Source organism: Streptomyces sp. NBC_00872, assembly GCF_045161915.1.
Taxonomy (GTDB): domain Bacteria; phylum Actinomycetota; class Actinomycetes; order Streptomycetales; family Streptomycetaceae; genus Streptomyces.
Genome location: NZ_CP108806.1, coordinates 7,996,251 through 8,110,148, shown reverse-complemented (window position 1 = coordinate 8,110,148; position 113,898 = coordinate 7,996,251). Strand labels below are relative to the sequence as shown.

105 protein-coding genes and 9 pseudogenes (2 of these 114 running past the window's edge) are annotated in these 113,898 nt (G+C 70.5%); 52 read left to right on the top strand and 62 right to left on the bottom strand.

Features of this window, described 5'->3' with window-relative positions; genetic code table 11:
* The 11 genes and pseudogenes from OG214_RS34715 to OG214_RS34665 form a co-directional block, all read right to left on the bottom strand.
* Positions 1-263, bottom strand: partial view of a hypothetical protein gene (locus OG214_RS34715; RefSeq protein ID WP_405986977.1) — the 5' portion only. The gene continues 40 nt to the left of window position 1, outside the view; 263 of the gene's 303 nt are visible here — the first part of the coding sequence; it begins with the start codon at positions 261-263; its stop codon lies off the left edge, out of view.
* A gap of 35 nt (positions 264-298) precedes the next feature.
* A complete protein-coding gene (locus OG214_RS34710; RefSeq protein ID WP_405986976.1) occupies positions 299-1,531 on the bottom strand; it encodes an MFS transporter in 1,233 nt (410 codons plus the stop codon).
* Entirely contained in the window at positions 1,528-2,046 is a 519-nt protein-coding gene (locus tag OG214_RS34705) for a regulator (protein ID WP_405986975.1), read from the bottom strand. Before OG214_RS34705 ends, OG214_RS34710 begins: the two co-directional genes overlap by 4 nt.
* Positions 2,043-2,886: pseudogene (locus tag OG214_RS34700) on the bottom strand (winged helix-turn-helix transcriptional regulator). The gene OG214_RS34705 and the pseudogene OG214_RS34700 overlap by 4 nt, the downstream one beginning before the upstream one ends.
* A 41-nt stretch (positions 2,887-2,927) precedes the next feature.
* Positions 2,928-3,341 (bottom strand): hypothetical protein, encoded by a 414-nt coding sequence (locus OG214_RS34695; RefSeq protein ID WP_405986974.1) that lies wholly within the window; start codon positions 3,339-3,341, stop codon positions 2,928-2,930.
* A gap of 10 nt (positions 3,342-3,351) precedes the next feature.
* A complete protein-coding gene (locus OG214_RS34690) occupies positions 3,352-3,795 on the bottom strand; it encodes a hypothetical protein (RefSeq protein WP_405986973.1) in 444 nt (147 codons plus the stop codon).
* Positions 3,792-4,274, bottom strand: coding sequence for a hypothetical protein (locus OG214_RS34685; protein WP_405986972.1), 483 nt, complete (start codon positions 4,272-4,274; stop codon positions 3,792-3,794). The genes OG214_RS34690 and OG214_RS34685 overlap by 4 nt, the downstream gene beginning before the upstream one ends.
* A gap of 98 nt (positions 4,275-4,372) precedes the next feature.
* Positions 4,373-4,720 carry an SH3 domain-containing protein gene (locus tag OG214_RS34680; protein ID WP_405986971.1) on the bottom strand — a complete coding sequence of 116 codons (348 nt, stop codon included), beginning with the start codon at positions 4,718-4,720 and terminating at the stop codon, positions 4,373-4,375.
* Positions 4,721-4,867: 147 nt separating this feature from the next.
* Positions 4,868-5,629, bottom strand: coding sequence for a hypothetical protein (locus tag OG214_RS34675; protein ID WP_405986970.1), 762 nt, complete (start codon positions 5,627-5,629; stop codon positions 4,868-4,870).
* Between the two features lie 17 nt (positions 5,630-5,646).
* Positions 5,647-6,345 (bottom strand): annotated as a pseudogene (locus tag OG214_RS34670) (hypothetical protein).
* A gap of 29 nt (positions 6,346-6,374) precedes the next feature.
* Positions 6,375-6,560: pseudogene (locus OG214_RS34665) on the bottom strand (hypothetical protein); the annotation flags it as partial.
* Between OG214_RS34665 and OG214_RS34660 the strand changes: the two are divergent.
* Both OG214_RS34660 and OG214_RS34655 read left to right on the top strand, forming a co-directional pair.
* Positions 6,556-6,924 carry a hypothetical protein gene (locus OG214_RS34660; protein ID WP_405986969.1) on the top strand — a complete coding sequence of 123 codons (369 nt, stop codon included), beginning with the start codon at positions 6,556-6,558 and terminating at the stop codon, positions 6,922-6,924. The pseudogene OG214_RS34665 and the gene OG214_RS34660 sit on opposite strands and share 5 nt — an antisense overlap.
* Before the next feature lie 102 nt (positions 6,925-7,026).
* Positions 7,027-7,506: a hypothetical protein gene (locus OG214_RS34655; protein ID WP_363083565.1), complete on the top strand. Its 480-nt coding sequence runs from the start codon at positions 7,027-7,029 to the stop codon at positions 7,504-7,506.
* Positions 7,507-7,587: 81 nt separating this feature from the next.
* On the opposite strand, the gene OG214_RS34650 is transcribed toward OG214_RS34655, so the two are convergent.
* From OG214_RS34650 to OG214_RS34620, 7 genes and pseudogenes are all read right to left on the bottom strand, one after another.
* Positions 7,588-8,387 (bottom strand): IS5 family transposase gene (locus tag OG214_RS34650; protein ID WP_405987694.1). Its coding sequence is split into 2 segments (ribosomal slippage): positions 7,588-8,039 and positions 8,039-8,387, totalling 801 coding nucleotides; the frame shifts between segments, so codons are not numbered across the junction.
* A gap of 402 nt (positions 8,388-8,789) precedes the next feature.
* Complete coding sequence (locus tag OG214_RS34645; RefSeq protein ID WP_405986968.1) at positions 8,790-9,503, bottom strand: recombinase family protein; 714 nt, start codon at positions 9,501-9,503, stop codon at positions 8,790-8,792.
* A 211-nt stretch (positions 9,504-9,714) separates the two neighbouring features.
* Positions 9,715-11,058, bottom strand: a complete 1,344-nt coding sequence (locus OG214_RS34640; RefSeq protein WP_363083567.1) for an NAD(P)/FAD-dependent oxidoreductase — start codon at positions 11,056-11,058, stop codon at positions 9,715-9,717.
* Between the two features lie 17 nt (positions 11,059-11,075).
* Entirely contained in the window at positions 11,076-12,068 is a 993-nt protein-coding gene (locus OG214_RS34635; protein WP_405986967.1) for a terpene synthase family protein, read from the bottom strand.
* Entirely contained in the window at positions 12,065-12,769 is a 705-nt protein-coding gene (uppS, locus tag OG214_RS34630; protein WP_405986966.1) for a polyprenyl diphosphate synthase, read from the bottom strand. Before uppS ends, OG214_RS34635 begins: the two co-directional genes overlap by 4 nt.
* Positions 12,766-14,277 carry a prenyltransferase/squalene oxidase repeat-containing protein gene (locus OG214_RS34625; protein ID WP_363083570.1) on the bottom strand — a complete coding sequence of 504 codons (1,512 nt, stop codon included), beginning with the start codon at positions 14,275-14,277 and terminating at the stop codon, positions 12,766-12,768. Before OG214_RS34625 ends, uppS begins: the two co-directional genes overlap by 4 nt.
* Positions 14,278-14,460: 183 nt before the next feature.
* Positions 14,461-15,332, bottom strand: a pseudogene (locus OG214_RS34620) (Tn3 family transposase).
* On the opposite strand from OG214_RS34620, the gene OG214_RS34615 reads away from it, so the two are divergent.
* Complete coding sequence (locus tag OG214_RS34615; RefSeq protein WP_405986965.1) at positions 15,304-16,377, top strand: tyrosine-type recombinase/integrase; 1,074 nt, start codon at positions 15,304-15,306, stop codon at positions 16,375-16,377. The pseudogene OG214_RS34620 and the gene OG214_RS34615 overlap by 29 nt on opposite strands.
* A gap of 51 nt (positions 16,378-16,428) precedes the next feature.
* Here the strand turns inward: OG214_RS34615 and OG214_RS34610 are convergent, their stop codons facing one another.
* Entirely contained in the window at positions 16,429-16,803 is a 375-nt protein-coding gene (locus tag OG214_RS34610; RefSeq protein ID WP_362579662.1) for a hypothetical protein, read from the bottom strand.
* Between the two features lie 106 nt (positions 16,804-16,909).
* Between OG214_RS34610 and OG214_RS34605 the strand changes: the two genes are divergently transcribed.
* The 6 genes from OG214_RS34605 (at position 16,910) to OG214_RS34580 (ending at position 23,231) form a co-directional block, all read left to right on the top strand.
* Positions 16,910-17,245: a hypothetical protein gene (locus OG214_RS34605; RefSeq protein WP_405986964.1), complete on the top strand. Its 336-nt coding sequence runs from the start codon at positions 16,910-16,912 to the stop codon at positions 17,243-17,245.
* Between the two features lie 124 nt (positions 17,246-17,369).
* Complete coding sequence (locus tag OG214_RS34600; protein WP_405986963.1) at positions 17,370-18,830, top strand: site-specific integrase; 1,461 nt, start codon at positions 17,370-17,372, stop codon at positions 18,828-18,830.
* A 312-nt stretch (positions 18,831-19,142) separates the two neighbouring features.
* Positions 19,143-20,582: a hypothetical protein gene (locus tag OG214_RS34595; protein ID WP_405986962.1), complete on the top strand. Its 1,440-nt coding sequence runs from the start codon at positions 19,143-19,145 to the stop codon at positions 20,580-20,582.
* Positions 20,579-20,959 (top strand): hypothetical protein, encoded by a 381-nt coding sequence (locus OG214_RS34590; protein ID WP_405986961.1) that lies wholly within the window; start codon positions 20,579-20,581, stop codon positions 20,957-20,959. Before OG214_RS34595 ends, OG214_RS34590 begins: the two co-directional genes overlap by 4 nt.
* Before the next feature lie 156 nt (positions 20,960-21,115).
* Positions 21,116-22,717 carry a site-specific integrase gene (locus OG214_RS34585; RefSeq protein WP_405986960.1) on the top strand — a complete coding sequence of 534 codons (1,602 nt, stop codon included), beginning with the start codon at positions 21,116-21,118 and terminating at the stop codon, positions 22,715-22,717.
* 16 nt (positions 22,718-22,733) lie between these two features.
* Positions 22,734-23,231 (top strand): hypothetical protein, encoded by a 498-nt coding sequence (locus tag OG214_RS34580; protein WP_405986959.1) that lies wholly within the window; start codon positions 22,734-22,736, stop codon positions 23,229-23,231.
* Positions 23,232-23,424: 193 nt separating this feature from the next.
* Here OG214_RS34580 and OG214_RS34575 read toward each other — a convergent pair whose 3' ends face one another.
* Complete coding sequence (locus tag OG214_RS34575) at positions 23,425-24,291, bottom strand: GNAT family N-acetyltransferase (RefSeq protein ID WP_405986958.1); 867 nt, start codon at positions 24,289-24,291, stop codon at positions 23,425-23,427.
* A gap of 358 nt (positions 24,292-24,649) precedes the next feature.
* Positions 24,650-25,429, bottom strand: coding sequence for an endonuclease NucS domain-containing protein (locus tag OG214_RS34570; RefSeq protein ID WP_405986957.1), 780 nt, complete (start codon positions 25,427-25,429; stop codon positions 24,650-24,652).
* Positions 25,430-25,878: 449 nt separating this feature from the next.
* Between OG214_RS34570 and OG214_RS34565 the strand changes: the two are divergent.
* The 10 genes and pseudogenes from OG214_RS34565 (at position 25,879) to OG214_RS34520 (ending at position 35,118) form a co-directional block, all read left to right on the top strand.
* Positions 25,879-26,372: pseudogene (locus OG214_RS34565) on the top strand (GNAT family N-acetyltransferase).
* A gap of 81 nt (positions 26,373-26,453) precedes the next feature.
* Positions 26,454-26,765, top strand: coding sequence for an ArsR/SmtB family transcription factor (locus tag OG214_RS34560; protein ID WP_405986956.1), 312 nt, complete (start codon positions 26,454-26,456; stop codon positions 26,763-26,765).
* A 193-nt stretch (positions 26,766-26,958) separates the two neighbouring features.
* Positions 26,959-27,606, top strand: coding sequence for a choice-of-anchor M domain-containing protein (locus OG214_RS34555; RefSeq protein WP_405986955.1), 648 nt, complete (start codon positions 26,959-26,961; stop codon positions 27,604-27,606).
* Positions 27,606-29,282, top strand: a complete 1,677-nt coding sequence (locus tag OG214_RS34550; RefSeq protein WP_405986954.1) for a choice-of-anchor M domain-containing protein — start codon at positions 27,606-27,608, stop codon at positions 29,280-29,282. Before OG214_RS34555 ends, OG214_RS34550 begins: the two co-directional genes overlap by 1 nt.
* 109 nt (positions 29,283-29,391) lie before the next feature.
* Positions 29,392-30,933 carry an anchored repeat ABC transporter, substrate-binding protein gene (locus OG214_RS34545; RefSeq protein ID WP_405986953.1) on the top strand — a complete coding sequence of 514 codons (1,542 nt, stop codon included), beginning with the start codon at positions 29,392-29,394 and terminating at the stop codon, positions 30,931-30,933.
* Positions 30,930-32,504, top strand: coding sequence for a TIGR03773 family transporter-associated surface protein (locus tag OG214_RS34540; RefSeq protein ID WP_405986952.1), 1,575 nt, complete (start codon positions 30,930-30,932; stop codon positions 32,502-32,504). Before OG214_RS34545 ends, OG214_RS34540 begins: the two co-directional genes overlap by 4 nt.
* Complete coding sequence (locus tag OG214_RS34535) at positions 32,501-33,256, top strand: anchored repeat-type ABC transporter ATP-binding subunit (RefSeq protein WP_405986951.1); 756 nt, start codon at positions 32,501-32,503, stop codon at positions 33,254-33,256. The genes OG214_RS34540 and OG214_RS34535 overlap by 4 nt, the downstream gene beginning before the upstream one ends.
* Positions 33,253-34,152 (top strand): anchored repeat-type ABC transporter permease subunit, encoded by a 900-nt coding sequence (locus OG214_RS34530; protein ID WP_405986950.1) that lies wholly within the window; start codon positions 33,253-33,255, stop codon positions 34,150-34,152. Before OG214_RS34535 ends, OG214_RS34530 begins: the two co-directional genes overlap by 4 nt.
* 189 nt (positions 34,153-34,341) lie before the next feature.
* The gene (locus tag OG214_RS34525) at positions 34,342-34,830 is read left to right on the top strand and encodes a transposase (RefSeq protein ID WP_405986949.1); all 489 of its coding nucleotides are present in this window, start codon (positions 34,342-34,344) and stop codon (positions 34,828-34,830) included.
* 126 nt (positions 34,831-34,956) lie between these two features.
* Positions 34,957-35,118, top strand: coding sequence for a hypothetical protein (locus OG214_RS34520; RefSeq protein ID WP_405986948.1), 162 nt, complete (start codon positions 34,957-34,959; stop codon positions 35,116-35,118).
* 54 nt (positions 35,119-35,172) lie between these two features.
* Here the strand turns inward: OG214_RS34520 and OG214_RS34515 are convergent, their stop codons facing one another.
* Positions 35,173-36,087 carry a transposase family protein gene (locus OG214_RS34515; RefSeq protein ID WP_405987693.1) on the bottom strand — a complete coding sequence of 305 codons (915 nt, stop codon included), beginning with the start codon at positions 36,085-36,087 and terminating at the stop codon, positions 35,173-35,175.
* Positions 36,088-36,196: 109 nt separating this feature from the next.
* Here OG214_RS34515 and OG214_RS34510 point away from each other — a divergent pair.
* Positions 36,197-37,017 (top strand): annotated as a pseudogene (locus OG214_RS34510) (IS5 family transposase).
* Between the two features lie 172 nt (positions 37,018-37,189).
* On the opposite strand, the gene OG214_RS34505 reads toward OG214_RS34510, so the two are convergent.
* The 6 genes from OG214_RS34505 to OG214_RS34480 all read right to left on the bottom strand — a co-directional run bounded on the left by OG214_RS34505 (position 37,190) and on the right by OG214_RS34480 (position 45,220).
* Positions 37,190-38,350 (bottom strand): IS701 family transposase, encoded by a 1,161-nt coding sequence (locus OG214_RS34505; RefSeq protein WP_405986947.1) that lies wholly within the window; start codon positions 38,348-38,350, stop codon positions 37,190-37,192.
* A complete protein-coding gene (locus OG214_RS34500) occupies positions 38,335-38,868 on the bottom strand; it encodes a hypothetical protein (protein WP_405986946.1) in 534 nt (177 codons plus the stop codon). The genes OG214_RS34505 and OG214_RS34500 overlap by 16 nt, the downstream gene beginning before the upstream one ends.
* Positions 38,869-39,200: 332 nt before the next feature.
* Positions 39,201-39,431, bottom strand: coding sequence for a hypothetical protein (locus OG214_RS34495; protein ID WP_405986945.1), 231 nt, complete (start codon positions 39,429-39,431; stop codon positions 39,201-39,203).
* A gap of 416 nt (positions 39,432-39,847) precedes the next feature.
* On the bottom strand, positions 39,848-44,209 hold the full coding sequence (locus tag OG214_RS34490; protein ID WP_405986944.1) for a caspase, EACC1-associated type: 4,362 nt from the start codon (positions 44,207-44,209) through the stop codon (positions 39,848-39,850).
* On the bottom strand, positions 44,206-44,616 hold the full coding sequence (locus OG214_RS34485) for an effector-associated constant component EACC1 (protein ID WP_405986943.1): 411 nt from the start codon (positions 44,614-44,616) through the stop codon (positions 44,206-44,208). The genes OG214_RS34490 and OG214_RS34485 overlap by 4 nt, the downstream gene beginning before the upstream one ends.
* 175 nt (positions 44,617-44,791) lie before the next feature.
* Positions 44,792-45,220: a hypothetical protein gene (locus OG214_RS34480; protein WP_405986942.1), complete on the bottom strand. Its 429-nt coding sequence runs from the start codon at positions 45,218-45,220 to the stop codon at positions 44,792-44,794.
* 254 nt (positions 45,221-45,474) lie between these two features.
* Between OG214_RS34480 and OG214_RS34475 the strand changes: the two genes are divergently transcribed.
* Positions 45,475-47,160 (top strand): hypothetical protein, encoded by a 1,686-nt coding sequence (locus OG214_RS34475; RefSeq protein ID WP_405986941.1) that lies wholly within the window; start codon positions 45,475-45,477, stop codon positions 47,158-47,160.
* Between the two features lie 112 nt (positions 47,161-47,272).
* On the opposite strand, the gene OG214_RS34470 is transcribed toward OG214_RS34475, so the two are convergent.
* The 4 genes from OG214_RS34470 to OG214_RS34455 all read right to left on the bottom strand — a co-directional run bounded on the left by OG214_RS34470 (position 47,273) and on the right by OG214_RS34455 (position 49,705).
* Positions 47,273-48,211 carry a DUF4231 domain-containing protein gene (locus OG214_RS34470; RefSeq protein ID WP_405986940.1) on the bottom strand — a complete coding sequence of 313 codons (939 nt, stop codon included), beginning with the start codon at positions 48,209-48,211 and terminating at the stop codon, positions 47,273-47,275.
* Between the two features lie 3 nt (positions 48,212-48,214).
* The gene (locus OG214_RS34465; RefSeq protein ID WP_405987692.1) at positions 48,215-48,775 is read right to left on the bottom strand and encodes a hypothetical protein; all 561 of its coding nucleotides are present in this window, start codon (positions 48,773-48,775) and stop codon (positions 48,215-48,217) included.
* Between the two features lie 131 nt (positions 48,776-48,906).
* Positions 48,907-49,089, bottom strand: coding sequence for a hypothetical protein (locus OG214_RS34460; RefSeq protein ID WP_405986939.1), 183 nt, complete (start codon positions 49,087-49,089; stop codon positions 48,907-48,909).
* A 469-nt stretch (positions 49,090-49,558) separates the two neighbouring features.
* A complete protein-coding gene (locus tag OG214_RS34455; RefSeq protein ID WP_405986938.1) occupies positions 49,559-49,705 on the bottom strand; it encodes a hypothetical protein in 147 nt (48 codons plus the stop codon).
* A gap of 318 nt (positions 49,706-50,023) precedes the next feature.
* Between OG214_RS34455 and OG214_RS34450 the strand changes: the two genes are divergently transcribed.
* The gene (locus OG214_RS34450; RefSeq protein ID WP_405986937.1) at positions 50,024-50,494 is read left to right on the top strand and encodes a hypothetical protein; all 471 of its coding nucleotides are present in this window, start codon (positions 50,024-50,026) and stop codon (positions 50,492-50,494) included.
* A gap of 55 nt (positions 50,495-50,549) precedes the next feature.
* Here OG214_RS34450 and OG214_RS34445 read toward each other — a convergent pair whose 3' ends face one another.
* Positions 50,550-50,837 (bottom strand): hypothetical protein, encoded by a 288-nt coding sequence (locus OG214_RS34445; RefSeq protein ID WP_405986936.1) that lies wholly within the window; start codon positions 50,835-50,837, stop codon positions 50,550-50,552.
* 177 nt (positions 50,838-51,014) lie between these two features.
* Between OG214_RS34445 and OG214_RS34440 the strand changes: the two genes are divergently transcribed.
* Both OG214_RS34440 and OG214_RS34435 read left to right on the top strand, forming a co-directional pair.
* Positions 51,015-52,010 (top strand): hypothetical protein, encoded by a 996-nt coding sequence (locus OG214_RS34440; protein ID WP_405986935.1) that lies wholly within the window; start codon positions 51,015-51,017, stop codon positions 52,008-52,010.
* Positions 52,011-52,271: 261 nt separating this feature from the next.
* Entirely contained in the window at positions 52,272-52,550 is a 279-nt protein-coding gene (locus tag OG214_RS34435; RefSeq protein ID WP_405986934.1) for a hypothetical protein, read from the top strand.
* 73 nt (positions 52,551-52,623) lie between these two features.
* Here the strand turns inward: OG214_RS34435 and OG214_RS34430 are convergent, their stop codons facing one another.
* The 4 genes and pseudogenes from OG214_RS34430 to OG214_RS34415 all read right to left on the bottom strand — a co-directional run.
* Complete coding sequence (locus tag OG214_RS34430; protein ID WP_405986933.1) at positions 52,624-53,067, bottom strand: hypothetical protein; 444 nt, start codon at positions 53,065-53,067, stop codon at positions 52,624-52,626.
* A gap of 407 nt (positions 53,068-53,474) precedes the next feature.
* Positions 53,475-53,609 (bottom strand): annotated as a pseudogene (locus OG214_RS34425) (ECF transporter S component); the annotation flags it as partial.
* Positions 53,606-55,255, bottom strand: a complete 1,650-nt coding sequence (locus OG214_RS34420) for an ABC transporter ATP-binding protein (RefSeq protein WP_405986932.1) — start codon at positions 55,253-55,255, stop codon at positions 53,606-53,608. The gene OG214_RS34420 and the pseudogene OG214_RS34425, both read right to left, overlap by 4 nt.
* Positions 55,252-55,629, bottom strand: a pseudogene (locus tag OG214_RS34415) (energy-coupling factor transporter transmembrane protein EcfT); the annotation flags it as partial. The pseudogene OG214_RS34415 and the gene OG214_RS34420, both read right to left, overlap by 4 nt.
* A 414-nt stretch (positions 55,630-56,043) precedes the next feature.
* Between OG214_RS34415 and OG214_RS34410 the strand changes: the two are divergent.
* Entirely contained in the window at positions 56,044-56,556 is a 513-nt protein-coding gene (locus OG214_RS34410) for a DUF3761 domain-containing protein (RefSeq protein WP_405986931.1), read from the top strand.
* An 804-nt stretch (positions 56,557-57,360) separates the two neighbouring features.
* Positions 57,361-57,624 (top strand): RNaseH domain-containing protein, encoded by a 264-nt coding sequence (locus OG214_RS34405; RefSeq protein WP_405987691.1) that lies wholly within the window; start codon positions 57,361-57,363, stop codon positions 57,622-57,624.
* A gap of 221 nt (positions 57,625-57,845) precedes the next feature.
* Here the strand turns inward: OG214_RS34405 and OG214_RS34400 are convergent.
* Positions 57,846-58,432: pseudogene (locus OG214_RS34400) on the bottom strand (DUF5655 domain-containing protein); the annotation flags it as partial.
* A 314-nt stretch (positions 58,433-58,746) separates the two neighbouring features.
* On the opposite strand from OG214_RS34400, the gene OG214_RS34395 reads away from it, so the two are divergent.
* The gene (locus OG214_RS34395) at positions 58,747-60,147 is read left to right on the top strand and encodes an MFS transporter (protein ID WP_405986930.1); all 1,401 of its coding nucleotides are present in this window, start codon (positions 58,747-58,749) and stop codon (positions 60,145-60,147) included.
* Positions 60,148-60,213: 66 nt separating this feature from the next.
* Here the strand turns inward: OG214_RS34395 and OG214_RS34390 are convergent, their stop codons facing one another.
* From OG214_RS34390 to lnt, 4 genes are all read right to left on the bottom strand, one after another.
* Entirely contained in the window at positions 60,214-62,106 is a 1,893-nt protein-coding gene (locus OG214_RS34390) for a GAF domain-containing protein (RefSeq protein WP_365906891.1), read from the bottom strand.
* Between the two features lie 86 nt (positions 62,107-62,192).
* A complete protein-coding gene (locus tag OG214_RS34385) occupies positions 62,193-63,059 on the bottom strand; it encodes a 3-hydroxybutyrate dehydrogenase (protein WP_405986929.1) in 867 nt (288 codons plus the stop codon).
* A 55-nt stretch (positions 63,060-63,114) separates the two neighbouring features.
* Complete coding sequence (locus tag OG214_RS34380; protein ID WP_363083645.1) at positions 63,115-63,594, bottom strand: NUDIX domain-containing protein; 480 nt, start codon at positions 63,592-63,594, stop codon at positions 63,115-63,117.
* 114 nt (positions 63,595-63,708) lie between these two features.
* Positions 63,709-65,313 carry an apolipoprotein N-acyltransferase gene (gene lnt / locus OG214_RS34375; protein ID WP_405986928.1) on the bottom strand — a complete coding sequence of 535 codons (1,605 nt, stop codon included), beginning with the start codon at positions 65,311-65,313 and terminating at the stop codon, positions 63,709-63,711.
* Positions 65,314-65,678: 365 nt separating this feature from the next.
* Here lnt and OG214_RS34370 point away from each other — a divergent pair, with 365 nt between their 5' ends.
* On the top strand, positions 65,679-66,764 hold the full coding sequence (locus OG214_RS34370; protein ID WP_405986927.1) for an O-antigen ligase family protein: 1,086 nt from the start codon (positions 65,679-65,681) through the stop codon (positions 66,762-66,764).
* Positions 66,765-66,923: 159 nt separating this feature from the next.
* Here OG214_RS34370 and OG214_RS34365 read toward each other — a convergent pair whose 3' ends face one another.
* Together OG214_RS34365 and OG214_RS34360 are read right to left on the bottom strand one after the other, a co-directional pair.
* Positions 66,924-67,484, bottom strand: coding sequence for a hypothetical protein (locus tag OG214_RS34365; protein ID WP_363083642.1), 561 nt, complete (start codon positions 67,482-67,484; stop codon positions 66,924-66,926).
* A 247-nt stretch (positions 67,485-67,731) separates the two neighbouring features.
* Entirely contained in the window at positions 67,732-68,652 is a 921-nt protein-coding gene (locus OG214_RS34360; RefSeq protein WP_405986926.1) for a glutamate racemase, read from the bottom strand.
* A gap of 58 nt (positions 68,653-68,710) precedes the next feature.
* Between OG214_RS34360 and OG214_RS34355 the strand changes: the two genes are divergently transcribed.
* Entirely contained in the window at positions 68,711-70,081 is a 1,371-nt protein-coding gene (locus tag OG214_RS34355; protein ID WP_405986925.1) for a glycosyltransferase, read from the top strand.
* A gap of 104 nt (positions 70,082-70,185) precedes the next feature.
* On the opposite strand, the gene OG214_RS34350 is transcribed toward OG214_RS34355, so the two are convergent.
* Positions 70,186-71,484: a TerD family protein gene (locus tag OG214_RS34350; protein ID WP_405986924.1), complete on the bottom strand. Its 1,299-nt coding sequence runs from the start codon at positions 71,482-71,484 to the stop codon at positions 70,186-70,188.
* Positions 71,485-71,735: 251 nt separating this feature from the next.
* Here OG214_RS34350 and OG214_RS34345 point away from each other — a divergent pair, with 251 nt between their 5' ends.
* The 4 genes from OG214_RS34345 (at position 71,736) to OG214_RS34330 (ending at position 76,939) form a co-directional block, all read left to right on the top strand.
* Positions 71,736-72,203: a DUF6643 family protein gene (locus OG214_RS34345; RefSeq protein ID WP_363083638.1), complete on the top strand. Its 468-nt coding sequence runs from the start codon at positions 71,736-71,738 to the stop codon at positions 72,201-72,203.
* 194 nt (positions 72,204-72,397) lie between these two features.
* Complete coding sequence (locus OG214_RS34340; RefSeq protein ID WP_405986923.1) at positions 72,398-73,273, top strand: MOSC domain-containing protein; 876 nt, start codon at positions 72,398-72,400, stop codon at positions 73,271-73,273.
* A gap of 176 nt (positions 73,274-73,449) precedes the next feature.
* A complete protein-coding gene (locus OG214_RS34335; protein WP_405986922.1) occupies positions 73,450-74,058 on the top strand; it encodes a hypothetical protein in 609 nt (202 codons plus the stop codon).
* 460 nt (positions 74,059-74,518) lie between these two features.
* Positions 74,519-76,939 carry a right-handed parallel beta-helix repeat-containing protein gene (locus OG214_RS34330; RefSeq protein ID WP_405986921.1) on the top strand — a complete coding sequence of 807 codons (2,421 nt, stop codon included), beginning with the start codon at positions 74,519-74,521 and terminating at the stop codon, positions 76,937-76,939.
* Positions 76,940-77,119: 180 nt separating this feature from the next.
* Here OG214_RS34330 and OG214_RS34325 read toward each other — a convergent pair whose 3' ends face one another.
* A complete protein-coding gene (locus OG214_RS34325; RefSeq protein ID WP_405987690.1) occupies positions 77,120-79,642 on the bottom strand; it encodes a hypothetical protein in 2,523 nt (840 codons plus the stop codon).
* A gap of 284 nt (positions 79,643-79,926) precedes the next feature.
* Here OG214_RS34325 and OG214_RS34320 point away from each other — a divergent pair, with 284 nt between their 5' ends.
* The 3 genes from OG214_RS34320 (at position 79,927) to OG214_RS34310 (ending at position 81,972) form a co-directional block, all read left to right on the top strand.
* Positions 79,927-80,775, top strand: coding sequence for a DeoR/GlpR family DNA-binding transcription regulator (locus OG214_RS34320; protein WP_363085200.1), 849 nt, complete (start codon positions 79,927-79,929; stop codon positions 80,773-80,775).
* Between the two features lie 204 nt (positions 80,776-80,979).
* On the top strand, positions 80,980-81,459 hold the full coding sequence (locus tag OG214_RS34315; RefSeq protein ID WP_405986920.1) for an SRPBCC family protein: 480 nt from the start codon (positions 80,980-80,982) through the stop codon (positions 81,457-81,459).
* Positions 81,460-81,504: 45 nt separating this feature from the next.
* The gene (locus OG214_RS34310) at positions 81,505-81,972 is read left to right on the top strand and encodes an SRPBCC family protein (RefSeq protein ID WP_363085202.1); all 468 of its coding nucleotides are present in this window, start codon (positions 81,505-81,507) and stop codon (positions 81,970-81,972) included.
* Between the two features lie 153 nt (positions 81,973-82,125).
* On the opposite strand, the gene OG214_RS34305 is transcribed toward OG214_RS34310, so the two are convergent.
* Positions 82,126-83,304, bottom strand: coding sequence for a PLP-dependent cysteine synthase family protein (locus OG214_RS34305; protein WP_405987689.1), 1,179 nt, complete (start codon positions 83,302-83,304; stop codon positions 82,126-82,128).
* Between the two features lie 285 nt (positions 83,305-83,589).
* Between OG214_RS34305 and OG214_RS34300 the strand changes: the two genes are divergently transcribed.
* The 4 genes from OG214_RS34300 to OG214_RS34285 all read left to right on the top strand — a co-directional run bounded on the left by OG214_RS34300 (position 83,590) and on the right by OG214_RS34285 (position 86,199).
* Entirely contained in the window at positions 83,590-83,907 is a 318-nt protein-coding gene (locus OG214_RS34300; RefSeq protein WP_363085469.1) for a hypothetical protein, read from the top strand.
* Positions 83,908-84,235: 328 nt separating this feature from the next.
* Entirely contained in the window at positions 84,236-84,760 is a 525-nt protein-coding gene (locus OG214_RS34295) for an ATP-binding protein (protein ID WP_363085468.1), read from the top strand.
* Positions 84,761-84,969: 209 nt separating this feature from the next.
* Positions 84,970-85,575: a TetR family transcriptional regulator C-terminal domain-containing protein gene (locus OG214_RS34290; protein WP_405986919.1), complete on the top strand. Its 606-nt coding sequence runs from the start codon at positions 84,970-84,972 to the stop codon at positions 85,573-85,575.
* A gap of 54 nt (positions 85,576-85,629) precedes the next feature.
* The gene (locus OG214_RS34285) at positions 85,630-86,199 is read left to right on the top strand and encodes a DUF4865 family protein (protein ID WP_363085466.1); all 570 of its coding nucleotides are present in this window, start codon (positions 85,630-85,632) and stop codon (positions 86,197-86,199) included.
* On the opposite strand, the gene OG214_RS34280 is transcribed toward OG214_RS34285, so the two are convergent.
* Entirely contained in the window at positions 86,189-87,406 is a 1,218-nt protein-coding gene (locus tag OG214_RS34280; RefSeq protein WP_363085465.1) for an ROK family protein, read from the bottom strand. The genes OG214_RS34285 and OG214_RS34280 overlap by 11 nt on opposite strands.
* An 86-nt stretch (positions 87,407-87,492) precedes the next feature.
* Here OG214_RS34280 and OG214_RS34275 point away from each other — a divergent pair, with 86 nt between their 5' ends.
* From OG214_RS34275 to OG214_RS34265, 3 genes are all read left to right on the top strand, one after another.
* Complete coding sequence (locus tag OG214_RS34275; RefSeq protein WP_405986918.1) at positions 87,493-88,782, top strand: MFS transporter; 1,290 nt, start codon at positions 87,493-87,495, stop codon at positions 88,780-88,782.
* 172 nt (positions 88,783-88,954) lie between these two features.
* On the top strand, positions 88,955-89,302 hold the full coding sequence (locus OG214_RS34270) for an SCO4225 family membrane protein (RefSeq protein WP_365906491.1): 348 nt from the start codon (positions 88,955-88,957) through the stop codon (positions 89,300-89,302).
* A 59-nt stretch (positions 89,303-89,361) separates the two neighbouring features.
* Complete coding sequence (locus OG214_RS34265) at positions 89,362-89,514, top strand: DUF6332 family protein (RefSeq protein ID WP_405986917.1); 153 nt, start codon at positions 89,362-89,364, stop codon at positions 89,512-89,514.
* Here the strand turns inward: OG214_RS34265 and OG214_RS34260 are convergent.
* The 3 genes from OG214_RS34260 to OG214_RS34250 all read right to left on the bottom strand — a co-directional run bounded on the left by OG214_RS34260 (position 89,475) and on the right by OG214_RS34250 (position 92,741).
* Positions 89,475-90,140 carry a response regulator gene (locus tag OG214_RS34260; RefSeq protein ID WP_405987688.1) on the bottom strand — a complete coding sequence of 222 codons (666 nt, stop codon included), beginning with the start codon at positions 90,138-90,140 and terminating at the stop codon, positions 89,475-89,477. The genes OG214_RS34265 and OG214_RS34260 overlap by 40 nt on opposite strands.
* Positions 90,141-90,216: 76 nt before the next feature.
* A complete protein-coding gene (locus tag OG214_RS34255) occupies positions 90,217-91,401 on the bottom strand; it encodes a histidine kinase (RefSeq protein ID WP_405987687.1) in 1,185 nt (394 codons plus the stop codon).
* A 482-nt stretch (positions 91,402-91,883) separates the two neighbouring features.
* Positions 91,884-92,741: a TetR/AcrR family transcriptional regulator gene (locus tag OG214_RS34250; protein WP_405986916.1), complete on the bottom strand. Its 858-nt coding sequence runs from the start codon at positions 92,739-92,741 to the stop codon at positions 91,884-91,886.
* A gap of 128 nt (positions 92,742-92,869) precedes the next feature.
* Between OG214_RS34250 and OG214_RS34245 the strand changes: the two genes are divergently transcribed.
* Positions 92,870-93,319 carry a nitroreductase family deazaflavin-dependent oxidoreductase gene (locus tag OG214_RS34245; protein WP_405986915.1) on the top strand — a complete coding sequence of 150 codons (450 nt, stop codon included), beginning with the start codon at positions 92,870-92,872 and terminating at the stop codon, positions 93,317-93,319.
* A 160-nt stretch (positions 93,320-93,479) separates the two neighbouring features.
* On the opposite strand, the gene OG214_RS34240 is transcribed toward OG214_RS34245, so the two are convergent.
* Positions 93,480-94,769, bottom strand: coding sequence for a geranylgeranyl reductase family protein (locus OG214_RS34240; RefSeq protein WP_363085010.1), 1,290 nt, complete (start codon positions 94,767-94,769; stop codon positions 93,480-93,482).
* A 149-nt stretch (positions 94,770-94,918) separates the two neighbouring features.
* On the opposite strand from OG214_RS34240, the gene OG214_RS34235 reads away from it, so the two are divergent.
* Together OG214_RS34235 and OG214_RS34230 are read left to right on the top strand one after the other, a co-directional pair.
* Positions 94,919-96,283, top strand: a complete 1,365-nt coding sequence (locus tag OG214_RS34235; RefSeq protein ID WP_363085009.1) for a dipeptidase — start codon at positions 94,919-94,921, stop codon at positions 96,281-96,283.
* Positions 96,284-96,366: 83 nt separating this feature from the next.
* Positions 96,367-97,083 carry an MBL fold metallo-hydrolase gene (locus tag OG214_RS34230; protein ID WP_363085013.1) on the top strand — a complete coding sequence of 239 codons (717 nt, stop codon included), beginning with the start codon at positions 96,367-96,369 and terminating at the stop codon, positions 97,081-97,083.
* 208 nt (positions 97,084-97,291) lie between these two features.
* On the opposite strand, the gene OG214_RS34225 is transcribed toward OG214_RS34230, so the two are convergent.
* Positions 97,292-98,329 (bottom strand): NUDIX domain-containing protein, encoded by a 1,038-nt coding sequence (locus OG214_RS34225; protein ID WP_382865961.1) that lies wholly within the window; start codon positions 98,327-98,329, stop codon positions 97,292-97,294.
* A gap of 238 nt (positions 98,330-98,567) precedes the next feature.
* On the opposite strand from OG214_RS34225, the gene OG214_RS34220 reads away from it, so the two are divergent.
* The 3 genes from OG214_RS34220 to OG214_RS34210 all read left to right on the top strand — a co-directional run bounded on the left by OG214_RS34220 (position 98,568) and on the right by OG214_RS34210 (position 102,326).
* Entirely contained in the window at positions 98,568-98,732 is a 165-nt protein-coding gene (locus tag OG214_RS34220) for a hypothetical protein (RefSeq protein WP_363086072.1), read from the top strand.
* Positions 98,733-98,823: 91 nt separating this feature from the next.
* Positions 98,824-99,255, top strand: a complete 432-nt coding sequence (locus tag OG214_RS34215) for a hypothetical protein (RefSeq protein ID WP_363086070.1) — start codon at positions 98,824-98,826, stop codon at positions 99,253-99,255.
* 239 nt (positions 99,256-99,494) lie between these two features.
* Complete coding sequence (locus OG214_RS34210) at positions 99,495-102,326, top strand: AfsR/SARP family transcriptional regulator (protein ID WP_405986914.1); 2,832 nt, start codon at positions 99,495-99,497, stop codon at positions 102,324-102,326.
* A gap of 322 nt (positions 102,327-102,648) precedes the next feature.
* Here the strand turns inward: OG214_RS34210 and OG214_RS34205 are convergent, their stop codons facing one another.
* Complete coding sequence (locus OG214_RS34205; protein ID WP_363085574.1) at positions 102,649-103,608, bottom strand: ROK family protein; 960 nt, start codon at positions 103,606-103,608, stop codon at positions 102,649-102,651.
* A gap of 194 nt (positions 103,609-103,802) precedes the next feature.
* Between OG214_RS34205 and OG214_RS34200 the strand changes: the two genes are divergently transcribed.
* Positions 103,803-104,846 carry a LacI family DNA-binding transcriptional regulator gene (locus OG214_RS34200; RefSeq protein WP_363085573.1) on the top strand — a complete coding sequence of 348 codons (1,044 nt, stop codon included), beginning with the start codon at positions 103,803-103,805 and terminating at the stop codon, positions 104,844-104,846.
* A gap of 11 nt (positions 104,847-104,857) precedes the next feature.
* Here the strand turns inward: OG214_RS34200 and OG214_RS34195 are convergent, their stop codons facing one another.
* The 5 genes from OG214_RS34195 to OG214_RS34175 form a co-directional block, all read right to left on the bottom strand.
* Positions 104,858-106,156, bottom strand: coding sequence for a DUF6986 family protein (locus tag OG214_RS34195; protein WP_363085576.1), 1,299 nt, complete (start codon positions 106,154-106,156; stop codon positions 104,858-104,860).
* A gap of 231 nt (positions 106,157-106,387) precedes the next feature.
* Entirely contained in the window at positions 106,388-107,350 is a 963-nt protein-coding gene (locus OG214_RS34190; protein WP_363086260.1) for an electron transfer flavoprotein subunit alpha/FixB family protein, read from the bottom strand.
* An 80-nt stretch (positions 107,351-107,430) separates the two neighbouring features.
* Entirely contained in the window at positions 107,431-108,225 is a 795-nt protein-coding gene (locus OG214_RS34185; RefSeq protein ID WP_365906660.1) for an electron transfer flavoprotein subunit beta/FixA family protein, read from the bottom strand.
* A gap of 410 nt (positions 108,226-108,635) precedes the next feature.
* Positions 108,636-109,142, bottom strand: coding sequence for a flavin reductase family protein (locus OG214_RS34180; RefSeq protein ID WP_363083977.1), 507 nt, complete (start codon positions 109,140-109,142; stop codon positions 108,636-108,638).
* A gap of 177 nt (positions 109,143-109,319) precedes the next feature.
* Positions 109,320-109,733, bottom strand: a complete 414-nt coding sequence (locus OG214_RS34175) for a thioredoxin family protein (RefSeq protein WP_363083976.1) — start codon at positions 109,731-109,733, stop codon at positions 109,320-109,322.
* 195 nt (positions 109,734-109,928) lie between these two features.
* Here OG214_RS34175 and OG214_RS34170 point away from each other — a divergent pair, with 195 nt between their 5' ends.
* A complete protein-coding gene (locus tag OG214_RS34170) occupies positions 109,929-110,345 on the top strand; it encodes a DUF4395 domain-containing protein (RefSeq protein WP_363083975.1) in 417 nt (138 codons plus the stop codon).
* Positions 110,346-110,487: 142 nt separating this feature from the next.
* Positions 110,488-111,216, top strand: coding sequence for a lysophospholipid acyltransferase family protein (locus OG214_RS34165; RefSeq protein WP_363083974.1), 729 nt, complete (start codon positions 110,488-110,490; stop codon positions 111,214-111,216).
* Between the two features lie 134 nt (positions 111,217-111,350).
* Here the strand turns inward: OG214_RS34165 and OG214_RS34160 are convergent, their stop codons facing one another.
* From OG214_RS34160 to OG214_RS34150, 3 genes are all read right to left on the bottom strand, one after another.
* On the bottom strand, positions 111,351-112,043 hold the full coding sequence (locus OG214_RS34160; protein ID WP_405986913.1) for a B3/4 domain-containing protein: 693 nt from the start codon (positions 112,041-112,043) through the stop codon (positions 111,351-111,353).
* Positions 112,044-112,141: 98 nt separating this feature from the next.
* Entirely contained in the window at positions 112,142-112,741 is a 600-nt protein-coding gene (locus tag OG214_RS34155; protein ID WP_405986912.1) for a transglutaminase family protein, read from the bottom strand.
* Positions 112,742-112,839: 98 nt separating this feature from the next.
* Positions 112,840-113,898, bottom strand: partial view of a low specificity L-threonine aldolase gene (locus OG214_RS34150; RefSeq protein WP_363083971.1) — the 3' portion only. 27 nt of this gene lie beyond the right edge of the window; only the last 1,059 of its 1,086 coding nucleotides appear in the window; its start codon lies off the right edge, out of view; it ends in the stop codon at positions 112,840-112,842.

Genomic DNA, 113,898 nt, shown 5'->3' with positions numbered 1-113,898 from the left:
CAGTGGGGGTGGTCGTCGATCAGGCGGCGGGCGTAGAGGGCGGTGAAGTTGTTGTTCAGCCCGGCGACGCCGTACGGGAGTTGGCGCCGCAGGTCTTCGAAGAGGTCCTTCAAGTTGACCCGTGTGGCGCCGGCTGCCAGACGGCGGGCGGCCATGCGTTCCAGAGCGCGGTAGACCTGCGGGTTGTGCGCATCGAAGGCGTGGAACTGTTCGGTGATGGTGCGACCGCTCGCGAGGTTCGTCCCGAGGACAGCGGTGGGCATGAGGTTCTCCACAGGCTGGGGAAAGCGCGGCAGAGTCAGCGCAGGGCGGGATCGGTGCGCAGGCGGGCGAAGGCGCAGAACAGGCCGAGGGCCTGCAGGGCGGCGCAGGCGGTGATGACGTGGCCCAGCGCGTCGGGCGGGGTGAGCGCGGTGAGCACGCCGGCGACGGGGAAGGGCAGCAGGAGGATGAGGATGGTCGCCGACAGGGTGCCGCCGAACCGGTTCGGGGGGATCAGGCGGGAGCGCAGGGTGCGCAGGACGACCGCCATGCCGCCGTCGGCCGCCATGAGGACCGCGACCAGGACCAGGTAGGACAGGTAGTCGGGGGCCTGGGCGGCGGCGAGACAGGCGAGCGAGGCGAGGGCGGCGCAGGCGGCGCCGACCGGCCACAGGCCCAGACGGTCGAGCGCGAACCGGCAGAGCGTGACGCTGAGGAGCGTCGCTCCGGCAGCTGCGGACCAGACCAGGCCGACGGCAGTGGTGGACTGCCCGAAGTGCTGGACGACGATCACGGGGCCAGCCGCTTGGAGAAGCCCGGTGGCCAGGTTGGACAGGGTCAGCCCGGTCACGAGCCAGCCGAGCGCGGGAAGAGAGCGGATGGTGCGCCACCCGGTGAGGAGCCCGGCGCCGGATTGCCCCTTCGGCGCGCGGGCCGGGGCGACGGGCGAGGGGGGTGTGCGCAGGGCGAGCAGTGCGGCGAGAAGCGAGAGCACGGTGATTACCGCGAGCATCGGCGGCGGCCCGGCGAGCAGGAGTAGCCCTGCAAGCGCCGGGCCGGCCAGGGTCGCGGTCTGGTCGATGCCGAGCAGGATGGCCTGGACGCGGTGGGCCCGCGTTCCCGCTCGGCGGCCGGCGGCGGCGCCCGCGGTCTCGGCGGCGATGTAACTGAACTCGGTGAGCACGCCGGTCGTCGCCGCGAGCACCATCACGGTGGCGATCGCCACGGTGCCGGACGGACGGAGATGGAGAAGGACCGCGCCGGCGGCGAGAGCCAGCGCGCGTCCCAGAGAGGCGAGGTGGAAGACGACGGCTGCCCCGCGCCGGTCGACGATCGATCCGGCCCACCCGAACGCCGCCAGCCGCGGGATCCACTCCAGCGCGAACGCGAGCCCCGTCAGCGACGCAGAGCCGGTGGTGGCCAGGACCAGCAGCGGGATGCCGTAGGTGGACATCGCAAACGCGAGAGCGTCCGCCGTGCGCGGCCGGTAGATGCTGCGCATCAGCCCGTCGGTGTGGCGTGCATCCCGAGGTTTCACCGCTGCGCTCACACGACCGGCTCGGGCTCGGACTCCCAGGTGACCTGCGGGTTGCCGGTCAGCCACTGGATCAGGCGAGCGCGCAGGCGGGCAAGGTCCGCCTCGGCCTCGGCGCTGGGCAGGGTCGCGGCGGACGTCCGCGAGGGGCCGTCGGCGGGCTCGGTCGCGAGCGAGGGTGCCAGGAGGTCGAGGACGTGACGGATACGACTGCTGAACTCGCAGACCGGGGCCGGGTAGGCGTGGCGTCGAGCCCAACGCGCAGCCGCGTCGTACAGGTCGGCCAACTCCGAGCCGGACTTGGTGAGTTCCAGACCGGCGCCGGGCACGACCCAGACGAGACCGTGGGCGCGGGCCCCTTCTGTAGCGCGACGCAGTTGGTGCGAGGAGAGATCGGGAAGGGTACCGGCCAGCCGTCGCGGCGGTATCGCCCCGTTGTCGTCGATCTCGGTGACCAGGCGGATCAAGGAACGCGACGCCAGCAGCTCGACGGCGTTGCGTACTTCGTCAGGGGTGAAGAGGATGGTCATCGGCGCGGACCTCCCGCCTGGACGGCTGCCTTCGGGCGGGCGGTCGTGGCATGGGAGAAGAGATCGCGGTTGTGCCACGCCGTAGAGGACTCACTCGTCCGGGCCTGCGGGAGTGCAGCGGGAGCCGGCCGGGGCTGGCTGCTGACCCACGGGCTCGGCACGCGCTTCGCCTGCGGGTGCCCCCAGACCGGATGTTGGGCCGCCTGGTTGAGGGGCTGACCGGCGGACCACGCGGACAGGGCGCCGAGAACGGGGCCCAGGCCGTCGCCCGCTGCGGACAGCCGGTAGGGCCGGCCGATGCCCTCGGTGTCGACCAGGCCGTCGGCGACGAGCTGCCGCAGCGGCGGGTAGACATAGGTCCAATCGCTGGCGGGCATCACGATCCGGGCCAGGGCCCGCCCGCTGACCTCCTCGCGCGACTTGAGCACCCACAGAATGGGCGGCGACGTGACGCCGGGCTAGCAGGGTGAGGCTGTCCTCGATCTGCTCGATCGCGGGCAGCGGGCGGTCCGCCTGCTCCAGATGCTCCTCGGCCCAGGTAACGATCACCGGCAGGACCGGCAGCAGAGCGGTGCCCCGCTCGGTGTGGCCGTAGGTCACATGCCGTGCGGTGTGTTCGGTGCGCTCGGCAAGCCCGGCGTCGCACAGCGACTTGAGCTTCGGGTGGAGCTGGCCGTTGTGCAGCCAGGGCACCTTGGCTGCCAGCTCGGAGTAGCGCAGGGGCGGGCCGGAGAGGGCCAGCAGGATCCGGACGTTCCAGCGCGGTGTGATCATGGCGAGGGACTCGCTGACGCGGGCGATGTCGGCGTCGGTGTCGGGAGACAGAGCGGTGAGGGCCAAGGGGGGAACTCCTGGGTGGATGAAGGGGGATCGCCCGCGGGTCAGCGGCTGTGCGCCGTGCTCTGGGCCGGAAGGGGCGGAGCCGGTAGAGGCGGCGATGGCGTCGGCGGGGATGGCGCTGGGGCCGGGACGCGGGCGAGGCTCTGCAGAACAGCGGCGGCCGACTTGGCCTGGACGTCGCGGACTGCGACTGCCTCGGCGAGCCGGCGTGAACCGTCAAGAAGGTGGGAGACCTCGTGCCGGTCGATCTGCCGCTCGGGGTGGAGGAGCCGGGCGAGATGGTCGCGGTGGACGTCGATGCTGCGCTCGGCGAGGGCGAGGTCGTCGTGCATGCCGAGCAGGGCGGAGAGCATGCCGGACGGCTGGTCCTGGGCGTGGGCTTCGAGGTCGGCGAGCGGCGCGCCGTACAGGTCCTCGATCCGTCCGGCTATCTCGGTGGACGTCAGGTGGGGCAAATAGGGGCTCTCAGGGTCGGCGGGCCCGGGCCGCGCCGGCACGCTGGGGTGCCGGCGCGGCGGACGGGGGCAGGGTGGCTGTGGCCCTGAATTGCGCCGTGCGGACGGGCCGGGCCTGCTGGTCGGGCGGGGGCATGGTACGCAGCAGCTCGCCGAGGGCTGCGCGGTAGCCGTCGCGGGCGTCGAGCGCCGCCTCCAGCCACTGCGCGTCGAAGCGGAGTTTGTCCGCCGACAGTTCGCCCATGTCGCGGTCCGGATCCGTGTCCGCGTGCACGCGGTCGCGGACGCGGGCGACCTGTTCCTCGGTCAGGGCCAGGAAGGAGCGCAGTTCCAGGGCCCGGGCGAGGGCGGGAGAGGCATCGGGTCCGGCAACCGCTTCGTACAGCTCCGGGACTGGGGTCCCGAAGATCTTCTGCAGGTCACCGTCCATGGTGCTGGCCTTGGCCCGGCTCATCGGGCGGGCCTTCCCGCCCGCCACGCCGACGCCGGCGCGGGTGTACCCGCGGGTTGGGGTGGAGCGCTGGTCTGCACCGCCGGACCGGATCGGGGGCGAAGGCGGGCGAGCCGTTCAGCGGCGAGGTCCTTCTTGCCCGGAGTGTCCGGGTCGAGGAGCCACCGCACGACCATGGCCCTGTCGTCGCGTGCGGTGACGGCCGCGTTCACGCGGTGCGCAAGGCGCATCGTCGGGTCGTCGACCTCGCTGGGCTGTGTTTCCAGCGCGGCGAGGAGGTCGTCCTCCGCGTGGTCGAGCACGGACTGGGCCTCGACGAGAAGGCCGTGCCACCTGACGACATCGGTGGCGCCAGGATTCGCGGCCGGCGCGGCGGCGACCGCTGCCTTCAACTGGTCCATATCCATGGCGAAGCGGGCTTCGATCCGTTCGGTGAGCACGCCCACGACGTCCTCAGCGTCATTGGATATGCCGTCGGACAAAGGAATACCCCTGTTCTGGAAAAACCGATGCCTGGGGGAATGTGAGTGGCGGCCGTACCCGGCGGCTCAGCCGAGTACGGCTATCTGCTGAACGCCTGTCAGTCCAGGCACATGCGGATTTCGCGGTAGACGTACGTGCCGGAGACCCAGCCCTTGACGCCGGTGCTCTTGTCGGTGGTGTAGAGCCAGTTGCCGCTCTTCTTGGCCACGCTGAACTTGTGGCTCTTGTAGAGCACGCCGAGCGCGGTGGACTTCGTGGTGGCCTTGGACCGGATGGTCACGGCCTTGGCGTGTACCTCGTACGGCAGCGGCGGCAGGGATGAGCAGCTGCGCGCGAGGGCTGCGGACACGACAGCGGGCGCCGCGCTGGCGGTGGTGGCGGGCAGCACCGGCAGAGCGAGCGCGCCGAGCATCGCCGCGGAAATGGCGATTCGGGTGGAGCGCATGCGGAAGAAACCTCCGTGAACGCACAGGGATTGCGTGGAATGGCGCCGCGGGAGTTGTCCGGCGGCTGTATAAGAGTCCGGAGAATCGCCGGTTTGGCTAACCGGCGATCGTCGGCTATGTTTCGCCGCCCGCGTCGGCCACGGCGCTCAGCGCGAACGGCCGGGCGGGCGCGGAGCAGGGGCCCTCGCCACACCGGCCGGACAGGCGGCTGCGGCCGCGGCCGCGGCTGCCGGGCGTACCGGCGGGAGAGGACCGGCGTCGCCGGTGAGCCGGTCGTCGCACCACTGCAGGGCGGCGCCCACCGTGTCGAAGCCGCCCTCGCGCAGGGTGTGCGTCCACGCGTCGGTGTCGACCTCCTCGACCACGACGCGGAACTGGCTGAGGGTTCGCTCGTCCAGGGCGCGCAGTGCCACGACGGTGACCATGTCGTCCGGGTCGTCGTAGGTGTAGGAGTAGCCCATGGCGTAGTGGTCGCCGTCGCCCGCGAGGCGTCGCTCCAGCGCACGCGTCGTCTCGTCGGCCGGCGTTGGCCTCAGCTCGGGGTTGAGGCCGATGGCGTCGGGCGGGCAGCCGCGGTGGATGAGCCAGGACTGCGCCATCGCGGGCAGCGGCAGCTGGGCCTGCTCGAAGTCGAACGTCTCCTTCTCCCGGTCCCGTTTCAGGTGGACGGCGACGTATTGCGGCATGCCTGGGTGCCCGTAGGTGGCGGTGCGGTCGAAGACGATGTAGTAGCTGTGCGCGCTGTTGGGGGTGTGGTGTTCGGCGAGGGGGACGAGCATGTCCTCGTTGACGGCGACCTGGCGGTAGAAGTCGAGGTACTTCTCCTCGTCAGCGTCGAAGTCGTCCAGCTCGAAGTCGACTTGGGGGATGGACTTCCGTGCCGGTGCCGGTTCGGTGGGAGACAGCAAGGGTCTTTCGATGGAGTTCAGCGCCGCTGTGCCGGGGTGGACGGCGATGTGCCGGGTCGATCGGGGACCTTCGGCGCCTGGGTCGTGGGTGTCCGTCGGGCGGCGAACAGCGCGGCGCGTCCGGCGTCGGTGAGTGCGACCGGCTGGCCGCTGTGCACGGGGTGGTCGGTATTGCGGACGAGCAGGCCGGCGTCCTCCAGCCGCTGCAGCTTGGCGTGAGGGATGCGGGTGCCGGAGGCAGCGGTGACGGACATCCGGCCGGTCAGCAGGTGTTCGTAGAGCTTGGCGCCGCCGGCGATGGCGAGCAGCGCCGCATGGTCGTCCGTCGAGAGCGGCTTCGCGTCGGTCGCGGAGGCCGCAGCGGCGGCATCGATGGGCTCCAGGGCGGCGAGCACCTTCCGGGCAGCGGCGTCCCGCGCATCGGTGGCCTCCTCAAGCTGATCCACGGTGTGGTCGAGGCGCGTGAACAAGGCGTCATCGACGTCGAACTCGCCGCTGGAAAGGCGATTGATGAGCCTGAGGTAGAAGATGACACCGGTCTGGGTCTTGGCCAACTCGCGATGCTGGTCGACCAGGTGGGCGTGCGGCTCGTCGAGGATGCCGCGGTCGCGTTAGTCCCACAGGGTGTCGATGTCGTGGCCGGTGACGGCTTCGAGGCGGTGGTCGAGAGGGGAGACCGCACGCCTGGCTGGTGTCGGTGCGGGTTCAGGGGCCATGGGCGACGCTCCGTGCGTTCAGCGGGTTGATGATGTGAGGGGTTCTGTGCGGGGCGGGGCAGGCCCGGTATCGCGGAGAGCGGCGGTCCTGGCCTCGGTGCCGGACTGCCGGTTGTGAGCTGCGGGGAGCGGGAGCGGGCCGCGTGGGTGCGGGCGCTCAGTGGTCGGCGGGTCATCCCCAGGCGGCGTCCGACCTCGTCGTAGACGTCGTTGCCGACCGCCGAGCTGTTCGTCACCGAACGGCGCCGCCGGGGCGTCCACCCGCTGCACCAGCCGCCTGCGCTGTCTCCGGCTCAGGACACCGCGCTGCGCGCCGTCGCGCAGGGCGAGGTGACGATCGCCGACGACAAGCCGTACGTCCGCGGCAACGACATCCGCGTCTCCATCAGCACCATCCGCTCTCTGGAATCCCGTGGCCTGGTTGCCCGCGAACCATGCCCGCTCTGGCTCCACGACGAGCGGGTCCACCTCACCACCGACGGATACCGCGGTCTGGCTGCAACCTTCGGCCGCCCACGGCCCCCCGTGCCCACCGCCGCCCGCCCGGCCGCGACCGCAGCACGGACCGCGACCCGTTGACCCGCATCCCCTGGAGCCACAACGCCTTCCGACACCCCGACAGCGCACGACCTCGCCCGCGCCCTCGCCGACCAGATCCATCCCGACGCCGCTCCCCGCGACGTGATCGTCAGCTTCAGCGTCCGCCGACAGGCAGCAGCCGAGTTCCACCACCGCTCCCGAGGCGGACCCGTCACGGTCTTCGCCCAAGCCCTGCACGCCCACCTCTTCGGCCTCCCCGCAGACGCCGCCCCGCTACCCACCGCCCTCGATGCGCTCCTGCAGGCCACCCACACGGCCACCACTCCAGAGCAGCAGACCGCGATCCTGCGGCAGCTCGCCGAGCAGCTGCGCAACGCCACCGAGATCATCCAGCGCTACCAGTACCGAGCCCAATGGGACCGGCTCCCCGACTCCGTCGCTGAACAACTCCGTAACGCCCACGACCAGGCCCAGCAGATAACCCAGGCCCTCGACCGCGTGGCTCCCGCCTTCAGCTGTCAGCCCTCCACGGACACCACGCCCAGGCCACAACCCACTCACGGCCGGAGCGCGACTGCCCCCGCGACCACCCCGACTTCACCGGCCGTACGCCACCGCTGATCTCCGGTGACAGGACCACCGCCGGCAAAGGCTCCACCCTGACCACCGACGACCCCCTCCATATCCTCCTTAGAAGTCATCTCATTTGGTGAGTCTGCGGTAGCAGATGAGGGTGCAGGCGATGCTGGTGAAGGCGAGGAAGTGGTCGGCTTTGCGTTCGTAGCGGCGGTGGAGTCGGCGGCAGCCGGCGAGCCAGGCCATGGTGCGTTCGACGGTCCAGCGGTGGCGGCCCAGTCGCTGCGAGGACTCGATTCCCTTGCGGGCGATGCGCTGCTGGATGCCGCGCTGGCGTAACCATCGTCGCAGGTGGGAGTAGTCGTAGCCTTTGTCGGCGTGGAGCTTTTCGGGTTTGCGGCGCCGCGGTCCGCGACGCGAGCGGATCGGTGGTATCCCCTGGACGAGGGGGATCAGGGCCTGGCTGTCGTGCAGGTTCGCCCCCGAGATAGCAACGGAGAGGGGCAGACCGGTCCGCTCGGTGATCAAGTGGATCTTCGACCCGTACTTGCCCCGGTCGACAGGATTCGGACCTGTCAGGTCCCCCTTTTCAGGGCCCGCATGTTCACCGAGTCGATCGCACACCGGGACCAGTCCAACTCGCCGCGGGCACCGAGCTCGTCGAGGACCAGGCGGTGGAGCCTGGCCCACACCCGTGCCTTCGTCCACTCGGCAAACCGCCGATGAGCCGTCGCCCCCGACGGCCCGAACGACGCCGTGGGCAACTGCTGCCACGTACAGCCCGACGTGGCCACGAACACGATCGCGGCCAGCACCTCACGATCACCGTGCCGACGCCGGCCGCCACCTTGGGGCCGCGAGGGCGCCTCCGGCACCACCCGCTGGAACAACTCCCACAACTCATCCGGCACCAGCCGCTCAACAATCCCCACCACGACCGACAGTCTACTGACCCCACCAAATGAGATGACGTCTTAGGCGTCCGAGTAGTTCTCGCGGAAAAACCAACGCTAAGCACTGACGGTCCAGGTCAGAGGGGGGTCGCGGGCTCCGTCTTCTGTGTGACGCGCGGGCCGGGGACTTCGCTGTTCTGGCGGGTGGCAAAGTCGGCGTGCGCCTGCTCGACGGCTTCGGGGTATGCCTGGGCCTTCTCGTGCTCGGTCAGTGCCCGGTAGATGCTGGCCAGGGGGGGTCTTCCCCTTGCGCTTGCCGGTGGGGAGGATCAGGTCGGGGCGGATCTGTTCGACGGACTCGCTGTTCGCCTTGCGGCGGAGCACGGTGTGGAGCATGTCGTCGGTGATGACCGGCGGCCGGCCGCCGTGCTTGCCCTAGCGGGCCGCGGTGTCGAGCCCCTCCAGCGTCGACTCCCGGATGTTCTCCCGCTCGGTCTCCGCCATCGCCGCGAAGAACGCGAACAGCAGCTTCCCCGGGTCGGTGGGGTCGTAGATGCCGGGCAGGGGCCCGGCGAGCATCTCCAGGACGAGGCCGTGCGCGGTGAGGTGGTCGGCGAGCGCGGTGAGTTCGGCGGCGTCGCGGCCGAGCCGCTTCATCTCGTACACCGTGAAGATCACCCGGCAGTGCGGGGCGTGCGCCTTGACCTCCCGCGCCGTCCGCAGCGCCTCCTCGAACCGGGGGCGGACTCGCACCCGGGTGCTGATCTTCTCGCTGAAGATCTTGTCGCGGAGGATGCCGTGCTTGCTGAGCGCGTCGAGCTGGGAATCGAGTTCCTGCCCGAGGGTCGAACAGCGCGCGTACCCAATGCGGATGTCCGCGCTCGACAGGTCTGGATCGATCGGCGCCGGCGACGGGGTGCCCGGCCGCCACGGCCGGCCAGGACCTCGGTCGGCCGGGGTCGGTACCCGCAGCGCTTTCTTCAGTCGGGGCACCAGGGTGAAGCGGCGGGTGTGGTAGGCGGAGGCGACCGCGCCGCCGCGCGAGCGGCAGGGCGAGCCGGGCTGTGCGTCACACTTCGGACAGGCGTGCTGTTCGACATCGTCGGCGTCCGACCGGTCGTTCGGCGAAGGCTGCTGAGGGGCCGTCATGGGCCCGGATTTTCACACAATGCAAGTCTCAGAAGGGGGTCCGACCGGCTCTTGAGTGAGAACGGGTTCTGAGAACCAAACCAAGATCAACGCGGGTTCGACGGCCGGTTTACGATCTTGCTCCGGCAAAGGACCGTTTATGGGAACTACGCGGCCTCCTCCCGATTGGCTGGAGAGCCCCCTGCTTCGCTGTCAGTGGTGCCCCGCGGGATCACTGGTGTGAGTGGAGGTGGCGGAGGAGGTGTGCGGCGGCGTGTTCGCCGGAGCGGAGGGCGCCGTAGGTGCTGGAGGGGCCGAAGTAGTCGCCGGCAAGCTGGATGCGAGGGTCTTGGGTGCGGCGGCGGGCGTTGAAGGCGCGCAGAGCGGCGTAGCCGCCGGGTGGGCGGACGACGAGGGCGAGGTCGCGGCGGGTGATGTGGCTGGTCAGAACGGTGCGGGAAAGGTCGGGGAAGACGGCTGCGGCGGCGGTGATGGCCTGTTGGGTGACGGTGGTGTCGTCGGCGTCCCACCAGCGGTCGGTGAAGTCCTGGCGGGGGTGGAGGGTGATCAGGCCGCGGCCGTCGTCGACGCGTCCGGGGATCTTGTTGTGGTGCAGCTCGATGCCGACCATGGCGGGGTGGTCCTGCTGGGAAAGGAAGAGCGCGAACGCCTTCTCCGGGGGCGCGTGTTGGAGGCCGAGGGAGATGATCAGGGCGCGGGAGTAGGGGACGGTGGCAAGGTAGCGGCGGTCCTGGGGGGCGAGGTCGGGCAGCAGGCCGGGGACCTGCGGGGCGGGAACGGCGATGACCGCGGCGTCGGCCTGCTCGGTGCGCTCGCCATGTTCGCGCTGCTGCCAGCTGACGGTGACCCCGGTTGGGCCCGGGCGCACCGCGGTGACCTGTGCGTTGAGTTCCACGGGAACGCGGCCGGCCAGGGTGCGGGTGAGCAGCCCGGCGCCCTGGGGGCTGTTGAAGTGGGGGACGAGGAGTTTGGCGGTGTAGAAGAGCATGTCCGCGGCGGCCAGTTGGTCCGGGGAGGCGAGGACGATGCCGCCGCCGAAGAGCGGCTCGCACAGGTGGTCGATGGCTTCCTGGGTGAGGCGGCGGCGGGCGTACTGGGTGGCGCTGAGGGTGTCGAGGTAGGTGTTCTGGTCCATGGTGTCCCAGTCGAGCCGCCTTCGGTGGGCGAGGAACGTCGGCAGGGCCCGCAGGAGGGCGGCCTTGGTGCGGGGGCTGAGCAGGCGGGTGCGCAGCAGGTCGGTGCGGGAGTCGGTGCGCAGGCGGTGGACGGTGCGGTCGCGCTCGAAGCCGCACAGAGTGTTGGAAGGGCCGTAGTCGTGGGCGAGGCCGAGTTCACTGATGAGGCGGAGCATGCCGGTGTAGTTGCGGCCCAGGATGCTGGCGCCGGTTTCGATGCGGAAGCCGTCGTGGTCGAGGGTCTGCATGCGTCCGCCGGGGGCGGTGCTGGCTTCCAGGACGCGGACGGTGTGTCCGGCTTGCTGCAGGCGCCAGGCGGCGGTGAGTCCGGCGATGCCGGCGCCGACGACGATCACCGTGGCAGTGGGCGGGGCGGTCATGGTGGGGGCGGTCTCCTTCAGCGGCGGGTGGCCAGCAGGTGGTGGAAGTACGGTTCGATCGCTGCGGCGCTACCCTCGACCCAGCCGCCGATCGCTTCGGCCAGGTGCCGCTGGGGCGGGGTGAGGGCAGGGTCGGCGCGCAGGCGGGCGTGGTCGGTGTCGAAGCGGTGTTTGTGCGCGGCGTGCAGGACGACGGTGGCGCGGTAGGCGTCGGGCAGGGCGAGGCCGTATTCGTGGGCCAGGACGGTGACGGCGTTGACGGGGTCGCCCTGGCGGTGTTCGGCGGCGTGTCCCAGGAGATCGTTGGCCAGCCCGCCGAGGAGGAAGGCGAGTTCGGCCAGGGCGGTCAGGCAGGTGGGCAGCGGTTCGCCGGACGGTGGCATCCCAGGGGCCAGCCGGTGCAGGTACAGGGGGTGGCCGCCGGAGGTGTGGGTGCGCTGGCGTAGGTAGGCGTCGAGCGCGGGGGGCTGCCCCGATGCGCGCCAGGGCCCTTCGTTCACACAGCCCTCCAGGTAGCGGCGCAGTCCGTCGGCGAGCTGCGCCAGCACCTCCCGCCCGCCGTCCGCGGTGCTGCTGGTGATCTCTGCGCGGACGGCGGCCAGGGAGGTCAGATGGACGCAGGACGGCGCGTCAGGGTGGGTGCGCCCGGAGCGGAGCAGGCCCGGAAGGTCCCACTCCAGGTGGGCGTTCAGATGCGCGGGGTGTTCGGCGATGGTGTCGTCGAAGTGGAACACCCAGGCCAGGTAGTGCGCGGTGAGCCGGGCCACGGCAAACGGCGCGTGGGGCATGCACCAGGCGACGAGGTGGCCGATGCGCCTGCGCTCCAGCGCGCGCTGCCCGCCCTGCGCGCACAGTCCCGCCCGCGCCGCCCACGCCCGTACCTCGCTCTCCAGTTTCTGGGCTGCGGGATGCGGCCGGACGGGGGGTGGCGACAGCCGTACGAGATGCTCGTGCGCGTAGGCGGTGAGCGCGGTGAAGTCGCCGTCCGGAGCCCGTTGCGGGCGGGTCATGCGCCGAACCTCCGCTCCCGTGCGGCGAAGGACGCCAGAGCTGCGTCGAACGATGCCCGGTCGAAGTCCGGCCACAGCTGCGGGCTGAAGTACAGCTCGGCCACGACGCTCTGCCACAGCAGGAACCCCGACAGGCGCTGCTCGCCGGACGCGCGCACGATCAGGTCGCAGTCGGGCTGGCCCCACCGGGCCAGCTGCCCGCTGACCGCCTCACCGTCCAGGCCCTCCAGAGCCTGGGCACCGCCCTGGGCCAGCAGGGCGCGCACGGCGGCCAGGACCTCTTCCCGGCCGTCGTAGGCGACCGCGAGGTTGATCCGCAGCCCTCCCATGGCGTCTGCCGGGTCACCGGAGTGGCGGGTGCGGGCGGACAGCGCCGACAGCCCCAGGTTCTTCAGATGCTCGGGGCTTCCGAGGACGTTCAGACGCCACTGGCCCTCGGCGGTGAGCGCCTGAGTGAGCGCACTGATGGCATCGAGCATGACCGGCAGCTCCTGCCGCTTGGCGGCGTTGTCCAGCGACAGGGCCCACACCGTCACCGTCTCCACCCCGGCCTGCTCGCACCAGCGCAGCACCTCCAGCGTCCTGGCCGCACCCCGCCGATATCCCTCGTGCACCGGCACGCCGTGCAGGCGGGCCCAGCGCCGGTTGCCGTCCGGCACGATGCCTACATGCCGCGGAACTCCTCCGCCCGGCCCGCTCACCGGGCCCCCGCCAGCCGACCCCCGCTGCGCGCCGGGACCGTTGCGGTCCGGCCCGCCAAGTGCCCCAGGGCAAGCAGGGTAAAGATGTCCGCCAGGACCGGCACGGTGAACACGAACGGCCTGGGCCCGATCGAGTCCGGACGCGCCTCCCGCAGGCCCTGTCCGTTCTGCGCGGCGGCCAGGAATTGCGCCGCGGCAACAGCCGGGGCCGGGTCTTCCTGTCCGCATACGGCGATCAGCCCGTAGGCGGTACTGATGACATCGCTGGGCTCACCCGCCTGCTGCCCCCAGCCTCCGTCCGCGTTCTGCTGGCAGACCACCAGCCGACGGGCCCGCTCCGACATGCGCCGCACCTGCGGTGTCTGCCCGCGCCCGGGCCGGGCACAGGCCAGCAGCACCCGGAAGACGGTATGCAGACGGCTGCTGCTCCAGTCCGGGGGAAACGATCCGTCACTGAGCTGCTGCGCGGCCAGATAGCCCAAGCCCCCCGTGATCAGCGGCCGGTGGGCCACCGGCCGCACGGTGAGGGCGTCGACCACGGCCGCGGTCATGCACGCCTCGGACGGGGCCCCTGCCACGTAGGTGGGAAAGCCTCCGTCCGGACCGGCCACCGCTACCAGCGACCGCAGCCCGCCCTCGATCGGCTCCCGGTACCGCTCCTCGTCGACCAGGTGCAGGAACTGCACCGCCACCGAGGTGTCGTCCACATCCGTCTGACACGCCACATCGGTGAAGGACCAGCCACCCGCAGGCTGCTGACGCCGCACCAGGTGACCGGCCACCCGCTCCAGCACTTCCCCCGGAGCCCCCGCGGCCGCCAGCGCCACCCCCGCCGTCGCGGTGCACCAGGTGTCGGTGTCCGACACGAACGGCAACCCGCCATCAACCCGCTGGTGCACCAGCACCCGACGCACCCCCTCCGCCACGACCGCCCCGGTGCCTGGCAGCCGGGACAGGGCGTGCAGCACCGACAGATGGATCAGGACGTTGCCCTCCCACACATGCGGCCGACGCTGGGTGTCCAGCAGCAGCCGCACATCCTCGTCACCGACACAGCCGACCCGCCCGCTCGCACAGGCCAGGATCACTTTCGCCGCCGTGACCTGGACCACGGCCCAGCTGTGCAGCCCCGACAGATCGAAGGCCCTCTCGTTCCACTCAGGCACGAACGTTTCATCGGCCATGGCCGCCAGCGCGTGCACCAGCGCGCGCTTGCGCACCGCAGTGAAGCCAGGAGCCGCCGCAGTCACCTGGCCGACCAACAGATCACTCGCGGCGATCTCGCGTTGTTCCAACGCCGCGGCGACCAGGATCCGCTCCACACCCGTGGCAGGCACCTGAGTACGCAGAAAACCGCGCAGCGCCTTCGCCGCCCCGGCGTCATGGCCGGTGCGCTCCAAGAGCCGCAGCGCCAGCACCGATTCCAGGGCCCGGCTGCGGCACGCGTCACGGACCGCGCCGTCCGCCCCCGTCTTCGCCGCCAGCGACCACATCAGCCGCTCACGCATCTGTACAACCTCCGCCGGAAACAGCTCCCCGGGCCAGCGGTCCGCCTCAGATATCGTCCACGGTCTCACAGGCCAACTCCCCTTTCCGAAGTACCGGAAAGGCTCTGCCCATGAGTGATCAGTGCCAACCTGGTTGTCCACGCCAGATTCCCGTCATGGGACGGCACCGGGGCCGGCCGCCGTCTACAGCCCGGCTCCGGGCCCGTCCACGTTCACGGTCCGAAGCGGCCGGTGACCCTTCTCGTCGAGCTGGGCGAGTTCGCGGTCGTAGTCGACGGTGATCGAGCCGTAGAAGTTGACCGCCGAGCTGCGGGCCGGAGAGATGTGCGAGAGCACGTCGGCGTCCACTTCACGGCCAGCCGCTCGGAGTTCACCGACGGCAAGGCCCATGTACTCGGTGTGCCAGCACACGACCGCGTTCGTCACCACCGCCGGGTGACCTTGCCCTCGCGGGCATAGTGCAGCTGACGGCACAGCGCGTGCAGCGACTCGCCCTTGTTCAGCTGCCGGGCAACCTTGCGGCGATAGGCCGGATCGGACAAGTACTTCGCCGCGTAGATCGTCCTCCGGATGGCCCCGTACTCCTTCAGCGCGGCGGCCAGGGCATTCTGCCGGGAGGAGGCGGAGAGCTTGCCGACGATCAGAGACGCGGTGGCGTGCCCGTACTTCAGTGAGCCCGCGAGCCGCAGCAGGTCGTCCCAGTGGTCGGCGACCAGGCCGAGGTTGGCCTTCTTCGTCAAAAGCGGCCCCGAGGTGGGGAACTTCTCCTCGTAGTCGGCCTTCGCGCCCATCCGGTACAGGGTGATCTTGCCCAGGTCGCGGATGCGCGGCGAGAGCTGCTTGCCAACCAGGTCGAAGAGCCCGAAGTTGACCAGGGTCACCCTGTGCGTGTCGGCGGCGTGCTCGGTGATCGGCAGGTCGGTGGCGCTGCCGAGGATCTCGTCCAGCACATAGTGCGCCTCTCGGTGCGTGGCCACGATGACCTTCGTACCGATCGTGGAGTGCTGGTCGGAAACGTGCGTGTAGGTGGAGATCCCCTCATGCGAGGACCTCAAGCCCTACGGCACTCCGCGGGCCCGCTCCGCAGGCTGGCAGGCCACCTACTACCCCATCGAGATGGTCCGGGCCATGGTCGGCGTCTGGCTGTTCGCCGGCTGCCGCATGGACGAGCTGCGCCGCCTCGACCTGGACAGCATCACCTGGGACGAAGGAACCGACGAACGGACCGGCGAGACCTTCCCCATCTGCCTGCTGCACATCCCGCAAAACAAGACCAGCCGGCCCTTCGCCAAGCCGGTCGACCCCCTCGTCGGAGAACTGATCGACGCCTGGAAACTCGTCCGCTCGCCCCAGCCCGACCTCGCGGACCGCAAGACCGGCCTACCCCGCCAGCACCTCTTCTGCCACCGCGGCCAACTGGTGGGCAACGCCTACCTCAACGACAACATCATCCCGGCCCTCTGCCAGAAAGCCGGCATCCCCGCCGAAGGCTCCCGCGGCGCCCTCACCAGCCACCGCGCCCGCAGCACCATCGCCACGCAACTCCTCAACGCCCGCGACCCCCTTACCCTCGGCGACCTGCAGCAATGGCTCGGCCACAAGCACCCTGCCAGCACCCGCTACTACGCCAAGATCCTCCAACGAACCCTGACCGCCGCCTATCGGAAAGCCGACTACTTCGCCCGCAACATCCGCACCATCGAGGTCCTCATCGACCGCGACAGCATCCTCACCGGCGGCGGCGAACAGCCCTGGAAGTACTACGACCTCGGCGAGGGCTACTGCAGCTACGACTTCTTCGCCAAGTGCCCCCACCGCACGGCCTGCGCCCGCTGTCCCTTCTACGTCCCCAAGGAGTCAACCAAGGGCCAGCTCCTCGCAGTCAAGGACGGCATCAACAGGATGCTCGAACAGGTCGGCCTCACCGACGACGAGCGCGAAGCACTCGAAGGTGACCGCGACGCCGTCACCACGCTGGTCGAGAGGCTGGCCGACATCCCCACACCTGCGGGGCCCACACCCAAAGAACTGGGCACCGAGTCCGCCTTCATCCCCCTCACCCAGCTCACCGACACCATCTCCCGAGAGAGAGACAGCTGAGCAGGACTGGCTGCCTTCGCCAGGCCGCGATCGCCTGCGGACAGTTCCCACTCAGGGTTGGGCATCCACGTCTGCGATGAGCTCCGCCGCGGTGACGCCCGGCTGGACTCGAACATCGAAGTTGTATCCCTGATCGCAGAACACCAGCTCGACGGAATCCGGCATCAGCCGGCGAAGCAAGCAGGCGACCTGCGCCGAGTCTGCCAGGGCCGCGTCCAAGTACAGGCCCGTCCCATCATCCGGCAGAAGCACCTCGCCCGGGCCCTCATCCGTGCAGAAGCTCCAGCTGAAGGCACATACCTCACTGCGTTGCGTCGGATCGGCTTCGACCTCGGCCCAGAGTTCCGTGATCCCGGAAGTCACGGCGGCTGAGCTGACCCGCCAGGTGGTGGTCGAACCATCGAAGAACGCCATGAACGCAGCCATGCCGCGTGTCTACCACGCCCGCTCACGCACCCCACAACCGCCCCGGGAGGGCCCTCCCTCCCCCAGACGAAAGGTCACACCCCTGTCTCAATTCTCAATAACTTGCATGTTCCACGGAAATGCGCAATGGCGGCACATCAGGGACACTTCCCCGTCCGAGTGGGCGGACGTCATCGAATTCGACGCAGCCATCCGGCAGGGAAATGCCCGCGCCAACGCGTCGGGCGGCCGGCTGCTCGGCGAGGCGTTCCTGCACCGCTCCCGCGTCCCGCTGAGCCAGGCGCCGATCGACCACGTCACCGCCGCCGAACGGGCTGCCCTGAGCATCGGTGCGGACGAGGCCGACGATCTGGAGAACGGCTTTGTAGACGGCTGCTCGCCCTGGGCGTGCCGCAGGGATGCGGACGCGCTGGCTCAGGACGTTTTCGGGCCGGCCGCGTGATACTCGACCTCTTCGCGGGGCCTTCTGTGCACAGAACTGCAGCGTCTCATTGCCGCCTCGCGTCCTAGTGACCAGCGCGTTTGCGCTTTGCAGTCGCTTGAGTCGCATAGGTACGGTCCCCGCCATGCTGATGACGTTCTTCTCCTCTGCCACCTGGGAGTCCTGGGGGCTATCGAGCCAACCGGTCATCCCGGACCGGATGCCGATCCTGCTTGACGACGACCTCCTCTTCGAAGACTCGGCTGGCCCCCGCATCACGACCGTGATCAACCGGTGGGCCCAGGAACTCCCGGCAAACGGCTGCCCGGCCTCGAACTCCTGGGAAACCTACGTTCGGGTTGTGCGGGACTGGACACAATTCCTGGCCAGCAGGGGCATCCAACTCTTTGACAACCGAGGCGAGTTGCGACGCGGTCTGAGTGCATACGCGGTACACCGCGCGTGCGGCCCACTGAAGGAAAGGTTCGCCGCATCCACCTGGAACCAGCACATGAGCATCCTGTCCCTGTTCTATGGGTGGGCCGAGGATGAAGAGCTCACAACTGCGGTGCCGTTCACCTACAAGCAGGCCGTCACGGCGTACGGCGACCAGGTGCGCCTGCAGTCGGTGAACCTTTCCAAGAGGCGGACGCCGAAGCCGCACGTGACGATCAAGTACTTCGAGAAGGACTTCGAGGAGACGTTCCTGAAGGGGCTGGGCGGTCTGCGCCCGGACGGCGCCGAGGACGGTCTTTACCGGGGTCGGACGACGGCACGCAACTCGGCGGTGGGCGGCTATGTCTTGTCCAGCGGGCTGCGGCGGCAGGAGTTCACGTACATGCTGGAGTGCGAGGTTCCGCCACTGCCGCCCCGCCGGACAGAGCTGCCGATCTGGGTTCCGGTGCCGCCCGGGGTCACGAAGGGCCGGAAGTTCCGCACCACGTGGACGACATACGACCCACTCGCCCGGCTGCACCAGTACCTGCGGCTGCAGCGTGCCGTGGCGGTGAATCGCTCGTCATGGATACCGCCGGCCAAGTGGGGTTCGCCGCTGGTGGTGACCGAGGCAGACGAGGTCGGTGGCCGGGTCGATGGTGAGCGCGTGTTGTGGGCCGAGTTGACGCCACGAGAACGCCGGTGTCTGGTCCGGCCGGAGGGCGGATCAATGCTGCTGGCCGTGCAGAGTGATGGGAGTCCGTTTCGCGACTGGCCGACGGTCTTCAAGCGGACCTCGGAGCGGATCAGGCATCGATTCGATCCGCGTTTCCCGCATACGGCCCCGCACCGATGTCGTCATACGTTCGCGATCAGAACGCTCGAGATGCTGATCGGCGGCTATTACGCCCAGGTCGCGAAGCTCGTCAGGGACACCGACGCGGACGCGGCCCTGGCGCTCTACCTGCGCAAGAACGACCCGGTGATGATCCTGCGGGACCTCCTCGGTCATACCAGCACCCTCACCACGGAGGTATACCTCCGGCGCCTGGACACCACCCGGATCTACCGCGAGGCATACGAGCGCGCGGGCCACGACCACGATCTGCTCGCCGACGCCGAACGCGAGGCCGATGCCGAGTTCGACGACTTCGATGAGGACGATATCTGATGCCCGCGGAGATCCTGGAGAACCCTCTGCGGCTGTTCTGCACGTTCACCCGCGGCACCACGTCGACCCTGAACGTCGACGACTCGGTGAACCCCCTGCTGGTCCGCGAGTTGCTGACGGGCCTGGTCTACCTCATGCACCCACACGGCCCGGGTGATTCGCACCGGACCGCGGAAAAGTACAAGGGGACCATCGACTGGTTCGTCGGCGAACTGGAGAAGCGTGGTCATCGGGGCGGAGTGGCCGAGCTGACCCGCACCGGACTCGCAGCCCTGGGAGGCGGGAAATCGACGGGAGTCGGAGAGTCGCCGCATGCTCGCCGCCCTGGACGCCGAGACTCCCGTGCTGGCGCCGGATGTCCGGGAACTTGTCCAAGGGCGTCTTTACAACCGGCACCCGAACAGTGAGCCGCTGCCGCCGTACGACGAAATCGCCTGGACAGGGCTGACCCGTGCAGCCCGCACGATCGCCAAGGAGTCATGGGCTGCGTACCGGGCGGCCAGAGCAACGGCAGAGGCCGGCCAGGACCCGTACGTGCACGGCTGGACGCGAGAGAACATCTTCTGGTTGATGGTGCACCACGGCCCCGCAACAACACGGGAGTTGGCCGAGCACGCCGGTGTGCCGCACGAGCAGATGCGCTATCGGATCGGCCGTGGCCATCAGCGCTTCTTCGTGGAAGCACGCGAAGCGCTCTTCCCCAGCCCTCGCGTCGTCATCGCCTACCAGGTTCTGTTCGGCGTGTACAGCGGCATCGTGCCGGACGGCATCGTCGATCTGGGCGTCGACGGCCTCGACTGGGCCGGCGACAGTGCGGTGCTGGTCCGCTATATCAAGGGCCGTACGTCCGAGGAGAGCATCACGCTGCCGAGCAAGGCTGTGCGGCTGTTGGAACGGTGGCTTGAGTATGCCGAACTGGCGAGGTCGCACTGCCCACCGCGGCTGCGCAACGGACTGTGGCTGTGGCTCGCCTACACCTCGCGTCGCGCGGGCGACGAGGGCCTCGGGCCGTGGAGGTACGGGCGCCCCTACAAGTCCACCACCGTCGACTGGTCACGGGATGCGGGGGTGGTCGACGCCAACGGGGCGCCAGTCACGGTGCATCGTCACCGGATCCGCACGACGTTTGAGTCCCACCGGGACCGCTCTTCCTGGATCGGCAGCCGGCGCTCGACGATCGACCCCAACCACACCCCGGGAGTGGAAGGCGATCACTACCTGCCGTCGATGACCGAGGCCCAGCAGAGCGCCCTGGAGGACATCGTCGAGCAGGCCCAGGGCGATCTGCTCCGCAGGGGCCAACCGCCCATGGTGCTGTCGGACGAGCAGGTCGCCGACCTTGCCCGTCAGTTCCCGCAGCTGGTCAGCGAACTGGAGTTGGACGATCAGGCGATCGCCGAACTCGTGGGTGGCCAGCGCGATGTGTTCGTGGCGTCCTGCGCCGATCCGACCGCCGGCGTGCACGGCCCGAAGGGAAAGCCGTGCCCGGCCCGCCCCTGGGTGTGCCTGCTGTGTCCACTCGCCCTGTTCACGCCGCAGCACGCAGCGAACCTCCTGCGCATGAAGGCGTTCTTCGCCCGGCAGTGGCAGCAGATGCCCGCCGCGCAGTTCATGGCCGTCTTCGGCCACTACGCCCAGCGTATCGAGGAAGTCCTGATCAAGTACGACCCGACGCAGCTCGCTGCGGCTGCCGCCCAGGTCACCGACACCGACGCCGAGATACCGCTCCTGCCCGAGGAGAGCACCCTGTGAGCACCACACCCCTGACCGAGGTCCGGCCGTCCGGAACTGCACCGTCGCCCTTCGCCGGGGCCGACATTTGCGGCCTGGCCGGCTTCGTCCTCCCCATCGGGGCGGTCCGCTCGGTCTTCGAGGACGACGTCTGGGTCTTCACCCAGGTCATCGGTATCCCCGCCTACGTGGCGAAATGCGCACGGCGCCTGGACTTCTCGGGGATCATCAATGAGCGGTGGAAGACGGTGGCCAAGGAGTACATCGCCGCCCAGATGGCCCCCGGGCACGAAGCCGTCCGAACGCTGCCGTACGCCAACCGGACGGTCCGCGTCGTCAACGGCCTGTACGCCGAACTTCTGGAACTGGTCCGGTGGCTGAACTGGCTGACCGCCTAGGGGGTCACTGAGCTCGGCGAGGTCACCGAACATCACTGCAAGTCCTTCGCCCAGTACCGCGCCACCCACCGTCCCAACGGCAAGAAGACACACGACCGCCCCAGCGTCCGCAGAGCGGTCGAGCTGACGATCATCGGGCTTGCCCGCTACAGCGAGTTGTTCACCACCGACCGTTACCACCCCGGGTTGCGGCCGTTCCCGGGACAGGCCACCAGCAAGCCCAGCGGCAATGCGAACAAGACGCCGCCGGTCGCGGATCCGACCTTTCAGCCGCTCCTGGGTGCAGCCCTCTACCTCGTCCAGAACCTGGCCCCGCCCCTGCTCCGCGAACTTGACGCCAAGCGGCGCTATGTCGCCCATCGGGCAGCGCTGCCCGCAGCACGTATGGATCTAGACGAACTTGAGGCGGTCATTCGCCGCCATGTCGAAGACCAGCGTCCCTTCGACAGGAACGTCAACTGGGCCAAGCCCCGGAAGTGGATCAGCAAGGACGATCCGTTGGGCCAGGTCAACCTCTACGCCCTCGCAGCGGAAGCCGGCCGGAGAGAAATCAGCCCTCCCACGTTGCTGTCGGTGCGCGACGTGCTGGAGGAAGCGGTGGAGGCCGTTGGGATCGAGGAACCGTTCTGCCGCGGGGCCAGCATGGTGGAGCGAGCCGACGGCCAAGGGGAGGCGCCCTGGTCGGGGCCGCTGTCCGAGCGCGGCCTGCGGGCGCTCACCGGCGTAGTGAAGACCGCTTCGCACGTGGTCATCGTGGCGCTTTCTGGTATGCGCCAGAGCGAACTGCGAGAGATGAATGTGGGATGCCGTGTTCCCCCTATCGAGGCAGGCCCGGGGCTGAAGAGGTACAAGCTGGCGAGCCGGGTCATCAAGGGAAAGCCACTGGGCGGCGTTCCCGATGAATGGGTCGTGATCTGGGAGGCGTATCAGGCAGCCGAGGTTGCCGAGCAACTCCTGGGCCCGGAGGCCGAGATCGGTGACCCCCTTCTCACCTCGCCACTCGACAGCGACCGCTTCACGCTGTTCCGTCAGTGGGTCAACGGCACCGCGGGACAGGCACTTGGACTGGCGCCGATCCCGGAGGGACAACTCACAACGAGGATGCTCAGGCGCACACTCGCCTTGGAGATCGCCTACCGCCCCGGTGGCCTGCTGGCCGCAAAAGTGCAGCTCAAGCACTTGTCTGTGGTGACAACGGAAGGATACGCGGCCCGTCCGGGCGGGGCACAGGCCAAGTTCCTCGCTGAGGTCAATGCCGAGGAAGCAGAGCGTAACAAGGACCTTGTGCTGGCCGAGTACCGGCGCTATCAGCAGGGCGAGATGCCGTCAGGTCCCGGTGCCCGTGATCTGATCAGCTTCTTCGCCAGCGTCGACGGGAAGCTGGCTCGCGCTGCCGCGGAGGACCCCACGGTCGTCGGCAGCGACCAGGAGGTGAGAGCCCTCCTCGCCGAGGTCGCCGGCGTCCTGCACCTGGGGGTGGCGAACTACTGCTGGTTCATCGACCCCTCCAAGGCGTTGTGCCTGAAGCTGGCCGGCACCCCGAACGCGACGAAGCCGCTGGCGGGCATGTGCGATTCCGCCCGCTGCCCGCAGGCCACCCACCATCCCTGCCACCGCCCGGTGTGGGCCGAGAGCGTACGGACCAAACAGGTCTTCATCGGGTCGATCGGCCGCAACCACAAGACCGAAAAGGCCCGACTGCAGGCCGACTTGGATCGGGACGTGCAAGTCCTGGCCTCGATCGACGCCGCCGCGTAAGGAGAAACCTCACCTCATGGCTCGAATCAGCGCAGAGACCCGCGCCCGCAACGAGGAGGCCGTCCGGGCCGCGATGGACCGGCTCCTGAAGGGTGACCTCCCGCACGGCGGCAGCTGCGACTTGAAGACACTGGCCACCGAAGCCGGCGTGACCCGCGCCGCGTTCTACCCGAAGAAGAACCGTGACGGCACCACCCGTCCCGGCCCCTACCAGCACCTCGCCGTAGAGTTCGAGCGGCGCCTTCGTACTCTGCAGGAGGCCGGAGAGGTCGTCGACCCGCGGATCGCGCAGATCGAACGGCTCAAGGCCAAAGTCGCCGATCTCAAGGAACGCCTGGCTCAGCGGGACGAGACCGTAGCCGAGCTCACCACGTTCAAGGAACTCGCCGTCTCACGCTTGGCTGCACAGCACGACGAGATCGTACGTCTACGGGAACAGGCCGCAGCCCTCGGCAACGTCCGCTGCCTGCCCGCCGCCCGCCCCGGAACGGCACCGTACGGATCGTGCAGCTGACCCTGACGCCGACCAATGTGGCAGAAAACGGCGAGGGAGCCCGTCGGCATGGCCCGCCGCGTTCCCTCACCGTCCGCACCAATAATCTCCTCAACGCCAACTACCTCGACTGGCGCGCCACCGCCTTCGTCAGCCGCCTCTCGGCGGCCGCAGCTGGCGTCGGTCATGCCCCTCACGTGCCTTGTGGCGCGCCTCAGGAAAACTTGTACCCGGCGAAGTCGGCGACGTGGACGTACCCGATGCGCTGGTAGAGGGCATTGCTGGTGGGGTTGTCCGGGTCCGTGAACAGGACAACGTCCGTCGCGCCCGCGGTCAGCGCTGCCCTGCTCGCCTCGGCCGTCACAGCGCCCGCGTAGCCGCGGCCCCGGAGGTGGGCCGGGGTGTAGACGGGGTCCACCCGGACCATGCCGCCGACGATCGAGGTCGCGGCCGCCATCGAGACGGGTGTGCCCTCCGGGGTCTCCCAGAACGTGAAGTGCCTGTCGCCGAAGCGCGAGTCGTCCCAGGAGCCGGCGTCGATCAAGTCGATGGAACGCTGTTCCCCAACGTCGACACAGAACTCACGGCACCAGCACACGACTTGCTCACGGTCCCGCCCTCCCGTGATGCGCCCCCGGCCCTCTGGGCACGGCTGCGGTGGAGTGAGCGTGCCGAGACGGTAGAGATGCGTCCGCCAGAAGAGTTCTGGCGCTGCGCTCGTGTGCCGCTGCCATGACTCGGCGAAAGCGCCGGCAGTGTCGTGGTCCGCGATGACGTTGGACGGCGAGTGTCCGAGGCTGGCCAGATGAGGAGCGAGGGCGTCGATCTGCTCGGCAGAGAGAGGGGTGAGGCCCAGGCGACCGCGCGGAGTGAGATAGAAGATCGCGCGGACTTCGCCTCCTGACTCCAGTCGGCCGAAGACGGGAGCTTCGGCGTCGTGTTCGGCCGTCCCATGTATCCGCAGTTTCTCGATGTCAGTCAGCGGCGTGTTGTGTAGAGCGGGGCGCGAGCGCAGGAAGTCCCCGACTCGGGCGAGGAAGTCGTTGACGTCTTGGGTGAGGTGCCAGTCATCCGGGAGCATGCTTCATGATCCCGGATGACCTCGACTCGGGGAGCACTTTCAGCCCACGTGACGTAACTGCTCCCGACCAGAGTGGCGGCGTCCGCCCCGCCCCGCAGACGCGATCAGAGCGGCATCTCACCGGCAGCAAGCGCGAGACCTTCAACCGTCTTCGCGTCACTGCACCAGCATCCCCGGACACAGCGATGGTGGGGAACGATCACTCACAAGCCGGAAACGATCCCCAAGGCGTCACATCGACCCTGGTTGAACTCACTCGTGAATGCCCCCTATATGGAAGGCCCCTATGCCCGAACCCATACCTTCACCTATCGTTCCAGCCGACGTAGCACCCCCACGCCGACGTGATATCAGTCACTCAGTCGTGCCGGACAAAGGGACAGCATGCCTCTCTGCAACGCGACACAACGGGGATGCCCGCCCCTCGCGTAAAGCGACATGACCTGCGTGGGACACAGCGTCTGCCGACACAAGCCCGGTACTGCTTGCGCTCAACACGGTTCACGCCGTCGTCGAGGCCGAGCAACGCCTCGTCGACCGCGTTCGCCAGCTCGGCCATCGACGCACCCTGGACGTCGGCCGCCGCCCAGGCGACCGCCTGGCGACGTGCCCGCCGAGCTCCCTGCGTGCCGCCGCTCACGGAGGCCACGGTCTCAAGCCCGAGCAGGTCGGTACCGAAGAGTCGGTAGCGGACCAGGTCGATCGACCTCCGGTGCTCGCGCACGGCGTGTACGTCGTAGCGCGTGAAGTCGCCGGCGATACAGATCAGGCGCGGCCCGCTCCAAAGGACCTGGGACGCGGCCGTGGCCCCGAGCCGGCCGCGGACCAGGTGCTCGAACTCGGCCCGGTGGTCCATCAGCCACGAGAGGTAGAAAAGGCCCTGGTTGATGACGCCCGCGTCGACGCCCCGCTTGTACTCCACGATGACCGGCGACCCGTTCTCGTCCAGCCCGAGCGAGTCGATCCGGCCCCCGTGGACCGGCCCCGTGCCGTACTCGCTCGCCAGGAAACGAACTCCCAGCAGCGTCTCCATGTGCGCCTCGACGAGGTCCTGCACATCCGCCTCGACCTCAGCAAGACGCGGCGTGAACTCGGTCACGCCGCTTTTCGTCGTGTGGAACAGCTTCAGGCCCGACACCTTCCCCTCCTCGATCCGGAGATGGATAACGCCAGGCAGGTGCGGATTTGTTTCCGCGAGGGCCTTGTGATCCGTGAAGAAAGTGTGAGCGCATGCCGCTCGGCGGTACCGCTTTCTCCTTTGCGAAGCTGCCGCCCACGAACCAGCACGGGGGCCTCACCAGCATCCCAGCACGATCCCAGCACGGTAGCGGTGAGCAGGGGTGATGACGTGTGACGAGGGGTCAGGTTTCCCAACACCATCCCAGCACGGGAAAAGACCAGGGGCCCGACTCGGAAGAGCCAGCCCCCTTCCCACCTGCGCGTTTGCCAGATCAGCGACGTGGCACCCGATGGATCAGGCCGCCGAGGCCGTACCTTTCTGGCAGGCTGACCGTCATGGCAGAGCATGAGGCAGTGAGCTGACCTGAGTTCATACAGATCACTCGGCCCCACGAGCTGACACCCGACCTGAGGCGAGAGCTGGTCGACTGCTGGGTGACGGTGAGCAACGCCGGCGGCGCGGTCATCCCGCACGGTTTCCCACCGCCGCCGGTTGCTCCCCGGGAAGTCGGACCGGTACTGGATCAGATCGTCCACGCACTCGACCCGCAACGGAGCAGGCTGCTCATGGCTGCTATGGAGGGGTGTTGGCGGGATGGCCACTCCTTCGGCGTGATGCGCACCCGCTCGTCGCTCACTGCGGAGTGGTCAGCCATGTCCAGACACACCCCCGGTTCCGCGGGCGGGGGATCGGTGGCGCGTTGATGCGCCGCGTTCCTGACGTCGCCCGTGACGAGATGGGTCCGGAAAGGCTTGGCCTCGCCGCGAGGGCGGGTCTGGGACTGGGACTGGAGGAGTTCTACCTCAAGCTGGGCTGGGTCGAGGTCGGCCGATGGCCGGGGGCGCTGCGGGTGGTCCCCGGAGACGACCGCGACGAGATTCTGATGAGCCTCACCCTGTGACACGTTCTGGTAGGGGCTCTTCGTGGGGACGAGCTGGATCTTCGCGTTGCCCCCCACGGTGCGTGCGGTGACGGGTGAGAGGTGCTGACACCGGCCCCAAGTCCCGCGAACGACCCGCAGCACGCCCTGGAGGCCGCCAGTGACCTGCCGCGCGTCCTGGCCTCGCCCGTACGCCTCGGCATACTGCGCGAGCTGTCCAATGGCTCGAAGTACGTCCACGAGCTGGTGGCCGCCCTCGAAGTGAGTCAGCCGCTCGTCTCGCAGCACCGACGAGTACTGCGCACCTCCTGGATCGTCACAGCCAGGCGCCAGGCTCGCGAGATGCAGTACAGCCTGATCGACGACCATGCGGGCCACATCGCACTCGATGCCATCAAGCACGCCCAGGAGTAGCGCCGACCTTGGCGCCACGACCCCCGACGGCCGTCCGGCCTCCCGCCGGACGGCCGTCCCCGTTCCGTGACCCACCCATCCCGCATCCCCCGGGTCACAGACGACTCATTGCAATCCATTTTGAAAATGATTACCATGTTACTTGTCTGCGCACGTTCAAGTTCGTGCGCCTTCTGATCCTGGGGGGATCATTTTGCGTGCATTCACCCGCACACTCACCGTCACCGGTTCGCTCGCCGCAGCGCTCGCAGTGACCGGCCTCGCCGCCACTCCGGCGATAGCCCTGACGCCGCTCAGCAGCGGTCACGTGGACGTCCTGGACGCCGAATGGGACGGCACCGACCTGCATCTGCACGTCCACGACGAGGAGACCGACACCGAATACGAGCCGGCCGACGTGAACCTGGTGGTCCCGGCGGCGGCGAAGGTCACCAACCCCGGTTACGCGTTCCTGGGATCGGGCAGCCAGATCTGGCTGCTGCCGGACACCGAGATCGAGGCCGACGCGGCCGGGGTGCTGTTCCCGGGCATCTCCACCGAGAGCCTCACCACCGGCGTCTTCGCGAACAACTCCGTCACCTACACACTCGTGAGCGCCACCCGGAATGGAGCCGCCACCGAGGACTTCAGCATCTACGCGGGCAGCGGCAGCCGCTGGTTCGACAGCAACCCCGCCATCACCACCTTCAAGTCCCGCTCCTTCGGCGTGGCCACGCACAACCACGCCAACTGGGCCTTCGAGGAGGCCGGCACCTACCAGCTGACGTTCCGCGTCCAGGGCACGGTCGGCGGAGTCTCAGAGTCCGTCACCGAGACGTACACCGCCGTCGTCAGCTCGTGATGAGAGCCCTGACGCGCGGCCGACGCTCCTTGACAGCCGCGGCGCTGACGGCGGCGACCGCGGTACTCGTGGGCGCGGCAGGGCTGGTCGTCGGCGGCAGCGGGTCTTCCCGCGCCGCCGGCGGCGCCGTCGTTCTCGACGGGGGCGAACTGGACTTCGCCCCCCGGCTGGTCGACGGAGAGCTTCAGCTGCAGATCGACGACCGCTCGGAAAGCACGGCGGTGACGTACGAGCCCTCCGGTGTCGTGCTGCACGCTCCGCAGTCCACGCTCCAGTACACACCGAACCCGGTCGCCCTCGCCCTTGGCACCACCGACCAGGACACCTGGCAGCTCAACGGCTGGGAGGCGGAGAGCCTCTTCGCGCCCGAGCCCGGCTGGAAGGGCACCGAAGCAGGAGGCGCCACCGAGGTGACGCTGTCCGGCTACGAGGGGCCCGGTGACTTCGGCATGACCACCTACACACAGGAGACGGACTGGTCCGACGGATCGCCGGAGATCCACCTCGGCAGCACGGAAACGTCTCCGCACGCCTTCACCCTCGCTGGTGACCAGCAACGGCTGCTGCCGATCTGGATGTTCACCGCGGAGGGCGTCTACAGACTCACCTTCACCGTGACCTCCGGGGGCGCCTCCGACACCGAGACGCTCGCCGTGGTCGTGGGGGACGACGTAGACCCGGCCGAGGTGGTGCCGGGCGACGGCACGACCCCCACTCCGAGCGACTCGCCCACGCCCACGGGCGGTACGACGCCGCCCGCCACGCCGCCCACCGTGCATGTCATCGCCGACGGTCACCTCGACCTGGCCGCCCGGCCGGTGGACGGCGCCCTCCAGTTCCAGATCAAGGAGGGCAGCTCGCAGTCGTACGAGTGGTACGAGCCCGACGAGGTCGTCCTGCATGTGAGGCCCGCCGCCAAGCGCAGGGTCACGGAGGGGTACGAGTTCCTGGGCACTGTCGGAGCCCCGGTGTGGTGGCTGCCGTTGCAGCAGATCAACGGTCTCCTGTGGCCCGGCTGGAGCACCGAGGAGTACGCCAAGGCGGAGGTCGACGGGGACATCACCTACCGGCTCGACACAGTCCAGGGACCAGGTGCGGTCGCCGTGTTCAACTCGGGCTCGTTCGGATCCGTGGACGTCCGGCTCAACAGCGGGGACGGGCTGCCGGACGCCCTGGCACACACCACGCACGCGCACAGTCACTGGAACTGGACCTTCGCCGCGGAAGGTGTCTACCGCACCACCTTCACTGTCAGCGCCACGCTCGCCGACGGCAGGAGGGTCAGCGATACGGAGACGCTCGCATGGGCCGTCGGGGATGTGGACCCGTCAACCGTCACACCGGGCACGGGCGATGAACCGACGGCGACACCAACAGCCACAGCCACAGCATCGGCATCGGCATCGGCATCGCCGTCTTCGTCACCCGCCCCGTCCGCTCCGGACGGGTCTACCACGCCGTCGGCCACGGGTCCCGCCGGCTCAGGCGGAGCATCGGCGGACGGCGGCTCCAACGGCACCGGCACAAGCGGGAGTTCAGCATCCGGCAGCACACCGGCCGGCGGACTCGCTTCCACCGGCACCGGCACCGCCGTGATCGCCGGCGCCGCGGTGGCCGCGCTGCTCGCGGGCGGCGGGGCGATGTTCGCCGTACGCCGTCGGCATACCGCCCGATGACAGCTCCGCGTGCGGCGGATCCGGGCCGGGCCAACCGCCTGGACCGCCGTACGCGGCTATGCGTCGTGCCCTCTGTGACCAGGGGGCATCAGAGAAGGAAGGAATCCCCATGCGGGGCCACGCCCGACGCACCACCACGGTGCTCACCGCCGCCTGCGCGCTGCTCGCCACGGCGGCGGCCGGATGCAGCGGCCCTCGGGCCGGGTCGTCCGACGCCACGCTGACGGTGTCCACGACCACCGCGATCGTCGCGGACCTTGTCGAGCAGGTGGGCGGCGACCGCGTCGACGTCACCTCGGTCGTACCGCGCAACGGCGACCCGCACTCATACGAGCCCAGCCCCGGCGACGCGGCCAAGGTCGTGAAGGCGGACGTCGTGTTCGGCAACGGACTGCTGCTCGAAGAACCCGGGATCATGAAGATGGTCCACAACAACGCGCCCAAGTCGGCGCCGAAGATCGAGATCGCCGAGAAGCTGGAGCAGTACGGCGGAACGGTCATGAAGCTGGAGGAGGACCTCGGGCTCGACGTCCTCTGGCTCGGCTGGGCCGTGGAGGGCGAGGTTGCCGGCGACGGCTCCCAGGTCCGTACGACCGCGACGAAGGTGGAGGGTCCGGGCGATCTGCGCGTCTACCTCACCGACACGCTCGGAAGGCCGCAGGTGTACGTCGACTCCGCCGACGGCCTCGACGCCAAGGACTCCTTCGCCCTGCCGCCCGAGGCGCATACCCATGTCAACTGGGCGTTCAGCGAGTCCGGTACGTACCGGCTGACCGTCCAGGGGCGGACCGAGACTCTCGACGGGAAGACCGAGGACATCGGCAGCGGAACCTTCACCTTCCGCGTCGGCGACGCTACCGCCAGACCGACGGGCGCCTCCCTGCTGGACGCCGGCCACGCCGACCTCACGCTGAACGCGGAGACCGGGAAGGTCTACGTACGCGCCGACGACGAGAAGAGCGGGGCGCGCACGCGTCTCGCTGCCGACGGCGTCGTCCTCAATGTGCCCGACCGGGCCAAGGAGTCGGTGCCGAAGGAGGAGGCGTACGGCTTCCTCGGCGAGCCGGGCGCGGACCTGTGGGTGCTGCCGCAGGCCGTCGTCGGCAAGCACGTGCACGGTGATCTGGACCCGCACGCCTGGGAGGACGTCGCCAACACCCAGGCGTACGTCCGGCGGATCGAGGCCGAGCTGATCAAGGCCGATCCGGCAGGGAAGGCCACGTACGAGAAGAACGCCGAGTCGTATCTGAAGACGCTCGGGGAACTGGACGCGGAAGTCGCGAAGAAGCTCGCGACCATTCCCGAGCGGAACCGGAAGCTCATCACCACGCACGACGCCTTCGGCTACCTCGCCAAGGCATACGGCATGGAGGTCGCGGGCTTCGTCGTGCCCGTGCCCAACCGGGAGCCGAGCGCCGCCCAGATCGAGGAACTCGGCACCACCATCCGTGAGAAGCGGGTGCCGTCGGTGTTCCTGGAACCGAACCTCGCGGCCCGCTCGGACGTGCTGCGCCGGGTCGCCCAGGACCAAGGAGTCGGTGTCTGCACGATCTACGGCGACTCGTTCGACGAAAACGCCGACGGCTATGTATCGATGATGCGGCACAACGCGAACGAACTCGCGAAGTGCCTTGGGGAGGAAGCCCGATGAGGGCCACACAGAAGTCACACAGGGAACGGATCGCCGTCGCGGTGGCGCTTGCGGCCACCCTCGCGGGCAGTGGAGCCGCCGCTGCCGCCGCCGACGGCGGCAGCCGGCCGGGATGGGGCCGGATCGCCTACACGGACGAGGTGCTGAGCCTCGACGCCGTCGAGGGCGCGGACGGTACGGCCGCGCACGTCATCGCGATCGACGACACGAAACCGGGGGACGCTCCGGCGCCGGGCTGGGACACCACCGGCATAGACGCCGACACGGTGGACCAGGACACCGTGCGATGGTCGCTGACCGGTCTCGAAGGGCCAGGCGAGCTGCGGGTGCACGGGGACGGCGAGCAGGAAGCGCCGCTGTTCGACAGCGCGGACGGGCTGCCCGACGGCTACGAACTGCCCGTGGGCCAGCGGGGATTCACCCGGTGGGAGTTCACCGCGGAGGGCACGTACCAGGCCGTCTTCACGGCCGAGGCCACGGCGCTCGACGGGCGGCACCTGTCCGTCGGGACTGTGTACACGATCCTGGTCGGGGACGAGGCGATCGCGGGGGCGAGCGAAACGACTCGGCCGCCGCAGGCCGCCCCTGTGGAGGTTCCGGCTGACGACGAGCTGACCCCGGCCGACGACTCGGCCCCGGACGCACCCCAGGCGCGGACCCTGATCGCCCCGGCGGCAGGGAGACCCGCGTCCGTCGCGGTCTCCTCGCGGGCCGCCGCCGTATCCACTCCGAAAGTCCTCGACGAAGGCCACATCGACTTCGCCGCCCGCGTCGTCGACGGCACGATGCAGATCCACATCAAGGACGGAACCGTCTCCGGGAAGACCACCTGGCGTGAGCCCTCCTCCGTGGTCCTGCACGTGAAACCCTCGGCGAAGAACACACTTCCGGACAGCGACGCCTTCGCCTTCCTCGGCAAGGCGGGCGACCCCGTCTGGCTGCTCGACCAGGTGCAGCAGGAGGGCCTGCTGTGGCCCGGCTGGTCCACCGACAACATCGACGCGGGAGCCACCAAGGGCGGCGTGACGTTCTCGTTGACGAAAGTGACGGGCCCGGGGGCGTACGCGCTCTACACGTACGACGCGATGTCGGGTGCGAACGTGCTGTTCAACAGCAAGGACGGGGTCCCCGACTCCACCGACGTGCCCGCCAGCACACACGCCCACGGCGGCTGGGCCTTCACCAAGGAAGGCACCTACAAGCTGACGTTCACGATGAGCGGCACGCTCGCCGACGGCCGGGCTGTGAGCGACACCGAGACCGTGACCTTCGTCGTGGGCGACCAGGACCCGTCCACCGTCAAGCCCGACGGCGAATCGGGCAGCGAGCCAGGATCCGGCGCGGACGGAGGCGACGGCAGCACCCCGGGCAGCGGCTCGGCCTCCGATGGCGGCGTGCCGTCCGACGGCTCGGCGAAGAGTGACGGCTCCATGGCCTCCACCGGCGCGGGGAACACCGCGCTGATGGGCGGGGCCGCCGCCGCGCTCGCCGCGCTCGGGGCCACCTTCGTCGTCGCCACGCGCCGGCGCGCGGCTGGTACGGCTCGTACGGCCGGGAGGAAGCCCGCGTGAACGAGGCCACTGCGGAACAGCCGCCGCCGCTGCTCCGGATCCGTGACGTGGGCGTCTCGCTCGGCGGTCGGCCCGCCGTCCAGGACGCCCGGCTGACGCTGCACCGAGGCGACCTGCTGGGCCTGCTCGGCCCGAACGGCGCGGGCAAGACCACCCTGCTGCGTGCCGTCCTCGGCCTGGTCCCGCTCTCCGGCGGAGATGTCCTGATCGACGGCCTGCCCCCGGCACGTGCCCGGCACCTCGTCGGATACGTGCCCCAGCGCCACGAATTCGCCTGGGACTTCCCCGTCGACATCGCGGGAGCGGTGCTGTCCGGCCGTACCCGCTCCATCGGCTGGCTGCGCCGGCCGGGGCCCGCCGACCGGACGGCCGTCGACGCGGCGCTGGAGCTCGTCGGCCTCGCCGATATGCGCCGACGCCCCGTCGGAGAACTGTCCGGCGGACAGCGGCAGCGGGTGCTGGTCGCCCGCGCGCTGGCGGTCGATCCTCAACTGCTGCTCCTCGACGAGCCGTTCACCGGTCTGGACGCGCCTACACAGGAGCTGCTGAACGACCTCTTCGGCCGTCTGGCCGCCGGCGGCAAGGGCCTGCTGATGACCACCCACGATCTGGCGGCCGCCGCCCGCACTTGTACACGGGTCGCGCTGCTCAACCGTACGATCGTCGCCGAGGGCGGCCCCGAACTGCTCGCCGATCCTGCACAGATGCTGCGGGCGTTCGGTCTGGACAGCGCGATCGGAGCCGCCGCGTGACCTCCCCGGACCTCGTGGGCTTCCTGACCGACCCCTGGCACCTCCCCTTCATGCAAAGGGCGTTCGCGGTCGCCATGATCACCGGACTGGTGTGCGGCGTCGTGGGTGTCTACGTAGTACTGCGCGGCATGGCCTTCATCGGCGAGGCCGTGTCCCACTCGGCGTTCCCCGGGGTCGCCCTCGCCTACGCCTTCCACGGCAACCTGCTCCTCGGCGGAGCACTCGCCGGCCTCACCACCTCACTCCTCATCGCGCTCGTCTCACAGAACCGCCGGCTGAAAGAGGACACCGTCATCGGGGTTTTCTTCTCCTGCGCTTTCGGACTGGGCATCGTGCTGGTGTCCACACAGGACAGCTGGTCCACCGACCTGTCGTCCTTCCTGTTCGGGCAGGTGCTCGCGGTCGGTCCGGAGGACGTGTGGACAGCGGCGGGCGCCGGCACGGTCCTGGTGACGCTCGTGCTGCTGCTGAGCAAGGAACTCGTCGCGGTCAGCCTGGACCGCGAAACGGCGCGGGCGGCCGGGCTCCCCGTCCTGCGCCTCGACCTGATCCTGTACACGGTCGTGACCGCCACGATCGTGCTGTCCCTGGAGGCGGTCGGTAACGTCCTTGTCCTCTCCCTGCTCATCACGCCGGCCGCCGCCGCCCGCATGCTCACCGACCGACTGTGGGCCATGACGCTGCTGGCCTCGCTCTTCGGCGGCCTCGGGGCGCTGGCCGGCCTGTACGTCTCATACACGTACGACCTGGCGGCCGGCGGCTCCATCGTGTGCGTCCTGACCGTCCTGTTCGCCCTCACCTGGTGCCTGGCACCCCGGCACGGCCTGCTGGCGCGAGCTCGGCGACGGCGCACCGAGACCCCCCGGACGTCCGCGGACCGGGCGGTCTCCGCATGAGAGCGGCCCGCCCACGCCGTGGACACCGGAACCGTACGACTTTTCGCGCGTGAGGCGAACGGCGATCGACGGACTGGGCTCCCGCTCCCCACGGGCGGGGGCTTCCCGGCCCATGCGCACCACGTGGTCCGGAACATCACGTTCAGTCCACTCGACGCGGCCGACCGGCCCCCGTGCCACGGGAGGTGGGTGTTGCACAACTCGTCGCCCGCACAGCCACTACCGCCCTGGCGTTCGACCTGGCAGCGGGTCACCGAGACCGGCCTGGATATGAGCGTCTTCCCCACCGCCGGGCACCTGGTCTCCTGGGCGAAACTCTCCCCACGCACCATCCAGTCCGGCGGCAAGAACACCGACGGGCCCACCGGCAAGGGCAATTCCTGGCTCCGCGGGGCCCTCGGCGAGGCCGCGATCTCCGCCGCCCGCACCGACACCTTCCTCGGCGCCCGCTACCGCCGCATCGTCAAACGCCGCGGCCACATGAAAGCCCTGGTCGCCGTCGCCCGCTCCATCCTGGTCTCCGTCTGGCACCTCATGAGCGACCCCACCGCCCGCTACCGCGACCTCGGAGCCGACTTCCACACCCGCAACCTCGACCCCACCCGCAAGACCCGCGACCTCGTCCGCCAACTCACCGCCCTCGGCCACGACGTCACCCTCACCCCGGCCACCGCCTGATCCAACCCGACAAAGCCCCCGCAAGCAGCCCCTCGACGCCACCGACCAGGGGCTACCTCGCCGTACCCGTCTCACCGTGGAGTTTTCCGGTCAGTGACCTTGTGCCGAGGCGTCGTTGAGTCAGCCATGGAGGTATCACGAGACCTGGCGGCCCTTTCCGTCCCGCTGGTCGGCGAACTGCTGGCCATGGATGATCCGTGGGAGCCGTACCAGCTCATCGACCCGACCGGGGAGCCGGTCGAGGGAGCTGGTGCCTTCCTACGTGATCTGCAGGGTGCCGGCATTTAACGAGTTGGTGCGTGATAGCGGGTGGGCCGTGTTTCGCCTGGTCGTGACCTGTTTTCAGGCGTTGAAGGTACGGTCGGAGACGAGGCTGGCGATGGCGCGGTAGGTGTCGGGCAGGCGGTCGCGGCGGTGGGTCCAGCGCATCAGTTGCTTCCAGCGTTTGTGATCAGCGAGGGCATGCTCGACGGTGATGCGGTCGGAGGAGTGCCGGTGGCGGTCACGCTCCCACTGTTCGACTCTGCCGGGCAGTGCTCCCGGACGCGGTTTTCTGGGCGGTGTGATCGCTTGCCCGCGGTGGTCGCGGCTCAGACCCGGGTAGCCGTCGTCCAGGAGTACCTCGACGTCGGGGAAGTGCTGGAAGCACACGGCGATGCCCTCGTTGCGGGCGGCCGTGGCATCGTGCATACGTCCAGGCCGCAGGGCATCGGTCCATAACGTGCGGCCACGCCGGTCGGCGACGACCGTGGCCTTCATCGTGTTCTGCTTCTTCTTCCCCGAGACGAACGCGCGCCGGCCACCACGTCCGGCCGGTGGCCTGCGGACCTGGATCTCGGTGGCGTCCAGGCGCAGCTCGATACCCTCGGCCTGGGCGTAGGCGAACACGTCCGCCAGCGTCCGTAATCGCAGACCGGGGCGGTCGGGGACCGCGCATCCCCGCTCGGCCAGGAGCGCACGTATCTCCGCGACCGCGCGGGTGACGGTGGAGCGGTCGACGCCGAACAGCAGGCCCAGCACCGAATGCGGCAGGTCGTGCCGCAGATGGATCAGCGTGGCCACCAGCCGGTCGACGAACACCAGCTGGTGACGGGCGCCGGCTCCTGCGGCCCGCTTCCTGGCCCCACCTCGTGCCGCATGGCGGCGGCCCTCGACGCCGACCTGCCACGGCACTGCCAATTCCTCGGCCAGGCGGGCGAGATGACGCCGAGAGACTCCCGTGAACAGCCGATGTGCCAGCACCGCTCGATTGACCATGATCGCCACACATGGATCATGCCACCCACCTGCAACGACACCCCACCCGCTATCACGCACCAACTCGTTAAGACCGTGTCCTATGTGGGGATGGCTCGTTGGGCTTGGCATGGGGCGGGGTACGTGGAGTTGGATTGTTCCGGATGGGCTGTGGGAGATCGCGGAGCCGCTGATCCCGCCGCCGAAGGTGCGGCCGCAGGGAGGCGGGACACAGGACACGCCTGATGAGACGCTGTTCGCAGCGATCATCTATGTGCTGGTGAGCGGGTGTGCCTGGCGGGCGCTGCCGCCGTGCTTCGGGATCTCGAAGTCGACCGCTCACCGGCGGTTCACGATCTGGTCCAGGGCCGGCGTCTGGGGGCGGCTGCACGAGGCCGTCATCGACCGCATCGACGAGTGCGGCCTGCTCGACCTCTCCCGCGTGGTCCTCGACTCCGCGCACGTGCGGGCCAAAAAAAGGGGGGCGAACTCACAGGCCCGTCGCCCGTGGACCGGGGCAAACCGGGTTCCAAGATGCACGTCCTGTCAGACGCGGCCGGACTGCCCCTGGTCGTCGGCGTCTCCGCGGCCAGCACCCACGACAGCCACGGACTGAAACCCATGGTGGCCGGTCTCCAAACGAGACACGACCCCGAGAACGGCTGGCACTACAAGCCCGGCAAACTCCACGCCGACAAAGCATACGATGTCCCTGACCTGCGGAAATGGCTTAGCGGTAAACGCATCGGCGTCCGCATCGCCCGCAAAGGCATCGAATCCCGCGAACGATGAGGACGCCGAAGATGGGTCATCGAGCGGACCATGTCCTGGCTGACCGGCTACCGCAGACTCAACCACCGCTACGAACGCCACCCCCGCAACTACCTGGCCTTCCTCGGCCTCGCCGCAGCACTCTGTTGCTACAAACGACTCATCAAACTCACCACATAGGACACGGTCTAATACTGCAACGACACTCCGTGATGGCCTCTGCGTTTGTAGTGGCTGATGCGGGCTCGTGCCTGGCTTCTTCTTCGCCACCGTGACCAGGCGAGTGCGTGCTGGAAGCTTTGGCGGATGGGAGAGGAGGCGCGGTTGAAGAGCCGCCGGGCCTCGTTCATGGTCACGGGTATGAAATATCGACCGCTGCCGGTATCCGGATCCCCTTTTTTGCCTCTGCTCGCAGAATAGCGAGGAAGGCGAGGGCGGCCATGGACAGTGTTATGTGCCGGTACCACGCGGGGTAGCCGCGGACCTGGTAATGATCAATCCCGGTTTCGTTTTTCGCGGTCTGGAAACATTCCTCGACCATCCACCGGGACCCTGCGATCCGCGCGAGTTCCTCCAAGGAGGTCCCGGCCGGACAGAAACAGATGTAGTAGGCGATGTCCGCGGGATCCATGAGGCTTCGCCGTGCCAGCAACCAATGGTCCCGGCCTTCTCGCCGCCAGGGCCGGATCGGGGCCGCCACCCAGTCGTACTCGCGCGGGCCATGGGCACCGTCACCGCAGCTCATACGCGTCCATGCGTCGTCGGGGAGCTCACCGACCAGCTTGTGCGCGCGGGCCTGGCCGAAGAATTCCATGGTCATGACCATCTGCGATTTCGGGACGGCGAGGACATGAGCGATGTCGTGTTCTTCCAGCCACAGCCGGATCCGGCTGGTCTGGCCGTAGAGTTCATCAGCGGTTACCCACCCGAACGGGATCCCCGATTCGACGGCACGCTTCAGTATGCGCAGGCCCATGTCTGGCTTGGTGGCGAACTCGACATCGTCACCGATACCGGCAGCTCGGCAGCGCTCGCGGTCCGATGTCCAGTCCTTTGGGAGATACAGCTCACGGTCGATCAGCGCCCGCCCCCGGTCGGAACCGTAGGCCAGGAACACCCCGATCTGGGAATTCTCGATCCGGCCGGCCGTTCCCGAGTACTGCCGGGCCACACCCGCCGACCGCACCCCTTTCTTCAGAAAACCCGTCTCGTCGAGGATCAGAATCCCCCGCTCCGGATCTCCGATATGCTCCACGACCGCTTCACGAACGTCGTCACGCAGGGCATCAGCGTCCCACAGGTAGTGGTTCAGCAGCCGCTGCATGCCCTGAGGGCCGGTGTCACCGGCGGCCTCAGCCAGGGTCCAGCCGTTCTTGCGTTTCGCCTCGCTGAGCAGTCCCCGCAGGTAGGACACCATCCGCCGCCTCGGCTCCACCCGCCCGAACCGGCCCGCAAACCGCGCCACGAAACCACCGAAGCTATCTGACCACCCGTCAGCTATCTCTTCCGCCACGAAGTAATCAACGACGCCGCACACACCACGTCACGGAGTGTCGTTGCAGTACTAAAGCGTCGCTCGTACTCGACCTCCTGCAGATCCTCCAGGGCCTGCCGGGTCGGCCCCAGCAGCCCTTCGATGCACTCGCGCCGCGCCTGCCAGCCGCCGCCTCCAGACATGTCATTCTTGCGCCAGTAGTCGTAGAAGCCGCTGTGGTGGCGGAACGGCAGCTGCGGCGGCTCCAGACCCAAGCGCTCGAGAACCGCCCGGTGCGCTTTCACGGCGAGGACGACTTCCTCGTCATTCATGCGTTCGTCGTGGCGTGTGCCCCTGGCGACGAAGTCCTCGTGCAGCAACCGGGTCAGCGCGACGGCTACGCCCAGGTCCGGGTGGGCAGGCAGGGGACCAAACCGCAAAGACTCCATCAGCTCGACATCCAGCTCCCACAGGTGGCACACCCATTCACCCGGCCTGCAGTCAGGCCAGTACACGTGCTCATCGGGTCTGCCAAGGAAAAAGTCATCTGTCTGCATGCTCGCGCATCCCCCTGCCCCACAGCGCTGTCGGAAGGAATTGTCGCTGGTGCCACTGACAAAGGGGAGCTGTGTGCAACCTGTGAACAGGGCGGTCACAGCGAGGCGGCCGCTCCGGCACCTATGAGCAGGCTGGTGACTTCGCGGACGGCTTCACGGGCCGTGCGGCCGACGCGAATGAGGGTGACCGAGGCGGGGCCAGTGGCCGCGCTGAAGTCTTTCGTGCGCTACTGAAATCTTCACTGAAATGAATCTTGCGGTACTGAAATCTTCAGTGCCGTCCGCCATCCACCACTGCCGAAAATGGGTAAGTCATCATAGATCAACCGTGATTATCCTGTGGGTTCCGAACCGTCCGGGGCCCAGTCGTCTGCCGTGCCCTCGGCAACGACGGCGCCGCGCTCGCGATCGACGAGAACCCGCGTCACGTCCTTCTTGACGATCCGCTCATCGTTGATCCGAGCGTTGGCGAACCTGTCCGCCACGAAGTCGGCGGCGACCGGCCTGTGGGCGTCCACATGGGCCGACTGGTCGCCGACAGCGGGAGCCCCCTGCGACCCCACTGCCCCCTCGTGCGGCCTTCCAGGGTCTGATGATCAAGCCCGACGATCACTTTGCGTCAACAATCAGTAACTGAGGCGCGCGGCTGGGCCGTTCGGGCTACACGGGGGTGCGGGATATCCGTCTCCGCGGTCGGGCGGGGACGGCTGGTGCTGACTGGGGGGCAGGGCAAGTGTTGACGATCAACGTGGCCGTACTGCTCGCCGTCATCGTCGTCCTGCCAGTCCCCGCAGAGCGTAGGCGTCTGCGTGAGGCGTCGGGCCTGAGTCAGGCGCAGATCGCCGCGGCGCTGGACGCCCGTCGGGAGGCTGTTGTTGAGCAAGGTCACCGGCACGGTTCGTGTCGGCGCCCTGGAACGTCACGATCCCCGGCAGGGCAGGGCAGGGCAGGGCAGGCAGAGGCTGGTTGCGGGTCAGGTTCAGGAGCAGAGGGGCTCCTTGGGCAGTCCGGGGGCGTACCGGTCGCGTTCTTCGTCGCTCAGCTCGCCTCCCGCCAGGTCGCAGGCCAGCCCGATCGGGTCATGGCTGATCGCGGCCAGATGGCCGATGCCGAGGATGTCCACGCCGCCGCCCTTGTTGGTGACGGCGACCCGGTGTCCATCGGCGCTGAAGGCGATGTCCGCGAGGAGGTAGGAGAGGATGGCGAGGGGACGGGGCCAGCGGGGATCGCCCACGTCGTAGAGCGTGGCGAGGCCCTCGGCCCGCTGTACGGTCAGCAGGTCTCCGCTCGGGTGGAATACGTGGCGTACCGCCACGGTCGTGGGGGGCTGTAGCGGTTGATCACTGATTTGCCGGGGCGCGCCGGGACGGCTGATGTCCCACATCCGCAGGGCGCTGCGGGTGAAATCGCTAGAGGCGAGTGTGGTGCCGGCGGGGCTGACCGTCTTGGGGCCCAGGCCCATGAGGCTGCCCAGGTCGTCGGACTCGCTTCCCGGGCCGCGCAACGATGTGCCGGCCACGACGACGCCGCCGTCCCGGCTGACGGAAGTGGTGTCGCGGAGCAGGTCGGCGGACTGTTCCCGTGGATGGTCCGGGTCCTGTGTGTTCCATGCCTTGCTCCACCGCGAATCCGGCTCGATTCCCATCGCGGACTTCGCGGCGCCTGCCGCCACCAGTGTGTGGGAGTTCGGGATGAACAGCAGGTGCGACGCCTCTGCCTGTTCGCCCGTAGGTAGGGTGGCCGCCTTCGTCAGCCGCCCTTTCGCCAGGCGCCACAGTACGCAGTCCATGTTGCCGCAGGTCGCCGCAGTCTTACCGTCCGGGCTTACCGCGATGCGCGTCGCGTGGGCCTTCGGCAGCGTCTGGCGGATGTCGCCGTCGCGGTCGCGCACCATCAGGGTGCCGTCCGCGCCGCCGGTGAGCAGAGTGTCACCGTCGGGGGCGTAGGCCACCGCTCTGATCTCCGGCTGGTCGTCCAGGCTTCGTAGTGCAGTGGGTTCCGCGCTCTCCTTGGTGGCCCAGCGGGCGATGGAGGTCGCGTCGGCGGAGACGAGTGTGGCGTCGTCAGCGGAGAAGGCGAGCGCGGTGACGGCGTTCTCGTGCAGGCTCAGTGACGCCAGCCGCGCCGGGGTGCCAGGCGATATGTTCCACAGCGCGAGCGTGCCGTCCGCGCCTCCGGTGGCCGCGGCCTTGCCGTCGTGGCTGACAGCCATCGCGGTGATCGGCCGGGAGTGGGCCGCAGTTTCGAAGACGCCCGTGCTCGCGTCCGGGTGGGGCATGGCTCCCACGCTCAGTATTCCTTCGAACGCCTTGAGCAGCGTCCGGCCGTCCGGGGTGACTGCCGCAGGTCCGCTGGTGGGTCCGAGTCGGAACGACGTCGAGTGGCTCAGGTCCGCCACCTTGACCTTCCAGCCGTAACCCGGCCGTGTCAGCGACTGATTGTCCAGCCTATTCGGTTGTACGCCCGCCACAAGCACCTCGCCGTCCGGGCTGAAGGCCAGCGAGGTGATGGGTTCCGTGTCCGTCTGGTGCACGCTGCCCGCCTCCGTGTCCGTCAGGCGCCACAGGGTGACCCCCTTGCCGCCCCCTGCGGCAAGCAGTGTCGCCTCGGGGTCGAGCGCCAGCGACACACTCTGCGAGTCGGCGTCGTAGGGCACCTCGCCCTTCGGGCGCAGTCGCGAACGGTCCACCCGCCACAGCTGTATCGCGCGGGTGCCGCACTGGGCGGCCAGGACCGTGCCGTCACCGCTGAACGCGACGCTCCCCAAAGCGGCGGCGCAGCCTCCGTCGGGGCCGGTGAGCCGGGTGAGGGTGGCGTCCTGCCCGATCCTCCACACGGCGAGTCGTCCTCGGTCGGCTCCGGCCAGCATGGTGCCGTCGGAGCTGATGGCCCAGCGCGCGTCCTCCGCCTTGGCGTGGGAGGACTGCTCCGGCCGTGGCAGACGCGCCGTCGCCCGGAGCCTGGTGTGGCGCAGCGTGTCGAACAGCGCAGCACGGGTGTCGGACGAGGGCTGTGCGCGATGGGCGGCGAGTGCCAGTCGCAGCGCCGTGGCCGGTTGCGTCTCCCGCAGGTTCTGGGCGGCAGCGGTCAGCGACCGGATGTTCGCAAGCGTCCGCTGGTGCGTGGCGGTGGTGCGCTGCTGGAACGCCAGGCCGCCGGCCGCGAGAGCGAGGCAAAGGCCCCCGGCCACCCCGGTCAGGGCCAGCTTGAGGCGGCAAGTGCGCCGCAGCTCCCGGTCGCGCTCGTCGCGCTCCGCCGACCTCGCGGCCTCCAGGAACTCCCGTTCGCGTTCGCGCAGCGGCGAACGGGGAGTCCCCTCCGTCAGGCCGGTGTCCATCCCCGCGAGCCGGGTGCCGCGGTAGAGGTACGCGGGGTCGCGCCCGGCTGCCTCCCAGGCTTCCGCGTCCTCTTGCAGCTGCTGCCGGAGCAGAAGCCGGGCGCGGTCCTCCTCGGTCCAGCGGCGCAACCTGGGCCAGGCCCGCAGCAGCGCCTCATGGCTGATCGACGTGTCCGCCTGGTCCACGGTCACCAGACGCGCCTCGGCAAGGCGCTCCAGGATGGCAGCGGCGCGGCGCCGCCGGGGGGCCGCGAACCCGTCGAGGAGTTCGTCATTGCCCGCCTCACGGCGCGTCACCGGCTCCGCGCCGTCCGGTGCGAGGTACACCAGACGCAGCAACAGCGCGCGGAGTATCCCGCGCTCCGCCGTGTCCAGCGACTGGTAGACGCGCTCGGCGGTCGTCGCGACCGAGTCCCAGATGCCCCCGGTGGCCTGGTAGCCGGCCAGGGTGAGGACGGTGCCGCTGCGCCGCAGCCAGGTCTCCCGTAGGGCGTGGGCGAGGAACGGCAGGGCGGCCACCGCTCCTTGGTGCCCGTCGCCGTGCCCCTGCTTGAGGTCGTGCAGGAGCCGGTCGGCGAGCCCGGCCTCCAGGCGAAGGCCCGTCCCCGCGGCCGGGGCCTCGATCGCGGACCGCAGAGCGTCGTCCCGCAGCGGAGGCACCGGCAGCTGGCCTCGGCCGAGCGCCGCCGCGAGCGGGGGGTGGGTGAGCGCGCTGCCGTAGTGGTCGGCTCGCAGCCCCAGGACGACGCGCGGGCCGGGGCCGGAACCGGTCACCAGGTCGAGGAACCGCACGCGTTCTGGGGCGTCCTGGCAGCGGGTGAAGACCTCCTCGAACTGGTCGACGACGAGGACACCGGGAGCACGCCGCCCCGGTAGCGGCTCGGGGAAGGAACCGCGTTCCAGCGTCCTGAGGGTGGCTTCGCCGTCTCCTCCTGTCGCCCGCGCCCACAGGTCCGCGAGCGCGCGCAGGGGGTGGGCGCCGGGGTTGGCCAGGAGCAGGGCGGGCCAGCGGCCCTTGTCACGCCCCTCGGCGCGGCGCTGTTCGAGACCGGCGATCAGACCGGCCCTGAGCAACGAGGACTTGCCCACGCCCGAGGCCCCGACGAGGACCACGGGGGTGTTCCGGTCCGTACGGCAGACGGCGTCGAGGAGATCGCGGGTCAGATCCTCGCGGCCGTGGAAGTCGTCGCTGTCCTGGGCGCGGAACGCCTCAAGGCCCGGGTAGGGGCAGGGCACGTCTGCGGGCGGAACAGCCTCGGGAGCCGTATTGCCGCGGTAGGCGCGGTTACGGGCGACGACCAGCGCGCCCAGGGAACCGTCGCTCTGCCGCCGTGGCCGCGTGCCCGGGTCTGCCTCGCGCGCCAGCGCCGCGTACAGGTGGTCCATCGTCAGCCACAGCGGGCCGTTGGGGTCGCCCTCCTCAAGCAGCTCCAAGAGCGCCCCGCTGAACCGGGTGTACGGCTTGCCGTCCGGGGCGAAGGAGAGCGCGTAATGGGAGGCCGAGCTGAGCAGGAAGCTCCCGTCCGGGCGGTACGGGGTGAACCCGCTGTCGGCACGGCCGCGGGGGGAGTCGGCGCGGCCCGAGAAGCAGCAGTCGAGTACGACGGCGGCGCCCGACCCGGACTCCCCCAACAGGTCCCTCAGCGTGCGGTACGGCACGGCCGCGGAGACCGAGTCGGCGGACATGCTCAGCCCCGTGGCGAGATACAACTCGTCCCGGGGCCCCAGCAGGCCGTGTCCTACGAAGTAAAGGAGCACCGTCCCCGGCACGTCCGCGCACGCCTGCTCCACGGCGGCGATGGCTTCCGCGGGGCCGGCGTCGGCCGGTATCCGGTGCACCCGCTCCGCCGCCATTCCGCAGACGTCCACCAGCGCCCGTTCCAGGGCGTCGAGGGTGGTGTCCACGGAAGGGAGGTCGGGCAAGGTCGAGCCGGGCGCGTAGCGGCCCGTTCCCATGAGTACCGCCCGGGTCCCCGCCGCCGACAGCGCCCCGACGGTCCTCACGAGACGTCTTGGGCCGACTCGTCCGAATCGACGCGGCGTTCGGGATCGGCCGCCGTCAGCTCCTGCGACAACCGCTCGGCCAGCGCCATCGCCTGCTCGCCGTTCAACCCCCTGACCTGGGTTGACTCGATGGTGATCCGGGTGCCGTCGGGGCGGGTGAGGGTCACGGTCTGATCCCCGCGGCGGGCCTGCAACCAGGCCACCACCCCTCCCGCGAACACCGCGGCCACACCACCGGGCTCCAGAACGGCGACGAGCACGTCGCTCACCGCACCCATGGCACCATTTGCAGGACGCGTGTCGGCCAGTCGGATTCTGCCTCGGAGGCTGTCCTCGGCCGCCAGCCAGCGGCGCAGATCATGGGCGGCACCGGAGACAACGGCCCGGACAGTGACGACAGTGCTCATGACACCGCAACCTACCCGCCGGAGAGCAACGGGCGGGAGAATTCCGCCGGTTCTCGCCATCGCCTGGCGCATTTCTTAGCCCCACCGGTGTGGCGCACCGGGGAAAGCACGGCGGAGCGCCCGGAGACCTGTACGTCACCGTGCATGTGACCGGCTGATCGGCACCCGCGCGGGGTCAGACGCTTGTCTCCGGCCGTACGGTGTCGTTGTCGACCTCGGGCACGGTGCCCCAGAGCGCGCGGGCGAGGAAGTACAGGCCGACCATACCGGCGTAGACGAACGCGCCCCAGCCGAAGAGCAGCAGGAAGACGTTCGCATCGCCGCGCGGAGCGCTGTAGGCGACGCCCTGCCCTGTGGTGAACAGCCACGGGAAGCAGGCGGAGCGGACGAAGCCCGGGTCGGCGTAACGGCCGCCGCCCCGGCGCCAGGACATCAGCGGGACCGACGCGAAGCCGACACTGGCCAGGCAGTACATGAAGGCGAAGAAGTCGATGGCGATGAACCGGTGGCCGTTGGTGATCCCGAGGTAGGCGGCCCCGGGCAGGAAGAGCGCGGCCGCCAGGCCGAAGCGCAGCACCTCGCCACGGTCTCGGATCTTCGCCACGCTCTCCCCCTGCTGTCGACGTCTCGCCCGGCACCGTACCGGCCGCGCCCAGCCGGATCCGCCGATCGTCGGGAACAGCCAGGAGGCGGGGCCGGCTGGGCGCTGGCCTCCACCGAGATTGCCCGCGCCCAGCGGCGCCGCGAACCTGAGGCCGCCCGGGCTCTTGCGCTGCGGCGTCTCAGGCGAAGCGTGCTGCCCGGGAGGCTGGCACGGTCGGCCATTGCTGTCGACCCTGCCCCGCTGCGTACGACGCCGTGAACACGTCGATCGTCTGTGAAGCCAACGTTCAAGGTGGCACGATGACTTGGGACGAAGGGCGTGGGCTCGTGCGTGGTGACAGGCGGCAGATTCAGACGGCGGTCCTGGGCGATACAGACTCGGAGGAGCCGCTGATGCTGCCGATGGAGGCCATCGAGTTGGACGTGTTCCGCCACCGCTATGAGGGCGAGACCTTCTGGTGCGGGACTTTGCTCGGTGGCTGCGGTGGTCAGTTGACCACGAAGTTGTACACGGACCGCGCCTGTCATTTCGCCCATCACCCGGCTCCGGACGGGCTGCCGCACGAGTGCGGGCGCCGCGCCCGCGGCGTGAACAGCGCGGATCACCTGTACGTGCGGTCGGGGGCCGCAGCCTGGCTCGCTGGCCACGGCGAGCAGGCGAGCTTCGAGTACACCGGCTCGGCCGGGGCGCCGCTCGGCTCCGTCGTCAACATCCGCTGGCCGCGCGGCGCGCTGCGGGTGTACCTGGACCAGGCGGTGGCGCCGGTGTGGGACGACGGCCTGGAGCCGGTGCTCAGCCTGGGCGTCCCGGTCGACCGGGACACGCTGATCCGGCGTTGGTACGTGCACCGGATCCGCCTGGACAGCGAGGGCACGAGCAGGCGGGTGCGGATCGGTACCGAGGCCTTCGCGCGGCCCACCGAGTGGTTCGCCCTGGAGGAGTGCGAGGTGACGGAGCGCGGGCTGTCGACGCCGGCGGTCCAGCGGATCATCCAGGCCCGCAGCGCGGCGGCGCCCACGAAGTGGACGCCGGGGCAGAACACGGACACGGCACAGGACACCCGGGCGCGGGAGCTGCTGCGCAAGCTGCTCTACGCCCGCCGGACCGAGTCCATCGCTCTGGCTGAATCGGTGTGCCGCGAGATGCCGGAACTCGCTGGTGTGAGCCCGCGGCTGCAGGAGCAGCTGGATGCCGCCCTGCGCTCCGGCCTCCTCTGGATCGAGAAAGAAGTCGGGGCCCGCAGGGGGCTGTTCGCTAGCCTGGAACAGGCGGTGGCCGAGAAGCGGGCCGGGAAGGTCAAGAAACTGTTGCGGCATGCCAAGACGGCCGCCAAAGACGCCTGTTCCGAGGAGGAGAGCCGCGTGATCGACGCGGCTGACGGCTACCTCACCGTCATCGCGGCGGCCAGGAGCAAGCGCCTGAACACCCTCCTCGACGACCTTGACCAACTTCCCCCCGACCCGGACCCGGACGTACTGCGGATCAAGGTCCGTGAGCTGCTTCGGGCAGCGAGCGAGGCCGGCAGTATCGGGCCGCATCGTCAGGCAAAGGTCGAGGCATGGAGGGAGCGGGTACGTCACACCGCAGGCCCTCTCCAGCCCGGACAAGGGAAGCGGCTTCCACAGCTCCATCGGCAAGTTACCCGGAAGAGGTGGCTGGAGAGGCGCTGCCCGCGCTGCGGGGCGAGCAGCGGCCAGCAATGCGCCGTCGACACCATGCCCGGTGAGACGCGGCGGGTGCCGCACGACGAGCGGCTGAAGCCGATCATCGACGAACGCAGGGAACAGCAACGGTCGCGGCGGCCGTGGCGGGTGTACGAGGTGACCTGCCCCGACTGCGGCCAGGAACCCGAGCAGCGGTGCAACACGTTGGGTGGCCCGCACCGCTCACGGGTCGAACTGGCCAAGGAATACACCCGATTGAAGAAGGCTCACTCATAGCCAAGCTGGGTGCCGAGTGCGCTCTGCCCGCCGGATCCCACCAGGCGTGGCGGGACATCCTCAACCGTCACATCGAGGGCCGCGGTCGCCGACGCCGGTAGACGTCTCGCCGTCAGGCCGCGGGCGGCTGGCTGGAGGGCGTGGCCTGATCGGCGGGCTGGTCCAGCTGCTGCTGGCGGCGCCGCTGCTCGTTGCGGTGCTGTTCGACGCGCTGGGTGAACAGCTTCAGCGCCTCGCCTTCCTGGTTGCGCCCGTACTCGCTGTACGGGCCGATGCCGAGCCGGACGGCGTTGGCCTCCTCCTCGATGGAGTCGGCGGTCTGCTGGAGGAAGTAGCTGCGCTCGCGGAACTTGTAGTAGCCGGTGAACATCGCGGCCACCGTGATCGCGAAGCTGATGCCGGTCAGGGTGACGCTCTGCCAGGTCAGCTCCTTGCCGGTGTCCAGGGCCGCGATCGTGGTCGTGGCGGCGGAGCCGATCATGATGAGGGTCTGCAGGCTGTTGTGGATGCGCCGGTACTTGCGGCTGTCGGTCTGGTACTGCTCGATCGCGGTCGTGACTTCCTCGCGGTACAGCTTGCGCCGGTCGTCCAGGTCCGGGTTGCTCGTAACCTTCTGCTTCCACAGCGACTCCTGCGCGGAGGCGAGCTGCGCCTCCAGGCGCTGGAGGGTGGGCACGTCCCGCCCGGCGAAGTGGACTGCGACCAGCGCCAGCAGGGACATCAGGAGCAGGCTTCCGCAGATCAGGTCACCCAGAACGAACCGTCCCGGGTCGCCCGTGGTGAGCGAGGCGATGCCGGTGCCGATGACGGCGGTGAGTACGGACGCCCAGCTGACGGCCGCCCCGGCGCGCCAGATGCGGTCCAGCCGCCGACGTCGGGCAAGCTTCTCCTGGGCGTCGATGACGAGGTTGGTGGTCACCACGTAGATCCGTTCGTCGGCGTCCCGCTTGCGGGCGCGAATCCGTTCGGCTTCGTCCCGCTTGCGGGCGTTGATCAGGTCGTCCGCGTCCTGGATGCGGCGGGGCACGTCGTCGTCGAAGTCGCGGGCCACGGCTCAGCGGGCGAACGCTTTGGTCAGGCTGATGCGGTAGCCGTCCTCTTCCATCAGCACGACGGTGACGCCGAACGGGTCGGGGTGGTCCAGCTCGATGGCGGTGAAGGAGAAGTTCACCGCGGCATGGATGGGCCGCACCAGTTCGCCGCCGGGCTGCGGCGCGGGGGCCGTCCTCCAGTCCGGGGCGACCGACGCCCGGCCCTCGGGGCTGCGAGACAGGATCTGCTCGCTGTAGGGAAACTGGTGCAGGACGTGCCCGCCTGGGTTGGCGAGCACCATGTTCAGACACGGCGCCGGGCCGACGACCGGCAGCTCGCAGGCGGTGGCGACGTCGTGGGTCTCCCAGGCGAGGACGACCTCGTCCGCGCCGGCCGCCGCGGCGATGTCCGCGAGTTCCGCGATCCCGGCGAGCGCGTCCTGGCCGACCTTGAACGGGCGGACCCAGACCAGCCCGACCAGCTCGCCGCGTACCAGCGGCATCATGAGCGGGCGCGGCACCGTCCCCTCGCCCAGCGAGGCGGTGTACGTCTTCTTCGCGACGCCGACCAGTCCGTCCCACATCCGTGCTTCCACGGGAGCTCCCTGTCGTCTGCTGATCCGATCACCGCACCCTGCCACGGGGATCGAGGTCGTGTCAGCGGGATGATCAGCCAGCCCGGCGACGGGATTCGGCGCATGTCCGACCGTGCGGATCAGGTTCCGGGAACGTCGCTGTCGGGCCGTCGCTCGAGGCGGCGGAGCAGCAGTTCCGCGCGGATGAGTGCGGCGATGCCGGTGAGCGTGGCGGCGAGCATGAACAACCAGGCAGCGGCCTGCCACGTCGATTCGGTGCGCAGGACGTGCGGCGTGAGCACCGCCATCACGACGGCGAGCACACTGATCGCGGCTAGCCAGACGTCGCCCGGCGCCCAAGCACAGGCGCCTGGCGAGGTCGCCGCAGCTGCCCGACCGCCGGCGTTCGTTCGCACGGGCGAGCCCCGTGCAGAGGTATGGCGCGACCGTACCCGATCCGGTGACTGCCGGTCCCGTGTCTTTCTGACGTCGGGATTCCGGTTCGGGTTCGCTGTACCAGGGCATCGTGTGTGCCGGACAGGGGTTTGCCCATGTAGAAAGACGAGCTCATGTCCACCGGGGTCTGTAGCTCAGGTTGTAGACCGCACCGCGATTTCCCGTACGATCGTGGTGCGGGATGACGCTTAACAAAGCCAACAGAGGGCCCCTTTCCCGGGCTTCCACCCCAGGTCCAGGGCCCTCCACCCGTGGATACAGCCAGTGAGCCCGGTCGTGTAAGCATCGGCCGGGCTCACTGCTGCCCCGGCGCTACGACCCGCCCACACATCTCCGTCAGGAGAAGTGCTGCACCACGAGGTCGGCAACGCCCGCGAGTATCGGTGACCAGTCGATCAGAAGCTGCCAGACGAGCCCGCGCCGGTCCTGGCGCCGCCTGGCTTCTCCTTCGTCACCGTCATCGACGGGCTTCGTGCCTTCCATGTGGGCCTCCGTGGCGTCCGAGATAGCCCGGCTTAGCTGCCGGGCCTTCACCAAACGGGTGAAGCACGAGGCAGACGCCACAAAGGAACGTCCCAAGCATAGAGGTGGGGTCAGCGCCCGCCGACCGGAAGGACCACAAGTTTTGGGTGGCGCTGCTCGCCTGAGGGCGGGTCAAGAACGGTCTCCACCTGCAACGAAGCACAAACACGCGGCAACACCGAGGCGTGCACAAAGACAGAGGGAATCTCCCAACAAAGGACCCAGTCGCAGCCGTCGGCCCCACAGCGGTCGACGACTGGTGCCGACCGGGGATCGCAAGTGCTGACGATCAACGTGGCCGCCAACAAGGCAGCGGGCCGCACCGTCGTGCACGCCCTGCGGATCCTGCCGCCCGGCGCCGTACCCGCGCCCGGTCCGGCCGACGTCGCCCCGGCGACCCTGGCCGCACCAGAGGTCCCAGAGGCACTGGTGAAGACGCGTGAGATGGCCTCGCCCAGCTTCCACCAGGCGCTCGCCGCGCACCAGGCCGTCGCCCCCGCGCGGCGGCTGGACCCCGGGACCGCGAGGGCGGTGGAACGGCAGACCGCCGCACTGCGCGCGCTGAGCCACCGGGCCTTTCCCGAGCCGGAGATGTCCCCGGACGACCAGCCGGCCCCGATCGAGGTGACCCGAGCCGAGCGCCGCCGCCGGGCCGCAGCGACCGAGGCCGCCGCCCTGTGCCGGGCGCGAGCCGAGCGCGGCAGACGCCCTCACACAGACGACGCCCCCGTGCCGCATCAGCTCGGATGAGGCGGCCGTGCTCTGGAGGCGGGACGGACTGCGGCGGCCAGCGGGGGACTGCCCGTCACGACAGGGCGGGCAGCCGGTTGTCGATCGTTACCACGATGGGGTCCCCCTCCCCGGAGCACGCCCGGCTGAGGACCTGAGCGGTCGCGTCGTAGACCTGTGAGGCCATGGCCCAGTCCGCGTAGGCAACCAGTTCCTCCATGTCCTCTGTGTGCGGCCTCGAGGTGTTCGCGACGCGGTAGAGCGCCAGAAGCATGGCGACCAGTGACCGGCCGGAGAGCACCGCAGCCACGAGGCCGTAAACATGATCGCCGCAGGTGGACCGCCGCGTGATCGCCTGTTTCACGAGCGACCGCCTATGAAACATCGCCAGCCCGCCCTCTTGGAAGTGGGGCGCGGGGGCGCGGCTGGTCCACGCTCCGGGAAGGTGTCCGAATACCACGCTGAATGTCGCGTGCATGGCGATACTGAAATCAGGGCGCGGAGCCTTGAGGACACTGTGTATTGGAACCGGGGGGAGCGGATGGAGACTTCTGAACTGGCGACCATGGCCGTCGCGGTCATGACCGCGACGGCGACCGGAGTGGCGACTGCGGTCGGCCAGAGCGCCGGAACCGCGGTCGCCGATGCCTTACACACCCGACTGGCCTTAACGGAGCGGGGGCGGGCGGCCCTGGACACACTGAACCAGGCTCCGGGGGACCCGGCCGCACAGGCCGCGGCCCGGTCCGTGGTCCGTGAGGAGATTGAGGCGGACCCGGAACTGCGGCGTCAGCTGCAACTGCAGCTGACCGCACCGGGAACCAACGCCACGGGCAGTCTGCTGATCACCGGCAGCCAGGTGTCGCGCAGTCCCATCGCCCTTGGCCCGCTGACCATCAACAACACCCGGGGCGGGCGGGCCGTCATCGCTCTGGTGGCCGCCCTGCTGCTGGCCCTGGTCGTGCTGGCCGTGTACGGAGGCACACGGCTGATCATGGTCGACGACTCCCCCGAGTCGTCGCAGGACGACAGCGCCCGCCATGCCGTGCGAGCCCTGAACGTCAGCGAGGTCAAGCGGGTCGTTCCAGACCTGCCGAGCATGCCGTCAGGTTGGGAGAGATCCGGGTCCCTCGCGGCTGGCAAGGACGAGGAAAACGGGTGCTCAGGAGCCCAAGCACGCTTCAGCACGAACAACTGGAACGACGGCAACACGAGGACGGTCTGGGCCGAATTCACGGTGTGGTCCTGCTCCAGCGCGGCGCTGACCGCGAAGGGTTTCGAGGAAACCCGGTCGGGCGTCGCCGACAACAATAAGGCGAGGGAGATCTCCTTCCCGGAGCTCGGCGACCAGCGTGCCGCGATCACCCACTACAATATCGACCTCGACGAGACGACAGCCGTCGCCCTGCTCCGCGTCGGCACCGTCCTCGTCGAGCTGGAATACCAACCGGTGCCCGACGATTCGGGCTGGTCCAGGGAGTTCGAGCAGTTGGCCTCGACGGTCGCTGCCCGCGCTCAGCAGGTCCAGAACGCCTGACTCGCGGCCTCGTTCATCCGAGAGTCGGTGAGGTCCTGGGAGTCTTTCATCGTGTCTTCGTGCTTGATCGGTCGGCGGCATCGGCCGGGGTGCGGGGGCGGGGCATTGTGAGCCCCAGGTCGAGGTGCTTGTTCATGTCCAGGCGGAAGGTGCCATACGGGTTGACGTTGGACCAGAACAGCGCGGTCAGGCCACGCCGGTCCTCGTCGCTCAGCCTCGATCCCACGCCGGTTCGGCCAGGACCTGCTGCACCAGCAGGGTATGGAAACGCGCACCGGACGCGGAGCGGCCACAGACCGGCTTGCGTTCCTGCTGCTGCTCCTGGACACCTCGGCAACGGGCGAGGTCCGGCTGATCGACGGGCCAGTCGACAGCCAGGGCGGCCGTATCTCTACGACGATCGCGGCTCTGCTGGGGTGCGGCCTGCCGGGTGCATCGAAGATCGCAGATCGGCTGGAGGCGATGGACCTGGTGGAGCGGCGGCGAGAGGCGACCGCTCCGGCCTGTATCAGGGCACCCATCCCGGCTACCCACCAGTAGGCGCTGCCGCCAAGCCGGGCCGCGAAGCGGCTGTGCCGCGCCGCCTGGAGCAGACGGCGTGAGCAGCGCAGAGTCAGGCGCTGGTCTCCGGCCGCACGGTGTCGCCGTCGACCTCGGGCACGGCCTGGTCGTCGTCGGTGCCCCAGAGCGTGCGGGCGAGGAAGTACAGGCCGATCATCCCGGCGTAGATGAACGCTCCCCAGCCGAAGACCAGCAGGAAGACGCTCGCGTCGCTGCGCGGGGAGCTATAGGCGACGCCCTGCATGGTCGTGAACAGCCACGGGAACCAGGCGGAGCGTGCGAAGCCCGGGTCGGCGTACCGGCCGCCGCCCCGGCGCCACGCCATGAGCGGGACCGACGCGAAGCCGACGCTGGCCAGGCAGTACATGAAGGCGAAGAAGTCGTTGGCGATGAACTGGTGGCCGTTGGTGATCCCGAGGTAGGCGACCCCGGGCAGGAAGAGCGCGACCGGTACGCCGAAGCCCAGTACCTCACCACGGTTTCGGACTTTGGCCACGCTCCCGTCGGCCAACTGTCCCTCACCTACTGGGTGAACCGGCCGCTGCGCCGCCTAACGGTCCTCAGTATCGTCTGGCTCGGGTAGCCACCCGCGACGGCAACGCCCGCCCCCCGGCCAGCTACGGTGCCGGGAGTCGGGCGTTGCCGTCGCATCCGTAGCTTCGCCGCCCGGCGGGACGGTAAAATGTACGGGCACCAGACCGGCGATGCGGTCATGATGCTCGGCATGAACAGCACCGTGGTCGATGACTGGTCACCGGCGGACACTCCCTACGCACTGGGCCTGGAGCGTGGTGTCCCTGGGAAGGGGTCTGCGCGTCGCGTCCCGGCGCTACCGCGCTGCCGTCGTTGACCGCGCCTGGCGGTCTGGACATCGACCACATGGCACGAACGGTCAATTCCAGTGTGATCTACGCCACTTGTGCCCGGCGCCACGACGAACGGCCAGAAGAACGCGACCAGTCCGAGGAAGGCGGCGAGGGCCATGACCACGCCGACGCGCGGGGTCAGCCGGATGGCGGCGGCGGGGCGCGCGGTCACGACAGCGCCCCCTCTTCGCCCGCCGGAGCTGCAGACGCCATGACCTGATCGACCGTCAGGAATGTCAGGGGTGCGAGGATTTTGGCGGCCTGCGATGCGAACACCGGTGAGGAAGTGATGACTTCGGGTGTCGGCCCATCGGCGACGACGTCACCCTCGGCCATGACGACCACGCGGTCGGCGGCGCGCGCGGCGAACTCGACGTCGTGGGTGGAGATGACGCCGGCGCGGCCCTCGGCCGCGAGGGTGTCCACGATCCGGATCAGTTCCGTCTTGGCCCGGTAGTCCAGGCCGCGGGTCGGTTCGTCCAGGAGGATGACGGGGGGCGTGGCGGAGAGCTGGATGGCGAGGACGAGGGCGAGCTTCTGCCCCTCCGAGAGGTCGCGCGGGTGGGTGGCGTCGTCGATGCCGGGCGCGAGCCGGTCCAGGACCGTACGAGCTTTCTCCCGTGTGTCCGAGTCGGAGTCCGCCTGGTCGAGTTCTTGTTTGACGCTCTCCAGGTAGAGCAGGTCGGCGGGGGTCTGCGGGACCAGGCCGACCAGTCGGCGGGCGGGGGCGGCGGGCACGGGGTGCGGATCGGTGTGCGTCGCGCCGGAGGTGTCGCTCACCTTTACGGTCCCGGCGCGGCGCGGGCCGGAGCCCTGGAAGGCCCACAGGAGAGAGGACTTTCGGGAGCCGTTGCGGCCCTTCAGGGCGATGATCTCGCCCACGCGCAGGTCCAAGTCCACTTCCCGGACCGCGGCGACGCCCTGGTAGGCGACCGTGACACCGCGCGCGGTCAGCAGGAGCGGCAGGTCGCCGGTCACGGGCCGGCGGACTGGGGCCGGGAGCCGGCCGGCGAGCCGGGCGCGCAGGGGCGCGGCGGCCCGCCGCGCGTCGCGGATCGAGAGGGGCAGCGGGGCCCAGCCGGCGGCCCGGCCCAGTTCGACGATGGGCAGTGCGATCGCGGAAGTACGGAGGATGTCGGCGGGTGCCCCGATCTGGGCGCTGCCGTCGCCGGGCAGGTGGATGACGCGGTCGGCGTACTGGACGACCCGTTCGAGGCGGTGTTCGGCCATGAGGACGGTGACGCCGAGGTCGTGTACGAGGCGGGTGACCGCCGCGAGGACCTCCTCGGCCGCCGTCGGGTCCAGGGCCGAGGTGGGCTCGTCCAGGACCAGTACCCGGGGGTGGGCGGTGAGGACGGAGCCGATGGCGACGCGCTGCTGCTGGCCGCCGGAGAGTTCGTACAGGGCGCGGTGGCGCAGGTCGGCGAGGCCGAGCAGATCCAGGGTCTCCTCGACCCGCTTGCGCATGGTCCCCGACGGGGTCGCCAACTGCTCCATGGCGTAGGCGAGTTCCTCCTCGACGGTGTCGGTGACGAAACCGTCGATCGGGTCCTGGCCGACCACTCCGACAACGTCGGCGAGTTCCCGGGGCGGGTGGTGGGTGGTGTCGCGGCCGTCGACGGTGACACGGCCGTACAGGGTGCCGCCGGTGAAGTGCAGCACGAGCCCGTTCACCGCGCCGAGGAGGGTGGACTTGCCAACGCCCGTGTGACCGACGACCAGGCAGAGTTCACCTTCCTCCACCGTGAGGTCCACATCGCCCAGGGCTGGTCCTGCCGCGTCGTCGTAGTGGACGGTGACCTGGTCGAAGGTGATCACGCTGACTCGGCTTTCCGGACGGGCCGGTGCGGGGTGGGCGGAGGGGCGATGAGCCCGGCCGCTCCGGCGAGGAGGATCGCGGCGGTCGGTACGAGCGGAAGCTCGGGCCAGGTCAGCGGGTAGAAAGTGGGGTTGAGCTGGGCCGGGTCGTACCCGAGGTTGGTGAAGAGCAGGACAGCGGACAGCACCCCGCTGCCGACGACCGCCCACTCCGCCGGCCGCCAGGGGTCCGGACGGTAGGTGGTACGGGTGACGCGCCGCCCGCCCAGCCGCAGACACGCCACACACAGCACGGCTCCCGCCGCCATCGCGGGCAGGCCCAGGAAGGCGGGCGCCGTGGCGTCGAGCAGCCCGTAGGCTCCGGCGCACAGCCCGAACCTCGCTGCTTCACGGGCGGCCAACCGCGAGCTGATGGCCCACCTCAACCGCTGACCGTGACTCCCGGCGCCATTGAGGCGGAGACGCCATGGCCGCAGAATGCAGCCATGGCGAGTCGAGGAGGGCCTGAGAAGCCCCCGCATCAGGGCCGTGCACCCTATTCATACGAGCCGCCGCCCCGTTGCGGACGTCCCACGCTCCTTGGCCCACCGTGCCCTCGGCCACCCGAGATCGGCGAGGGATGCCGCTTCCACAGGACAGGCGAAGAACGCGCTACCCACGCACAGGAAGAAGCGAAGGAGGCGGAGAAGGCCCAAGAGGCCGCGCAGAGAGCAAAACAGCAGCGCGAGTCACGTAAACGAGCTGAAAAGAGCGAGCGGCGCTGGACATCTGGCTGCTGCTCCGTATTCATGCTGGCCATACTTGCCGGCCTGGGAACATGGGTTTGGTCAAGCCTGCAGGACTACAACCGTGAGCAGGGATGCCAGTCTCATCGGGAACAGGCCAACCGCCTGGACGAGAAGGCCAGAGAGATCAGGGTGCCACTCGTCTCCTCCTTTGACCCTGCTGTCACCGAACTCCAGTTGGAGGCTGCAGACCTGGAACAAAAAGTGATCGAGGGCATCGCAGAGCTGGGCGGTACCGCCGCACCCGATGAGGTGGCTGACGCCTATTCCGACCGATGGGCCGCAGCGAATCAAGCTGCAAGCGAAGTCCTTAACCACCAAAACTGCTTCAACCAGCGGGAGCGAGACAGGGCGAAACACATACGCGACGCCCCAGACTCGGTTGCGAGCGTCACGATGCCCGAGCCAGCCCGATGCGCCGACGGCTGGCTATCCCCGTCCATCGGCCGACAGGGCGCCTGTTCCCATCACGGCGGCGTCGCCCCCGCCAGGCCCTGGGCCATCCTGAACTTCTGAGCGCCCCCCGTTCTCAGTAACGTTGCCCCGGACGGACCCGGCCCCTCCCGTCACAACGAGCAAGTGCTGTCGGGAGTCGTGAACTGCGACACTTGTCGTGCATCGAGTGACCGCAAGCGCACATCGCTGAGCTGCACAGGCATCGCGCCGCCCGAACCCACGCGCCGTCCCACCCCAAGAGAAGCGACAAGACCGACCGGAGCCGTTCGGGATGGGTGTTGACCAGGCGGATGCGTCCCGCCCCGGAGATCGTGTCCGCGATCTTCCGCTTGCTCAGGGCGGCAGCCTGCCCCGGGGTGGGAGCGAGCGTCAGCAGTGCGCGTGCCTCGGCGCGGACGATGCCGCCCGGGAGGTCCTTCCACGCGAGCAGCGCCGCCGGGTAGAACTCGCGCAGCAGGCTGCGCACCTGGCCGGCGTGATACAGCGAGGTGAACAGGTCCTCGACGACATCGTCGGGGACCGCACGCGGCTCACGTCGACCTGCTTCTGCCGGTAGGCGCCCCGACGGTGCAGCCGGAACGGCTCCAACGGGTTGTGATGCGCCTCCAGCCGGCGCCCGTCACGGGACTGCGGTGGCACCGGGGAGACCAACGGGCCCTGCCCGGTCTGCAGATGGTGGTCATAGAACGCCGCCAGCACCGACACCGCGTGGTTGATGGTCGCCGGGGCATAGCCCGACCGCAGGTACGGTTTGCCAGTGCGCGCGTTCAATGACCCCGGAGCCGGCGCGTCCACGCGCGTCGCACGGCTCCATTCGACGTTCACCGAAGCGAGGAACCGGAATCAGCGCAGCAGGTCAAAGGCATAGGAACGGCAGGAAGCCGCCTCAAGGCACCGTGGTGGGCCGTCACAGCGACCGAGATCTACCCAGTCGCTGTGGCCGATGGAGTCGACCGGACGATGCTCGCACGGGCGACCGCACGCTTGTGCCACCAGACCATCGCCTGGTCCGACCGCTCCCGCTATCCCGTGCCACTGCACGCAGCCAAGCAACTCGACCTCGACCACCCTCAGTACCGGCGATCGGCGCCGCCCGAAGAGCAGGGTGACGAAGCCGCCGACGAGTAACCGAAGGCGCGTTGCCGGGAGTGATGCCCGACCAGACGCGGTCCTGGACAGCCGACAGAGCGGCGACTGTGGTTGGCGCGGGATCACCGGTTGGCCAAACCGGCGATCGCGCTGACCATAGATAGACCACCGCCACCCCCTGTCTGGACCTCGAAAGGAACCGCCCACGACCCCAGACACGACCCGAAGCGCAGCCCGTCAGGTGATGCAGCGGTATCCGTTCACGCCGCCGCGTAGCTCGCCCTGAACAGTTCCTGCGCCCGCTCCACGTCCCTCGGCGTACGGAGCTGGACCTCCAGGTCGCCCGTCCCGTGGTGACCGAGACCGGATACGTCCCGGGTGAAGCCCGGAACGATGTCGACATCCTTCGGGTTGACCTTCAGGTAGATCAGCAGCTTGCTCCGCTGCGGCGGGCACAGGCAGGCGAAGTTCCGCAGCCGCTGATACGCCCGGTAGATCTTGCGCTCCACGCGGTTCACGCCGTCCCCGAGCCCGAGCAGAGCCTCGTCGACCGCGCCCGCCAACTCCGCCATCGCCGCGCCCTGGACGTCGACCGCTGCCTGGGCAACGGACTGGCGCCGTGCCCGGCGAGCTACCTGCATGCCGCCGCTCACGGAGGCCACGGTCTCAAGCCCGAGCAGGTCGCTGCCAAGGAGCCGGTAGCGGACCAGGTCGATCGAGCGCCGGTGCTCGCGCATGCGTACACGTCGTAGCGAGTGAAGTTGCCGGCGATGCAGATGAGGCGCGGGCCGGTCCACAGGACCTGGGACGCGGCCGTCACCCCGAGCCCGTCGCGGACCCAGTGCTCACCCGCCGGCAATGGACCTACTACTCCGGCGTCCGGTTTATTCCAGATGCTGAAGTTCAACGCAGCGTAGTCAGCACCAAGTCAGCACGGGAGTCAGCACCGTACCGTCAAATCGTCTGGAGTTACGCATTCTTGACACCGCTCGCTCCGCCCTCGGCGGAGTCCCTGGCGTCGGCCCCTGAGTGCAGACATGGGGTGTGCGCGCACACCTTGGGACTTAACTATGGTGTCCCACCACATGGGCCCTTGACCTGGGCATTCCTACGGTGTGGCGACACAACAACCGTCCCCAGACCCGCTCGGAAGTGGTGACCATGGCTGCCTCGGCATCCGCTCCCCCAACGCCCAGTTCACTCAAGCGCATCGTCGCCGCGAGTCTCATCGGCACGACCATCGAGTGGTACGACTTCTTCCTGTACGGCTCCGCCGCCGCTCTTGTGTTCAACAAGCTGTTCTTTCCCGACTCCGATCCGCTCGTCGGGACGCTGCTGTCCTTCCTCACCTATGCCGTCGGTTTTGCCGCGCGGCCCATCGGGGCGCTGGTCTTCGGGCACTTCGGGGACCGGCTCGGGCGTAAGAAGCTGCTCGTGCTGAGTCTGCTGATGATGGGGGGTGCGACATTCGCCATCGGGCTGATGCCGACGCACGCCACCATCGGTACGGCGGCTCCTGTGCTGCTGACCGTGTTGCGGCTGATCCAGGGGTTCGCGCTCGGTGGTGAGTGGGGCGGGGCCGTGCTGCTGGTGTCGGAGCACGGGGACGCCAAGAGGCGGGGGTTCTGGGCCTCGTGGCCGCAGACCGGGGCGCCGGCCGGGCAGTTGCTCGCCACCGGGGTGCTCTCGGCGCTCACCGCGCTGCTCTCGGACGCCGCCTTCACCTCATGGGGCTGGCGCATACCGTTCCTGCTCTCCGGTGTGCTGGTGCTGGTCGGTCTGTGGATTCGGCTCTCCGTCGATGAATCCCCGGTCTTCAAGGCGGCGTTGGCGCAGGCCGAACAGCGCAAGTCCACGGCGGACACGGCCGAGAAGACGCCGATCGTGTCCGTTCTGAAGCACCACTGGCGGGATGTGCTGGTGGCGATGGGCGCGCGCATGGCGGAGAACATCAGCTACTACGTGATCACCGCCTTCATCCTGGTCTACGCGACAACCGCCGTCGAGATGAGCAAGCAGACCGCGCTCAACGCCGTACTCATCGGCTCCGCCGTGCACTTCGCCGTGATCCCGGCATGGGGCGCGCTGTCGGACCGTATCGGCCGCCGGCCCGTGTATCTGATCGGCGCGGTCGGCGTCGGGGCCTGGATGTTCCCCTTCTTCGCGCTGATCGACACCGCGAGCTTCGGCAATCTGCTGCTGGCCGTCACCGTCGGACTGGTGCTGCACGGTGCGATGTACGCGCCGCAGGCGGCCTTCTTCTCGGAGATGTTCGCGACCCGGATGCGGTACTCGGGGGCGTCGATCGGCGCGCAGTTCGCCTCGGTGGCGGCCGGTGCGCCCGCGCCGCTCATCGCGACGGCACTGCTCGCCGACTACGACAGCTCCACGCCCATCTCCCTCTATGTCATCGCCGCCGCGCTGATCACCGTCGTGGCGATCATCTGCGCGCGGGAGACCCGGCAGCGCGACCTCACGAATGTGGACGCCGAGCCGGAGTCCGCGAAGGTGCCCGCGCCGCGCCAGGCGGAGCCCGCGTCCGCACGTACCCCACGCTCCTGACTCCGCCACGCGGAGGAACGGAGAAGGCGGGTCATGGCCGCCGCTGTCGTGCGGTGAACGCTCCGTTCACCGCACGACAGCGGCGGCCATCGCGTGCAGCCGCAGCGCGAGTTGGATCTCCAGGGCCCGCGCCGGTGACTGCCAGTCCAGACCGAGCAGCCGTCCGACGCGTTCCAGCCGCTGGGCGACCGTGTTGACATGGACGTGCAGCGCGTCTTTCGTACGGGCCGGGCTCATACCGCAGGCGAAGTAGGCCCCCAGGGTGCGGACCAGGTCCGTACCCCGGCGCTCGTCGTAGTCGACGACCTCACCTATGGTGCGGTGGACGAAGCCCTCGATGTCACGGGTGTCGGCGAGCAGCAGTCCGAGGAAGCCCAGATCCTGGGCCGCGGCGCCGTCGCCGGAACGCCCGAGCAGCCGCAGCGCGTCCAGGCAGCGTCTCGCCTCCGCGTACGCCTCGGCTATCGCGCCCGGCCGCGCGGCGGGTGACTCGACGACGGCCGAGGCCCCGATGGTGACGGGCTCGCGCAACGCCCCGCCGAGCTGGGCCGCCGCGCGGCGGGCCAGGCCGGCCGCCGTGTCACCGGGGGCGAGCGGCAGCAGCAGGACCGTGCCCCCGTCACGGGTGGCGGCCAGTCCCTGGCCGGTCGCCGCGAGATGCGAGGCGGCGGACCACAGCCGGCGCCGGTCGGCCGTCTCCCGTTCCGTGGTGTCGGGGGCGGGGCCGTCGATCCTGGCGGCCAGCACCACATGCGGGGCGTCGAGATCCGCGCCGAGCCGCACGGCCCGTTCGCGCAGCAGCCGCGGATCACGGTCCGGGGCGTCGAGGAGATCGTCCAGCAGCTCGCCCCGCACGCGCTGTTCGGCCTCACCCGCCGAGCGGCGGGCGAGCAGCAGCAGTGAGGTCACCATGGCGGCCCGCTCCAGGGTGCGCTGGTCGACGGGGTCCAGCCCGGGATGGCCGCGCAGGACGAGCGCGCCGAGCAGCTCGCCGCCTGCCGAGACGGCCACGCCCCAGACCCCGTCGTGGCACTTGGCACGGCCGTCGGTCCCCGTCAGCTCCAGGGCGGTCACGGAGGCGGAGCCGGGGCCCGCGAACTCCACCGTGCCGTCCAGCACTTCGGACAGCGCGCTCGCCACGTCATGGACCCCGCCGCCGCGCAGCACGAGTTCGGTGAGCCGGTCGTGCACGTCCGAGGCGCGCTCGATGACCGCGCTGTGCTCCTTGATGATCTCATTGGCCTTCTCCAGCTCCGCGAGCGCGGAACGGGTCTCCCCCAGCAGATTCGCGGTGTCGATCGCGACCGCGGCGTGTGCGGCGAACGAGGCCAGCAGGGCGATCTGTTCACGCTCGAAGACCCGGGCCCGGCGGTCGGCGGCGAAGAGCACCCCGATGACCTGGCTGCCCAGCATGAGCGGGACACCGAGAATGGCGACCAGCCCCTCGTCGCGCACTCCGGAGTCGATGGCTCTGGTGTGCTGGAAGCGGGGATCGTCGAAATAGCTGTCGGTGACATAGGGACGCGCGGTCTGGGCGACGAGCCCGCCGAGTCCCTCGCCCATACCGAGTCTGAGCTGCTGGAAGCGGGCCGAGACCGATCCGTCCGTGACGCGCATGTACGTGTCGCCCGCGGCGGCGTCATTGAGACAGAGATACGCGACCTCCGTGCCCAGCAGCGAACGGGCACGCTGCACGATCGCCCGGAGCACCGCGTCGAGATCGCGCAGCCCCGCCAGGTCGTGCGCGGTCTCGAAGAGCGCCGACAGCTCGGCTTCCCGGCGCCGCCGCTCCGCCAGCTCGGCCCGCACCCGCAGGGCGAGCCGCTTGGCGTGCTCCAGCGCGGCGAGCGTCTCCGCCCCCGCGCCGTCGGCACGGGCGAGCAGCGCGGGCCGGTCATATGCCTCCGCCGCGGCGCCGCGCGCGAGGAGTTCCAGGTAGGAAGCCTGATCGTGGGACATGGACACAGGATTACCCGTCGTACGGCCGGCTGCGCCAGCCCTGTGGACAACGCAAACGATGTGGACAACCCGGCCGCTCGGAAGGGTCAGTGCGCGGTCCAGCCGCCGTCGAGGGTGAGCGAGATACCGGTGATGAAGGACGCCTGCGGGGTGCAGAGATAGGCGACCGCCTCGGCCACCTCGTCCGGTTCGAGAAGGCGCTTCAGCGCGGAGTCCTGGAGCAGGACATCGGTGAGGACCCGCTCCTCGGGGATGTGGTGGGTCTCCGCCTGGTCCGCGATCTGCTTCTCGACCAGTGGTGTACGCACATACCCGGGGTTGACGCAGTTGGAGGTGACTCCGTGCGAGGCCCCCTCCAGCGCGGCGGTCTTGGAGAGACCTTCCAGGCCGTGTTTGGCGGCCACATAGGCCGATTTGAAGGGCGAGGCGCGCAGCCCATGTACGGAGGACACATTGATGATCCGGCCCCATCCCTCGCCGTACATGTGCGGCAACGCGCCCCTGATCAGCCGGAAGGGCGCCTCCAGCATGACCGTGAGAACGGTGTGGAAGACATCGGGCGGGAAGTCCTCGATGGGGCGGACCAGTTGGATTCCGGCGTTGTTGACGAGAACGTCCGTGCCCGCCGCGGCCCGCTCGGCCGCGTCGAGGTCGGTCAGATCGAGCACCCATGGTTCGACGGTGCCCACCAGCCCCTTGGCGTCCTCGGCCAGACCGTCGAGCCCTTCGCCGTCCCGGTCCACGGCTCTGACCCGGGCCCCGGCCGCCGCGAGCCGCAGCGCGCAGGCCCGGCCGATACCGCTCGCGGCCCCGGTGACCAGGGCGACACGGCCGCCAAGGTCGAGCGCGACGGGAGCGGCCGGGGCCGCGGCGGGAGCCCCGTCGAGGGGGGAAACGGTCTCGGTGGCGGCGACGGAGGCGTCGGCAGGACCTGGTGTGGTGGGCGCGGTCATATTCCGCACCCTAAGCAGCGCTCAGGTCCCGACCGATGTGGTCGGCGCCCACACTTCAGTAGGAAGGCATAGGTTCAAACCATGTGGGTGCGTCCGTGAGCGCCTGCTTGATCCGGAGGAGCGCGAACTCCCCGAGCTCCGGCAGCCCGTCCACCGGGAACCACGCCACATCCAGGGACTCGTCGTCGTTGACCCGCGCCTCGCCCCCGACCGCACGGCAGCGGAAGGTGATGTCCATGTACTGGCACTCGTCGCCGTTGGGGTAGACGACCGGCTCCAGCGCCTGGACGAGCACGACCCGCTCCACCACACACCGTACGGCGGTCTCCTCGTACACCTCGCGCACCGCCGTGACCGCGGGCTGCTCCCCCGGGTCCGGGATCCCGCCGATGATCGACCATCGCCCGGTGTCGACGCGGCGGCCCAGCAGTACGCGCCCGTCGTCGTCGAAGACGATCGCGCTGACGCCGGGCAGCAGAAGGAGCTGGTGGCCCGCGGTGGCGCGGATCTGTCGAATGAAGTCAGGGGTTCCCATGCGCCGACCATAACCGCCCGTCGGACGCGCCCAGGAGCCAACCGGACGTCGTAGGAAACCCTCCGGCCCTCGTCGGAAACCCCCGGGACCCCGGCCCGACAATCCGGACAGGGCCTAACCGGCCGCCGCGTTCCTCCTGCCGCGTACGGAACGGGCCGTCGCCCAGCCGAGGCCGCCCAGCGCGACCGCCGCCAACAGGCCCTCGGGAAGCGTGCCGAGGCGGGTGGCGGGGGTCAGGGACGAGCGGAGCGGGACCTCGGCGACGAGCGCGCCCGGGGTGAACATCCCCGTCTTCTCGGTGATCCTGCCGTCCGGCTGGATGATCGCGCTGACGCCGCTGGTCACGGGGACGATGACCGTCCTGCTGTGCTCCACGGCCCGCACCCGCGACATCGCCAGTTGCTGGTAGGTCATCTCGCTGCGGTCGAAGGTGGCGTTGTTGCTGGGTACGGAGATGAGCTGGGCGCCGTGGGTGACGGTGTCCCGTACGGCCCAGTCGAAGGCCGCCTCGTAGCACGTGGCGAGCCCCACCTCGGTGCCCGCCAGGTCGAAGACGCCCGGCTCGGTCCCCCGGCCGAAGTCCCGGCGCACCATGTCCGCGTAGCCGGGGCTGATCATCCGTACGAGGGAGCGCAGTGGCAGATACTCGCCGAACGGCTGGATCTGCCGTTTGTCGTACGTAGCCGTGGGACCGCGTTCCGGGTCCCACAGGATCTGGGTGTTGCGCAGCGGTCCGGTGTCCGGGGTGACGACGGCGCCGACGGAGATCGGTACGCCGATCGCCCTCGCGGCCTGGTCGATCACGTCGCGCGCGTCGGGATTGCGGTACGGATCGATGTCGGAGGAGTTCTCCGGCCACAGGACGAAGTCGGGTTGGGGCTCCTTGCCCGCCTTCACATCGTCGGCGAGCTGAAGCGTCCTGCGGACATGGTTGTCGAGGACCGCGCGGCGCTGGGCGTTGAATTCGAGGCCCGCCCTGGGGACATTGCCCTGGATCGCGGCGACGGTCGCGGTGCCGTCCTCGGCCGAGTCGTCCACCAGCGGCAGCGCGGCGAGTGCCGCCACGACGGGGACGAGGACGGTGAGCGCGGCGACGGCCGCGGCGCAGCGCGGGACCTTGCGGGTCCTCCGGTAGGCGAGGACCTGGCGTACCGCTTCGTACAGCCCGAAGCCGCACAGGACGACGGCGAAGCCGAGTACGGGCGTGCCGCCGACCGCGGCGAGCGGCAGGAAGACACTGTCCGCCTGGCCGAAGGCGATCTTGCCCCAGGGAAACCCGCCGAACGGCACACGCGCGCGGACCGCCTCGCCGAGGATCCAGACCGCCGCGGCCCAGACCGGCCACACGGGCAGCCGCGACACGGCGGCGATCCCCATGGCGGTGAGCGCGATGAAGAGCGCCTCGATCGCGACCAGCGCGAGCCATGGTCCCGGTCCGACCTCGGCGCCCGTCCAGACCAGGAGCGGCAGCAGAAAGCCCAGCCCGGCGAGATAGCCGAGGCCGAGTGCCGCACGTGGCCGGCGGCCGTGCAGGCTCCAGGCGAGCAGGGCGAAGCCGGGCAGTGCCAGCCACCACAGGGTGCGGGGCGGGAAGCTCGCGTACAGCAGGACGCCGGACAGCGCCGCCGCGACCGGCCTGGTGAACCGTCGCAGCAGACCGCGGCCGCCCGAAGCCGGGGCGGACGGAGTGGGCTCGACGGTGGTGATGGTGGCGCTCACCTGGCGGAGTCTACGGTGGGGCGCCGTATGCGGGGGAGCACGGGCCGACGACCTCGCGCGAGGAAGAGGACCGCGCACGAGAGGACGGCCCCCGCGAGGGGGGACGGCCTCGCGCGAGGAGAGGACCGCGCACGAGGAGACGACCTCCCACGAGGGGACGGCCGCGCCCGAGGACGCGCGCGACGGAGGCGCCCGGCGCATACGCCCAGCGCGTGTCCCCGCGTACGACCGACACGTGCGGCGGCGTACCTTCGCAATCCCTCCACACATGGGCACCGCTGCCATTACCGTGTCCGCCAGTCCTTGTCGCATGGCCGGATCCGGCGGTTGTGGACGGGGCCCGTCAGAGGTCGGGGGGCGACGGGATGGCCGCACCAGCGGAACCACCGGTGGAACGATCAGTCGTACCGGAACGCGCCGGCGCGCCCGATGTCGCCGGCGCCGTGGTCCTCGGTGCCTGCGCCGTATGGGCGCTGATCAGCGCGGCAGCGACCGATGGCAGGCCCGAAGGGGTCCTGCTCGCGGTGCTCGCCGTCACGGCGGGGTACGCCAGCGGCCGGATCAGCGGGTCCCTGGCGCCGGTCGCGACGGCCTCCGTGATGGCGGTCGCCTGGCTGGCGGCGGCGATCGCATCAGGCCAGGACTGGTTCGGCGCGGCCGTGACCGTGGGCACTCCGCCGGGCGACACGGGCGCGGTGGCCGGACTGCTGGTGCTCTCGGCGGGCGCGGTCTGCTGCGCGGCGACGGCGGCCGGTCCTCCATCGGTCCGGCTGGCCACGGGGCTGCTGGCGGTGACGATCGCGGCGACCGCGCTGCTGTTCGGTTCCGTCGCCGGGTTCATCGCGGTGCTCGGGGTGCTGCTGTGCTCGTCGGCGGCGGTCAGGACACGGCGCCGGGTGGCCGGTCTCGCCGGACTCGCCCTGGTCACGGCGCTGGTGGTGGGCGCCTCGTGGGCGGTGGCCGAGCAGGCGCTGCCCGAGGGGCTCTCGGTCTCGCTGGAGGGTCAGCTCACCCAGCACCGGGTGGCGCTGTGGCAGGACGCGGCCGAACTGGCGACGGAACACCCCCTGCTGGGCTCGGGACCCGACCGCTTCGGCGACCTCAGTCCGACCGTGACGCGGTCGCTGGACAGCGACCGCACCCCGCACTCGGCGGCGCTCCAGCAGGCCGCGGAACAGGGGGTGGTGGGGGTCCTGCTGCTGGGCGCCGTGTTCGGCTGGCTGCTGTACGGACTGGCGCGTTCGGCGTGCTCCACCCCCGTGGTCCTCACGGCGGGAGCCGCGCTGACCGCACTCGCCGCCGTGGCGAGCGTGGGCAACGCGCTCAGCTTCACCCCGGTGACGGCGGGCGCGGGTCTGCTCGCGGGCCTGGCCACGGCGAGACCGGAGATCGGCGCCCTTCCTGTGTCGTCCATCACATCCGCGCACACATCGGGGCAGGACGGAGTTTAGGTGACAACCCCGGCGTTCAGGGGTCCGGACCGTACCGCGGGCGGTCGGCCGTATCGCGGGCAGTCGGCCGTATCGCGGGCAGTCGGCCGTGCCACGGGCAGTCGGCCGTGCCACGGGCAGTCGGCCGTGCCGCGGCCTGGCGGGGCTCCGCGCCCTCGGTCAGATGCCCGCCGTGTTGGACTTGGGCGCGAGTTGCAGACGGCTGCGGATGAAGCGCACCGCGGACTCGGCGTCGTCCACCGTCACGGTGAAGATCCTGCCGTCGCCCAGCTTGAGCACCAGGGCCTCGCCCCGGCGCACCACCACGGCCGTGCCCATCTCGGGCCGCCACCGATAGCCCCAGCCGCCCCACTGGCGCGGAGTGACCCTCGGCGCGAAGTCGGCGTCCACGACATGGGCGAGCAGGATACGGCGGCGCGGCAGGCCCATATGACCGCAGCGCACCTCCAGGCAGTCACCCTCCACCCGGACCGCCACATGCACGAACGCCAGGGTGCCGAAGAGGATCAGCAGTCCCGCCGCCACGCACCCGACGACCGACATCAGCAGGGCGGCGTATCCGGAGGACCAGGAGGATTCCACGGCCAGCACGATCCCGAGCGCGATACACGCGGCGCCGGCGGCGGCGAGCAGCCACTGCGCGCGGTTGGTGGCGCGGCCTGTCCAGGTGTCGGGCAAGGGCTCATCGGGGTGGCCCTCATGCCGGGGGTGCTCCCTCATGTCTTGCAGAGTACCCAGCTTCCGATGTGACGGTAGTCCCTCCGCGAGCTGATGCGGCGTTACCCCGTGCACGCTCCGTACGGCCCTGTCCGTACTCCACCCGTACTCCACGCAGGGCGTCCGTACTCCATGCGGGCGCCCGCACGGTCAGCGCCCGGGTCGGTGGTCGTCCCGTATGTGTCCCGGGGACGTCCAGCAGGCGCTCCGCGCGTACTCCGGACGCCCTCCGGAGCATGCTCCGTTCGGGTCAGCGCACCTGGTCGACGGCGGCGAGCAGCCGGCCCTCCGCGTAGGCGAGCGCGGGCTCCGGGAGCACGGACTCGCGTCCACTGAGCAGCACCGTGAGCCGCCCGCCCGAGGGAGGACCCGGGACAGGGCCGAGAGCGCCCGACGGACCGCCCGAGGAGCCGCCCACCGCGCCGCCCGACGGTCCCGTCGGCGTGACCGATGTCACCAGGACCCGGTCGTCGTCATAGCCGCGGTCGTCATAGCCGGTCCCGGCACCGCCGACACCCGCGCCGATCCTGCGCAGCGCCTGCGCGGCGACGGCGTCGGCCGAGCCGTACAGGACCACATCCGGCAGACCGGGCCGCCGAAGGGCCGTACGGATACGTTCCGCCACCAGCTCGTAATGGGTGCAGCCCAGGACGACGGCCCTTACATCGCGCGGTGTGAGCGCCGCCGCCGCGGCCACCGCGCGGTCGATCGCGGCCTCGTCTGCGGCGTCCACGGCGTCCGCCAGCCCCGGACAGGGCACCTCGGTGACACCGACGGACGGTGCGAAGTCACGGATCAGTCCGTGCTGGTACGGACTGCCTGTGGTGGCCGGGGTGGCCCAGATCGCGAGCGGCCCGCCGCCCGCCGCGGCCGGTTTGATCGCCGGGACCGTACCGATCACCGGGAGCCCCGGCTCCAGTTCGGCGCGGAGCGTGGGCAGGGCGTGCACGGTCGCGGTGTTGCAGGCCACGATGAGCGCGTCGGGACGGTGCTCCGCCGCGGCGCGCGCCACGACGAGCGCGCGCTCGGTGACGTCCCGCGGGGTGCGCGGGCCCCAGGGCATTCCGTCGGGGTCGGACGAGAGGACGAGATCGGCGTCGGGGCAGAGCCTCCGTACCGCGCCGGCGGCCGCGAGCAGACCGATGCCTGAGTCCATGAGCGCGATCTTCACTCGGTCACCATAGTCGACAGCGTGTGCGGTCCCGCTGATGTGGGGCAGACTGCGGCGAATGAGCGCCGTTGCCTGGATCGCCATGGGTTCGCTGGCCATATGGGGCTGGCTGTTGCTGGGTCAGGGGTGCTTCTGGCGTACGGACCAGCGGCTGCCCGAGCACGAGGAGTACCACCTCGACGCGGCCGAAGCCGGGTCGGGGGCCGCGGGAGCCGGAGCGGAAGCCGGGGCCGGGTCGGGGTCCGCGGGAGCCGGAGCGGAAGCCGGGGCCGAGTCCGGGACCGCCGGGGCCGAGCCCGCCGGGCCTGGGGCCGCCGCCGGAGCCGGGACCGGGACCGGGACCGGGACGGCGGCCGGGGACGAGGGCCGCGTCCGCTGGCCGTCCGTCGCCGTCGTCGTGCCCGCCAGGGACGAGGCGGCGGTGCTCCCCGAGAGCCTGCCGTCCCTGCTGGCTCAGACATATCCCGGCGAGGCCGAGATCTTCCTGATCGACGACGGCAGCGAGGACGGTACGGGCGGACTCGCCCGTGAGCTGTCCGCACGGCTCGGCGGGCTGCCGCTGACGGTGGCCTCGCCCGGCGAACCGGAGCCCGGCTGGACGGGAAAGCTGTGGGCACTGCGGCACGGCATCGCGCTGGCGCGCGCCCACGACCCCGAGTATCTGCTTCTGACGGACGCCGATATCGCCCACGAGCCGGACAGTCTGCGGGAACTGGTCGCCGCAGCCAGGGCACGGGACCTCGATCTGGTCTCGCAGATGGCACGGCTCCGGGTGGCGAGCGTGTGGGAGAAACTCGTCGTACCGGCGTTCGTTTACTTCTTCGCGCAGCTCTATCCGTTCCGCTGGGTCAACCGTCCCGGCCGCCGTACAGCGGCGGCGGCGGGCGGTTGTGTCCTCCTCCGTACGGAGGCCGCCGTACGCGCACAGGTGCCCGAGTCGATCCATCAGGCCGTGATCGACGATGTGTCACTGGCGCGGGCGGTACAGCGCAGTGGGGGCCGCATCTGGCTCGGTCTCGCCGAGCGGGTGGACAGTGTGCGTCCTTATCCACGGCTGGCCGATCTCTGGCGGATGGTCTCACGCAGCGCCTACGCACAGCTCAGGCACAATCCGCTGGTGCTCCTCGGGACGGTGGCGGGTCTCGCGCTGATCTATCTGGCGCCGCCGGTCGCCCTGGGCACGGGTGTACTCGGCGGGGACACGGCGGCGGGGTGGTTGGGTCTCGCCGCGTGGGCGGTGATGACGGGGACGTACATCCCGATGCTGCGCTACTACCGGCAGTCGCTCTGGCTGGCCCCGCTCCTGCCGCTCACGGCGTCGCTCTACCTGCTGATGACGGTCGACTCCGCCGTACAGCACTACCGGGGCCGCGGCGCGGCCTGGAAGGGCCGTACGTACTCCCGTCCGCAGGCCGCTCCGGACCGCTGACGCACGCGATCGAAGCGGCCCGGGAGCGGCACGGAGCGGCACGGGGGCCGCCCTCAGCGGTCCGGTCCGGAGCGGACGTACATGTACGCGCGTCCGCGCGTACGTCACTTCCTGCCGGGCGTCCAGTTCATGCCCCAGCCATAGGCGTAATCGATGGTCCGCTGCGGACTGACGCCGCGTTCCGGTACGAGAAAGCGCGCTTCGCGCTGGACCACGAGGTCCGAGCCGGTATTGGTGATCAGCGCCAGTGAGCAGACCGTGGAGGGCACGGTGCATTCACCGAGTGAGAAGTCGATCGCGGCACCGTGCTGCGGCTGGAGAGTGACCGTCGCGTCAAGATCCGCGAAACTGCGGGCGCCTTCATAGATCGTCACGAAGATGACGATCCTGCGCAGCCGGTCCTTGTGATCGAGGTTGATGGTGAGGTTCTCACCACTGGCACTCCCGCCCGTACGGTCGTCGCCGTCGAGATGGATGTACGGCGGCTGGTTGAGCGCGCCGAAGGCATTGCCGAGTGCCTGGACGACGCCTTTGCGGCCGTCGGTGAGTTCATAGAGAGCGCACAGGTCGAGATCGAGATCGCCATGCATGGCGACGGCCCGGCCGAGTTTGGCGCCCCAGCCCTTGAACTGTTTGCGCACCTGCCAGTTGAGGTTGACGCGCATCGCGCCGGAGCTGCCGCCCTGCTTGGCGAGGGAGACGGTCGGGGCTTCCTTGGTCAGCGTCACCTTGCTGAGCCGTACGGGGGCGGGAGGCGCGACGGGCGGAGCCAGCGGCACGGTCCGGGCGGGCGCGGCGGGCGGCACGGTCCGGGCGGGCGCCGTGGGTACCGTGGCCGCCGCGGGTGCCGTGGCCGCCGCAGCCGCGGACCGCTGCACCGGTTCGTCGACCGAGATACCGAAGTCCGTTGCCAGACCCGCGAGTCCGCTGCCGTACCCCTGCCCCACCGCGCGGAACTTCCAGCTCCCCTGGCGGCGGTACAGTTCCCCCAGGACGAACGCCGTCTCGACGGTCGCGTCCTGGCTGTCGTACCGCGCGATCTCGGTGCCCGACGCCGCGTCCAGCACCCGTACATGGAGCCCCGGCACCTGTCCGAAGCTGCCGCCGTCGGCGGACGCCGCCAGGACGATCCGCTCGACGGCGGGCTCCACGCGCGCGAGATCGACCGTGAGGCTGTCCGTGACCCCGGCTCCCCCGCTCGCCTTGTTCTCGTGGCGTACGGCGCCCGACGCGTGCACCGGCTGGTTGTAGAAGACGAAGTCGGCGTCGGAGCGGACCCGTCCCGAGACGAGCAGCAGCGCCGACGCGTCCACGTCCGGTACGCCGGGTCCCGAACGCCATCCCAATTCAACTCGGACAGCAGGCGCCGGTACCGGCAGATTGGCTCCTTTAAGCATGGCCATGCTCGCCCCCATCGCGGGTCGGGGTGTCCGAAGATTTCGTGCCGCCAACCTAATGGTAGGAACGCCGTTCGGACCCCGCGAGACCCGCCGGTAACCCCCCGCTAGCCTGCCCTTTACACGATCTGAACACCTTCGGACGACCGTTTTTCCCATGTTCGCTCGCATTGGGGATCCGAAGTCTCCCACAGCTACCGAAAGAACCCCCTTATCGGACTCCCCAACCGGCACATCGTGGGCTTAACTTATGTTCCATGACCTCCCCCCGCGCCACCTACGGCGGCGGTTACTACACCGCGCCGTCGTTCCCGGACACCCCTATCTACGACTCCCTGGTCGCGGAGCGGGGCACGCCTCAGATCGCGCCGATCCGAGTGCCTTCCGCCTATGACACGGGCAACAGCTATCTGCCGGCTCTGCCCTCCGCGCTGCCCGCCCTTCCCGCGGCGCCCTCCCAGCCCGCACCGTCGTACGGCGGCTACCAGCAGCAGCCGATGCCCATGCAGCAGCCCATGCCGCTGCAGCACGCGCCCGCGCCGTACATCCCGCAGCAGGCACCGCCGCGTGGGTACCCGGCCGCCCAGCCGCAGCCCCAGCCGCAGCGTCCGATGCCCGGTACGGGGTACGAGGCGATGCGTCCGGCGGCTCCGCGCCCGGCGCCCGCGCCGCCCACGCAGTACGACGACCCGTACAACCGGCCCTACCAGACGCGGGGGTACTGACCTGCGGGGTGCCGGCCGGAGGTTCTGACTCACGGAGGTTCCGGCCTGCGGAGGGGTGGCGACCTGGGGGTAGTGACCCAGGGAATGTGCCCGCTCGGGCCGGGGGCTGCTGACAGGATGGCTTCATGCCGAAGCCGGTCCCTCAGCCAGTTCAGCCAGCCCAGTCGGTTCAGTCGGTTCAGTCGGCCCGGTCAGTGCGACCGAGCCCGTCAGTTCTGCACGCCCTGCGCATCCATCCGGTCAAGTCGATGGCCGGCTGTACGCCCGAGCGCGCGCTCGTCGAGCCCTGGGGGCTCGCCGGGGACCGGCGCTGGACACTGATCGACGGCACGGGAAAGGTGGTCACGCAGCGCCAGCGGCCACGGCTGGCCCTGGCCCGCGCCGAGTCACGGCCGGACGGCGGGATCCGGCTGTACGCGCCCGGACTTGAGCCGCTGACGGTCCTCGAACCATGGACGGCGCCTGAGCCGCCCACGGTGGCAGGAGAACCGGAGCCGGGGGGCACGGGCACCGTCGTGGTGGATGTTTTCGGGACCAAGGTCGAAGCCGTGCCCGCGGGGAGCGATGCGCACGAGTGGGCGAGCACCTACCTCGGGGTGGAGGTCAGGCTCGTCCATCTCGACGCCCCCGCCTCGCGCAGGCCTGTCGATCCACAGTTCGCGCGGCCCGGGGAGACGGTCAGCTTCGCGGACGGTTTTCCGCTGCTCGTCACCACGCTCGGCTCGCTCGACGCCCTCAACTCCCTGATCGCGAGCGGGGATCACGCGGATGAGGGCCCGCTGCCGATGGACCGGTTCCGGCCGAATCTTGTCGTGGCCGGGACAGCGCCCTGGGCCGAGGACGGCTGGCGCCGTGTCGCCGTCGGGGAGGTGGCCTTCCGGGTCGCCAAGCCCTGCGGTCGGTGTGTCGTCACCACCACGGACCAGCGGACCGCCGAGCGCGGCAAGGAGCCGCTGCACACCCTTGGCAAGTACCGCCGGCTCGACGGGCGGCTGATCTTCGGGCAGAACCTCGTCCCCGAGTCCACCGGCACGCTCCGGGTGGGTGATCCGTTCACGGTGCTCGACTGAACCCCGGCCTGCCCCGATGAGCCCCGGCCCACCCCGAACGACCGCCCCGGACAGACCCGCCCTCGACGACAGGTGGGTGCAGCGGACAACGAGGTGAGCTTGCTCTCTCTTCGCCCCCATCGCGCGTAAACCGTGCTGCCCGCGGCTAAAACGGACACGGAAGGGGGTGCGGAACGGTGCGCACGATACTGGGACTCTGGCGCTGGCGGCGCAACCCCCTGCGCAGAGCGACGGATCTGATCGAGGCGTGGGTCGCGCTGGCGGCGGTGGGACTGTTCGCCCTGGCCGCACCTCTCGTCGGCTGGCTCTGCGGGAACGCCGTCGACGCGTCCTTGCGGGAGACGGTCCGTTTCCAGCACGAACAGCGGCACCGGACGACCGCCGTGGTCGTCGGCCGCTCCACCGAGCGCCATGTCGTCGCGTTCGACGCCGAGTCGGCCGCGGAGCACGACACGGGCAGCCGGATGATCGCCACCTGGCGGACGGCGGACGGCGGTTCCCGTACGGGCCTCGTCTCCGCGCCCTCGCGCGAGCCCCGGGCGGGCGACACCTTCGGCATCTGGGCCGACGAGCGCGGCAGACCGGTGAAGCCCCCGATGAACGCGGACAGCGCGCGTACCCACGCCGTGCTGGCCGGACTCGCCGCCGGGGTGCTGGCGGCCGGCCTGGTGGAGTGCGGCAGGCGGCTGATCGTATGGCGCCTGGTGCGGCGGAGGTACGAGCACCTCGACCGGGCATGGTCCAAGGCCGGCCCCGACTGGGGCCGCACCGGCGCGGGCAGTTAGGGCCTCTCGTTTGGATCTGGCTGGGCTCGCGTGCCCTGGCACCGCGCCTCGCCGCGTTGTCGTCGGTCGCCTACGCTCCGCGTGGACTCCCTCCTCCGCCTTGCGATCCACGGCACCACGCGTACACCAGCCGCTGCCGCGGCGGGCGCTCCCCCACCCAGCCAGACCCAAACGAAAGACCCTAGGTCCCGTCCGGTCGATCTCCTACCGTGAGGCGGTTGGTCCGGCAAGTTCCGCGAGGCGGTTGGTCCGGCAAGATCGAAAAAGTCCGGCCGCCGGGCCCGTCCGGCAGGGAGCGTCGTGGCGAAGTCCCGTCCGAGAGCGGCCTCTCGCGTCAACTCGGGGCTGTCATGCGCGCTACGGTGGTGCCGCCCGGTCCGCCCTTGCGGCCGGGGTCCGGGGCCGGCGCCCGGGACGGCACAGCACGCGCACACGCACGAGGTGGGGGCACAACAGCGCCATGGCACAGGGCACGGTCCAGGTGACGCACACCGGAACATCGCGTTGGCGGCGCCGCACGGGCGAGTACGCCTCTCTCGCCGCCGCCCTGGAGGCGGCCGGCGACGGCGACGTCCTCACCGTCGCCCCCGGCACCTACCGGGAGAATCTCATCGTGGCGCGCGCCGTCACGCTGCGCGGTCCTGAGGGCTCGCCCGGTTCCGTACGTATCGCGCCCGCCGACGGCGTCCCGCTGACCGTCCGCGCCTCCGCCACCATCCAGGACCTCCTTGTGGAGGGCCAGGACGCGACCTCGCCCGCGCTCCTCGTCGAGGACGGCGCACCCGAGCTGACGGAACTGCGGATCGTGACCCGCTCCGCGGCCGGCATAGAGGTGCGGGGCGCGGCCCGGCCCACCGTGCGCCGCTGCACCGTCGACAACCCGGCCGGCGTCGGCATCGGCGTGCTCGACGGCGCGGGCGGGGTCTTCGAGGAGTGCGAGATCGTCGCGGCCGGGCAGTCCGGGGTCTCGGTGCGCGGGGGCGCGCATCCCCGGCTGGAGCGCTGCCGGATCCACCACGCCTCGGGCGCGGGCCTCTCCGTCACCGGCGAGGGCAGCGGTATGGAGGCCATCGGCTGCGAGGTGTACGAGATCAAGGGCACCGGTGTGCAGGTGACATCGCGCGCCTCGGCCCATCTCACCGACTCCTCCGTACACCGCACCTCGGCGGACGGGATAACCCTCGACACCGACGCCGTGCTCACCCTCTCCGACTGCGACATCCATGACATCCCGGAGAACGCGGTCGATCTGCGCTCCCGCTCGGTGCTGACCCTGACCCGCTCCACGGTGCGCCGCTTCGGCCGCAACGGGCTCTCCGTCTGGGACCCCGGCACCCGGGTGGACGCCAACCAGTGCGAGATCCACGACAGTACGGGCGACTATCCGGCCGTCTGGGTCAGTGACGGCGCGACCGTCGTCCTCGACTCCTGCCGGGTGCACGACGTGCCCGACGCGCTCTTCGTCCTCGACCGCGGCTCGCGCGCCGATGTCGTCGACAGCGACATCTCCCAGGTACGGAACACGGCGGTGTCGGTGAGCGACGGTGCGACCGCGCAGCTCGACGACTGCCGGATCAGGGAGGCCTCCACCGGCGCCTGGTTCCGTGATCACGGCAGCGGCGGCACGCTCAACTCCTGCACCATCGACGCCGTACAGACCGGCGTCATCGTCACCAAGGGCGCCGATCCCACCATCGAGCGCTGTACGGTCACCTCACCCGCCGAGGCCGGCTTCTACGTCTCCGCCGAGGGCCGCGGCACCTTCCACAACTGCCGGGTGACGGGCAGCGGCGGCTACGGCTTCCATGTGATGGACGGCTGCCGTACGTCGCTCACGCGGTGCCGTACGGAACGGTGCGCGCGCGGCGGTTACGAGTTCGCCGAGGACGGTCCGACCGCCGAGGACTGCACCAGCGACGAGAGCGGCGTACTGACGCCGTCCCCGGAGCCGCCCTCCATACTGACGGCGACCCAGACCACCGGGCTGCTCGGCGCGGTCCCTCCGAAGACGGCCGCCTCGTCCGCGACCGCGACCGCCCGGGACGCCGCCGTCCCCGCCACGGCGCTCGCGCGCTCCTCGGAGGAGGTGCTCGGGGAGCTCGACGCGCTGGTCGGTCTCGACAGCGTCAAGCGGGAGGTCCGTGCGCTCACCGACATGATCGAGGTCGGGAGACGGCGCAAGGAGGCGGGCCTCAAGGCCGCGTCCGTCCGCCGCCATCTCGTCTTCACGGGCTCCCCCGGCACCGGCAAGACGACGGTGGCCCGGCTGTACGGCGAGATCCTGCACTCACTCGGGGTGCTGGAGCACGGCCATCTCGTGGAGGTCTCCCGGGTGGACCTGGTCGGCGAGCACATCGGCTCCACCGCGATCCGTACACAGGAGGCCTTCGACCGGGCGCGCGGCGGGGTGCTCTTCATCGACGAGGCGTACGCCCTCTCCCCCGAGGACTCCGGACGGGACTTCGGCAAGGAAGCGATCGACACGCTGGTGAAGCTGATGGAGGATCACCGGGACGCGGTCGTCGTGATCGTCGCCGGGTACACGGCCGAGATGGAGCGCTTCCTGACGGTCAACCCCGGTGTGGCGTCCCGTTTCTCACGGACCATCACCTTCAGTGACTATGAGCCCGACGAGCTGCTGAGGATCGTGCGGCAGCAGTCGGAGGAGCAGGAGTACCGGCTGGGCGAGGGTACGGCCGAGGCCCTCGTCAAGTACTTCACGGCGCTGCCCAAGGGGCCCGCTTTCGGCAACGGCCGTACCGCGCGGCAGACGTTCGAGTCGATGGTGGAGCGGCACGCGGGCCGGGTCGCCCAGTTGCCGGAGACCAGCACGGACGACCTGACGCTGCTCTACGCGGACGATCTGCCCGAACTGCCCTGAGGCTCCACGGCCCTTGGCGGCCGGCGCCCGTGGCCCCTCCCGGATCGCTCCCCGGATCGCTCCCGGATCGCTCCCGGATCGCTCCCGGATCGCTCCCGCTCCCTAGCCGCTCCCGGGTCTCTCCCCTGCCTGCCCCTGCCTGCTCCCCCGGTCACCTCCCGGACGTCTCCGGCCGCTCTCTCACTCGCTCCCCGGACGTTCGCTCCCCGGCTCACTCCCGTGCCGGTCGCGCCGCTCACCGCCCCGCTCGCCTCGCTGCCGCGGCACCACGGGCGGGGGCAGCCGGTCGAGCAGCGCGGCCCGTTCCCTGGCGAAGTCCGGGTCCGCCTGGTAGTCGGAGTGCCCGAGGACCGGCTCGGGCAGCGGGTGCAGCCCCGTACGCCCATAGGCGAGCGGGTCCTTCAGCGGCCCCCGGTCCACCTCGGGACGGTCACCCTCGGCGGGGACCCGGACCGGGCCTCCGATCGGGTCGGTGGCCCGCCACAGATTGCGCCAGCAGTGCACCTCCCTGCTCAGATCGCTCAGCGGCCCCGCGCCGAAGTACGCCGGGAACCAGCGGCCGTACAGCCGCTCCAGCGGTGACCCGTACGTCAGCAGCGCCACCCGGTGGCGCGTGGCGGCGGGAAGCTGCCAGACGGCCGCCGCGGCCAGCACACTGCCCTGGGAGTGACCGGAGAGGACGAGCCGGCCGCCGGTACGCGCGGTCCAGGAGCTGATCCGCCAGGTGAGGTCGGGTACGGCGCGCTCGGCGTAGCACGGCGGCGCGAAGGGATGGGCCGCGCGCGGCCAGAAGGTGCCCACGTCCCAGAGGATGCCGATGGTGCGCCGGGCGGAGGCGTCACGGTAGGCCCGACGTCCCCAGGTGACGAAGAGTATGAAACCGAGGCCGACCAGCCAGGAGCCCAGCGCCTGCGCGGTGTCGGCCACGGACTCCACGAAGGACTCGGCGCCCTTCGCGGCCTGGCCCGGCACCTCGCCGCTCAGCCAGGACCCGACGATCGCGGCGGAACCGAGCAGCAGGGCGGCGCCGGAGATCAGACCGATGAGCCAGGGCACGGCGTCGGTGAGCAGGGCCCTGGCACGGACACCCGCCACCTGTCGGGTACGGATGGAGTCCGCGGTCACCTTGCCGTACTCCGACTCGACGACGGGCGCCAGCTCGCGGGCGGTACGCACGGTACGTACGGCGAGGACGGCCACCGGGACCAGCAGCATGGCGAGCAGGACGGGGATGACGGAGGCCTGCCAGCTCAGCAGCACCGGCGGGCCGGGGATCGCGCCCCCGCCCATCCCTGGCGTGGCGTCCCCGTCGAGCCAGTCGGCGACGCGCTGGGCGACTCCACCGGTCATCACACCGCCCAGCCCGCAGGCGAGCATCGCGACGGCGGGCCCGCCGAGGCCGCGCATCGCGGTCCTCGCGTGCGGCGCGCGGCGGTGGAGGACATGGGCCGTGACGGCGAGCGCGACGACGAGGGAGACCTGCGCGAGGGCGATCACACGGAAGGTCATGTCGCCGGGGATCACGCCCATGGAGACCCAGCCGGGCCTGGACCACGCGGCGTACACCATGGACAGGACGAGCAGGGTGAGCGCGGTGGCGGGCAGCCTGCTGATCAGCATCCGGTCGAGGGTGCCGTCGCGCCGGCGCTCGCTGCGGCCTCTGCTGCACACCACCCAGACCACCACCACCGCGCAGACCAGGAGCGCCGCCTGGAGCAGCCGGCCCGGCACGGCGGGCGGCATCCCGGCGGAACCGCTGTCGTGCTCGGAGGCGGCCGTCGTCAGCGCGGCGGTCACGGTGAGGAAGCCGGCGGCGGTGTGCGCGGCGCGCAGCCGGGCGACGAGCCGACGGCCGTACCAGAACCCGGGGCGGCCCATCGCGGGCCGTATCCGCACCGGGCCCTCGCCCGGCGCGGGACGCCCGTCGGTCTCGGTGGCGGGCGCGGCGGTCGTCGCCGTGGGCGAGGCGGCACCCGCACCGACACCGACACCGGCATCGGCGCCCGCACCCGCACCCGCACCGGTGGGCGCGTCAGCGGAGGCGGAGGCGGAGGTGGACGGTGTGTCGGTGGGCGGGCGCTGGGCCTCGTAAGCGCTCCATGTGCGGTTGGACAGATACCAGAGCAGCCCCACCAGCGCCGTGGGCACCAGCGAGGCGAGGGCGAGCCGCCGGCCGGGCTGCGACCACCAGCCGTGTCCCTCCGGCGACAGGAAGCCGAGCCAGGACTGCTCGGCGACACAGTCCGCGGAGCCGGCGCACTGCCACGCGGTCAGATCGAGCGCGACCTCGCAGACGGCGGCGGTCAGCAGCACGGTGAGGGTGAGGGCGACCAGCCGTACGAGGACTCCGTACAGCCGCTGCGACTTGGCCAGCCCCTTGGTGGCGGGCCGCATCCAGTGCGCGAGATTGACCACCATGAAGGGGAGCAGCAGAAGCCACAGGGCCCGTGAGCCATTGCCCGAGGTGAGATTGGACCAGCAGTACGCCTCGGGGACGGGCCTGTCGGCGTAGCGCTCGGGATACCGCTCCGCCTCCGCGTCGTCCCTGCGCCGGTAGACGGCGGCCGTCTCGTCACCGGTGATCCTGACCGTACGCGGATCGTCGAGCATCTTCTGCGGGGTGGCCCCGCCGACGCCGTGGACCAGCAGTTCGAGCGCGGCTCCGCCGCCGTGCGGATCCGGGGTTTCTGAGGGCACTTCGATGGCTCGCTCTCGGAGTGAACAAGGGTGGGCCGGGCACGGTCGGCGCGACAGGGGTCATCAGAATCCCGGACCCCGGCCGTTCGCCGCGCGACCCTCACGGAATCTCCCCGGAGCCCGCCTCCGCCAACCCCCGGCACGGGTGTCCGAACCCCGTGCGAGGATGAGGGACCCGTACCGATCGGACATCCCCGGCCATCGGGGACGGCAGGGTACGACAGCACGTACGACAACGGGTGAACGAGGACGACCACATGGATGACGACCCGGAGAGGAACGGCCCGGCGGTGAGTGACAGTCAGAACCTCCTCGCGGAGCAGCGCCGGGCCCTGATCCTGGACGAGGTGCGCCGACGGGGCGGGGTCCGTGTCAATGAGCTGACGCGCAGGCTCAATGTCTCCGACATGACGGTGCGGCGGGATCTGGACGCGCTGGCCCGCCAGGGGGTCGTCGAGAAGGTGCACGGCGGTGCGGTGCCGGTGGTCGAGGCGAGCGCGCACGAGCCGGGATTCGAGGCGAAGTCGGCGCTGGAGCTGGCCGCCAAGGAGGACATCGCGCGAGCGGCGGCGGCGATGGTGGTGCCCGGGAGCGCGATCGCGCTGTCCGGCGGGACGACGACCTATGTCCTGGCGCACCATCTGGTGGACGTGCCGGATCTGACGGTGGTCACCAACTCGATACGGGTCGCCGAAGTGTTCCACGCGGCGCAGCGCGCGGGTGTGGCGGGCGGCGGACACCCCGGGGCGGCGATGGTGGTGCTGACCGGCGGGGTGCGCACACCGTCGGACTCACTGGTCGGCCCGGTGGCGGACCAGGCGATCCGCTCGCTCCACTTCGATGTGCTCTTCCTCGGAGTGCACGGCATCTCGGTGGAGGCCGGGCTGTCCACACCGAATCTCGGCGAGGCGGAGACCAACCGGCGGTTCATACGGTCGGCACGCCGGGTGGTGGCGATCGCCGACCACACCAAGTGGGGCACGGTGGGCCTGAGTTCCTTCGCGACGCTGGACCAGGTGGACACGCTGGTGACGGACGCGGGGCTGTCGGACGAGGCCCGTGAGGAGATCGCCGAGCTGCTCCCGGGTCTGGTGGTGGCGGGCGAGTCCGAGGACGTCAAACCGCCGAGGGACGCCTGAGCGCTCGCCCACGGCCCACCGCCCCCGACCCCGGCCATTCCCCGGCCATTCCCCGCCCCCGACCCGCGCACGGACGCGGACGGAGGCGCGGGCTCGGGTGGAGGCGCACGGGCGCGTGCGTCGGCGCGGCACTGGGCCGCTGCTCCGGGCCGCACGGGTGGTCCGGGCCGCGCGGGTGGGGCCCGTCCGGCCTACGATCGGGGCGTGAGCGCCTTCCGTATCGACCGCACCACACCGCTCTCCCCCGACGAGGCCTGGCGTCGGCTCACCGACTGGCCGGCGCACTCGGGACAGGTGCCGCTGACGGAGATCTCCGTCCTGACCCCCGGCCCCACCCGCGTCGGAACGGTCTTCGTCGCCCGCAGCGGACTCGGACCGGCCAGGATCGACGATCCGATGGAGGTCGTCGGCTGGCAGCCGCCCGCGTCGGGCGTCCCGGGCCACTGCCGGCTGGAGAAGCGCGGCAGGGCCGTCATGGGCTGGGCCGAGATCCATGTGTACGTGGACGAGGAGGACGAGGCCGGATCCGTCACCCGGGTCCGCTGGGAGGAGGAGCTGCGGATCCGTCCGCTGCCACGGCCGCTCGACGCCCTGACCGCACGCGCCGGGCATCTCGTGTTCGGCCGCGCCGTCAGCCGTTTGCTGCGCGACGGACCAGCGCGATCGTCTCGTACCACGCACTAAAGTGTGCGGTCCCACCCTTCGACGCCGCCCAGGGATGTGCTGTCCATGGCCCGCCAACTCCGTTCCGTGGAACTGGGCTTCGCCGAGTCCGCACCCGTGCGCCTGGTGTACACGGGCCTGCTGGCCGCGCGGCCGGAAGCGGTCTACCGGGCGCTCGCCACCGAAACGGAGTCCTGGCCCGAGTGGTTCACCGCGGTGACCGCCGCGACGCCCACCCCGGAGGGCCGTACGGTCCGGCTCCGGGGCGGTTCACACTTCCGGGAGACGGTGCTGGCCGCCCAGCCGGATGTGCTCTACGCGTATCGCACCGACGAGACCGACGCACCTGGCGTACGCGCCCTGTTGGAGGCGTGGCGGCTGGCACCGGCGGGCAGAGGCACCCGGGTGCGGTGGACCGTGGCCACGGACGGGACGGCGGTGTACCGCACCGTTCTGCGGCTGGCCCGCCCGGCCATGGGCCGCACCTTCCGGCAGGCGGTACGCGCCCTGGACCGACGCCTCGCGAAAGCCTGAGCGCGGGGACCCGCGAGGGGCTGACGCAGAGGCCCGCGAAGACCTGAGCCCAGGTCCCTGAACGCCCGAGGACCTGAGCGCCCGGGGATCTGAGCGCCCGGGGACGTGGACGCCCGAGGAGCCGAGTGTCCGGAGGCCTGGCCGCCCAAGGGCTCAGGCGCCCTTCGGCCAGACGCCGTTGGCCAGGAAGTGGTCCAGTGTGACCGTGTACGGGGCGATGTCCAGGCCCTGCCGGGTGAGCCAGGCGTCCGAGTAGTACTTGTCGAGATACCGGTCGCCGGGGTCGCAGAGCAGCGTGACCACACTGCCGTGCCGTCCCTCCGCGACCATCTCCGCCACGATCTTCAGCGCGCTCCAGAGCCCCGTGCCGGTGGAGCCGCCCGCCTTCCGTCCGATGGCCCGTTCCAGCGCGCGTACGGCGGCGACGCTCGCCGCGTCCGGCACCTTCATCATCCGGTCGATGGCCCCCGGCACGAAGCTCGGTTCCATCCGCGGCCGGCCGATGCCTTCGATCCGGGAGCCGTGCTCGCTGCGCGCCTGCGCGTCGTTGCGGGTCCAGCCGTCGAAGAAGCACGAGTTCTCCGGGTCCGGGACACAGATCCGGGTGTCGTACTGCATGTAGTGCACATAGCGCGCGATGGTCGCCGAGGTGCCGCCGGTCCCGGCCGTGGCGACGATCCAGGCGGGTTCCGGATAGCGCTCCAACTTCAGCTGCTGATAGATCGATTCGGCGATGTTGTTGTTGCCGCGCCAGTCCGTCGCGCGCTCCGCGTAGGTGAACTGGTCCATGTAGTGGCCGCCGGTTCTGGCGGCCAGGCCCGCGGACTCCTCGTACAGCTTCCGCGAGTCGTCGACGAAGTGACAGCGCCCGCCGTGGAATTCGATCAGCCGGCACTTCTCGGCGCTGGTGGTACGGGGCATGACCGCGATGAAGGGCACCCCGATCAGTTTCGCGAAGTACGCCTCGGAGACCGCCGTGGAGCCGCTGGACGCCTCGATCACCGGCTTGCCGGGGCGGATCCAGCCGTTGCACAGACCGTAGAGGAAGAGCGAGCGGGCGAGCCGGTGCTTGAGGCTGCCGGTCGGATGGGTCGACTCGTCCTTGAGATAGAGGTCGATGCCCCATTCCTCGGGCAGCGGGAAGCGCAGCAGATGGGTGTCGGCGGAGCGGTTGGCGTCGGCCTGGACCTTCCGTACGGCTTCCTTGAGCCACGCGCGGTACTCGGCGTCGCTGCGGTCCACGTCGACGGTCGCCCTGACGCCACCGTCGCCCGCAGCCCCGGCGTCCGCGGTCCCGGCCCCTGCCACCGGTGTGGCGCCGGTCGCCGTCATGGGGCCGCCCGCCGTCGTGAGGCCGGTCGCCGTCGTGAGGCCGGTCGCCGTCGTGGCGTCGGCCCCTGCCGTGGCGCCGCCCGTTCCCGTGCTGTCCCGTCGCGTCATCCCCGTGGTCCTCGTCTCGTCGTCCCTCTCCTGAAGGTACCCGTACCACCTGCGCAAACGTCCCCTTTGGGGAGCCATAGCGATGCCTTGGAGACCCTGTGCGCGATGCGCTCTGGTGTCCATGCGCATACTTGGGCAGACTGCTGTGAGCGGTCTGCACAGAGGGGGCTGAGGGCCATGGCGGAGCCGGAGTTCGACGCGCGCGGGGTACGGATAGAACGGTGGCCCCGCTCACTGACCACGGCGGGTCAAGTCCTTATCCAGGACGGCAGGCTGGCTCTGCTGACCAGCTACGGCCGGGTGATCGACAGCGCGCCGCTGCGGGCCGTACGGGCGGCGAGACCCTGGTTCGCGGGCCGTGGCAGCACGGTCGCCACCGTGAACGGGATCCGCTACCGGCTGACCATGGGACAGCGCGATCACCGGCCCGACGCCCCGGCGCTGGCCAAGCGGTTCATGGAGGCCGTCAGCCGGGCGAGCCGTAAGAGCGCGTGACCTGTCGGCGCGGTGCCCGCTCCGCCGGCGGGGCTCCCGACCCGTCGATAGGGCCGCCGACCCGTCGGCGGAGCGCCTGATCCACCGTGGAACGCGTGACCTACGGCAGCACGTCCGGCCTACCCCCGAAGACACGACCAGCCTTTGATTCGCCGCGAGTTGCGAAGCCGGGTCCCCTGGTTCACTCTGGTCTCACATCACTCAGGGTGAACCGGCGGTAACACTGCGATCCAGCCCCGCCGGGCCGGGAACAGCAGCGAGCCAGCGAGCGAGTTGCTGGATCCGATCCTTCGTCGTCTTCCGGACCTCATTTCGGGGAGTCGCAGCCGTGATCAGCCAGCCCCGCAGGCATTGCACGGTGGAGCTCCAGGCCCTGCCGTCGCGGATCGGTCAGGTCCGCAGAATCATCTCCGCACAATTGCGTTCTTGGCATCTCGATCCTTTGATCGACCAAGCGGCACTCGGCGTCACCGAGCTGCTGACCAACGTCCACCGCCACGCACAGCCCGACAAGCAGTGCACCGTCGACATCGAGCTGCTGCTCGAACGCCTCATGGTCTCGGTCAGTGACCACGACCCCCGGATACCGACGGTCAATCGTGCCAATCCCTTCGACACAGGCGGCCGCGGTCTCGCACTGATCGCGGCCGTGAGCGAGAGCTGGGGCGTGCGCGCCCGGGGCGATACGGGCAAGAGCATCTGGTTCACGCTCCCCACGCCGCCGGCCGCACTCTCCCTGGCCCTGCGTCCGGTGTACGGGGCGACGACCGAAGGCCCCTTCCCGGGCTTCGAGTCCGGCGCTCTGGCCGGCGAGCACCGGGCCGCCACGGTCCGGTCGGTCACGGTGAGCTGACCGCGCGCACGTCCAGGACCGTTCCGGTGAGCGCGCGGGGCCGGGAGCCACCCGAATGGTCCACCGCGGTCTCGCGCGGCGCGGCGAGCGGGGCGGCAAGCGGGGCGGCGGTGCGCCCGGCCGGAGCCGTACGCGTACCACCTCGGAAGTGCGCCCCGTTCGCGCGGTGCTCCCCCGCCGAACTCGCGCTGGATTCTGTACCTACTAGTATGTACGGTAATCGTGTGAGCACTTCCGAGCGTCTGATCGAGGCCACCCGCGAGCTGCTGTGGGACCGGGGCTATGTGGGCACCAGTCCCAAGTCGATCCAGCAGCGGGCCGATGCGGGCCAGGGCAGCATGTACCACCACTTCACGGGCAAGCCCGCGCTGGCGCTGGCCGCGATACGGCGTACCGCCGCGGAACTCCGGGCGACGGCCGAGGCGACGCTCGGCGGGGACGGTTCGGCGTACGGCCGGATCTCGGCGTATCTGCTGCGCGAGCGCGATGTGCTGCGCGGCTGTCCGATCGGACGGCTCACGATGGACCCCGACATCATCGCCGACGACACCCTCCGGGCCCCGGTCGACGAGACGGTCGACTGGCTGCGGGGCCGGCTGTCCGGAGTCGTCGAAGAGGGCCAGAGACAGGGCGAGTTCGCCGCCGGTCTCGTTCCCGCGGAGATCGCGTCGACAGTGGTCGCGACCGTCCAGGGCGGCTATGTCCTGGCCCGCGCCACCGGCTCACCCGCGGCGTTCGACGCGGGCGTGCGCGGACTGCTCGCGCTGCTCGCCCCCGACGCGCGCCATGCCGACAGTGCCGCGCGCCATGCCTAGAGAGTGCCCCGGACCGGTGCGGGACCACTCACATCTCAGGACAGGGAGCATCCGATGCACACCATGCAGTACGAGATCACCCTTCCCGCCGACTACGACATGGGAATCATCCGCAAACGCGTCGTGGACAAGGGCCCGCTCCTGGACGACTTTCCAGGGCTCGGCCTGAAGGCGTATCTGATCCGCGAGCTCGCCGACGGCTCGCCGGTGAACCAGTACGCGCCGTTCTACATCTGGAACGCCGCCGACGCGATGAACGCGTTCCTCCTGGGGGCCGGATTCGACGGTCTCGTGCGGGACTTCGGGCGGCCCGTGGTGCGTTACTGGACGGGTCTGCTCCATGTGGAGGGCCCCGCCCAGACGAGCGTGCCGCGCACGGCCGTACGCCGTCGCCAGCACCTCCCCGAGGGCACGGCCCTGCGCGCGTCGGCCGACGCGGCGGTACGGGAGACCGAGCGGCTGGCCGGTCTCGACGGCGTCGTGAGCGCGGCGCTGGCGCTCGATCCGCGCCGTTGGGAGCTGGTCCACTTCACGCTGTGGGAGCACGACACCCCGCGCGAGGTGGGCGACCGCTATCAGGTCCTGCATCTGTCGCAGCCGCAGCGCGCGGAACTCAGTGAGTGAGCGCGCCCAGCGGGTCGTCCAGCACCGGCTGCCACGCCACCTCGGCCGCGCCCACCAGGCTGTTGTGATCGAGGGTGCAGGACAGAATCGGTACGCCGCCGCCCCGGCCCCACAGACTGCGGTCGGCCACGACCGCGTGCAGCCGCTCCGGATCCGCGTCGAGCAGTTCGCGGTGGAGCCCGCCGAGGATGATCCGGTCGGGGTTGAGGATATTGACCAGCCCGGCGAGACCCAGCCCCAGCCGGTCGATCAGTTCCTCGGTGGCCCGGCGTACGGCGGGGTCGGCGTACTCCGTACGGAGCAGATCGCGCGACTGCTGGAGCAGGGAGACCTCGGGACCCGGCGCGCGGCCCGCGGCGGTGAGAAAGGCCAGCGGGTCGGCCTCGACATCGAGACAGCCCTTCCCGCCGCAGTAGCAGGGCCGCCCCTCCGGGTTGACCGTGAGATGGCCGACTTCGAGGGCGAGGCCCGAACTGCCGGTGTGCAGACGGCCGTCGAGGACGAGCGCGCCACCGACACCGCGGTGTCCCGTGGCGACACAGAGCAGATGCTGGGCACCGCGGCCGGCGCCGTGCCGGTGCTCGGCGAGGGCGGCGAGGTTGACGTCGTTACCGGTGAAGGCGGGGCCCTCGATACCGGCCGCGCGTACCCGTTCGGCGAAGACGTCCCGGACCGGGGCGCCGGCCGACCAGGCGATGTGCAGCGGGTTGAGGGCGGTGCCCCCCGGCTCTGCGACGGCCGAGGGCACGGCGAGGCCCGCGCCCACACAGCGCCGTCCGGTGGAGCGCAGCAGCGCGGCCCCGGCCTCCACGGCCTCCCCCAGCACCTGCGCCGGGTCGGCCGAGACCGTACCGCAGCCGGGCGCGGTGGCGACGATACGGCCGCCGAGCCCGACCAGCGCGACCCGGAAGCCGTCGACATGCACCTGGGCGGCGAGGGCGACGGGTCCCTTGTCGTCGACCGACAGCCGGTGCGAGGGCCGTCCCTGGGAGCCCGCGGCGGCGCCGGGCCGCGAGTCGACCCGGATCAGCCCGAGTGCCTCCAGCTCCGCGGCGACCGCTCCGGCCGTGGCGCGGGTGACACCCAGCTCCGCGGTGAGCACGGCCCGGGTGGGCGCGCGGCCCGTATGAACCAGCTCCAGCGCAGGGCCGAGCGCGCCGCGGCCTCTCTCCAGCCTCGTCCGGGTAGTGGTCCCCTTGCCGTTCATGGAGGCGAGTCTCCCATGATCCGAAGGCGTGACGGCGTCCTGGGCCGCAGCTTGTACGGATCGCTCCCCGCGCCTATTCTCATTTTGTGCCGCATCTAAACAAAGTAGGGACGGCCGTCTCGGGGGGCGACGACAAGGACCCCGCGGCGCGCTCCTCGTTGTCCCGGCTCCGTACCGCGCTGACCGTCTTCTTCGCCCTCGACGGCTTCATGTTCGCCGGCTGGGTGGTCCGTATCCCCGCGATCAAGGAGCAGACCGGGGCTTCCGAGAGCGATCTCGGGCTCGCCCTGCTGGGCGTATCCGCGGGTGCCGTTGTCACGATGGTGTTCACCGGGCGGCTCTGTCAGCGGTTCGGCAGCCATCCCGTGACGGTGGTGTCCATGGTGCTGCTCTCGCTGAGCATCGCGCTGCCGCCGCAGGCACACTCGGCCCTGACGCTCGGCCTGGTGCTGCTGCTCTTCGGCACGGCCTACGGTGCTCTCAACGTCTCCATGAACAGCGCGGCCGTCGATCTCGTCGCGGCCCTGCGGCGGCCGGTGATCTCCAGCTTCCACGCGGCCTACAGCCTCGGCGGGATGGTGGGGGCCGGGCTCGGCGGGCTGGTCGCGGGCGGTCTCTCCCCCACCGTCCACCTTCTGCTTCTGACCGGTGCGGGACTGCTGGTGACCGCGGTGACCGGGCCCGTGCTGCTGCGACAGGCCGCACCCGTACTCCTACCCGCCCCCGTACCGGCGCCCGTCCCCGGTGCCGAGGCGGGTGTCGCGCACGCGCCGCGCGAGCGTGAGCGGAGCACCCGGCGGGTGGTTCTGCTCCTCGGGGTGATCGCCCTGTGCACGGCGTACGGCGAGGGGGCCATGGCCGACTGGAGCGCGCTCCATCTCACCGAGGACCTCGGCGCCTCCCCCGGGCTCGCCGCCGCCGGTTACTCCCTCTTCGCCCTCGCCATGACGGCGGGACGGCTCTCCGGCACGGTCCTGCTGGAGCGGCTCGGCCAGAACCGCGCCCTGGTCCTCGGCGGCCTCACCGCCGCGCTCGGAATGCTGCTCGGCGCCCTCGCGCCGACCGCCTGGGCGGCCCTTGCGGGCTTCGCCGTGGCCGGGCTCGGCCTCGCCAACATCTTCCCCGTGGCCGTCGGCCGCGCGGGCGCGCTGGCGGGACCCGGCGGTGTCGCCACCGCGTCCACGCTGGGGTACGGCGGGATGCTGCTGGGCCCGCCCGCGATCGGTTTCCTGGCCGACTGGTTCTCGCTGCCGCTCGCCCTCACCACCGTCGCGCTGCTGGCGGCGGCCGCCGCGGTCGTCGCCCACGCCGCGCGGAACGTATCGGCGGAACCGGCGCGTCAGCCACCTCATCGGCAGGCGCCCCAGCAGGCGTGAACGAGCCCGGAACGAGCAGGCGTGAAGGAGCGGACGCCGGCACGGGCACCGGCATGCGCGGGTGAGCGGACCGGGCGCCCGAGCGGAGGGAGCGAGCAGGTGAGTAGGCGTACTCAGGCACAGCCGTTCCATCCGGCGCACCCTGGAACCATCACACCTCAGGGAGAAGATCATGGCTTCTGGACTGCTGACCACACTCGCGCGGCTGACCTTCGGGAACCGCGTGTCCCAGGTCTATCTCGGTCTGGTCGCGGCGACGACCGTCTTCGTCGCGGTCGACACCCTCTTCGTACAGCACCAGGACGCGTCGTTCGCGGGAGTGTGGCTGTTCTTCCTCGCGGCGCCGACCGTCTTCGTCTTCTTCATGGGCGGTGAGCTGGTCGGCGGTACGTTCGCCGACTCCGCCGCGTTCGTCTATCCCGCGCTGGTGCTCTCGGTGCTGATCCAGGCGGCGGCGCTGGGTGGTTTCGTACGGCTGCTGCGCGACCCGCGGCGGCCCTCGCACCCGCGCGAGGCCTGACACCTGGCATACGCGACGCGTCCGCCGTCCCGGAGTTCCTCCGGCGTACCGGCGCGGTCGTGGCGGCTCTCGCCTTCGTGGGGCGGGTCGTCCAGGTCCTCTGGCGTTTCCCCCGACGGGCGGGCACGGACGGTGAGACCGGCCCGTCCGGGCCGGGGACCGCCCCGGAGGCTCAGCCGAGCCACCCCGGTCGTACCAGCCCCGACTCATAGGCGAGAACGACCAGTTGGGCCCGGTCGCGGGCGCCCAGCTTCACCATCGTCCTGCTGACATGCGTCTTGGCCGTGAGCGGGCTGACGACCAGCCGTCGGGCGATCTCCTCGTTGGAGAGACCGATACCGACCAGCGCCATCACCTCCCGCTCACGCTCGGTCAGTTCGGCCAGCCCCGCGACATCCGTCGGGACCTTGGAGCGGGACGCGAACTCCGCGATGAGCCTGCGCGTCACCCCCGGCGAGAGCAGCGCGTCACCCGCCACCACCGCCCGTACCGCGCGCAGCAGTTCATCCGGCTCGGTGTCCTTGACCAGAAAGCCGGAGGCGCCGGAGCGGATCGCCTCGAAGACGTACTCGTCGAGCTCGAAGGTGGTGAGCATGACCACCTTCACCTGGTCGAGCCCGCCGGCCCCGGTGATCCCGCGGGTGGCCGCCAACCCGTCCAGCAGTGGCATCCGGATGTCCATCAGCACCACGTCGGGTCGGAGTTCGCGTACCCCGCGCAGCGCCTCCTCCCCGTCGGCGGCCTCTCCGACGACCTCGATGTCCGGCTGGGCGTCGAGCAGTGCGCGGAACCCCGCCCGTACCAGCGACTGGTCGTCGGCGAGCAGTACACGGATCACGCTCACGCTCACTCCTCTCCCGGCTCGATCCTCAACGGTCACTCCTCGGTCCCTCCTCGGTCCTCGGGGGAAACGGTCACTCATCGGTCCTCAGGGGAATCGTCGCCCGGACGCGGAACCCTCCGCCGGGGTGCGGTCCGGCCTCGATAGTGCCACCGAGCGCGGCGGCTCGCTCACGCATTCCGACCAGCCCGTTGCCCGTGCCACCGGCGTCCCCGCCGGCCGCGGGGCCCGCGTCGTCGACACCGAGTTCGAGCAGTCCGGGCGCGTGGCCGACCCGGACCTGTGCCGTACGGGACACCGAGTGGCGCACCACATTGGTCAGCGCCTCCTGGACGATCCGGAAGGCGGCCAGATCGACACCGGGCGGCAGTGCGACCGGGCGTCCGTCGCGCAGGACCTCGACGGTGAGTCCGGCGCCCGCGGCCTGTTCTACGAGTTCGGGCAGCCGGTCGAGGCCGGGGGCGGGCGCGCGCGGGGCGTCGCCGGGGGTTCTGAGCGTGTCGAGGACCTGCCGTACCTCGCCCAGCGCCTCCTTGCTCGCCGCCTTGATGGTGGTGAGCGCCGTACGGGCCTGTTCCGGGTCGGAGTCGAGCAGGGCGAGTCCCACGCCCGCCTGGACATTGATGACGGAGATGGAGTGGGCGAGCACGTCATGCAGCTCACGGGCGATCAGCAGCCGCTCCTCGTTCTGTCTGCGCTTCTCGGCCGCCTGCCGCTCGGCGCCCTCCCTGGCCCACTGCTCCCTGCGGACCCGGATGACGTCGGAGGCCGCGCAGAGGGCGAACACGAAGGCGGCGATGACGAGTTCCTGTCCCCAGGGCGCCGCGCGGTCGTGCTGCGGGGGCAGCCACCGGTAGAGCCAGTGCACGATGAGCGTATGGCCGGCCCAGAGCAGTCCGACGGCCCACCACGCCGCCCGCCGGTGGCCCTCGACGATCGCGGCGAAGCAGGCCACGCCGACGGTGATGAAGACCGGTCCGTACGGATAGCCGGCGGCGAAGTAGACCAGGGTGCTCGCCGAGACGCCGAAGACGGAGACGACCGGGTGGCGGCGGCGGAAGAGCAGCAGGGCGGGTCCCGCGAGCAGCAGCAGCCGCGCGTAGATGTCGAGGGGGAGACGCTCGCCGTGCTGGTCGGCCGCGGCGAAGGCGGTTCCGACGAGGACGAGGACGGCCAGGAACAGGGTCGAGGGCCAGGGCGGCCGACGGCCCGGCCGCCCGGCGCCGGACCGGAGGCCGGGGCCGCCGCCGGACCACAGGGCGGGCTCGACGGACCGTCGGCCGGGACCGCCGCCGGAACGGCCACCGACGCCCTGCCCGGACCACCGGCCGGACCCACCGCCCGGTCCGGCACAGCCCGGTCCGACACGGCCCGGTCCGACACGGCCCAGTCCGGCACGGCCCAGTCCGACACGGCCCAGTCCGACACGGCCCAGTCCGGCACCGGGTCCACCGCCCGGTCCGCCGTCGCGTCCCCGGGGCAGCCGGAACGGCGGACCGCCCCACGACCCCCGCGACCAGGAGCGTCCGCCCTGCGGCCAGGGCGGACCGCCGCGGCGGCCGGCGGGACCGCCGCCGGCCCGGTCTCGGCGGGTGGGCTGCTCTTCCATACCGGTCACGCTAGACCGGCCCGGAGGTCCGGGCGTCAGCCGTGCGTGGCGATCACACATACTCCCTGAGGAGTACGGCCCGGTCCGCGGTACGCCCGGTCCACGGCGGACACCACGGACATCGGACGAGCTCAGGACCCGGCGACGCCGCCGGGAACGGTACCGGCGGCCCGACCGGTGGCCCGCGCTCCGGCCTCGGGCAGTCCGACGTTGTGCGCCAGGCGTCGCGTGCCCTGCGCGAAGAGCTCGTCACGGGCCTCGACGAGATCGTTGAACTGGCCGAAGACCTCGAACGAGAGCAGACCGAAGAGCTCCGCCCAGGACGCCACCAGCGCCGCCACCACCTCCGGCGGCAGACCGAAATCGAATCGCGCGGTCAGCCGTTCCGCCTCCGGGCGCAGTTCGTCGGAGAGCGCGGGAAGTGTGATCCCGCCCGCGCGGTGGGCGTCCTGGGCCACGGAGATCAGCGTGAGTGCGACGCGGGACGCGGGCGCGACGGTGAGCTGGGGCGCCGAGTAGCCGGGTACGGGAGAGCCGTAGATCAGCGCGTATTCGTGCGGATGGGCGAGGGCCCAGGCCCGTACCGCCGCGCAGACGGCGGTCCAGCGGCCGACATGATCGACCGGCTCGTGGGGACCGGCGGCCGACTCGACGGATTCGGCGGGAGCGGCGGAATCGGCGGGCTCGGCGGGCTCGGCGGAATCAGAGGACGCGGGATCGGCGGGGGCGGCGAAGTCCCCGGTGGCGAGGGCCTGTTCGGCGGCCGAGCCGACCGCGTCGTAGGCGTCGATGATCAGTGCCGTCAGCAGCTCGTCCCGGCTCGGGAAGTAGCGGTAGAGCGCGGACGACACCATGCCCAGCTCGCGGGCGACGGCACGGAGTGAGAGCCTCGCCGCGCCCTCGGCCGCGAGCTGTCTGCGCGCCTCGTCCTTGATGGCCGCCGTGACTTCGCTACGGGCTCGTTCCCTGGCTCCACGGATCGTCGTCATGGAGAGCAGTGTGCCATGTTCCGGAGCATCGCCCTAAATCGAGAGCACCGCTCTTGCTCAGGAGCACCCGTTCAGTGCACACTGCTCTCAAGCGAGAGCACCGCTCTCACAATCTCAGGGGAGTCACCATGTCGGAGCCGTACTACCTCAAGGCCGGCGCGTTCGGTGTCAGGTTGAACAGCCTGGTCGGGCGGCTCGCCCGGCACGGGGTGAGCGTGCTGGGCACGGCGGAGCTGTCCGTGCGGGGCCGCAAGAGCGGCCAGATGCAGCGCATCCCCGTCAACCCGCACACCTATGGGGGCAGCCAGTACTTGATCTCGGCCCGTGGCCACTCGCAGTGGGTACGGAACATGCGTGCCGCGGGCGGCGGTGAGCTTCGGGTGGGCCGCAGGATCCGGACGTTCACCGCCACCGAGATCCCCGACGGCGAGAAGCTCGCGGTGCTGCGCACCTATCTGGAGCGCTGGGGCTGGGAGGTCAACCAGTACTTCCAGGGGGTGACCGCGAAGTCCTCGGACGCGGAGATCCTCGCGGCGGCGCCCGACCACCCCGTCTTTCTGATCAGGACGGACTCCTGATCAGAAAGAGGCGGGACGAACGGGCGTGAGAGGAAGGGACATGCGACGACGGGACGCGTGACCAAGGGACACGCGACCAAGGGGCGCGCGGCAAACGGACCTGCGGCGGACGGGCGCGCGAAAGGCAGACTCGGGCCGCGGTCGGCGGCTCACCGGCGGCTCACTCCTTCGCGCCCGCCTCCGACGCGGCGACGGTCTCCGGCGCGCTCTCCTCGGTCATCGCGGCCGACGCCGCCTGCCTGCGGTCCAGCACATCCAGCGCGCGCCGGGCCAGCGGATGGTTCCGTACGAGACCGGCCAGCGAGGTCGAGCCCCGGGCGATGTCCGCGAACGCGTTCCAGGCCGGGCGCAGACCGGTGATCGCCGCGTGCAGCAGCCCCGGCCGGCGCTCGAAGATCGCGAGCATCCGCCGGCCGACGCCCATCTCCACACCGAGGCCGGCCTTGATCGCGAACGCGTAGTTCAGCGCCTGACGGCGCGCGTCCACGGCGTCGTGCGCCTCGGAGATCCGTACCGCCCACTCCCCCGCCAGCCGCCCGGACCGCAGGGCGAAGGAGATCCCCTCCCTGGTCCAGGGCTCCAGCAGCCCCGCCGCGTCCCCGCACACCAGCACCCGGCCGCGCGAGAGCGGGGAGTCGTCGCTGCGGCAGCGGGTGAGATGCCCGGACGAGATGGACGGCTCGAACCCGGCCAGCCCGAGACGGGCGATGAAGTCCTCCAGATAGCGCTTGGTCGCGGCGCCCTCGCCCCGCGCCGAGATCACCCCGACCGTGAGTGTGTCCCCCTTGGGGAACACCCACCCGTAACTCCCGGGCAGCGGGCCCCAGTCGATGAGCACCCGTCCCGCCCAGTCCTCCGCGACCGTCGGCGGCACCGGGATCTCCGCCTCCAGACCCAGATCCACCTGGTCGAGCTTGACCCCGACGTGCGCGCCTATCCGGCTCGCACTGCCGTCGGCCCCGACCACGGCACGCGCCAGCACCGTCTCACCGTCGGCGAGGACGACGGCGACCGTACGGCGGTCGGGCACGGCGGGGCCGTGCTGCTCGACCCGGGAGACCGTCACACCCGTACGGAGCACCGCACCGGCCTTCTGGGCGTGCTCCACCAGACTCGCGTCGAACTCCGGGCGGTTGAGCAGTCCGAAGAGCATCCGCTTGGAACGGCGGGTGCGGGCCAGCTTTCCGTTCAGCGAGAACGTCACCGCGTGGACGCGGTCCCTGAGCGGCAGCTCGAAGCCCGGCGGCAGCGCGTCGCGCGAGGGCCCGATGATCCCGCCCCCGCAGGTCTTGTAGCGGGGCAACTCGGCTTTCTCAACCAGCAGCACCTGACGGCCCGCGACCGCCGCCGCGTATGCCGCGGAGGCTCCCGCCGGCCCTGCGCCGACCACGACGACATCCCATACCGGCTCGTCGTGCTCGCTTCCGGCGTCTGCGTTCTCGCTGCTCACGATGTGCTTCTGCTCCTGATCCGACCGGTGGCCCCTGTTGTCGAACGGCATCCTACGGCGCTGGCCCGGCAAGCCCGCTGTGGGAGGATCTGCTGAACCCTTCGACGTACCCCTACTGTGACAACGACGCACCCACCAGGAGCGTGCCCATGACCGCCAATCCGATCGCCGAGACCGTGGCGTCCCTGCTGCCCCGTGCCCGTACCGAGCTCGCGGAACTGGTGGCCTTCCGTTCGGTGGCGGATCCAGCGGTGTTCCCCAGGAGCGAGTGCGAGGCCGCCGCGGTGTGGGTGGCCGACGCGCTGCGCGCCGAAGGGTTCCAGGATGTCTCCGTCCTCGACACCCCGGACGGTACACAGTCCGTCTACGGTCTGCTGCCCGGCCCCGAGAACGCCCCGACGGTGCTGCTCTACGCGCACTACGACGTACAGCCGCCGCTCGACGAGTCGGACTGGCTGACGCCCCCCTTCGAGCTGACCGAACGTGACGGCCGCTGGTTCGGGCGCGGCGCGGCCGACTGCAAGGGCGGCTTCCTGATGCATCTGCTCGCGCTGCGCGCCCTCAAGGCCAACGGCGGCGTCCCGGTGACCGTCAAGGTGATCGTCGAGGGTTCGGAGGAACAGGGCACCGGCGGTCTCGAACGGTACGCGGAGGCGCACCCGGAGCTGCTCGCCGCCGACACGATCGTCATCGGCGACACCGGGAACTTCCGGCTGGGGCTGCCCACGGTCACGGCCACCCTGCGCGGGATGACGATGCTGCGCGTACGGATCGACACGCTCGAAGGCAATCTGCACTCGGGGTCGTTCGGCGGAGCCGCTCCCGACGCGCTCGCCGCCCTGATCAGGGTGCTGGACTCGCTGCGGGCCGAGGACGGTTCCACGACGGTGGACGGTCTGGCCGCGGACGCCGACTGGGACGGACTCGTCTACGAGGAGGCCGACTTCCGCGCGGACGCCAAGGTGCTCGACGGGGTCGGTCTGATCGGCCACGGCTCGGTCAGCGACCGGATCTGGGCACGTCCCGCCGTCACCGTGCTGGGCATCGACTGCCCGCCGGTGGTCGGTGCCACGCCGTCCATCCAGGCGAGCGCGCGGGCGACGGTCAGTCTGCGCGTACCGCCGGGCCAGGACGCGGCCGAGGCGACGAAGCTGCTGACCGCGCACATCGAGAAGCACACGCCGTGGGGGGCGCGGGTGTCGACGGAACACGTCGGCCAGGGTGAGCCGTTCCGCGCGGACACGTCGAGCCCGGCGTACACGGCGATGGCGGACGCGATGCGGATCGCGTACCCGGGACAGGACATGCAGACGGCCGGTCAGGGCGGTTCCATTCCGCTCTGCAACACCCTGGCCGCGCTGTATCCGAAGGCGGAGATCCTGCTGATCGGGCTGAGCGAGCCGGAGGCGCAGATCCACGCGGTGAACGAGAGTGTCTCTCCTGAGGAGTTGGAGCGGCTCTCGGTGGCCGAGGCGCACTTCCTGCTCAACTACGCGGGCTCCAAGCGGGGTTGAGTTCAGCGGAGAGCGGAGATCGCCGAAAGCGTAGATCCTTACGGCGGACGGACACGGCTGCGTACGTTCGCCGTATGGACCTCATCGACCTCGTGGAGATTCACCCCCGGCTGCATATGCTCCGCTTCCCGATCGGCCAGGCCTATCTCTGGCGCGACGACGGCGACGGCCGGGGCGACGGCGGGGGCGACGGCCATGACGGCGAGGAACTCACCCTCGTCGACGCGGGATACAGCGATGCCGCGGCGGACATCGAGCGGGCGATCAGAAGCCTGGGGGCGGACCCGGGGGCGCTGCGCCGTATCGTCCTCACCCACTGCCACCGCGACCATGTGGGCGCCGCCGGGGAGCTGGCCGAACGGTACGGCGCCGAGGTGCTCGCGCACCGGCTCGACGCCCCGGTGGTACGCGGGGACGTGCCGGTGCCCGACCCGGTGCCGCTGGACTGGGAGATCCCGCTGTACGAGCGCGGGCTGACGGTGCCGGTGGCACCGCCCACCCGGGTCGACCGCGAGCTGGAGGACGGCGACGAGCTGGACTTCGGCGGCGGGGCCCGGGTGGTGCACGCTCCCGGGCACACCGACGGCTCGATCGCCGTCCATCTGCCGCGCCACGGAGTGCTGTTCGTGGGCGACACGATCGCCTCCGTGGGCGGGATCATGCTGGGTGTCCTCAATGTGGACCGGGAGCGCGCCCAGGAGTCGATGCGCCGGCTGGTGGCGCTGGCCCCGTCCACGGTCTGCTACGGCCACGGCGACCCCACCCCGGGCTTCGGCGACCTCGGCCGGGGCGGTGTCTGACCGGGCCCCGCCGAGGCTGCCCGGCCGGTCTTCCTCGATCCGGTCCTCTTGGATCGGACCGCAACGGACTGCACCGCACCGGACGGCGCCGGAGCGGACGGCGCCGGAGTGCGCGGGGCCGGAGCGCGCGGTGCCGGTGCCGGAGCGGACGGTGCCGGAGCGCGCGGCGGGCCGTGCCTCAATTCGCAGGACGGAGTCCCGGCCGGGGTCAGCCGACCGGGACACCGTCCTCCAGGTTGAGTACCGTCCCGCGCTCCCGCGCGCGCAGCGCCCAGCGCAGCCGCTCGTACCGCGCCGGCGGCAGCAGCCCCGCCGCCTCCTCCTCACCGACGAAGCGCCAGCCCCTCAGCTCGCGTCCGGGCAGCAGCAGTGTGCCGGCCAGCCGCGCGGGCAGCCTCCCGCCGTCGAAGATCAGCCGCAGCCCGCCGTATCCCGGCGGGCGCGGTGGTTCCCAGTCGACCACCAGCAGCCGGGGCACCTCGGTCAGCTCTATGCCTATCTCCTCGGCGACCTCCCGTATCCCGGCCCGCGCGGGCGCCTCGCCCGCCTCCACCACCCCGCCGGGGAACTCCCAGCCGGGTTTGTACGTGGGATCCACGAGCAGCACCCGGTCCTGCTCGTCGAAGAGCAGCACCCCGGCGGCGAGGGTCTCGGCGGTCGGCTCGGGCGTCTGGACGATCTCGCTGACGCCCGCCTCGCCGGTCTCCACCGCCGCCGCGAGGGAGACGGCCGTCTCCCGGGCCGTGAGTCCGGTGTTGTCGATCACATGGGCGTCGCCGGTCAGCCAGCCGAGCGCGGCGCGGTAGGGCTCGATGTGCTCGTAGCACCACCGCCGGGTGCGCTCGTTCACCTCGGGATCGTCCTCCGCCACCCGACGAGCCGCTATCCGTCCTCGCAGGATCGTTTCATCTGTAGCAAGCAACACATGACGGACCGGGATACGGCGGGAGGCGAGCCCGCCGAAGATCTCGTCCCGGTACTCCTGCCGCAGCAGGGTCATGGGTACGACGAGCGCCCCTCCCACCTCGGCCAGCAGGGCCGCTGCGGTGTCGACCACCAGACGCCGCCAGATCGGCAGGTCCTGATAGTCGCCGACCTCGGCGAGCCTCTTCTGCGGCAGAAGCTGCTCCACTTCCCCGCCGATCAGCTCGGGGTCGTACAGCGTGCAGTTCGGGATCAGGTCGATCAGTTCGCGTGCGGTACTGGTCTTGCCCGCTCCGAACGCACCGTTGATCCAGACGATCACGGTTCCCCCTCTTCCGTAGCCTCCAGTGGACTGCCCGCAACACCCTGCCCCGGAAACCCCCGCCCGATCGGGCCATGGGCTCACATGAGGCGCTGTTGCCGAGCTGTGGCCGGTTCGATGTCGTACCGAGGCCGGGAACGTCCACTGTACGAAGCGATGTCCGTGCTGGGCCGTAACACAACCCCGAGGAACATCGTTGGAACTCGATGTGACAAGGGGGCATCCAATGTGTCGGACGGTGCTGGAGAAATTTCCCGCGGGAGGACCGCGCGGCAGCTGGCCCGCGGAGGAGTTCGCGCGGGCGCGGAGGGACGAGGGGACGCCGGCGGAGGTCGTGATGGACCTCGACTCGGACGTCTTCCTCGTGATCGTGCCGCAGCAGGCGACCGAGTCCGCGTCGTAGGCGTAGGAGTGTGTGGGGGCGCCGTCCGCGCCCCGGTACGCACCCGACCCGGTCCCGCACCCGAGCGCCGTACGACCCGGAGACATCCTTTATGCGTATATCCAGAACACCGGCCGCTCCGGCCGTCCCCGCCGCGCTCACGGGCCCGGGGCGCCGCCCGCGCGGACGGCGGTCCGCCCTGGCCCTCGCGCTGGCGGGCATCGCGGTCTCACTGACCGCGCCCCCCGCGGCGGCCGACAGCAGCGCCTGCACCCACCACTTCTCCGGGCCGCAGATCTGTATCCGGCTGGACGGCGAGGGCGGACGGAACGCGGTCACCGGCATCTGGACCAATCCGCCGGAGCATGTCACCGCCCGACCCGTGTCGCTGTTCCGCGACGGACAGCACCTCGACACGGCGATGGCCACCCGCTCGGGCAAGGCGCTGACCCATGGCTGGCCCACGGCGCACACGGGCAGCAACGTGGAACTGTGCGTGAAGTTCCGCGGCAGCCGACGCGTGGCGTGCCAGACGACCCGCTAGATCCTGTCCGGTCGGTCTTCACGGGCTCGGAACGCCGGCCGGACCACGCCCCCCGTTCGTGGTCCGGCCCCGGAGCCGAGTCGCGGCCGTGCCGTTGCCGGCACCCTCCCCCGCCGCCCTCCCCAACGGCTCCGGCGTCAGGGATTACTTTGCTTGGCCGACTTTGGGCCAACCTTGAGAAAACCTGGAATCGGCAGGTCGGCCCGGACTTTCGACGCGTTAGGGTCCGGGCCAGGGGGGTGATCGGATTGCCGGTGGAGTTCGGTTTGCTGGGATGTGTCGAGGCACGGCTCGACGGCCGGCCGGTGGCGCTGGGGCATGCCCGGCAGCGCTGTGTGCTGGCGGCACTGATGGTCGACGCGAACAGGGTCGTATCGGTCGACCGGCTGATCGACCGGGTATGGGGCGAGCGTCCTCCGCAGCGGGCGCAGGCGTCGCTCTACAGCTATATCTCCCGGCTGCGCCAGGCCCTTTCCCCCGCCGCGGGCGACGCGGACATCGAGCGGCGCTCCGGCGGCTATGTACTGACCGTCGACACGTCCGCCGTCGATCTGCACCGTTTCCGCGAACTCGTCGAACGCGCGCGTACGGTCGACGACACCGATGCCGAGGCGCTGTTCGAGAAGGCGCTCGCGCTGTGGCGGGGGGATGTCCCCACCGAGCAGGACAGCCCGTGGTTCAACTCCCTGCGCGAGGCCCTGCGCCGGGAGAGACACGCCGCCGAACTGGACCTGGTCGACATCCGGTTACGGTCCGGCCGGCACACCGGGCTGCCCGCCGAGCTGGCGACCCGCATCGAGGCGCACCCGCTGGACGAACGGCTGGTCGGCCAGCTCATGCTGGCCCTGTACCGCGACGGCCGGCCCGCCGACGCCCTCGCCCGCTACGAGGAGACCCGGGAACGGCTCGCCACGGAGCTGGGCACCGACCCCGGGCCGCCGCTGCGCGAGCTGCGCCAGCGGATACTGACGGCCGATCCGGCGCTCGACAAGTCCGCGCCCGTGCTCCGCTCCTCCGTGGAGCCGGCGGCGCCGCCCGCTCCCGTACCACGCCAACTGCCCGCCCCGCCGCCGATGTTCACCGGACGCAGCCGCGAACTCGCCCGGCTGGGAAGGCTGCTGGAGCCGCGGGCCGAGCACAGCGGCACCGTGGTGATCTCGACGATCGGCGGCACCGGCGGTATCGGCAAGACATGGCTCGCCCTGAGCTGGGCCCACAGCCGCCAGGAGTGCTTCCCCGACGGACAGCTCTACGCCGATCTGCGCGGCTTCTCGCCGTCCGGCGCCCCTCTGCCGGCGACGGTGGCGCTACGCGCCTTCCTGGAGGCCCTCGGAGCGCCCCAGGGCACGATCCCGGCGGCCCCGGACGCGCAGGCAGCGCTCTACCGGAGCCTGACTGCGGGCAAACGTCTGCTCATCCTGCTCGACAACGCCCGCTCCACCAGCCAGGTGCTGCCGCTGCTGCCAGGCAGCCCCACCTGTACGGTCCTGGTCACCAGCCGCCACCAGCTCACCGGACTGACCGCCGCGCACGGCGGCACGCCCGTCACACTGGACGTCCTCACCGAGGCGGAGGCGCTCGAACTGCTGACACGCCACCTCGGCGCCGCCAGGATCGCCGCCGAGCCCGACGCCGCCGCCACGCTGCTGGAGCACTGCGCGGGGCTGCCGCTGGCCATCAGCATCCTGGCCGCGCGCGCCACGATGAATCCCGCGCTGCCGCTCGCGGCGCTGGCCTCGGAGCTGCACGAGGCCGCGACCCGGCTCGACGCCTTGGACGCGGGTGAGACGGCGACCGACCTCCGGGCGGTCTTCGCGTCCTCGTACGAGGCTCTCGACGCGCCCACGGCCCGGGTGTTCCGGCTGCTGAGTCTGGCACCGGGCGCCGATATCGGGCTGCCGGCCGCCGCCGGTCTCACCGGGCTTCCGCTCTCACGCCTCCGCGCCCATCTGCGTACCCTGCACGCCGCGCATCTCGTCCAGGAACACACGCCCAACCGCTACACCTGCCACGATCTGCTGCGCGCCTACGCCACCGAACTCGCCGGGACCTTCGACACGGAGGCCGAGCGCACCACCGCGCTCGACCGTCTGTTCGACCACTACATCCACACCGCGCACGCGGCCGACAGGCTGCTCCTCCCGCACCGGGACCCGCTCACGCTGCCGCCGCCCGCGGCGGGGCTGACGCCGGAGCGGTTCGCCGGCCACGACGAGGCGATGGAGTGGTTCACCCGCGAGCACCCGGTGCTGACCGCGGCCGTCGAACACGCCGCGCGTCTCGGTCTCGACACACGTGTGTGGCAGCTGGCGTGGGCCACGCTCACCTTCCAGTCGCGGCTCGGGCACTGGCACGAGGTGGAGAGCGGGCAGCGCGCGGCGCTGGCCGCGGCGGTACGGCTGGACGACCGCTCGGCGCAGGCGGAGTGCCACCGCGGACTGGCCTGGGCCCTCGCCCAGACCGCCCGCACCGATGAGGCCCGGGACGAACTTGAGCTGGCGCTCACCCTGTCGACGGATCTCGGTGACGACACGGGCAGGGCGCACGCGCATCTCACCCTGAGCTGGCTGTGCGGGCTGGAGGGGGACGAGCAGGCGGCGTTCGAGCACGATCTGGCGGCCCTCGACCTCTTCACGTCGAGCGGCCACCGGTCGGGGCGGGCGCGGGCGCTGAACGCGCTCGGCTGGGACCGTATCCAGCACGGCGACTACCAACAGGCCGTCATCGACTGCGGGGAGGCCCTGGCACTGCAGCGGGAACTCGACGACGAACGCGGTCAGGCGGGCACCTGGGACACCCTGGGCTACGCCTACCAGCGGATCGGCGACTACGGCAACGCCAAGGAGTGCTACCGGCGCAGTCTTCGGCTCAACCGGGCGCTGGGCCATCGCTTCAACGAGGCGGAGACCCTGATCCATCTGGGCGAGACCCACCAGGCGACCGGCGCGCCGTCCGCCGCGCGGGACTCCTGGCAGCAGGCCCTCACGGTCCTCATCGGCATCGGCCATCCCGAGACCGAACTCGACCGGGTCCGAGCGATGCTCCGGGACCTGGACACCTCCACCGCCTGAGCCACCCGGAGCCGGGGCCGCCCGGAGCCGGGGCCGGAAGTCCGCCCGCCCCGGCGCCTCCGGCCTTGACGGAACCCCCGATCCCAGGCGGGTCCAGGTCCCGACGCGGGCCACGGCCCGGACACGAGCCGCGCCCGCCCCGCGCCCCGAGCTGTACGGGACCCCGCTCCCGCAGGTCCTGGTCCGGTACGGGCACCGCCGGGAACGCGCGCCGCGCTCGGGACGGGGGCAAGGACCCGGCGGTTCTCCGCCTCGGAGCGGGCCCCGGTCCCGGGGCGCCGGTAAGCCCCGGACTCAGGCCGGACCCCCGGCCCTCCCCGGGTCAGGCGACCGTCGTCGGCGTGGCCTCGTCCTGCCGTGCCAGCGTCGCCGCCGCCGCCGCGCCCACCAGGCCGGCGTCCGTGCCCGTCAGCGCGGGGGCGATCTTGATCTGCTGGACGAAGGAGAGCGTCGCGTAGTCCTGGAGCGAGCGGCGCAGCGGCGCGAAGAGCACCTCGCCCGCGTTCGCGACACCACCGCCGATGACGGCGATACGGATCTCCACCAGTGTGGCCGTCGCGGCGATCCCCGCGGCCAGGGCCTGCGCCGCACGGTCGAAGGACGCGATGGCGACCGGATGGCCCGCCCGCGCGGCGGCGGCCACCGCGGCGGCGGAGGTGTCCCCGTCCGGACCCGGCTCCCAGCCGCCCTCCAGCGCCCTGCGGGCGATGTTCGGCCCGCTGGCGATGCGCTCCACACAGCCGCGCGAGCCGCACGGGCAGCGATCGCCGTCCAGGTCCACGCTGATGTGCCCGATGTGCCCGGAGTTGCCGGTCGGACCCGCGTGGACCTTGCCGTTCAGTACGAGCCCGCCGCCGACCCCGGTGGAGACCACCATGCACAGCGCGTTGTCATAGCCGCGTGCCGCGCCCTGCCAGTGCTCGGCCGCCGTCATGGCGACCCCGTCGCCGACCAGTGTCACCGGCAGCCCGCCGGTGGCCAGTCCCACCCGCTCGACCAGCGGAAAGCCGTGCAGGCCCACGACATTGACGGGGTTGACCGTACCGGCGGAGGCGTCCACGGGACCGGCGCTGCCGATACCGACGGCCGTGGCCGACGCCCGGAGCGGGGAGGCCAGGACCTCGGCGAGGACCTCCTCGACGGCCCGCATCACCGTCTCGCCGTCCTCCCGCGCGGGTGTCGGCCGCTGCGCCCGTACGAGAATCCTGCCGCCGCCGTCCACCAGCGCGCCGGCGATCTTGGTTCCGCCGATGTCGAGTGAGACAACGGAGTCGGTATGCATCGGGTCGGATCTCCCGGGGATAAGTCATCCCCGCGTGTATGGGGGGATGTACGGACCTGCGGCTTCGGTGAACAGTCTCCATTCACCTGACAACGTTGTCCAGGGCCTATGCTCGTCGCCACGGCCGAGGATGGCAATCCTCCGGCGAACCGCCCGACGGAATCACCGAAGAAACGACGACAGGACAGCGCACTGTGGCAGACACCGCCCGCCGCCCCGAGCCCCGATACGGTAACCGGCCCACGATGAAGGACGTGGCCGCACGGGCCGGGGTCGGGCTCAAGACGGTCTCGCGCGTGGTCAACGCGGAACCGGGTGTCACCCCGGACACCGAGCGCCGGGTACAGGAGGCCATCGAGGCGCTGGGATTCCGCCGCAACGACTCCGCGCGGGTGCTGCGCAAGGGCCGTACCGCCAGTATCGGTCTGGTCCTTGAGGATCTCGCGGACCCGTTCTACGGCCCTCTGAACCGCGCCGTGGAAGAGGTCGCCCGCGCCCATGGCGCGCTGCTCATCAACGGATCGAGCGCCGAGGACCCGGAACGCGAGCAGGAACTGGTGCTGGCGCTCTGCGCGCGCCGGGTGGACGGACTGATCGTGATCCCCGCCGGGCACGACCACCGCTATCTGGAGCCCGAGATCAAGGCCGGGGTGGCGACCGTCTTCGTGGACCGGCCGGCCGGCCGTATCGACGCGGACACGGTGCTCTCCGACAGCTTCGGCGGCGCCCGCTCCGGCGCGGCGCATCTCATCGCCGGCGGCCACCGCAGGATCGGTTTCATCGGCGACCAGCCCAGGATCCATACGGCCATCGAGCGGCTGCGCGGATACCGGACCGCGATGGCCGACGCGGGCCTGGCGATCCATGACGACTGGGTCTCGCTCGGCACGACCGCGCCGGAACGGGTCCGTGACGCCGTGATCGCGATGCTCGCGGGCCCGGAGCCGGTCACGGCGATCTTCGCGGGCAACAACCGTGTGACGGTGACGGCGGTACGGGTGCTGGCCGCCCACCACCGTCCGGTCGCCTTCGTCGGCTTCGACGACATCGAACTCGCCGATCTGCTGAACCCCGGTGTCACGGTCATCGCACAGGACGCGGCGACCCTGGGGCGTACGGCCGCGGAGCGCCTCTTCAGCCGCCTCGACGGCGCGGCCGACGCCCCGTCGCGGGTGGTGGTGCCGACCCGGCTGATCGCCCGTGGATCAGGGGAGATACCCCCGCCGTCGGACGGCTGAGGCTCGGTCCGCTACGGCGCGGCGACCGTCAGGGCCGCCTTGCGGGGGATCGCGAATTCCTCCAGGCCGGCCCGGGTCAGACCGGTGAGCCGGGACACCTCGCCGGTGTCGAGCGCGCCGCAGTCCAGTCCGCGCAGCAGATAGCCGCTGAGCGCCTTCGCGGTGGCGGGCTCGTCCAGTACGTCTCCGCCCGCCCTGGCGGCATAGGCGGCCAGCCTGGCGGCGGCCGGCTCCAGCCCCTCGCGGTAGAACGCGTAGACCGCGGCGTACCGGGTCGGCAGATGTCCCGGATGCATGTCCCAGCCCTGGTAGTAGGCGCGGGCGAGAGCGCGCCGGGTGAGGCCGTAGTGCAGCCGCCACGCCTCGTGGACCTGGGCGGTCGGGCCGACCGGGAGGACATTGGTGGAGCCGTCGCAGACCCGTACGCCCGTTCCCGCGGCGGCGACCTGCATGACGGCCTTGGCGTGGTCGGCGGCCGGATGGTCGCTCGACTGGTAGGCGGCGCTGACCCCGACGCAGGCGCTGTAGTCGAAGGTGCCGTAGTGCAGCGCGGTGGCGCGTCCGCCCGCCGCGTCGATCATGCGGGCCACGGTGGCGGTGCCGTCCGCCCCGAGAATGGACTGGCTGGTCTCGATCTGGATCTCGAAGCCGAGCCGGCCGGGCTCCAGTCCGCGCGCCTTCTCGAACTCCTCGGCCAGCCGCACCATCGCGGTGACCTGCTCCGCGTAGGTGACCTTCGGCAGCGTCAGCACCAGTCCACCGGGGAGAGCGCCCGCCTCCGTCAGCCCGGTGAGGAAGATGTCGAGGGTCCGGATGGCCCGGTCCCGTACGGCGGCCTCCAGGCACTTCATCCGGATACCCATGTACGGCGCGGCGGTGCCGTTCCCGTACGCCTCGTGGACCAGCCGGGCGGCCCGCGCCGCCGCCTCGTCCTCCTCGGCGTCCGGGCGCGGGCCGTAGCCGTCCTCGAAGTCGATCCGCAGGTCCTCGACGGGCTCGCGCTCCAGCTTGGCCCGTACGCGCTCGTACACCGGCTCCGCCAGCGCGTCGGGGAGACCGAGCGCACGGGCCAGCGAGCCCGCGTCCGGGGCGTGTTCGTCGAGGGCGGCGAGCGCCTGGTCGCCCCAGGACCGGATGGTGCCGGCGTCGAAGACGTCCGCGGGTACGTAGACGGTGTGGACGGGCTGACGGGTGCCCGGGTCGCCCGGGTAGCGACGGGCCAGTTCCGCGTCGACCCCCGCGAGGGAGCGGCCGATGTCCACGCCGACCGCGCCCGCGAGACTCGTGGCCACCTTCTCCTGCCGCCCCATGCCCATGCCCACGCCCTTCCGTTCTATCGCCTGGCGCCTGTCGCTTTCCCTTTTCCGCTTTCCGTGTCCCGCGTTCCGTTCTGCGGAATCAACAATCCGTTGAACGAAGGTAGTCGGCGGGTTCGAGCCCCGTCAATGGACGGCCCGGGGCCGCGCGGTGAAGATCACCGCGCGGCCCCGGGACCGTGCACACCACACCGTCATGACGCAGCCCTCGCGTCGGTCCTCGCGTCAGCCCTTGCGGTTCTTGACCTCTTCGGTGAGCTGCGGGACGACCTCGAAGAGGTCACCGACCACGCCGTAGTCGACCAGGTCGAAGATCGGCGCCTCGGCGTCCTTGTTGACGGCCACGATCGTCTTGGACGTCTGCATACCGGCGCGGTGCTGGATCGCACCGGAGATCCCGGAGGCGATGTAGAGCTGCGGGGAAACGCTCTTGCCGGTCTGGCCGACCTGGTTGGAGTGCGGGTACCAGCCGGCGTCGACGGCGGCGCGCGAGGCGCCCACGGCAGCGCCGAGGGAGTCGGCGAGCGCCTCGATGATCGCGAAGTTCTCCGCGCCGTTGACACCACGGCCACCGGAGACGACGATCGCGGCCTCGGTCAGCTCCGGACGGCCCGTCGACTCACGCGGGGTGCGGGAGACGACCTTCGTACCGGTGGAGCCCGCGCCGAAGGTCACGGAGAGCGCCTCGGCGGTGCCCGCGGCCGGAGCGGCCTCGACCGGAGCCGAGTTGGGCTTCACGGTGATGACCGGAACGCCCTTGGAGACACGGGACTTGGTGCTGAACGCGGCGGCGAACACCGACTGCGTGGCCACCGGACCCTGCTCACCCGCCTCCAGGTCGACGGCGTCGGTGATGAGACCGGAACCGATACGGACCGCCAGACGGGCGGCGATCTCCTTGGCCTCGGCGGAGGACGGGAGGAGGACCGCGGCCGGGGACACCGCGTCGTAGGCGGCCTGGAGCGCGTCCACCTTCGGCACGACCAGGTAGTCGGTGTACTCGGCGGCGTCGTGCGTGAGGACCTTGACCGCACCGTGCTCGGCGAGCACGGACACGGTGTCCCCGGCGCCCGCGCCCAGCGCCACGGCGACCGGCTCGCCGATGCGGCGGGCCAGGGTCAGCAGTTCGAGGGTGGGCTTGCGGACGGCACCGTCCACGTGGTCGACATAGACGAGAACTTCAGCCATGGGATTGCTCTCCTGCGAGTACGGGGAACGTGCCTGCGGGCACGGGGAACGAACGTGAGGTGCGGGGCTCTGCGCGAGCCTCAGATGAACTTCTGGCTCGCGAGGAACTCGGCGAGCTGCTTGCCGCCCTCGCCCTCGTCCTTGACGATCGTGCCCGCCGTACGGGCCGGACGCGCCGCCGCCGAATCGACCGCGGTCCAGGCACCCGCGAGACCGACCTCGTCGGCGTCGATCTCCAGGTCCTCCAGATCCCAGGACTCCACCGGCTTCTTCTTGGCGGCCATGATGCCCTTGAAGGACGGGTAACGCGCCTCGCCCGACTGGTCGGTGACCGAGACGACCGCCGGCAGGGACGCCTCCAGCAGCTCGCTCGCGGTGTCGCCGTCACGGCGGCCCTTCACCGTGCCGTCCTCGACGGAGACCTCGGAGAGCAGCGTGACCTGCGGGACGCCCAGCCGCTCGGCGAGGACCGCGGGCAGTACGCCCATCGTCCCGTCCGTGGAGGCCATACCGCAGATCACCAGGTCGTAGCCGGTCTTCTCGACGGCCTTCGCCAGCACCAGCGACGTGCCGACGACATCGGTACCGTGCAGATCATCGTCCTCGACATGGACAGCCTTGTCGGCCCCCATCGAGAGCGCCTTGCGCAGCGCGTCCCTGGCGTCCTCGGGACCGACGGTCAGGACGGTGATCTCCGCGTCGCCGTCACCGTCGTAGTCGTCCGCGATCCGCAGTGCCTGCTCGACCGCGTACTCGTCCAGCTCCGACAGCAGGCCGTCCACATCGTCACGGTCGACGGTCAGGTCATCGGCGAAATGCCGGTCACCGGTGGCGTCGGGCACGTACTTCACACAGACAACGATCCTCAAGCTCACGCCGGCTCTCCTACTGCATCGTCATTTCTGGGCTGCCTTGTTGCACGCAGCATAGGCGCCTTATGGGGCGGTTTCCGGTCGGGGGACCGGCGCACCGGAGACAATATTACTCGCCAGTACAGTCGGAGGATTCCCCCTGAGCAAGCGCTTGTAACTGTGAGCTTGCCAACCCCCGGACAGGATGACGACCGCGGCGGAAGCGGTGCGGAACCGTGATGAGCCCAGCAAGATCCAAACGAGCGGCCCTAGGTCCTGTCCGGTCGATCTTCGTGGGCCCGGAACGCCTGGCACGGCACCTCGCCGCGTTGTCGGAGTCACCCGAGTACATCCAGTACACGGGCGATCCTCCGCCTTGCGATGCACCGCGCCAGACGCCCCGGGCTGATCCACGAAGATCGACCGGACAGGCCCTAGTCGCGCAGCGCGTTGAAGCGGCCCTGATGGTAGAGGAGCGGCCGGCCCGACCCCGCGGGATCGCCGACGACCACCTGCGCGATCACCAGACGGTGGTCCCCGGCGGGAACGCGCGCGACCACACGGCAGACCAGCCACGCCAGGACGCCGTCGAGCACCGGAACGCCCTCGGGTCCGGTACGCCAGGCCGTGGGCGGCGCGAAGCGGTCCGCGCCGCTGCGCGCGAAGGTGGCGGCCAGCTCGCGCTGATGCTCACCGAGGATATGGACGCCGACATGGGTGGCCTCGGCGAGGACCGGCCAGCTCGACGACGAGGTGCCCACCCCGAAGGAGACCAGCGGGGGCTCCGCGGCGGCGGAGTTGAGCGAGGTCGCGGTGAATCCGACCGGGTGGTCGCTCTGGGCCGTGATCACCGCGACGCCCGCCGCGTGCCGGCGGAACACGGAGCGGAGCAGTTCGGGAGAGGCGAGCTGAGGAGTGCCGAGACCGGGGGTCACCGTCATCGAATTGTCCTTCTGCGGGCTGCGGGAGATACGTACGGGGTCCGTGGCTGCTCAGCAGCCCGGACAGCGCGCACTCGCGTTGCGGGCCAGGTCGACATGGACCCGCCCGTGGAGAAGGAGTTCCTGGGGCACCTCGTCAGGGTGACGATGCGTGGCAGGCGCAGTCAAGTGCGTAGGTCACACCGCCTCACCCAGCGCGGCGATCACATCGGCCTTGCGGGGCTGTCCGGCCGCTCTCTTCACGATGCGGCCCGCGGCGTCGAGGACGAGCACCGTGGGGGTCTTGAGGATGCCCAGTTCCCGTACGAGCTCCAGCCGCTCCTCGGCGTCGAGTTCGACATGGGAGACCCCGTCGACCATCCCCGCCACCTCGCTGAGGGTTCGTCTGGTCGCCCGGCAGGGCTGGCAGAACGCGCTGGAGAACTGCACGAGCGTGGCCCGCGCCCCCAGTTCGGCGCCCAACTCGGCCGCGCCGAGCCGCTTCTCGCCGTCCTTCACCCGCATCCTCAGTCTCCCGTCGACACGACGGCGCAGCAGCCCGAAGGCGCCCGCCACGGCGAGCACCGCCACGCACACCACCAGTCCCATCACACCGTCCGTCCTGTCCGTCCTGTCCGTCCCGAACGTCGCCCGTCAGCACACTCCCGGCACACCGGCATGACGCACACCGGCAAGACATCAGGCCGGCATGGCACCGGGCCGCACCGGCGTCCATGGGTGCAGCGTTCACACAACCGCAAAATATTCCGCGGTCCCACGGCGGCCACGGCGGGAGATGCTGACGCCATGGACATCGACATCAGAGGGCCGCGTTTCGGAGCGGCCGTCACCACCCTCGTGCTCGCCGTGGTCCTGATCACCGGCAGTGGCGCGCTGCTCGCCTGGCAGACACTGTGCTTCGCGGTGGGCGCGGTGGGCGGCGTAGGGCGTTCACCGTACGGCTGGCTGTTCCGTACGGCCGTACGGCCGCGGATCGGACCGCCCGTGGAGTTCGAGTCACCCGAGCCGCCGCGGTTCGCCCAGGCGGTCGGACTGCTCTTCTCCCTGGTGGGACTGGCCGGTTATCTCTGGGGGCCGCTCTGGCTCGGGCTGGCGGCCACCGGCTGCGCGCTCGCCGCCGCCTTCCTCAACGCGGCGTTCGGCTACTGCCTGGGGTGCGAGATGTATCTGCTGGTACGGCGGGTCGGCCCCGGGCTGCGCTGACGTGACGAGAATCTCGCCCCGCGCGCAGACCAGGACTGGCCACGGGGCCGTGTATGGGGCACCATCGGCGCAATGCCGAAAACCTACGGCTGCGTAACTTCCGCCGGGAGACCCCTCCCCGGAACAGAAGGGTCCCCACCAGATGGCAGAGCTCGTCTATCGACCGGTCATCGGCGCCGCCCGCACGATGTTCAAGGCGCTGGACCTGAAGATCGACACGCAGGGTTCGGAGCACATCCCGCGCACCGGCGGCGCCGTGCTCGTCAGTAACCACATCAGCTATCTGGACTTCATCTTCACCGGACTGGCCGCTCTGCCCCAGAAGCGTCTGGTGCGCTTCATGGCCAAGGAGTCGGTCTTCCGGCACAAGGTCTCGGGGCCCCTGATGCGCGGGATGAAGCACATCCCGGTCGACCGCAAGCAGGGCGAGCAGGCGTACTCCCACGCGCTGGACTCACTGCGCTCGGGTGAGATCGTCGGGGTCTTCCCCGAGGCGACCATCTCGCAGTCCTTCACGCTGAAGAGCTTCAAGTCGGGTGCGGCACGGCTGGCGCAGGAGGCCGGCGTACCGCTGATCCCGATGGCGCTGTGGGGCACCCAGCGGCTGTGGACCAAGGGCCGTCCGCGCAACTTCAGGCGCAGCCACATCCCGGTGACGATCCGGATCGGCGAGCAGGTGGAGGCCGCGGCGGACCAGTACGCGGGCGCGATCACCCGGCGGCTGCGCGAGCGGGTGCAGGAACTGCTGGAGGCGGCGCAGCGCGCGTATCCCGTGCGCCCCAGGGACGCGAACGACACCTGGTGGGTGCCGACGCATCTGGGCGGTACGGCACCGACCCCGGCCGAGGCCCGCGAGCTGGAAACGAGCTGAGCGGGCCCCGGCCGAAACGTCACTGCCGACGATACGGAACGCAACCGCCGCGCCAGGCGCGGCGGAAGCCGTACGACGGACGGGCCGCGCGTCCGTCACGCCCGGCCGGGTCGGCCGCTCGGCTGGCCGGCCCGTCAGACCGCCGGGTGGACCGTGACGCGTGCGCCGGGGCTCAGTTTCTCCAGTGACTCGGCGAGTTCCGCGCCGGCCGCGTCGAGTTCCCCGAGGGTCATGGGCGCGAGGCGCTCCAGCAGGAAGACCGCGTTCACCGAGTCCTCGGTGAGCCGGGTGCGGACGCCCTGGCGCCAGTTCCAGCGGCGACAGGTGACGCCTTCGTCGTCGCACCAGACGACCTCGCCGGGCTCGGGGTGCTCCACCGCCGGTTCGCCGCCCGCGACCGTCGCGAACGGCTCGTCGCCCGTGGCCCGTACGAGCCGCATACCACCGGCGATACGGTCGGTGTCCTCGCCGCCCACGGGGATGAGACGGGCGACGCTCACGGCGTTGTAGAGATCGACGAGCAGATTGATCCGCGGCAGCCCGGAGTCGGACAGGGCACGCTTGGCCAGGGCCTCCGCGGAGTTGCGGGTGCGGGACGGCTTCGCCCCGAAGGCGGTGTACGTCTCGCGCCAGGCGGCCAGATGCGGGTCCTCGTGCGGGGCACGTCCCCCCAGCCGGTCGGCGAGCCGCCGGGCCGCGTCGTCCAGCAGTGCCGAACTTCCTTCGGTGCTGGGGCCGTTCACCAGGCCATGGGCCTCGACGGCGAGATGGGTGAAGCCGGGCGCGAGGGTGCGTACCTCGTCCGACACGGTGAGCGTCAGGGTCATGATCCGTGGTGCCTCAGGGTCCGGAGTGGCGGTCGGGGTGTGCGTCGGAGTGGTTGTCCCGGAGTGGACGGCCGGGAGTGGACCGCTCGGAGTCGTCGTCACAGCGCGGTGGGAAGCGTCCGCCAGAGATGCGACCGGTCAGGGGCGGCTCGCAGCGCGCTCAGAACGACCGGATGCGGTGCATCGTAGAGTACCGGATAGTCCATCTCATTGCACTCGGGTCGTACGGTCCAGGCCAGGCGCTCGCGTTCCACGGAGAACTGGGCGTCGATTCCGGGCTTGTTGCCGCGCGGATCCTGCCGGGCCCAGCGCTCCCGCCCCGGCAGCCTGACCGCGACCAGACCGTGCAGCACGGGATCCGTCCCGTCGTCGGCGGCGAGCCGCTGGTAGCAGAGGGCGGCCGGGATGGACTCCGCCCGCAGCAGCGCGGTCAGGGCGTGCGCCTTGGCGTAGCAGATACCGGTGCGCTGCCCGAGGACGTCCGAAGCACGCCAGGTGACGCGCGGATCGTCCACGTCGTACGAGTGCGGGATGGTGTCGCGGACGAATTCGTAGGCCGCCTTGGCGTATGAATATGCGTCCGTATTCGCGGAACGGAGGCGGGCCGCGGTCTCCCGTATCAGCTCGTGCTCATGATCGATGGTCTCGTCGGCGGCCAGGTAGGCGGAGAGTTCGGGATTCCGCTGGATGAGGCGCATAACGGCGACCTTAGACGGAGCGGTCGACCGGATCCAATGATTTTCCGGTCGACCACATACTCATGCAATCTGGAGGCCGCCGTCACGCGAGGCCCCCGTCACGCGGCCATCTCCTCCTTCAGCGCCTGCACGAACGCGTCGACGTCCTCCTCGGTCGTGTCGAAGGCGCACATCCAGCGGACGTCCCCGGCCCTCTCGTCCCAGAAGTAGAACCGGAAGCGGCGCTGGAGCCGCACGCTCACCTCGTGCGGCAGCCGGGCGAAGACCGCGTTGGCCTGGACGGGATGGAGGATCTCCACGCCGTCCACCGCGCGCACACCCTCCGCGAGCCGCTGGGCCATCGCATTGCTGTGCCGGGCGTTGCGGAGCCACAGATCGCCCGCGAGCAGCGCCTCCAACTGCACCGATACGAACCGCATCTTGGACGCGAGCTGCATCGACAGCTTGCGCAGATGCTTCATCGCCCGTACGGCGTCCGGGTTCAGGACGACCACGGCCTCACCGAAGAGCATGCCGTTCTTCGTCCCGCCGTACGAGAGGACGTCCACGCCGACGGCATTGGTGAAGGCGCGCATCGGTACGTCCAGGGAGGCCGCCGCGTTGGCTATGCGCGCGCCGTCGAGATGCACCTTCATACCCCGCTCGTGCGCGTGCGCGCAGATGGCCCGGATCTCGTCGGGGGTGTAGACCGTGCCCAGTTCGGTGTTCTGGGTGATCGACACGACCTGGGGCATGGCCCGGTGCTCGTCCTCCCAGCCCCATGCCTGCCGGTCGATCAGCTCGGGTGTGAGCTTGCCGTCCGGCGTGGGTACGGTCAGCAGCTTGAGGCCGCCGACCCGTTCGGGCGCACCGCACTCGTCGACGTTGATGTGCGCCGACTCGGCGCAGATCACCGCGCCCCAGCGGTCGGTGAGCGCCTGGAGCGCGACGACATTGGCGCCGGTGCCGTTGAAGACCGGAAAGGCCTCCGCGGTCTGCCCGAAGTGGCTGTGCATGATCCGCTGGAGATGATCGGTGTAGTCGTCGTCGCCGTAGGAGACCTGATGGCCTCCGTTGGCGACGGCGAGCGCGGCGAGGATCTCGGGGTGGCCTCCCGCGTAGTTGTCACTGGCGAAGCCGCGCACCCCTGGATCGTGGTGCCGGCGCGCGTCCGTCGT

What these genes read in the sequence shown, in the direction of transcription:
- OG214_RS34485 (WP_405986943.1), bottom strand. Translation starts at nt 44,616, where the DNA reads ATGAGCACTGTCGTCACTGTCCGGGCCGTTGTCTCCGGTGCCGCCCAT.
- OG214_RS34165 (WP_363083974.1), top strand. Translation starts at nt 110,488, where the DNA reads ATGGCAGAGCTCGTCTATCGACCGGTCATCGGCGCCGCCCGCACGATG.
- OG214_RS34205 (WP_363085574.1), bottom strand. Translation starts at nt 103,608, where the DNA reads ATGCATACCGACTCCGTTGTCTCACTCGACATCGGCGGAACCAAGATC.
- OG214_RS34270 (WP_365906491.1), top strand. Translation starts at nt 88,955, where the DNA reads ATGGCTTCTGGACTGCTGACCACACTCGCGCGGCTGACCTTCGGGAAC.
- OG214_RS34550 (WP_405986954.1), top strand. Translation starts at nt 27,606, where the DNA reads ATGAGAGCCCTGACGCGCGGCCGACGCTCCTTGACAGCCGCGGCGCTG.
- OG214_RS34645 (WP_405986968.1), bottom strand. Translation starts at nt 9,503, where the DNA reads ATGACGGCCCCTCAGCAGCCTTCGCCGAACGACCGGTCGGACGCCGAC.
- OG214_RS34345 (WP_363083638.1), top strand. Translation starts at nt 71,736, where the DNA reads ATGACCTCCCCCCGCGCCACCTACGGCGGCGGTTACTACACCGCGCCG.
- OG214_RS34515 (WP_405987693.1), bottom strand. Translation starts at nt 36,087, where the DNA reads ATGGTCAATCGAGCGGTGCTGGCACATCGGCTGTTCACGGGAGTCTCT.
- OG214_RS34215 (WP_363086070.1), top strand. Translation starts at nt 98,824, where the DNA reads ATGCGTATATCCAGAACACCGGCCGCTCCGGCCGTCCCCGCCGCGCTC.
- OG214_RS34500 (WP_405986946.1), bottom strand. Translation starts at nt 38,868, where the DNA reads ATGCAGACAGATGACTTTTTCCTTGGCAGACCCGATGAGCACGTGTAC.
- OG214_RS34370 (WP_405986927.1), top strand. Translation starts at nt 65,679, where the DNA reads ATGGCCGCACCAGCGGAACCACCGGTGGAACGATCAGTCGTACCGGAA.
- OG214_RS34245 (WP_405986915.1), top strand. Translation starts at nt 92,870, where the DNA reads ATGTCGGAGCCGTACTACCTCAAGGCCGGCGCGTTCGGTGTCAGGTTG.
- OG214_RS34520 (WP_405986948.1), top strand. Translation starts at nt 34,957, where the DNA reads ATGGAGGTATCACGAGACCTGGCGGCCCTTTCCGTCCCGCTGGTCGGC.
- OG214_RS34280 (WP_363085465.1), bottom strand. Translation starts at nt 87,406, where the DNA reads ATGAACGGCAAGGGGACCACTACCCGGACGAGGCTGGAGAGAGGCCGC.
- OG214_RS34540 (WP_405986952.1), top strand. Translation starts at nt 30,930, where the DNA reads ATGAGGGCCACACAGAAGTCACACAGGGAACGGATCGCCGTCGCGGTG.
- OG214_RS34635 (WP_405986967.1), bottom strand. Translation starts at nt 12,068, where the DNA reads ATGACCCGCCCGCAACGGGCTCCGGACGGCGACTTCACCGCGCTCACC.
- OG214_RS34575 (WP_405986958.1), bottom strand. Translation starts at nt 24,291, where the DNA reads ATGCTCCCGGATGACTGGCACCTCACCCAAGACGTCAACGACTTCCTC.
- OG214_RS34235 (WP_363085009.1), top strand. Translation starts at nt 94,919, where the DNA reads ATGACCGCCAATCCGATCGCCGAGACCGTGGCGTCCCTGCTGCCCCGT.
- OG214_RS34395 (WP_405986930.1), top strand. Translation starts at nt 58,747, where the DNA reads ATGGCTGCCTCGGCATCCGCTCCCCCAACGCCCAGTTCACTCAAGCGC.
- OG214_RS34680 (WP_405986971.1), bottom strand. Translation starts at nt 4,720, where the DNA reads ATGCGCTCCACCCGAATCGCCATTTCCGCGGCGATGCTCGGCGCGCTC.
- OG214_RS34385 (WP_405986929.1), bottom strand. Translation starts at nt 63,059, where the DNA reads ATGACCGCGCCCACCACACCAGGTCCTGCCGACGCCTCCGTCGCCGCC.
- OG214_RS34355 (WP_405986925.1), top strand. Translation starts at nt 68,711, where the DNA reads ATGAGCGCCGTTGCCTGGATCGCCATGGGTTCGCTGGCCATATGGGGC.
- OG214_RS34545 (WP_405986953.1), top strand. Translation starts at nt 29,392, where the DNA reads ATGCGGGGCCACGCCCGACGCACCACCACGGTGCTCACCGCCGCCTGC.
- OG214_RS34390 (WP_365906891.1), bottom strand. Translation starts at nt 62,106, where the DNA reads ATGTCCCACGATCAGGCTTCCTACCTGGAACTCCTCGCGCGCGGCGCC.
- OG214_RS34170 (WP_363083975.1), top strand. Translation starts at nt 109,929, where the DNA reads ATGGACATCGACATCAGAGGGCCGCGTTTCGGAGCGGCCGTCACCACC.
- OG214_RS34290 (WP_405986919.1), top strand. Translation starts at nt 84,970, where the DNA reads ATGTACGGTAATCGTGTGAGCACTTCCGAGCGTCTGATCGAGGCCACC.
- OG214_RS34435 (WP_405986934.1), top strand. Translation starts at nt 52,272, where the DNA reads ATGGAAACGCGCACCGGACGCGGAGCGGCCACAGACCGGCTTGCGTTC.
- OG214_RS34155 (WP_405986912.1), bottom strand. Translation starts at nt 112,741, where the DNA reads ATGCGCCTCATCCAGCGGAATCCCGAACTCTCCGCCTACCTGGCCGCC.
- OG214_RS34250 (WP_405986916.1), bottom strand. Translation starts at nt 92,741, where the DNA reads ATGACGACGATCCGTGGAGCCAGGGAACGAGCCCGTAGCGAAGTCACG.
- OG214_RS34625 (WP_363083570.1), bottom strand. Translation starts at nt 14,277, where the DNA reads ATGCGTGAGCGGCTGATGTGGTCGCTGGCGGCGAAGACGGGGGCGGAC.
- OG214_RS34580 (WP_405986959.1), top strand. Translation starts at nt 22,734, where the DNA reads ATGGCTCGAATCAGCGCAGAGACCCGCGCCCGCAACGAGGAGGCCGTC.
- OG214_RS34610 (WP_362579662.1), bottom strand. Translation starts at nt 16,803, where the DNA reads ATGGCTGCGTTCATGGCGTTCTTCGATGGTTCGACCACCACCTGGCGG.
- OG214_RS34195 (WP_363085576.1), bottom strand. Translation starts at nt 106,156, where the DNA reads ATGGGGCGGCAGGAGAAGGTGGCCACGAGTCTCGCGGGCGCGGTCGGC.
- OG214_RS34310 (WP_363085202.1), top strand. Translation starts at nt 81,505, where the DNA reads ATGGCCCGCCAACTCCGTTCCGTGGAACTGGGCTTCGCCGAGTCCGCA.
- OG214_RS34365 (WP_363083642.1), bottom strand. Translation starts at nt 67,484, where the DNA reads ATGAGGGAGCACCCCCGGCATGAGGGCCACCCCGATGAGCCCTTGCCC.
- OG214_RS34455 (WP_405986938.1), bottom strand. Translation starts at nt 49,705, where the DNA reads ATGGAAGGCACGAAGCCCGTCGATGACGGTGACGAAGGAGAAGCCAGG.
- OG214_RS34440 (WP_405986935.1), top strand. Translation starts at nt 51,015, where the DNA reads ATGGAGACTTCTGAACTGGCGACCATGGCCGTCGCGGTCATGACCGCG.
- OG214_RS34595 (WP_405986962.1), top strand. Translation starts at nt 19,143, where the DNA reads ATGCTCGCCGCCCTGGACGCCGAGACTCCCGTGCTGGCGCCGGATGTC.
- OG214_RS34285 (WP_363085466.1), top strand. Translation starts at nt 85,630, where the DNA reads ATGCACACCATGCAGTACGAGATCACCCTTCCCGCCGACTACGACATG.
- OG214_RS34640 (WP_363083567.1), bottom strand. Translation starts at nt 11,058, where the DNA reads ATGACCGCCCCGCCCACTGCCACGGTGATCGTCGTCGGCGCCGGCATC.
- OG214_RS34690 (WP_405986973.1), bottom strand. Translation starts at nt 3,795, where the DNA reads ATGAGCCGGGCCAAGGCCAGCACCATGGACGGTGACCTGCAGAAGATC.
- OG214_RS34605 (WP_405986964.1), top strand. Translation starts at nt 16,910, where the DNA reads ATGTTCCACGGAAATGCGCAATGGCGGCACATCAGGGACACTTCCCCG.
- OG214_RS34600 (WP_405986963.1), top strand. Translation starts at nt 17,370, where the DNA reads ATGCTGATGACGTTCTTCTCCTCTGCCACCTGGGAGTCCTGGGGGCTA.
- OG214_RS34190 (WP_363086260.1), bottom strand. Translation starts at nt 107,350, where the DNA reads ATGGCTGAAGTTCTCGTCTATGTCGACCACGTGGACGGTGCCGTCCGC.
- OG214_RS34180 (WP_363083977.1), bottom strand. Translation starts at nt 109,142, where the DNA reads ATGACGGTGACCCCCGGTCTCGGCACTCCTCAGCTCGCCTCTCCCGAA.
- OG214_RS34380 (WP_363083645.1), bottom strand. Translation starts at nt 63,594, where the DNA reads ATGGGAACCCCTGACTTCATTCGACAGATCCGCGCCACCGCGGGCCAC.
- OG214_RS34350 (WP_405986924.1), bottom strand. Translation starts at nt 71,484, where the DNA reads ATGGCCATGCTTAAAGGAGCCAATCTGCCGGTACCGGCGCCTGCTGTC.
- OG214_RS34465 (WP_405987692.1), bottom strand. Translation starts at nt 48,775, where the DNA reads ATGTGGGACGGACTGGTCGGCGTCGCGAAGAAGACGTACACCGCCTCG.
- OG214_RS34160 (WP_405986913.1), bottom strand. Translation starts at nt 112,043, where the DNA reads ATGACCCTGACGCTCACCGTGTCGGACGAGGTACGCACCCTCGCGCCC.
- OG214_RS34300 (WP_363085469.1), top strand. Translation starts at nt 83,590, where the DNA reads ATGGCGGAGCCGGAGTTCGACGCGCGCGGGGTACGGATAGAACGGTGG.
- OG214_RS34305 (WP_405987689.1), bottom strand. Translation starts at nt 83,304, where the DNA reads ATGACGGCGACCGGCGCCACACCGGTGGCAGGGGCCGGGACCGCGGAC.
- OG214_RS34330 (WP_405986921.1), top strand. Translation starts at nt 74,519, where the DNA reads ATGGCACAGGGCACGGTCCAGGTGACGCACACCGGAACATCGCGTTGG.
- OG214_RS34410 (WP_405986931.1), top strand. Translation starts at nt 56,044, where the DNA reads ATGCTGGCCATACTTGCCGGCCTGGGAACATGGGTTTGGTCAAGCCTG.
- OG214_RS34705 (WP_405986975.1), bottom strand. Translation starts at nt 2,046, where the DNA reads ATGACCATCCTCTTCACCCCTGACGAAGTACGCAACGCCGTCGAGCTG.